This is a genomic window from Chryseobacterium daecheongense, assembly GCF_003729955.1.
Lineage (GTDB): Bacteria > Bacteroidota > Bacteroidia > Flavobacteriales > Weeksellaceae > Chryseobacterium > Chryseobacterium daecheongense.
Map to the genome: position 1 here is coordinate 461,373 of NZ_RJTX01000002.1, position 115,343 is coordinate 576,715.

General features: G+C 36.9%; 109 protein-coding genes and 3 pseudogenes (2 of these 112 cut by a window edge). 84 read left to right on the top strand and 28 right to left on the bottom strand.

The window, feature by feature from the left end; all coding sequences use genetic code 11:
- From gldD to EGI05_RS10660, 9 genes are all read left to right on the top strand, one after another.
- Window positions 1-84: the 3' end of a gliding motility lipoprotein GldD gene (gene gldD, locus EGI05_RS10620; RefSeq protein ID WP_123263025.1), read on the top strand. It extends 474 nt beyond the left edge of the window; the window shows 84 of its 558 coding nt (coding positions 475-558); the start codon falls outside the window, past its left edge; it ends in the stop codon at window positions 82-84.
- Window positions 85-112: 28 nt separating this feature from the next.
- Window positions 113-1,036 carry a PfkB family carbohydrate kinase gene (locus EGI05_RS10625; RefSeq protein ID WP_123263382.1) on the top strand — a complete coding sequence of 308 codons (924 nt, stop codon included), beginning with the start codon at window positions 113-115 and terminating at the stop codon, window positions 1,034-1,036.
- Window positions 1,037-1,123: 87 nt separating this feature from the next.
- Entirely contained in the window at window positions 1,124-2,488 is a 1,365-nt protein-coding gene (locus EGI05_RS10630; protein WP_123263026.1) for a peptidylprolyl isomerase, read from the top strand.
- A 91-nt stretch (window positions 2,489-2,579) separates the two neighbouring features.
- Window positions 2,580-3,569, top strand: coding sequence for an NAD(P)H-dependent flavin oxidoreductase (locus tag EGI05_RS10635; protein ID WP_228428590.1), 990 nt, complete (start codon window positions 2,580-2,582; stop codon window positions 3,567-3,569).
- Window positions 3,570-3,583: 14 nt separating this feature from the next.
- Entirely contained in the window at window positions 3,584-4,366 is a 783-nt protein-coding gene (locus EGI05_RS10640; protein WP_228428591.1) for an alpha/beta fold hydrolase, read from the top strand.
- Between the two features lie 356 nt (window positions 4,367-4,722).
- Window positions 4,723-8,625, top strand: a complete 3,903-nt coding sequence (locus tag EGI05_RS10645; RefSeq protein WP_123263385.1) for a response regulator — start codon at window positions 4,723-4,725, stop codon at window positions 8,623-8,625.
- Window positions 8,626-8,635: 10 nt separating this feature from the next.
- Window positions 8,636-8,992 carry a response regulator transcription factor gene (locus EGI05_RS10650; RefSeq protein WP_123263027.1) on the top strand — a complete coding sequence of 119 codons (357 nt, stop codon included), beginning with the start codon at window positions 8,636-8,638 and terminating at the stop codon, window positions 8,990-8,992.
- Window positions 8,993-8,999: 7 nt separating this feature from the next.
- Window positions 9,000-10,076, top strand: coding sequence for a HEAT repeat domain-containing protein (locus tag EGI05_RS10655; RefSeq protein WP_123263028.1), 1,077 nt, complete (start codon window positions 9,000-9,002; stop codon window positions 10,074-10,076).
- The gene (locus tag EGI05_RS10660) at window positions 10,070-13,498 is read left to right on the top strand and encodes a sulfatase-like hydrolase/transferase (RefSeq protein ID WP_123263029.1); all 3,429 of its coding nucleotides are present in this window, start codon (window positions 10,070-10,072) and stop codon (window positions 13,496-13,498) included. Before EGI05_RS10655 ends, EGI05_RS10660 begins: the two co-directional genes overlap by 7 nt.
- A gap of 11 nt (window positions 13,499-13,509) precedes the next feature.
- On the opposite strand, the gene EGI05_RS10665 is transcribed toward EGI05_RS10660, so the two are convergent.
- From EGI05_RS10665 to EGI05_RS10680, 4 genes are all read right to left on the bottom strand, one after another.
- The gene (locus EGI05_RS10665; protein ID WP_123263030.1) at window positions 13,510-14,757 is read right to left on the bottom strand and encodes a YaiO family outer membrane beta-barrel protein; all 1,248 of its coding nucleotides are present in this window, start codon (window positions 14,755-14,757) and stop codon (window positions 13,510-13,512) included.
- A gap of 186 nt (window positions 14,758-14,943) precedes the next feature.
- Window positions 14,944-15,561: an HD domain-containing protein gene (locus EGI05_RS10670; RefSeq protein ID WP_123263386.1), complete on the bottom strand. Its 618-nt coding sequence runs from the start codon at window positions 15,559-15,561 to the stop codon at window positions 14,944-14,946.
- 31 nt (window positions 15,562-15,592) lie between these two features.
- Complete coding sequence (locus EGI05_RS10675; RefSeq protein WP_123263031.1) at window positions 15,593-15,892, bottom strand: rhodanese-like domain-containing protein; 300 nt, start codon at window positions 15,890-15,892, stop codon at window positions 15,593-15,595.
- Between the two features lie 152 nt (window positions 15,893-16,044).
- Window positions 16,045-17,274 carry an outer membrane beta-barrel protein gene (locus tag EGI05_RS10680; protein WP_166668343.1) on the bottom strand — a complete coding sequence of 410 codons (1,230 nt, stop codon included), beginning with the start codon at window positions 17,272-17,274 and terminating at the stop codon, window positions 16,045-16,047.
- Window positions 17,275-17,398: 124 nt separating this feature from the next.
- On the opposite strand from EGI05_RS10680, the gene queG reads away from it, so the two are divergent.
- The 10 genes from queG (at window position 17,399) to EGI05_RS10730 (ending at window position 26,085) form a co-directional block, all read left to right on the top strand.
- Window positions 17,399-18,340: a tRNA epoxyqueuosine(34) reductase QueG gene (gene queG / locus EGI05_RS10685; protein ID WP_123263033.1), complete on the top strand. Its 942-nt coding sequence runs from the start codon at window positions 17,399-17,401 to the stop codon at window positions 18,338-18,340.
- Window positions 18,341-18,714: 374 nt separating this feature from the next.
- Window positions 18,715-19,392: a TIGR02117 family protein gene (locus tag EGI05_RS10690; protein WP_394337983.1), complete on the top strand. Its 678-nt coding sequence runs from the start codon at window positions 18,715-18,717 to the stop codon at window positions 19,390-19,392.
- A 140-nt stretch (window positions 19,393-19,532) separates the two neighbouring features.
- The gene (locus tag EGI05_RS10695; RefSeq protein WP_228428592.1) at window positions 19,533-20,042 is read left to right on the top strand and encodes a murein L,D-transpeptidase catalytic domain-containing protein; all 510 of its coding nucleotides are present in this window, start codon (window positions 19,533-19,535) and stop codon (window positions 20,040-20,042) included.
- 130 nt (window positions 20,043-20,172) lie between these two features.
- The gene (locus EGI05_RS10700) at window positions 20,173-20,850 is read left to right on the top strand and encodes a MarR family winged helix-turn-helix transcriptional regulator (RefSeq protein WP_123263035.1); all 678 of its coding nucleotides are present in this window, start codon (window positions 20,173-20,175) and stop codon (window positions 20,848-20,850) included.
- Between the two features lie 4 nt (window positions 20,851-20,854).
- Window positions 20,855-22,324: a phytoene desaturase family protein gene (locus tag EGI05_RS10705; RefSeq protein WP_123263036.1), complete on the top strand. Its 1,470-nt coding sequence runs from the start codon at window positions 20,855-20,857 to the stop codon at window positions 22,322-22,324.
- Window positions 22,325-22,327: 3 nt separating this feature from the next.
- Complete coding sequence (locus EGI05_RS10710; RefSeq protein WP_123263037.1) at window positions 22,328-23,164, top strand: phytoene/squalene synthase family protein; 837 nt, start codon at window positions 22,328-22,330, stop codon at window positions 23,162-23,164.
- Between the two features lie 21 nt (window positions 23,165-23,185).
- On the top strand, window positions 23,186-23,656 hold the full coding sequence (locus EGI05_RS10715; RefSeq protein ID WP_123263038.1) for an SRPBCC family protein: 471 nt from the start codon (window positions 23,186-23,188) through the stop codon (window positions 23,654-23,656).
- Window positions 23,653-24,111, top strand: a complete 459-nt coding sequence (locus tag EGI05_RS10720; protein WP_123263039.1) for a sterol desaturase family protein — start codon at window positions 23,653-23,655, stop codon at window positions 24,109-24,111. Before EGI05_RS10715 ends, EGI05_RS10720 begins: the two co-directional genes overlap by 4 nt.
- 2 nt (window positions 24,112-24,113) lie before the next feature.
- The gene (locus EGI05_RS10725; RefSeq protein ID WP_123263040.1) at window positions 24,114-24,809 is read left to right on the top strand and encodes a lycopene cyclase domain-containing protein; all 696 of its coding nucleotides are present in this window, start codon (window positions 24,114-24,116) and stop codon (window positions 24,807-24,809) included.
- Window positions 24,793-26,085 carry a cryptochrome/photolyase family protein gene (locus tag EGI05_RS10730; RefSeq protein WP_123263041.1) on the top strand — a complete coding sequence of 431 codons (1,293 nt, stop codon included), beginning with the start codon at window positions 24,793-24,795 and terminating at the stop codon, window positions 26,083-26,085. The genes EGI05_RS10725 and EGI05_RS10730 overlap by 17 nt, the downstream gene beginning before the upstream one ends.
- A gap of 1 nt (window position 26,086) precedes the next feature.
- Here the strand turns inward: EGI05_RS10730 and EGI05_RS10735 are convergent, their stop codons facing one another.
- Together EGI05_RS10735 and EGI05_RS10740 are read right to left on the bottom strand one after the other, a co-directional pair.
- Window positions 26,087-26,893: an anti-sigma factor gene (locus EGI05_RS10735; protein ID WP_123263042.1), complete on the bottom strand. Its 807-nt coding sequence runs from the start codon at window positions 26,891-26,893 to the stop codon at window positions 26,087-26,089.
- A 3-nt stretch (window positions 26,894-26,896) separates the two neighbouring features.
- Entirely contained in the window at window positions 26,897-27,373 is a 477-nt protein-coding gene (locus EGI05_RS10740) for an RNA polymerase sigma factor (RefSeq protein WP_123263043.1), read from the bottom strand.
- A gap of 380 nt (window positions 27,374-27,753) precedes the next feature.
- Between EGI05_RS10740 and EGI05_RS10745 the strand changes: the two genes are divergently transcribed.
- The 7 genes from EGI05_RS10745 to EGI05_RS18100 all read left to right on the top strand — a co-directional run bounded on the left by EGI05_RS10745 (window position 27,754) and on the right by EGI05_RS18100 (window position 38,507).
- The gene (locus tag EGI05_RS10745) at window positions 27,754-28,323 is read left to right on the top strand and encodes a fasciclin domain-containing protein (RefSeq protein ID WP_123263044.1); all 570 of its coding nucleotides are present in this window, start codon (window positions 27,754-27,756) and stop codon (window positions 28,321-28,323) included.
- 94 nt (window positions 28,324-28,417) lie between these two features.
- Window positions 28,418-29,125, top strand: a complete 708-nt coding sequence (locus EGI05_RS10750; protein ID WP_123263045.1) for a ferritin-like domain-containing protein — start codon at window positions 28,418-28,420, stop codon at window positions 29,123-29,125.
- A 24-nt stretch (window positions 29,126-29,149) separates the two neighbouring features.
- The gene (locus EGI05_RS10755; RefSeq protein WP_123263046.1) at window positions 29,150-29,968 is read left to right on the top strand and encodes a ferritin-like domain-containing protein; all 819 of its coding nucleotides are present in this window, start codon (window positions 29,150-29,152) and stop codon (window positions 29,966-29,968) included.
- Window positions 29,969-30,286: 318 nt separating this feature from the next.
- The gene (locus EGI05_RS10760; RefSeq protein WP_123263047.1) at window positions 30,287-30,781 is read left to right on the top strand and encodes a hypothetical protein; all 495 of its coding nucleotides are present in this window, start codon (window positions 30,287-30,289) and stop codon (window positions 30,779-30,781) included.
- A gap of 76 nt (window positions 30,782-30,857) precedes the next feature.
- Window positions 30,858-37,691: an RHS repeat-associated core domain-containing protein gene (locus tag EGI05_RS10765; RefSeq protein ID WP_123263048.1), complete on the top strand. Its 6,834-nt coding sequence runs from the start codon at window positions 30,858-30,860 to the stop codon at window positions 37,689-37,691.
- Between the two features lie 50 nt (window positions 37,692-37,741).
- Window positions 37,742-38,299, top strand: coding sequence for a hypothetical protein (locus tag EGI05_RS10770; protein ID WP_134197430.1), 558 nt, complete (start codon window positions 37,742-37,744; stop codon window positions 38,297-38,299).
- Between the two features lie 67 nt (window positions 38,300-38,366).
- Window positions 38,367-38,507 carry a ferritin-like domain-containing protein gene (locus tag EGI05_RS18100; protein ID WP_228428593.1) on the top strand — a complete coding sequence of 47 codons (141 nt, stop codon included), beginning with the start codon at window positions 38,367-38,369 and terminating at the stop codon, window positions 38,505-38,507.
- A 527-nt stretch (window positions 38,508-39,034) separates the two neighbouring features.
- On the opposite strand, the gene EGI05_RS10780 is transcribed toward EGI05_RS18100, so the two are convergent.
- Complete coding sequence (locus EGI05_RS10780; protein ID WP_123263050.1) at window positions 39,035-39,625, bottom strand: Crp/Fnr family transcriptional regulator; 591 nt, start codon at window positions 39,623-39,625, stop codon at window positions 39,035-39,037.
- Window positions 39,626-39,829: 204 nt separating this feature from the next.
- Here EGI05_RS10780 and EGI05_RS10785 point away from each other — a divergent pair, with 204 nt between their 5' ends.
- Together EGI05_RS10785 and EGI05_RS10790 are read left to right on the top strand one after the other, a co-directional pair.
- On the top strand, window positions 39,830-40,342 hold the full coding sequence (locus EGI05_RS10785) for a YceI family protein (RefSeq protein WP_123263051.1): 513 nt from the start codon (window positions 39,830-39,832) through the stop codon (window positions 40,340-40,342).
- 504 nt (window positions 40,343-40,846) lie between these two features.
- The gene (locus tag EGI05_RS10790) at window positions 40,847-41,443 is read left to right on the top strand and encodes a malonic semialdehyde reductase (protein ID WP_123263052.1); all 597 of its coding nucleotides are present in this window, start codon (window positions 40,847-40,849) and stop codon (window positions 41,441-41,443) included.
- A 494-nt stretch (window positions 41,444-41,937) separates the two neighbouring features.
- Here the strand turns inward: EGI05_RS10790 and EGI05_RS18215 are convergent, their stop codons facing one another.
- Entirely contained in the window at window positions 41,938-42,027 is a 90-nt protein-coding gene (locus tag EGI05_RS18215; RefSeq protein ID WP_123263053.1) for a JAB domain-containing protein, read from the bottom strand.
- 393 nt (window positions 42,028-42,420) lie between these two features.
- On the opposite strand from EGI05_RS18215, the gene EGI05_RS10800 reads away from it, so the two are divergent.
- The 9 genes from EGI05_RS10800 to EGI05_RS10840 all read left to right on the top strand — a co-directional run bounded on the left by EGI05_RS10800 (window position 42,421) and on the right by EGI05_RS10840 (window position 50,509).
- Window positions 42,421-43,029, top strand: coding sequence for a Crp/Fnr family transcriptional regulator (locus tag EGI05_RS10800; protein WP_123263054.1), 609 nt, complete (start codon window positions 42,421-42,423; stop codon window positions 43,027-43,029).
- A gap of 65 nt (window positions 43,030-43,094) precedes the next feature.
- Entirely contained in the window at window positions 43,095-43,403 is a 309-nt protein-coding gene (locus tag EGI05_RS10805) for a rhodanese-like domain-containing protein (protein ID WP_123263055.1), read from the top strand.
- A gap of 5 nt (window positions 43,404-43,408) precedes the next feature.
- Complete coding sequence (locus EGI05_RS10810) at window positions 43,409-43,843, top strand: OsmC family protein (protein WP_123263056.1); 435 nt, start codon at window positions 43,409-43,411, stop codon at window positions 43,841-43,843.
- Between the two features lie 131 nt (window positions 43,844-43,974).
- Window positions 43,975-45,282, top strand: coding sequence for a TolC family protein (locus tag EGI05_RS10815; protein WP_123263057.1), 1,308 nt, complete (start codon window positions 43,975-43,977; stop codon window positions 45,280-45,282).
- Between the two features lie 30 nt (window positions 45,283-45,312).
- Window positions 45,313-46,401 (top strand): efflux RND transporter periplasmic adaptor subunit, encoded by a 1,089-nt coding sequence (locus EGI05_RS10820; RefSeq protein WP_123263058.1) that lies wholly within the window; start codon window positions 45,313-45,315, stop codon window positions 46,399-46,401.
- A 95-nt stretch (window positions 46,402-46,496) separates the two neighbouring features.
- The gene (locus EGI05_RS10825; protein WP_123263059.1) at window positions 46,497-49,724 is read left to right on the top strand and encodes an efflux RND transporter permease subunit; all 3,228 of its coding nucleotides are present in this window, start codon (window positions 46,497-46,499) and stop codon (window positions 49,722-49,724) included.
- A gap of 62 nt (window positions 49,725-49,786) precedes the next feature.
- Window positions 49,787-50,092: a hypothetical protein gene (locus EGI05_RS10830; protein WP_123263060.1), complete on the top strand. Its 306-nt coding sequence runs from the start codon at window positions 49,787-49,789 to the stop codon at window positions 50,090-50,092.
- Window positions 50,076-50,279: a DUF6132 family protein gene (locus EGI05_RS10835; protein ID WP_123263061.1), complete on the top strand. Its 204-nt coding sequence runs from the start codon at window positions 50,076-50,078 to the stop codon at window positions 50,277-50,279. The genes EGI05_RS10830 and EGI05_RS10835 overlap by 17 nt, the downstream gene beginning before the upstream one ends.
- A 23-nt stretch (window positions 50,280-50,302) precedes the next feature.
- The gene (locus EGI05_RS10840; RefSeq protein WP_123263062.1) at window positions 50,303-50,509 is read left to right on the top strand and encodes a YgaP family membrane protein; all 207 of its coding nucleotides are present in this window, start codon (window positions 50,303-50,305) and stop codon (window positions 50,507-50,509) included.
- 240 nt (window positions 50,510-50,749) lie between these two features.
- On the opposite strand, the gene EGI05_RS10845 is transcribed toward EGI05_RS10840, so the two are convergent.
- On the bottom strand, window positions 50,750-53,320 hold the full coding sequence (locus tag EGI05_RS10845) for a glycosyl hydrolase 115 family protein (RefSeq protein WP_123263063.1): 2,571 nt from the start codon (window positions 53,318-53,320) through the stop codon (window positions 50,750-50,752).
- 446 nt (window positions 53,321-53,766) lie between these two features.
- Here EGI05_RS10845 and EGI05_RS10850 point away from each other — a divergent pair, with 446 nt between their 5' ends.
- Window positions 53,767-56,715: a glycosyl hydrolase 115 family protein gene (locus tag EGI05_RS10850; RefSeq protein ID WP_123263064.1), complete on the top strand. Its 2,949-nt coding sequence runs from the start codon at window positions 53,767-53,769 to the stop codon at window positions 56,713-56,715.
- 524 nt (window positions 56,716-57,239) lie between these two features.
- On the opposite strand, the gene EGI05_RS10855 is transcribed toward EGI05_RS10850, so the two are convergent.
- The gene (locus EGI05_RS10855) at window positions 57,240-58,424 is read right to left on the bottom strand and encodes a chloride channel protein (protein ID WP_317125049.1); all 1,185 of its coding nucleotides are present in this window, start codon (window positions 58,422-58,424) and stop codon (window positions 57,240-57,242) included.
- A 500-nt stretch (window positions 58,425-58,924) separates the two neighbouring features.
- Here EGI05_RS10855 and EGI05_RS10860 point away from each other — a divergent pair, with 500 nt between their 5' ends.
- The 6 genes and pseudogenes from EGI05_RS10860 (at window position 58,925) to EGI05_RS10880 (ending at window position 62,060) form a co-directional block, all read left to right on the top strand.
- Window positions 58,925-59,800 (top strand): AraC family transcriptional regulator, encoded by an 876-nt coding sequence (locus EGI05_RS10860; RefSeq protein ID WP_123263066.1) that lies wholly within the window; start codon window positions 58,925-58,927, stop codon window positions 59,798-59,800.
- Between the two features lie 112 nt (window positions 59,801-59,912).
- Entirely contained in the window at window positions 59,913-60,227 is a 315-nt protein-coding gene (locus tag EGI05_RS18220) for a YybH family protein (RefSeq protein WP_123263067.1), read from the top strand.
- 143 nt (window positions 60,228-60,370) lie between these two features.
- A pseudogene (locus EGI05_RS18225) lies at window positions 60,371-61,006 on the top strand (efflux RND transporter periplasmic adaptor subunit); the annotation flags it as partial.
- A gap of 9 nt (window positions 61,007-61,015) precedes the next feature.
- Window positions 61,016-61,243: pseudogene (locus tag EGI05_RS18230) on the top strand (hypothetical protein); the annotation flags it as partial.
- A 14-nt stretch (window positions 61,244-61,257) separates the two neighbouring features.
- Window positions 61,258-61,557: a hypothetical protein gene (locus tag EGI05_RS10875; RefSeq protein WP_123263068.1), complete on the top strand. Its 300-nt coding sequence runs from the start codon at window positions 61,258-61,260 to the stop codon at window positions 61,555-61,557.
- A 251-nt stretch (window positions 61,558-61,808) separates the two neighbouring features.
- Window positions 61,809-62,060: a 6-phosphogluconolactonase gene (locus EGI05_RS10880; RefSeq protein WP_228428595.1), complete on the top strand. Its 252-nt coding sequence runs from the start codon at window positions 61,809-61,811 to the stop codon at window positions 62,058-62,060.
- A 373-nt stretch (window positions 62,061-62,433) separates the two neighbouring features.
- Here the strand turns inward: EGI05_RS10880 and EGI05_RS10885 are convergent, their stop codons facing one another.
- Window positions 62,434-63,498: a serine hydrolase domain-containing protein gene (locus tag EGI05_RS10885; RefSeq protein WP_123263069.1), complete on the bottom strand. Its 1,065-nt coding sequence runs from the start codon at window positions 63,496-63,498 to the stop codon at window positions 62,434-62,436.
- Between the two features lie 504 nt (window positions 63,499-64,002).
- On the opposite strand from EGI05_RS10885, the gene EGI05_RS10890 reads away from it, so the two are divergent.
- From EGI05_RS10890 to EGI05_RS10900, 3 genes are all read left to right on the top strand, one after another.
- Entirely contained in the window at window positions 64,003-64,584 is a 582-nt protein-coding gene (locus EGI05_RS10890) for a Crp/Fnr family transcriptional regulator (RefSeq protein ID WP_123263070.1), read from the top strand.
- A gap of 68 nt (window positions 64,585-64,652) precedes the next feature.
- A complete protein-coding gene (locus tag EGI05_RS10895; RefSeq protein ID WP_123263071.1) occupies window positions 64,653-65,339 on the top strand; it encodes a CPBP family intramembrane glutamic endopeptidase in 687 nt (228 codons plus the stop codon).
- A gap of 16 nt (window positions 65,340-65,355) precedes the next feature.
- Window positions 65,356-66,861 (top strand): serine hydrolase domain-containing protein, encoded by a 1,506-nt coding sequence (locus EGI05_RS10900; RefSeq protein ID WP_166668341.1) that lies wholly within the window; start codon window positions 65,356-65,358, stop codon window positions 66,859-66,861.
- Window positions 66,862-67,035: 174 nt separating this feature from the next.
- On the opposite strand, the pseudogene EGI05_RS10905 reads toward EGI05_RS10900, so the two are convergent.
- A pseudogene (locus EGI05_RS10905) lies at window positions 67,036-68,422 on the bottom strand (MBL fold metallo-hydrolase).
- Between the two features lie 255 nt (window positions 68,423-68,677).
- On the opposite strand from EGI05_RS10905, the gene EGI05_RS10910 reads away from it, so the two are divergent.
- Window positions 68,678-69,358 carry an outer membrane beta-barrel protein gene (locus tag EGI05_RS10910; protein ID WP_123263073.1) on the top strand — a complete coding sequence of 227 codons (681 nt, stop codon included), beginning with the start codon at window positions 68,678-68,680 and terminating at the stop codon, window positions 69,356-69,358.
- Between the two features lie 406 nt (window positions 69,359-69,764).
- On the opposite strand, the gene EGI05_RS18110 is transcribed toward EGI05_RS10910, so the two are convergent.
- From EGI05_RS18110 to EGI05_RS10925, 3 genes are all read right to left on the bottom strand, one after another.
- Window positions 69,765-69,908 (bottom strand): hypothetical protein, encoded by a 144-nt coding sequence (locus EGI05_RS18110; RefSeq protein WP_228428606.1) that lies wholly within the window; start codon window positions 69,906-69,908, stop codon window positions 69,765-69,767.
- Window positions 69,909-70,112: 204 nt separating this feature from the next.
- Window positions 70,113-70,355 carry a hypothetical protein gene (locus tag EGI05_RS10920; protein WP_134197428.1) on the bottom strand — a complete coding sequence of 81 codons (243 nt, stop codon included), beginning with the start codon at window positions 70,353-70,355 and terminating at the stop codon, window positions 70,113-70,115.
- Between the two features lie 54 nt (window positions 70,356-70,409).
- Window positions 70,410-71,321 carry a cupin-like domain-containing protein gene (locus tag EGI05_RS10925; RefSeq protein WP_123263075.1) on the bottom strand — a complete coding sequence of 304 codons (912 nt, stop codon included), beginning with the start codon at window positions 71,319-71,321 and terminating at the stop codon, window positions 70,410-70,412.
- A 370-nt stretch (window positions 71,322-71,691) separates the two neighbouring features.
- Between EGI05_RS10925 and EGI05_RS10930 the strand changes: the two genes are divergently transcribed.
- Genes EGI05_RS10930 through EGI05_RS17900 form a run of 3 tightly spaced genes read left to right on the top strand, consistent with a single transcriptional unit; the run spans window position 71,692 to window position 73,512 of the window.
- Window positions 71,692-72,945, top strand: a complete 1,254-nt coding sequence (locus EGI05_RS10930) for a peptidase U32 family protein (protein ID WP_123263076.1) — start codon at window positions 71,692-71,694, stop codon at window positions 72,943-72,945.
- Window positions 72,938-73,159, top strand: a complete 222-nt coding sequence (locus tag EGI05_RS10935) for a ferredoxin (RefSeq protein ID WP_123263077.1) — start codon at window positions 72,938-72,940, stop codon at window positions 73,157-73,159. The genes EGI05_RS10930 and EGI05_RS10935 overlap by 8 nt, the downstream gene beginning before the upstream one ends.
- Complete coding sequence (locus EGI05_RS17900) at window positions 73,129-73,512, top strand: CPBP family intramembrane metalloprotease (RefSeq protein WP_134197425.1); 384 nt, start codon at window positions 73,129-73,131, stop codon at window positions 73,510-73,512. Before EGI05_RS10935 ends, EGI05_RS17900 begins: the two co-directional genes overlap by 31 nt.
- Before the next feature lie 32 nt (window positions 73,513-73,544).
- Here the strand turns inward: EGI05_RS17900 and EGI05_RS10945 are convergent, their stop codons facing one another.
- Window positions 73,545-74,840: an NRAMP family divalent metal transporter gene (locus EGI05_RS10945; RefSeq protein WP_123263079.1), complete on the bottom strand. Its 1,296-nt coding sequence runs from the start codon at window positions 74,838-74,840 to the stop codon at window positions 73,545-73,547.
- 222 nt (window positions 74,841-75,062) lie between these two features.
- Here EGI05_RS10945 and nrdD point away from each other — a divergent pair, with 222 nt between their 5' ends.
- The 30 genes from nrdD to EGI05_RS11095 all read left to right on the top strand — a co-directional run bounded on the left by nrdD (window position 75,063) and on the right by EGI05_RS11095 (window position 102,219).
- On the top strand, window positions 75,063-76,856 hold the full coding sequence (gene nrdD / locus EGI05_RS10950) for an anaerobic ribonucleoside-triphosphate reductase (protein WP_120232205.1): 1,794 nt from the start codon (window positions 75,063-75,065) through the stop codon (window positions 76,854-76,856).
- Window positions 76,843-77,313 carry an anaerobic ribonucleoside-triphosphate reductase activating protein gene (gene nrdG, locus EGI05_RS10955; protein WP_042721859.1) on the top strand — a complete coding sequence of 157 codons (471 nt, stop codon included), beginning with the start codon at window positions 76,843-76,845 and terminating at the stop codon, window positions 77,311-77,313. Before nrdD ends, nrdG begins: the two co-directional genes overlap by 14 nt.
- A 245-nt stretch (window positions 77,314-77,558) precedes the next feature.
- Window positions 77,559-78,614, top strand: a complete 1,056-nt coding sequence (locus tag EGI05_RS10960; protein WP_120231275.1) for an MFS transporter — start codon at window positions 77,559-77,561, stop codon at window positions 78,612-78,614.
- A gap of 11 nt (window positions 78,615-78,625) precedes the next feature.
- A complete protein-coding gene (locus EGI05_RS10965) occupies window positions 78,626-80,857 on the top strand; it encodes a molybdopterin oxidoreductase family protein (protein WP_123263080.1) in 2,232 nt (743 codons plus the stop codon).
- Window positions 80,858-80,871: 14 nt separating this feature from the next.
- Entirely contained in the window at window positions 80,872-81,447 is a 576-nt protein-coding gene (locus tag EGI05_RS10970) for a 4Fe-4S dicluster domain-containing protein (protein WP_042721862.1), read from the top strand.
- A gap of 10 nt (window positions 81,448-81,457) precedes the next feature.
- Window positions 81,458-81,979 (top strand): QcrA and Rieske domain-containing protein, encoded by a 522-nt coding sequence (locus EGI05_RS10975; protein ID WP_123263081.1) that lies wholly within the window; start codon window positions 81,458-81,460, stop codon window positions 81,977-81,979.
- A 23-nt stretch (window positions 81,980-82,002) separates the two neighbouring features.
- On the top strand, window positions 82,003-82,284 hold the full coding sequence (locus EGI05_RS10980; RefSeq protein ID WP_042721864.1) for a DUF6755 family protein: 282 nt from the start codon (window positions 82,003-82,005) through the stop codon (window positions 82,282-82,284).
- Entirely contained in the window at window positions 82,268-83,266 is a 999-nt protein-coding gene (gene moaA, locus EGI05_RS10985; protein ID WP_228428596.1) for a GTP 3',8-cyclase MoaA, read from the top strand. The genes EGI05_RS10980 and moaA overlap by 17 nt, the downstream gene beginning before the upstream one ends.
- A gap of 82 nt (window positions 83,267-83,348) precedes the next feature.
- Window positions 83,349-83,951, top strand: a complete 603-nt coding sequence (locus EGI05_RS10990) for a molybdopterin-dependent oxidoreductase (RefSeq protein WP_227942458.1) — start codon at window positions 83,349-83,351, stop codon at window positions 83,949-83,951.
- Between the two features lie 15 nt (window positions 83,952-83,966).
- Window positions 83,967-85,163 (top strand): molybdopterin molybdotransferase MoeA, encoded by a 1,197-nt coding sequence (locus tag EGI05_RS10995; protein ID WP_123263389.1) that lies wholly within the window; start codon window positions 83,967-83,969, stop codon window positions 85,161-85,163.
- A 12-nt stretch (window positions 85,164-85,175) separates the two neighbouring features.
- Complete coding sequence (gene mobA / locus EGI05_RS11000; protein ID WP_120231272.1) at window positions 85,176-85,766, top strand: molybdenum cofactor guanylyltransferase; 591 nt, start codon at window positions 85,176-85,178, stop codon at window positions 85,764-85,766.
- Window positions 85,756-85,989, top strand: coding sequence for a MoaD/ThiS family protein (locus EGI05_RS11005; protein WP_042721872.1), 234 nt, complete (start codon window positions 85,756-85,758; stop codon window positions 85,987-85,989). Before mobA ends, EGI05_RS11005 begins: the two co-directional genes overlap by 11 nt.
- 14 nt (window positions 85,990-86,003) lie before the next feature.
- Window positions 86,004-87,098: a ThiF family adenylyltransferase gene (locus tag EGI05_RS11010; RefSeq protein ID WP_123263083.1), complete on the top strand. Its 1,095-nt coding sequence runs from the start codon at window positions 86,004-86,006 to the stop codon at window positions 87,096-87,098.
- A complete protein-coding gene (locus EGI05_RS11015; RefSeq protein WP_123263084.1) occupies window positions 87,085-87,525 on the top strand; it encodes a molybdenum cofactor biosynthesis protein MoaE in 441 nt (146 codons plus the stop codon). The genes EGI05_RS11010 and EGI05_RS11015 overlap by 14 nt, the downstream gene beginning before the upstream one ends.
- A gap of 3 nt (window positions 87,526-87,528) precedes the next feature.
- A complete protein-coding gene (moaCB, locus tag EGI05_RS11020; protein WP_123263085.1) occupies window positions 87,529-88,434 on the top strand; it encodes a bifunctional molybdenum cofactor biosynthesis protein MoaC/MoaB in 906 nt (301 codons plus the stop codon).
- Window positions 88,435-88,549: 115 nt separating this feature from the next.
- Complete coding sequence (locus EGI05_RS11025; RefSeq protein ID WP_042721876.1) at window positions 88,550-89,506, top strand: DUF438 domain-containing protein; 957 nt, start codon at window positions 88,550-88,552, stop codon at window positions 89,504-89,506.
- Window positions 89,507-89,585: 79 nt separating this feature from the next.
- Complete coding sequence (locus EGI05_RS11030; RefSeq protein WP_042721877.1) at window positions 89,586-90,017, top strand: RrF2 family transcriptional regulator; 432 nt, start codon at window positions 89,586-89,588, stop codon at window positions 90,015-90,017.
- Window positions 90,018-90,139: 122 nt separating this feature from the next.
- Window positions 90,140-91,174 (top strand): copper-containing nitrite reductase, encoded by a 1,035-nt coding sequence (gene nirK / locus EGI05_RS11035; protein ID WP_123263086.1) that lies wholly within the window; start codon window positions 90,140-90,142, stop codon window positions 91,172-91,174.
- Between the two features lie 70 nt (window positions 91,175-91,244).
- Window positions 91,245-92,066 (top strand): formylglycine-generating enzyme family protein, encoded by an 822-nt coding sequence (locus EGI05_RS11040; protein WP_123263087.1) that lies wholly within the window; start codon window positions 91,245-91,247, stop codon window positions 92,064-92,066.
- Between the two features lie 16 nt (window positions 92,067-92,082).
- Entirely contained in the window at window positions 92,083-92,646 is a 564-nt protein-coding gene (locus EGI05_RS11045) for an SCO family protein (protein ID WP_123263088.1), read from the top strand.
- Between the two features lie 18 nt (window positions 92,647-92,664).
- On the top strand, window positions 92,665-93,105 hold the full coding sequence (locus tag EGI05_RS11050) for a c-type cytochrome (protein ID WP_123263089.1): 441 nt from the start codon (window positions 92,665-92,667) through the stop codon (window positions 93,103-93,105).
- Window positions 93,106-93,170: 65 nt separating this feature from the next.
- Window positions 93,171-93,887 carry an iron-sulfur cluster repair di-iron protein gene (gene ric / locus EGI05_RS11055; protein WP_042721882.1) on the top strand — a complete coding sequence of 239 codons (717 nt, stop codon included), beginning with the start codon at window positions 93,171-93,173 and terminating at the stop codon, window positions 93,885-93,887.
- 24 nt (window positions 93,888-93,911) lie between these two features.
- On the top strand, window positions 93,912-96,155 hold the full coding sequence (locus EGI05_RS11060; protein WP_042721883.1) for a nitric-oxide reductase large subunit: 2,244 nt from the start codon (window positions 93,912-93,914) through the stop codon (window positions 96,153-96,155).
- Between the two features lie 56 nt (window positions 96,156-96,211).
- On the top strand, window positions 96,212-96,664 hold the full coding sequence (locus EGI05_RS11065; RefSeq protein WP_042721884.1) for a hemerythrin domain-containing protein: 453 nt from the start codon (window positions 96,212-96,214) through the stop codon (window positions 96,662-96,664).
- 24 nt (window positions 96,665-96,688) lie between these two features.
- On the top strand, window positions 96,689-96,913 hold the full coding sequence (locus EGI05_RS11070) for a hypothetical protein (RefSeq protein WP_123263090.1): 225 nt from the start codon (window positions 96,689-96,691) through the stop codon (window positions 96,911-96,913).
- Window positions 96,914-97,016: 103 nt separating this feature from the next.
- Window positions 97,017-97,817 (top strand): molybdate ABC transporter substrate-binding protein, encoded by an 801-nt coding sequence (modA, locus tag EGI05_RS11075; protein ID WP_123263091.1) that lies wholly within the window; start codon window positions 97,017-97,019, stop codon window positions 97,815-97,817.
- Window positions 97,818-98,501 (top strand): molybdate ABC transporter permease subunit, encoded by a 684-nt coding sequence (gene modB, locus EGI05_RS11080; RefSeq protein WP_123263092.1) that lies wholly within the window; start codon window positions 97,818-97,820, stop codon window positions 98,499-98,501. It begins immediately after the preceding gene.
- Window positions 98,498-99,118 (top strand): ATP-binding cassette domain-containing protein, encoded by a 621-nt coding sequence (locus EGI05_RS11085; RefSeq protein WP_042721887.1) that lies wholly within the window; start codon window positions 98,498-98,500, stop codon window positions 99,116-99,118. The genes modB and EGI05_RS11085 overlap by 4 nt, the downstream gene beginning before the upstream one ends.
- Window positions 99,119-99,131: 13 nt before the next feature.
- On the top strand, window positions 99,132-100,361 hold the full coding sequence (locus tag EGI05_RS11090) for a hypothetical protein (RefSeq protein ID WP_123263093.1): 1,230 nt from the start codon (window positions 99,132-99,134) through the stop codon (window positions 100,359-100,361).
- Between the two features lie 55 nt (window positions 100,362-100,416).
- On the top strand, window positions 100,417-102,219 hold the full coding sequence (locus EGI05_RS11095; RefSeq protein ID WP_123263094.1) for a hypothetical protein: 1,803 nt from the start codon (window positions 100,417-100,419) through the stop codon (window positions 102,217-102,219).
- 10 nt (window positions 102,220-102,229) lie between these two features.
- Here the strand turns inward: EGI05_RS11095 and EGI05_RS11100 are convergent, their stop codons facing one another.
- The 5 genes from EGI05_RS11100 to EGI05_RS11120 form a co-directional block, all read right to left on the bottom strand.
- Window positions 102,230-102,667 (bottom strand): RrF2 family transcriptional regulator, encoded by a 438-nt coding sequence (locus tag EGI05_RS11100; RefSeq protein ID WP_050009576.1) that lies wholly within the window; start codon window positions 102,665-102,667, stop codon window positions 102,230-102,232.
- A gap of 162 nt (window positions 102,668-102,829) precedes the next feature.
- A complete protein-coding gene (locus EGI05_RS11105) occupies window positions 102,830-104,116 on the bottom strand; it encodes an alginate export family protein (protein WP_123263095.1) in 1,287 nt (428 codons plus the stop codon).
- Window positions 104,117-104,120: 4 nt separating this feature from the next.
- A complete protein-coding gene (locus EGI05_RS11110; protein WP_042721898.1) occupies window positions 104,121-104,588 on the bottom strand; it encodes a hypothetical protein in 468 nt (155 codons plus the stop codon).
- Between the two features lie 19 nt (window positions 104,589-104,607).
- Window positions 104,608-105,939 carry an MFS transporter gene (locus EGI05_RS11115; protein ID WP_123263096.1) on the bottom strand — a complete coding sequence of 444 codons (1,332 nt, stop codon included), beginning with the start codon at window positions 105,937-105,939 and terminating at the stop codon, window positions 104,608-104,610.
- 30 nt (window positions 105,940-105,969) lie between these two features.
- Window positions 105,970-107,457 carry an MFS transporter gene (locus EGI05_RS11120; RefSeq protein ID WP_123263097.1) on the bottom strand — a complete coding sequence of 496 codons (1,488 nt, stop codon included), beginning with the start codon at window positions 107,455-107,457 and terminating at the stop codon, window positions 105,970-105,972.
- A 188-nt stretch (window positions 107,458-107,645) separates the two neighbouring features.
- Between EGI05_RS11120 and EGI05_RS17980 the strand changes: the two genes are divergently transcribed.
- The 3 genes from EGI05_RS17980 to EGI05_RS11130 are packed head-to-tail and all read left to right on the top strand — an operon-like array spanning window position 107,646 to window position 109,633.
- The gene (locus tag EGI05_RS17980) at window positions 107,646-107,828 is read left to right on the top strand and encodes a hypothetical protein (RefSeq protein WP_166668340.1); all 183 of its coding nucleotides are present in this window, start codon (window positions 107,646-107,648) and stop codon (window positions 107,826-107,828) included.
- Entirely contained in the window at window positions 107,821-108,249 is a 429-nt protein-coding gene (locus tag EGI05_RS11125; protein WP_166668339.1) for a c-type cytochrome, read from the top strand. Before EGI05_RS17980 ends, EGI05_RS11125 begins: the two co-directional genes overlap by 8 nt.
- Window positions 108,239-109,633: a cbb3-type cytochrome c oxidase subunit I gene (locus EGI05_RS11130; protein ID WP_120231256.1), complete on the top strand. Its 1,395-nt coding sequence runs from the start codon at window positions 108,239-108,241 to the stop codon at window positions 109,631-109,633. The genes EGI05_RS11125 and EGI05_RS11130 overlap by 11 nt, the downstream gene beginning before the upstream one ends.
- Before the next feature lie 32 nt (window positions 109,634-109,665).
- On the opposite strand, the gene EGI05_RS11135 is transcribed toward EGI05_RS11130, so the two are convergent.
- From EGI05_RS11135 to EGI05_RS11165, 7 genes are all read right to left on the bottom strand, one after another.
- Entirely contained in the window at window positions 109,666-110,676 is a 1,011-nt protein-coding gene (locus tag EGI05_RS11135) for an NAD-dependent epimerase/dehydratase family protein (protein WP_123263099.1), read from the bottom strand.
- A gap of 131 nt (window positions 110,677-110,807) precedes the next feature.
- Entirely contained in the window at window positions 110,808-111,377 is a 570-nt protein-coding gene (locus EGI05_RS11140) for a Crp/Fnr family transcriptional regulator (protein ID WP_123263100.1), read from the bottom strand.
- Between the two features lie 74 nt (window positions 111,378-111,451).
- Window positions 111,452-112,186 (bottom strand): DUF2490 domain-containing protein, encoded by a 735-nt coding sequence (locus tag EGI05_RS11145; RefSeq protein WP_123263101.1) that lies wholly within the window; start codon window positions 112,184-112,186, stop codon window positions 111,452-111,454.
- A gap of 7 nt (window positions 112,187-112,193) precedes the next feature.
- Complete coding sequence (locus tag EGI05_RS11150; protein ID WP_120231252.1) at window positions 112,194-113,573, bottom strand: MFS transporter; 1,380 nt, start codon at window positions 113,571-113,573, stop codon at window positions 112,194-112,196.
- Between the two features lie 12 nt (window positions 113,574-113,585).
- Window positions 113,586-114,065, bottom strand: coding sequence for a DUF2938 family protein (locus EGI05_RS11155; protein WP_123263102.1), 480 nt, complete (start codon window positions 114,063-114,065; stop codon window positions 113,586-113,588).
- Window positions 114,066-114,143: 78 nt separating this feature from the next.
- Window positions 114,144-115,010 (bottom strand): AraC family transcriptional regulator, encoded by an 867-nt coding sequence (locus EGI05_RS11160; protein ID WP_123263103.1) that lies wholly within the window; start codon window positions 115,008-115,010, stop codon window positions 114,144-114,146.
- 326 nt (window positions 115,011-115,336) lie between these two features.
- Window positions 115,337-115,343, bottom strand: partial view of a hypothetical protein gene (locus EGI05_RS11165; protein ID WP_123263104.1) — the 3' portion only. It continues 260 nt past the right edge of the window; only the last 7 of its 267 coding nucleotides appear in the window; its start codon lies beyond the right edge, outside the window — the gene reads right to left on this strand; the stop codon is at window positions 115,337-115,339.

Consider the following 115,343-nt stretch of genomic DNA (forward strand, 5'->3'; position numbering starts at 1 on the left):
AAGCCGGATTCACTGGCACCCGCAGTTAATTACATCAAAAAAGACATGATGCACCTGCTGGACACATTTGAATGGAAAAAATAATTACGTACAAAAATACATTGAAAAATATATGAAACTTTTAGTTGTAGGAAGCGTTGCATTCGATGCAATTGAGACCCCTTTTGGTAAAACAGATAAAATTTTAGGAGGTGCAGCCACATATATCGGGCTTACTTCATCCATTTTAGGAGTGAAATCAGGAATTGTTTCCGTAATAGGAGGTGATTTTCCTCAGGAATATCTGGATCTGCTTACCAACAGAGATGTAAATATTGAAGGGATTGAAATTGTGAAGGATGGTAAAACGTTTTTCTGGTCAGGAAAATACCATAATGATCTGAATACAAGAGACACTTTGGTAACCGAAGTGAATGTTCTTGAAAATTTTGATCCTAAAATTCCTGATTCCATGCAGGATTCTGAAATTTTGCTTTTAGGAAACCTGCATCCGGGTGTTCAGCTATCCGTTCTTGAAAAAATGAACCAACGTCCTAAATTGGTTATCCTGGATACTATGAACTTCTGGATGAACACAGCTTGGGATATTTTAATGGATATGATTGCCAAAACAGATGTGATTACCATCAATGATGAAGAAGCAAGACAGCTTTCAGGAGAATATTCTCTGGTAAAGGCAGCTAAAAAGATTCATACAATGGGGCCTAAGTTCGTAATCATTAAAAAAGGAGAGCATGGAGCGATTCTTTTCCATGATAACAAAATTTTCGCGATTCCTGCGCTTCCGCTTGAAGAGGTATTTGATCCTACCGGAGCCGGAGATACTTTTGCAGGAGGTTTTGCAGCTTATTTGGCTAAAAAAGGCAAATTCGATTTCGAAACAATGAAGTCTGCATTAATCGTAGGTTCTGCGATGGCATCATTCACCGTTGAGAAATTCGGAACCGAAAGACTTCAGGAAGTAACGGAGTCGGATATGTTCAGCAGATTAAGACAATTCAAAGAACTGACTACATTTGATGTTGAACTGCAATAAATAAGTCTTTTTAAGAAATATTTATAATAAAAAATTGAGTGTAATTCGTTAAGAATTCTAAATTTGCAACTTGTTTAAAATAGTAAAATGATAAATAAACTACAAATCACTTTTCTTTTAGGTGTTTTTATGATGTTGTTTTCCGGGCATGTCAAAGCTCAGTTACAGCAAGGGCAGTTGGTAGATGGGATTGCGGCTGTAATTGGAGATGAAATTGTTCTGGAATCTGATGTAAGCGAGCAGATGAACTATGCAAAGCAGCAGGGAGCATCCAATACGGATAAGTGTGAGTTTTTGGAAAATCTGATCAATAATAAGCTTCTTGTTTATGAAGCCAAAAAAGATACTTTGATTGAAAATCAATCGGCGCGTATTAAAGAGCAGGCGAATGCTAAATACAATCAGTTGCTTTCTCAGTTCCCTGACGAAAAAACAATGCTTGCAGCATATAAGTTCAGAACAGGATATGAAATGAAGAACGCTATCGAAAAAATCGATACGGATACTTATTACGGACAGGCTAAATATCAGAGAGTTACTGAAAAAGCAGACGTTACTCCAAATGAGGTTACGGATTTTTACAATATGTACAAAATGCAGCTTCCGGAAGTAAAAGATGAGATTTCACTGGCTCAGATCATGGTGTATCCTAAACTTACGGAGGCTCATAAAGAAGAATTGATCAATAAGCTGAAAAAGATCAAGCAGGATATTCAGGCAGGAGAAAGCTTTGAAAGTCAGGCAAGGATTTATTCCGAAGATGAAGGATCAGCTGCCAATGGAGGATTGTATAAGAACATCAATAAAGGACAGATGGTGAAACCGTTTGAAGCCGCAGCTTTAAATCTTCAGGAAGGAGAGATCTCAGATCCTGTTGAATCTGAATTCGGATACCATATTATCCAGCTGGTAAGAAAGTCTGGTAAAGTTTATGATGCGAGACATATCCTTTTAAAAGCTACTCCTACGGATGATGAGATAAAAACGGCTAAAAAGAAACTGGATAGTTTGAGAACTTTGATCATTGATGGTAAAATGACCTTTAAAGATGCAGCTTTCAGGTATTCTGATGATAAAAGAACGAAGTTCAATGCCGGATTGATTCCCGGTGCAGACGGTTCAAGCAAAATTGAAAGAGAATCCGTTCCCGGTACGATTAGCTATGAATTGGCAGGATTAAATAAAGGAGATATCACTACAGCTTTCGAAGATGAGGATAACAGAAGAAAAGCTGTGAAAATTGTGAAAATTGAAGAAGTGATTCCTGCTCACCAGATTACATTGGAGACAGATTATGACAGAATCAAGCAAATGGCGCTCAATAAAAAACGAAATGAAATGGTTGAAAAGTTTGTCAACTCCAAGCTTCCGACAACCTTCATATCCATAGATGGCCGTTATGATTCCTGTAGTTTCAAAGCCAATTGGAAAAAAGAATCGATTAAAAAATAAATCAAAAGCCTTCAGAGAAATCTGGAGGTTTTTTTATGGCTGCTCCCAGATAAAATTTTTCAAAAACCTTTGTTTTTAGTATTTTTACAACATGAGCAATTTTATAGATTTCAATTCAGCTAAAAAGCTTCACGAAATGCAAAGCAGTCAAAATAGAATTACACAACTTTTCAATATACAATATCCGATCATTCAGGCAGGAATGATCTGGCATTCTGGATGGAGACTGGCTTCAGCGGTTTCCAACTGCGGAGGATTAGGTTTAATAGGAGCGGGAAGCATGTATCCTGACATCTTAAGAGAAAACATTCAAAAATGTAAGCAGGCTACAGACAAACCTTTCGGGGTGAATGTTCCGATGCTATATCCCAATCTTGATGAGGTGATCCAGATCATTCTCGAAGAGGGCGTGAAAATTGTCTTTACATCCGCCGGAAACCCTAAGACCTATACGGAAACTTTGCAGAAAGAAGGTTTAAAAGTGGCTCACGTAGTATCATCTACAAAATTTGCCATGAAATGCGAAGATGCAGGAGTAGATGCAGTAGTAGCCGAAGGTTTTGAAGCAGGAGGTCATAACGGAAGAGATGAAACAACCACTTTCTGTCTGATCCCGAATGTCAGAAAACATATTTCCAGACCTTTGATCGCGGCAGGTGGAATTGCTTTAGGCTCCCAAATGAAGGCAGCGATGATCTTAGGGGCAGACGGAGTTCAGATTGGTTCGCGTTTTGCCGCAACGGTTGAAGCAAGTGCCCATGAGAACTGGAAAAAGAAAATCACGGAACTTCAGGAAGGAGATACCCATCTTACGTTAAAGGAATTAGCTCCTGTAAGAATGGTGAAAAATAAATTTTTCAATGAGCTGGAAGGTATTTACCAGACCGGAAGAAATACAGAAGCTTTGGTAACCGCTTTAGGAAGGGCCAGAGCAAAAAAAGGAATGTTTGAAGGTGATATGGAAGAAGGTGAGTTGGAAATAGGGCAGGTTTCAGCATTGATTGATGAGATTCTTCCGGTAGAAACCGTTTTCAATAATTTATTGAGAGAATTTGAGGAAACAAAGATGCCTGTATTGTAATGACGTTTTGAGTTTTGACAGAAAATAAATTCATTGAAATCAAAGGGAAAACCCTTTATATAGAATACAACAATTCGTTTGAAAATAAGCCCACCATTGTTTTCCTCCATGATTCTTTAGGCTGCGCACAGCTTTGGCGGGATTTTCCGGCTAAACTTGCAGAAGCAACCCAATGTAATATTTTAATATATGACAGGTTAGGGTATGGAAAATCTTATCCGATGCCTACTCATGAAAGACAAAACAATTACATGGAGCAGGAAGCTGATGTACTGAATGATATGCTGGATGAATTGAATATTAGTAACGTTATTTTATTTGGGCATAGTGACGGCGGAACCATAGCATTGATTGCTGCTGGTAAATATCCTGAAAAGATCAATGCTGTCATCTGTGAAGCCGGACATATTTTCGTAGAAGATGTTACGGTAAAAGGAGTTCAGGATGCTCTTGAAGCTTACAAGACAACCAACCTGGGAGAACGCTTGCAAAAATATCATGGAGATAAAGTAGATATACTATTTAAAGCATGGACGGAAATCTGGCTAAGCGATCGATTCAGAAGCTGGAATATCGAATATCTTTTACCCAATATAAATTGTCCGTTATTATTTATCCAGGGAGAAAGGGACGAATATGGAACACTGGATCAGATACAAAAAACGATCAGCCAGATAAGTGGGCCTGCAGAAAAATATATAATTCCCAATACGGGACATACTCCACATAAGGAGGTTTCTCATTTGATTTTAAACCGATCAGTGGAATTCATTAATAAAATCATTATCAAGAAATAATAGTAGAAGCGGGCTTTAGCCCGCTTCTACTTTATAATGCCAATACAAAAACCTTTCATTATAGATTACTTTCTGACTTCTCTTTCTCTAATGAATTATGAAAATCACATTTTTAATGGTGAAAGGAATCATGTCTTAAGGGTGAATTATATTTAGTTTTTGATCATCTAATCTCCTGTTAATCAATATTTGCTATTGGTGATTTGTTTTGTGTTATAATTTGAATTATTTATTAAATTGCTACAAATATTTCTTTATTGTAACTTTTTTTATAATTCTATCCGAATTAATTTGTAACTTGCTTTTACGTGTATTTCACCGAAAATGGAACTCACTCAACATTATTTAAAGTATATATGAATAAATATTCTGTTCCTGGGAATGAAGATGAACGCCTAAAAAAAATGGCTTTCTTTGAGCTTTTGAATTTAGGGAAAGAACCGCAATTGGATGTATTTGCAGAAGTTGCAAGTATGATTACCGATTGCCCAGCATCTCTTATCGCGATGATGGAGAGTGATACACAAACAATTCAGAGTTGTGTGGGGCTTCCATTAGATTTCGTCAACCGTGAAGATACAATATGCCAGTACTCCATTGCCAGTGGAGAAGTGCTGGTTATTAATGATACTCTGTTAGATAGTAGATCTTGTAATAATCAGATCATGATAGACGGTGGAATTCGTTTTTATGCAGGAGTTCCGCTGTTAGATGATGAAGGTTTTGTAATGGGTACTCTTTGTGTGATTGATTATAAGCCAAGAACAATTTCGGATGACCAGATCAGATTGCTTAAAAGAATAGGTGATGCTATTATGAAATTACTAATGGGGAAGAGAAAAAATATTCAGGCTGAATATTTTGAACAAACCTTCAGTATTTCCAATAACCTGATAGGCGTTCTGGATAAACATTTAATGATAAAGGACGTTAATCCCTCTTTTGAAAAAACGTTCGGCATAAAAAAGATTCAGGCTCAGAATCAGAACTTTTTAACTTTTTTAGGAGAGCATTGTCCGGTACTAAGATCACAGGTAGAAGATTTTTCTGAAAAAGAAGAAGAGTATAAATTCACTACTTCCACAAGGATCGATCAATCAACTGTCATTATTGAATGGACATTGAAAAAGAACCAGGATGGCTCTGAAATTTTATGTTTTGGGATCAATATTACCCATCTTATAGAAGAAAAGATGAAACTGGAGAGTTCCGAGCGAAGATTCAGAAGTTTCTTTGAAAATGCAATAGGTCTTATGAGTATGCATGATATGGAGGGATATATCCTGGCCGTGAATGAAAAAGGAAGAGAAACTTTACATTATGGAGCTGATGAAATCAATGGGCTGAATCTTAAAGACCTTGTTCCTGAAAAAAACTGGCCTTTGCTTGAACAATACATGCAGCGTATCAATGAGAACAAGGAAGATTTCGGAACCATGATCCTTAAGACAAAAGAAGGAGAGGAAATGATCTGGATGTACCATAATCTGGTTGAAATTAATGAAGAAGGTAATCCCTATGTCATCAGTACCGCTTTGAATGTAACGGAAAGAATGAGCCTGGAAAGGGATCTTGTATATGCAAAGAAAATGCTTGAACAAACCAGTGCTGTCGCCCAGGTAGGAGGATGGGAGGTTAACCTTAAAAACAATTCCGTATTCTGGTCGCAGTCCACAAGAGATATTCATCGAGTAGATAAAACGTTTCAACCTACTTTTGAAAATGCTTTGAACTTTTATGAAGAAGAAAGCAGAAAAAAGATGGATTTTATATTTAACAGGGCGGTTAAAGAAGGGATTCCTTATGATGAAGAGCTCCAGCTTATACGCAATGACGGGGAAATTATCTGGGTAAGGGTAAAAGGATTACCGGAATTTGAAGACGGAGAATGCAGTAAAGTATTCGGAATTATTCAGGATATTGATGCTTTCAAGAAAGTTTACCTTGAATTGGCTCAAAAAGAAGCCATGCTGCAGTCATTCATCAATTATGTTCCCGCGCCTGTGGCCATGCTTGATAAAGATCTTAATTATCTTTCCGTGAGCAGCCGTTGGAAAGATGAATTCCGGATGAACGATGTAGAGCTTGCAGGAAAAAGTCTGTTTGCGGTTTCAGATGTACCTGAAAATAGAAGAAAGATTTATGAAGAAGCTTTAAAAGGCAGGGCTTATAAAAATGAAAATATGCCTATAGATGGCCTTCATAAAGAAGGCCGGCAACATTATAACCTGGAAGTAAGGCCATGGTATCTTTCAGATGATATCGGCGGTATTATTATTTCTGCTCAGAATATCACCAATGTTGTTAAAACAAACGAAGAGCTTAAGAAAGCTAAAAATATGGCAGATATTGCCAGTAAGGCTAAATCTGAATTTCTAGCTAATATGAGCCATGAAATCCGTACTCCACTCAACGGAGTGATAGGATTCTCAGACCTTTTATTAAAAACACCTCTCAATGAAATACAGACACAGTACCTGAACTATATCAATGAATCGGGTGAAAATCTGCTCAATATTATCAATGATATTCTTGATTTTTCTAAAATAGAATCAGGAAAGATGGATCTTTTGGTTGAACGATCCAGTATGTACGATTTGGTCAGCCAGGTAGTTAATGTAATCCTTTACCAGTCTCAGAAAAAAAATATCGAGCTGCTTTTGAATATCGAGCAGGGTCTGCCCAAAACAATATGGGTGGATGAATCACGTCTTAAACAGGTATTGATCAACCTCCTTGGAAATGCCGTTAAATTTACAGACAAGGGTGAAATTGAGCTGAAAGTTGAAAAACTGGCTTTAGACGATAAGAATATTACATTGAGATTTGCGGTAAGAGATACCGGAATTGGAATCCCTTTAGAAAAGCAGCAGCACATTTTTGATGCTTTCACCCAGGAAAACAGTTCGGTGAGCAAACGCTATGGAGGAACCGGATTGGGACTTACCATTTCAAACAATATTCTGAAATATATGGGAAGCAAGCTTTCGCTCGCTAGTGAACTACAAAAAGGATCCGTATTTTATTTCGATATCCAGGTTCCGTATGAAATGTCTTGTCCTGAAGAAGATGAAGATCTGAAGCTTAACAAAGTTCTTGTGGTAGATGATAATGAAAGTAACAGGATCATTCTGCAGCATATGCTGGCGTATAAGAATATTGAATCCAGATTGGCCGCCAATGGAATGGAGGCTCTTCAGATATTAATGCAGGGAGAACGTTTTGATGTGATTTTAATGGATTATCATATGCCGGTGATTTCCGGGCTGGAAACCATAGAAAAAATCAAAGAATTATTCAGCTCGCAAGGAGAGCATTCACCGCTTGTTGTTTTGCATACTTCTTCAGAAGAACATGACGTTCTCAACTCCTTCCGCCGTGATGAAAACTCATATTTTTTACTTAAACCTATAAAATCAGAAGACCTATATAAAACCTTAAAAAGAGCTTCATTACACAATGGAAAAGAAATTAGCGGACCGGTTCCGGTTCCGGAAACAAAGCCTTCTCTGTTTCCGTCCTCTCTTCAGGTTTTATTAGTGGATGATAATCCCGTCAATATGGTGCTTAATCATAAAATGATGAAATCATTGATTCCGGATGCACAGTTAACGGAGGCAACAGACGGTCTTCAGGCTTTGAATCAATGTAAAGCGCAACATTTTGATCTCATATTGATGGATGTTCAGATGCCGGTAATGGACGGGATTGAAGCTACGAAGCAAATACGTTTACTGTCAGATTATTCAACCGTTCCTATCATCGGAGTTACGGCAGGAAATGTTTTAGGGGAAAAAGAAAAATGCCTTGAAGCGGGAATGAGCGATTTTCTTCCTAAACCTTTGAGGCAGAATGATCTTTTGGAAATGTTGAGCAAGCATCTTATCAACAATGATCATAATGCAAAAGAAGATATTCCTTTAGAATTTGAAAAACATCTTGATATGAACCTTTTAAATGAACAAACCGGAGATGATGAGGATTTTAAAAAAGTGTTTCTGAATTTGGTTATACAGGAACTTAGCGGATCTCAGGAGGAGTTGAAAAATGCTGCAATGGAGAGCAACTTAACAGCGGTTAAAGCGCTTCTTCATAAACTTAAAGGAACTGCGGGAGTAGCCGGATTACTCAAGCTTGCCCAGTCTTTTGCCAAATGGGAACATCAAATAGATGAAAATAATGATTATGCTTCCATGCAGGAAGAAATCGCTCAGGAAATGAGTATAGGACTGAATTTAATTAAAGGTTTAATAAAATAAAAAACAATTTATGCTGATTTTAATCGCTGAAGACGACGAACTGATTTTGAAAACTATTGAACACAAATTATTGAAAGAAGGTCATGAAGTGATTCTTACCCGCAATGGGAAAGAAGCTATTGATACTCTGAAAACTAAAGATGTGGACCTTGCTATTACAGATATCATGATGCCTTTTGCTTCAGGAATTGAAATACTCTCCTCCATCAAAACAATGGAGAAAAAGATACCCGTTATTATGCTTTCCAGCATGGGACAGGAAGAAGTAGTGCTCAATGCTTTTGATATGGGAGCTTCCGATTTTATTGTAAAACCGTTCAGCCCCAATGAATTGATGTTAAGAATTAAAAGATTTGCCCCAAAATAAAATCATAATGCTCCATTTAACCAGCTCAAGTTCAATTCATTACCTTTTTCTTGTTTTTTTGGGAATGCTGTCATTGGTTGTATTGTTAATTATAATAGTGCTTATTTACAGCTTTTATCAATATAAAGAATCTACACAGATTTCTGAATGGTCCGGTATTATTAATGAAAAAGTAACCGAAACTATCGTATATGATAAAGAAGAAATTTCTCCGAATGATGGCTTCACGGCATTTTCAGGTTATCCTTTATTCAGAAACTTATTTCTGAAAAAGCTGGTGGAAACGGATAATAAGTTTTCCGGTGCTGCGCAGAATAAAATAAAAGACTTATTTAACGATTATAACCTTAAGAACGAAGCTTTTAAAAAACTTGATCAGAAGCAACCCTATCTGATTGCGGGAGGCATACAGGAACTTACGACCATGAATGTTGAAGAAGCATTGCCAAAAATCTCTTCATTGTTAACCCATCCTTCTGTTCAGGTATATCAGGAAGCCCAATATGCGATGGTAAGCTTTAAGGGTTTTGAAGGATTGCATTTTTTGGATACGATATCCACCAAAATTTCAGAATGGCAGCAATTGCGCCTGCTTTTTTCCATTACACATATCCCTTCGGATTATGAGGATACTCTCAAAAACTGGCTGGAAAGCTCGAATGATACCGTTGTTATTTTCACCCTCCGTCTATTGAAAAAATTTCAGCTCTTATCTTTTTACCCTAAAGTGATGAGTTTGCTGAACCATCCCTCCGTTGAGGTAAGAATACAGGCAGTAAAAGCTCTTCAGTCACTGGAAAATTCCTCCACAATTACAGAACTTACGGATATTTATCCTGATCAGCCTTTTGAAGTGCAGTTAGAGATTCTTAGAGTAATGAGGGTTTTGAAGGAGCAATGCTGTGCAGGGTTTTTACAGCAACAGTTGGTGGAAAGCCCATTTTCAGCAGTTAAAATTTATGCAGCAGAAGCCCTGTTTTCATTAGGTCACCATAATTACCTTGTACAAGTAGCCCATGATGAAGCTTCATCCGAACAATTAGTCCAAATTATTAAACACGCTTTACAGGAAAAAATATGCTAGAATTCTCACACATCGTTTACGAAGTTGTTATATGGTTGTTTTTGCTGTACGGCTCGGCTGTAGCTATTATTTATGGGTGGATAGGAATTTATGCTTTAGGAGCAGTAATACGCTATAAAAAAGAAAATACATTTACGGATTATAATATTATAGCAGTCAATCCCAATGCGCCAACCTTTAGTCTTATTGCTCCGGCTTATAATGAAGGAATGACCATTGTGGAAAATGTAAGATCTCTGTTATCGCTTTATTACCACAATCTGGAAATTATTATTGTGAATGACGGAAGTAAGGATGATTCTATGCAAAAGCTTATTGAAGCTTATGAGCTGGAATCCATATCTTTTTTCGTACAGGGAGAAATTCAAACCAATGCCATAAGAAGCATTTATAAAAGTAAAAATCCGGCTTTTAAAAAACTGATTGTGGTAGACAAGGAAAACGGAGGTAAAGCAGATGCTCTGAATGTAGGAATCAATGTTTCTTCGGGAGATTATCTTGTTTGTATTGATGTGGATTGTATTCTTGAACAGGATGCCATCCTCCGCCTGGCAAAGCCATTTCTGGAAGAAACGGATAAAAAGATCATTGCCTGTGGCGGAGTGATCCGTCTTGCCAACAACTGTAAAATTGAAAATGGCAAAGTGGTGGATGTCAATATGCCTAAAACATTATTAGGTAAAACACAGGCTTTAGAATATATCAGAGCTTTTGTATTAGGAAGAATGGCTTGGTCACGGGCTTCCGGACTTATCTTGATTTCGGGTGCTTTTGGTGTTTTCGACAGAAAAATAGTATTAGCTTGTGGCGGATATGACAAGAATACGGTGGGAGAAGATATGGAGTTGGTTGTACGTATGCGAAAGTATATGGAAGAAAGGAAAGAGCCTTATGAAGTGATTACGGTTCCGGATCCTTTATGCTGGACCGAAGTTCCTGAAACCAAAGAAATCCTTAAAAAACAACGTAACAGATGGATGCGGGGTACTATGGAAACCCTTTGGAAACATCGTAAACTGATGTTTAATCCAAAATATGGCAAACTAGGAATGATCAGCCTCCCGTATTGGTTCTTTTTTGAGTTTCTGGGGCCATTGGTGGAATTTCTGGGATATATCATTTTTATTGTTTTTTTATTGCTGGGAATTATCAATTGGCCATTTTTCACCGTATTGTTTGCCTTAGTGATCTCCACAGGTTTTCTTTATTCTATCTATGGGATTTTGGTAGATTTGGTCAGTCATCAAGTCTATACCAAAAGAAAAGATTTTCTTACATTAATAGTGACAGCATTTTTAGAGCCATTCTATTTTCATCCAGTTGTTGTAAAAGCAGGTGTTCAGGGATTTGTAGATTATTTTAAAAAAGCTCACGGTTGGGGTGAGATGACCAGGCAAGGTTTCAATCAGAGTCACAACCATTTACCTTTGAAAAAAAGAATAACAGCAGTCCTTCAAAATGGACTCAGAAGATGGGGAATGCTGGCTACGGTATTTGTGATATTATTTTTAGTAGGAGTAATAGCCGAATGGTTATGGTACAGATACTATTTTCCTTCCTTTAACGGTTCAATCATTATAGAAAAACTGTTTCTGAATAATCTGGTGTTTATTTTGAAGCTGATATTCGGGATGGGGGCTTTCTATCTGATTTTCAATTTCATCAAAGAAAGCTGGGCGAAAACGATAACTATTATTCTTGGGTCATTCGTTGTTGTGGTACAATATATCCTGTTCTTATATTTTTCCGAAACCCACAATTTGCTGGGAGCAGATATTCTATATTACAGCAAAGAAGAAATAAAACAGATTTTACAGGCAGGAGGAATGCTTGATTTTAAACACTTTGCCTTATTGGGGATTTTAATTATGGTATCTTGTATTCCTTTCTGGCTGGCTTCAAAATCTGCATTTAAAACCATTTACATCGGGTTAGGATTTTTATGCCTGGGTGCATTGGCATTTTGTATTCCTGAAAACATTCTTGCCTTCACTACTAAAGGTTATTCTTCTAATGAATTCAGCCAGAATGCGGCAAAGAGCAAATGGGCTTATTTTCTAGGCTCAAATACAGATAATTTTATAAGTGAGCATCCCGAAATCAATGAACTTTGGGAAGATACGGATCAGTTTACGATAAACTCCGAAATGTTGAATCAAAATTTCCCATTTTGGAGAAAAGAAAACACCTATGACTTTCTGGGATCTTATCTGAACCTTTCCGAAAATGTTCCTAACCTTGTTTTTGTTGTAATGGAAGGTTTTGGACATGCTTATACATCCCCTAAAGGGTATGTAGGTAATTTTACTCCTTTCCTGGATTCTCTGGCGGGAAAAAGCCTGTACTGGGAGAATTGTTTAAGTTCGGCAGGAAGAACATTTGGCGCACTCCCTACGCTTACAGGATCTTTACCCTTTGGAAAAAATGGTTTCCTGGAAATAAGAGATACCCCGGATCATTTTAACCTCTACAATGTTTTGAAAGCAAATGGATTTGAAACGGGATTCTATTACGGAGGCCATGCTTCATTTGACCGATATAAAGAATTTTTGGAATACAGTCATGTGGATCATATTATAGATCAGACTTCATTCGGGAAATTTTATCGTAAGCTTCCTGCTAATAACGGGGAAAGCTGGGGCTATGAAGATCAGGCTGTTTTCACAAAAATGCAGGAGGTGCAACAACCGGTTGGGGCTCCCTATTTTAATATGATTCTTACATTATCAACTCATAATCCTTTTTTAATTAATAATAGGGAATATTACGAAAAGAAGTATAATCAAAGACTGCATTCCAATCAGTTATCTGCTGATCAAAAGAAATGGGCTTCTGGTCATAAAAACCAACTGATTTCTGTCTTGAATGCAGATGATGCGTTGAGAAGATTTTTCGAAAACTACAGTAAACGTCCTGATTTTTCCAATACGATTTTTGTAATCACCGGAGATCACAGTATGCCTGAAATTACTCTGCAGTCTAAAATAGACCGTTATCATGTGCCTTTACTGATCTATTCCCCAATGCTTAAAGAATCTAAGCATTTTCATAAAATAGTGAGTCATTTTGATGTTGCCCCTTCCATTTTAGCGTATTATAGAAATAATTATGCAATCAAGACTCCCACAACCGTTGCCTGGGTTGGAAGAGGCCTTTCGCCGGATTCCGAGGTAAATAAAACAGGTATCCCTATCATGCAAAGTAAAAATCAGCTTGTTGATTTTGTCTATGGGAAATATTATATGGAAGACGGAGAATTATTTACACTGGAGAACATGGAAGAGAATGCAGCAGACGATCCTGTAGCTTTGAAACAGATTAATGGATACTTCAAAGAATTTAAAAAAATGAATTCCAGGTTTTATACAGCCGGAAAGCTGATGCCGGATTCAGTAGTGATCAATTTTATGAAGAAGAGATAGACTGAATAATACTAGAATTTTTTGGTGTATCCTAATGTAATGTCAAACTGGTTTCCTTTTTCATTGGGGCGGAATTCCTGATTGTAATACATCGTGGAAAGTGAGAATAGATTGGTTTTGTTAATTGAGAAATTATATTCACCGCCTATTTTAAATGTTTTAAGCTTGAAGGTTTCATTCTCGAGAAGATTATTACGATATTCTTCCGGGCTTATTCCTGTTCCTGCCTGAAGAGCAAAATAATCCTGTGCTCCTTTGGTATAATAACGGACCGTCCCTGTATAAGAATGTGAAATATTCTCTCTGTCCGGAGTGATGTAAGTTCGGATATTAAACCAGAAATTTTTGTAATATTTTCCTACCGAAGCAGTGTACATCCAGATACTATTGTTGAAATAAAGCTGTCTGTAACCGATTTCCGCTTCAAAACTATGAGGAAGATTAGCATTTAAAGAAACACCGGTTCTGTATTTTGGAAATATGCCTACATCATTGGAATACCCACCACCTACATAAAGATAAAATGTTTTGGATAATTTAGGATATGCTTCCAGTTCTATTTGAGTACCATTTTCTCCGAACTTATTGGCGTAATTCCCTCTGAGAATGAAGGAGCCTATGGAAGTTATTCTTTTATAGCTTATTCCTACAATGTGCCAGTCTTGATCAAACTGTTTATCAAAATGGGAATAGTTGTAAATAACACCCAAGGCATTTTTAGAGGTAATTTCATTTATTTTGATAGCTAAAGCTCTTGCTTCCGTATTTTTCGGGTTGATGGATAACAGACTATTAATTGCTTTTTCCGCTTCCGGATAATCGTTATTACTGTAGTATACTTTTGCTTTTAATAATAAAAGAGCTTCGGATTGAGGATGATACGTAAGACCTTTATCAAGAATTTCAATGGCTTTGTCATACTGATCATTCCAATATTCTAAAGAAGCATAAGCAATAAAATAATCTTCATCCTTAATATCCTTTTTCCCTAAATCTTCAAATACCGCTCTTGCAGAGGCCAGATCCTTATTCCAGGTATAGACTCTTCCTAAAAAAATCGAAATATCCGTATAATCAGGAGCTTTTTCCAACGCCTGTTTAGCAAGTATAATAGAAGCGTTGTAATCTTTTTGTTCAAAAGCAGTTGTACGCGCTTTAGCGAATAATTCGTCTGCCGACAGATTTTCCTGACTGTAAAAAAAAGGAGAAGAAAGAAGTAATAAAAAGCCTAGTGATTTTCTTATTGAATATGTAAACATTAAGGTCAAAAGTTTTATTTTGTGAATCGTATTTATAATAACAAATATATTGAAGTTTTTTATCAGTAACTATATATTGTTATTGTAAACTCGTTTTTTATGGTGATTTATTTCGAATAATCAACGTAAAAATAAGTAGCTGTTTATGTTTTATTCACACAATTAGACTTTATCCGAAGCCTGGTTTTACAAGTTGTTAAGCTCAGATTGAATATTTTCTTTTGCCTGTTTTTCGTATTTTGATTTAAAATAGTCTGTTTTAAAGATACTTTCCAGTTCCAGAAAATGCTGGAGAACTTTTTTCCTTCCGGGTTTATATAAAAGATTAGGATAAAAAGAGTATTCCTTTCTTATTTTTTTGGTGTAATCCATATAAGTTTCCGGATCTTTTCCAAGGATAGAAAGATCGGCATCCAAAAGATAATTGGTGTCGTGATGGTTGGAGATTTGATGTGTTTTAGTAGCAAGGATCTGCTCAAAAACCTCTTTGATGATTGCCTGATCAGTATTTAATTCTTCTAGCCTGGAAACAGCAAATTCAGCACTTTTCTCTTCATTGGCTCTAGAGGTGGCGTCATAGATGATATCATGGTAAAAAACAGAAAAAGTAATAGCTGTATAATTAAGGATTTGATCTTTTACGGCTTCCAGTTCCAAGAACATATTTTCCAAATGATCAAGATTATGATAAAATCTTCCTTTTTCGGAATGTTTTTTCTCGATTTTCAACCATAAGTTTTCTATGAGATCCCGGTTTTCCGAAAACTTCAGGCAATTCTGTAAAAACCTTTCTTTCAAATCCATTTTGAATAATTTGAGATAAAAAAAGGAACTTCTAAAAAGTTCCTCCATTTGCTTCCAAAGTTGCTTTCAATTCAGCCCAGCCACCGCCGTTATAGCCTTCTTTTAATCCTTGTGAGTTGAGATATTCCAATGCCTTACCGCTTCTGTTTCCACTTCGGCAGAATAAGATCACAGGCTTTTCAATAGAAAGGATTTCCTCTTTTCTATCTTCCACTTCACCTAAAGGGATATTTTTAGCACCTTCTATATTTCCGTCCATTTCCAGTTCCATAGGTTCACGAACGTCAATTAATTCATAATTTCCTGATTGTAATACTTCTGTTAGCGACATAATAAATTGTTTTTTAGTCTTGAATAAGAGTAACGAAAATACGCAAAATTTTGCGGACTTCTTAATAGTTCCTAGAGATATTTTAAATGATAGGTGAAAGAGAAACTATGAAAATAAAAAAGCCATCTATTCAGATGGCTTGCATTTTAAATTTAAAACAAAGTATATCCTAGAACAAGAGATATTGTCTTATATTCACTTTGCCAATATACATAATCATCCAGGAAAGATCTTGGCGACAGGTATCTGAACTCTGCACTGAAACGGTCATTATATTTATATCCCACTCCTAATGCAATGTTGTTTCCGGAAGATATATTCAGATGATTATCGTACTCCAAATCTATATGAGATTTCTTTGAAGAAAAATCAATTACATAAGCGAAATCAACAAAAAACTTCGATTGATCATTCAGGAAAAAATAATGTCTTATTCCTATAGGAACTTCGATAGATGAATACTCTACGGATCTTGTGGCAGTTAAAATAGAGCTGAATCCACCATCAAATGAAACTTCTTTACTTGATTTATAAGACTGATAAGTGGGTTCAACAAAAGCAGACCATTTATTTTTGTTGAAAGGAAAAATATACTCGAATTCAACTCCTATTCTAAAGTTGAGTTCAGAATCGAAATCTGTGTTTCTTACTCTTAAATTATCATTCCCGATAGAAAGAGAAGATGAATTCACTCCTGGTCTGATTGTTACATTAAAGATGTCTCTTTTAGTAGTTTGGGCGGTATAATCTGTGTTTTTAATGTCAGAACCAGCGGAGCCAGCAGAACATTCGTTAAACTTACTGAAAATATTCACAAAATCTTTTTTGGAATATTTCGCGTTATCAATTTCATTTCCGGTAATTCCACATTTTAAATCAGCTGAAATCTGATCTTTATATTCTTCATTATAGGCAATGTTTCCGTTTCCTATATTATAGTTTTTATAGACTAATTGCTTAATTTCAGAATTGTCAACTCTATAAAAAAACCTTCTGATATCATCTTGCTCATAAGACAACAAATCCGCCTTTCCATCGATCAAATATCTTAAAAGCAATGTTTCTTCGTGAAATTCAGGCTCTTTTTTTTCAGAAATATCTGTCAGTTTCAAAGAAGAACGATCGATTTTCACTTTTTCCCTAACAAATCTGTAAGTGCCTACTCCAAATTCTTTAATATTATTAGTGTTTTCTTTTTTTACTTCAGATGTATTGGATAGTCTATATTCAATTTCTTTAGGATTATTTTTCCATTCCGAATTTTTAATCAGGACTTCTTGTTTCTCTCCTGAATTGTTGATTACATATCCGTTTTCGAACTTAATTTGGCTCTGGTACGTAGCAAATACAAGCAGACCGGCCAGCAAACTGATTTTTTTCAAGGTGGTAATATTTTTTTCTATAACTAAATTTTGTAAGAATTAACGCGAATAAAGGGTAACAGTATTCGTACTTAAAATACGGCGGCAAATTTATAAAATAATCTTAGTTTTGCAATGTAAACTCATGAATTCAATTGCCGCAACATATTCGCAACTTATTAAATCCAAAGCAAAAAAGTTTGGATTTCAGGATTGTGGTATTTCCAAAGCGGATTTTTTAGAAGAAGATGCCCAACACCTGGAAAGTTGGTTGAAGAATAATTTTCATGGAGAAATGAAATACATGGAAAATTATTTTGATAAAAGACTTGATCCTAGGTTATTGGTTGAAGGTTCCCAATCTGTTATTTCTCTTTCCTATAATTATTTCCCGAAAGAGAAAATTTCAACCCTTGAAAATTATAAGATCTCAAAATATGCCTACGCAGAAGATTATCATGAAGTCATCAAAGAAATCCTTTGTGAAATGGTGGCAGAACTACAGGAAGAGATCGGAGATTTTGGCTTTAGGGTTTTTGTAGATTCTGCACCGGTGCTGGAAAGAAGCTGGGCGAGAAAATCAGGAATAGGATGGGTGGGGAAAAATGCGAATCTGATCACTAAACAAAGCGGATCATTTTATTTTTTAGCAGAAATCATTTGTGATTTGGAACTTATACCGGATCATGAAACTACTGATCATTGTGGAACCTGCAGAAAATGTATAGAGGCTTGTCCTACAGATGCTATTGTTTCTGATAAAATTATTGATGGAAGCAAGTGCATTTCTTATGCAACGATAGAATTAAAAAACGAAATCCCGGAACATTTCAAAAATAAAATGGAAGACTGGATGTTCGGTTGCGATATTTGCCAGGATGTTTGCCCTTGGAATCGCTTTTCCAGTCCTAATCTTCAAAGCAGATTTACACCCAATGCATTTCTTAAAAATTTCAAAAAAGGAGAATGGAAAGAGTTGACACAAGAATTATTCTCTGAGATATTCAAAAAATCACCTGTAAAGAGAACCAAATTTGCTGGGTTGAAAAGAAACATTGAATTTTTGGAACAATCATCAGGTCAATAAAGGCTTAATTTTAGGGGGATAAATACTTTTCTGGAAATTGTGTTTTCCAAAACTAAAGCGGGTAATCGACCATTCCTTACATTTCTGTTGTAAAGAGGTAAAGATTCAAATATATAAGAATGTGTTGAAAATCTTTTCCTAAAAAGAAAAATTGACTTTCAGGAGATTAAAATCTCACAGAAAATCAACGTCTTTTTTGTATTCTTTTAGGAGCTATTTTTACTCTTATTTTAAATCTTTTTTGTGATTTTGAATTTTTACGCATATTTATTATATATTTCGTACTTAAATTTAATCATTTTTCCGATAAAAACAAATACTTTTGGAAAAAAATAAGATTAAATTTTTATTAATTATATTAAAAAAACATGAGTGTGAAAATGATACTGATGTATATCCTTAAAATAGTGGGGGTTATCGTAGGAATTGTAGTTCTGTATGCATTATTAGGATATTTTTTGCCTTTCATAGAGGTTCGCGCAAAAGAAGGTGACCAGAAAAAAGAAATTCCTATTTATATTTATACTAATGGAGTTCATACTGATATTGTAATGCCGGTAAAAAATGACTTACAGGACTGGAGTTCCAAAATCCCTTTTTCCAATGTACGTTCCGGGCAAACTGACTACAATTATATTGGGATAGGATGGGGAGATAAAGGCTTCTATCTGGATACCCCAACCTGGGCAGATCTTAAATTTTCAACAGCATTTAAAGCCGCTTTCTGGCTAAGTGAATCTGCTATGCACTGTACCTACTATAAAACCATGAAAGAGGGAAGTGATTGTAAAATGGTGATGATCAGCAGAGCACAATACAAGGATCTTATACAATTCGTAGAGGCTAAATTCGACAAAGATCAGAATGGAAATTTCATTTTGATCCCTACAGATGCGGTATATAGTGATAATGACGCTTTTTATGATGCGAAAGGAAAATACAGCTTCCTATACACTTGCAATACATGGGCAAATGATGCTTTAAAGGCGGCCGGCCAAAAAGCAGCGTTTTGGACACCTTCGGATTTCGGAATATTTCAGCATTATAAATAAATACGATGAGAGGCTTTGCTATAATTTTTGTTTTACTGTTTATAGTGTCCTGCAGCGGGGAGGCAAAAAACAAAGTTGATACCACAGTTATAAAAAGCATTACCAAAAATAAGCCTGAAATAGATAGATCTAAAACAAGAATGAAATCAGAGGAAGCCTTGACGTTCTGTAAATCCAAAGGTTTTAATACTGATTTCTGTATTTTAATAGATATGAGCTTGCATTCAGGAGTCAAGAGATTTATCGTTTGGGATTTTAAAACTGACTCTATTTCCCAAACCTATCTTGTAGGCCACGGATGTGGTTCCAATTCCTGGAGCAGAGATGAATCCAAGGATGCTCCGGAATTCAGTAATGAAGATGGAAGTCATCTTTCTTCATTAGGAAAATATAAATTAGAAGGAAGGGGATACAGTGATTGGGGGATTAATGTGAAATATCTGATGCATGGTCTTGAAGAAACCAATAGCAATGCGTTGAAAAGATTTATTGTTTTCCACTCGTGGAATCTGATGAGCGATAAGGAAATTTATCCTAATGGTTCACCGGAAGGATGGGGTTGTCCTACTATTTCCAATAATGCAATGCGGGAAATAGATCCTATGATTCAAAATTCCCAAAAGCCCATCCTCATGTGGATTTATAAATAATTTTTATACGGGTATAATAAAAAATAAAACCTTTTCTGTATTGAGAAGGTTTTATTTTTTTTAAATAAAAGTATATTAATATTCTTTATTTTAATTTAATTAGTATATTTGTATACTAATATTTTATCCTATGCGTTTCCAAATCATAAAAGATGTCATCCAATTGCTTGAACAGTTTGAAACAGACAACAATGAAATAAAGGCTTATTCTGATGATATTGAAGGTTTTAAATCTTGGATATCCGATCAGAAAAGACAAGATGAAAACGTACATCCGGAAGAGCCTTATTGGGAAGGAAAAGAACATGGAAGGTCTCCGGAAAGTGTTATCAATACCTTATTGGTACATCTGAACAGGTATGCAAAGACCTATTCAAAATCTGCCATTGCAGATTCGGATTTTGCCACTCAGGAAGATTTTATCTATCTGATCAATCTTAAGGCATTGGGAGCGATGACCAAAATGGAACTTATTAAAAAGAATATTCAGGACAAGCCTGTGGGAATGCTCATTATTAACAGGCTTATCAATCAGGGATGGGTAGAGCAGAAGGATTCGGACGCAGATAAAAGAACAAAGGTAATCAGTATTACAACGGAAGGGTTGGCTGCATTGGATCAGCAAATGGATAGGATCAGAAAAGCTACTCATATCGTTACGGGAGACCTTACTTATTCTGAAAAAATGAGCCTTATCCGGATACTGGATAAGCTTGAAAGGTTCCATCACCCAATATTCAGCGAGAATATTAACAGTAAAAGCCTTATCGATGAGGTATACAAAGAATATCCGTTTCAAAAGAATTAAATAAATGAAAAAGATTGCCATCATAGGTTCAGGATTTTCGGGTTTATCTGCGGCAGCATACTCCTCAAAAGAAGGATATGAAGTTCACGTCTTTGAAAAGAATGAAACTGCAGGCGGAAGAGCAAGGCAGTTCAGAACTGATAATGGCTATCTGTTCGATATGGGGCCAAGCTGGTATTGGATGCCGGATATTATTGAATCTTTTTTTAATGATTTTGGGAAAAAAGCCTCAGACTTTTATGAATTGATCCCATTGGATCCTCAGTTTGAAATGGTCTTTTCTGATGGTACTATGCCTATTCCTCACAATTATGAGGAAATGACAGAATTGTTTGAAAAAACAGAAAAAGGAGCGGGTAAAAGGCTGGATGATTTCATGAAAGATGCCCGGTACAAATATGAAGTGGGAATGAAGGATTTTGTGAATAAGCCCTGTCACTCCTGGCTGGAATTTGTTTCTCCAACCATTGCAAAAAGTGCTTTCAAGCTGGATCTTCTTACCAATTTCCAACGTTTTGTCAGAAAATATTTTAAGCATCCGAAACTGATCATGTTGATGGAGTTCCCCGTTATTTTTCTGGGGGCTTCTCCTAAAGATATACCGGCTTTATACAGCCTGATGAATTATGGAGGATATAAACTCGGAACATGGTATCCCATGGGAGGATTTTTCAGGATTATCGATGCTATGAAGCAGATCGGAGTGAATAACGGGGTACATTTTCATTTTAAATCCAATGTCCAACGAATTATTGTTGAAAAAGGAAGGGCATCTTCTCTTGTTGTGAATGGAAAAGTTTGGAATTTTGATGCGATTATTGCTTCATCGGATTATCAGCATACCGAAACTCAGTTACTGGCTGAAGAATACAGGAATTATAAACCTGAGTATTGGAAAAAACTGACCTTTGCCCCCTCATGTCTTATTTATTATTTGGGATTCAAGGAGAAAATTCCTAACCTCAAGCATCATACGCTTTTTTTTGAAAATGACCTGGAACTGCATACAAAAGAAATCTATCAGGATAAAAAATGGCCCACCCAACCCTTATTTTATGTATGCTGTCCTTCAAAAACAGATCCGGATGTAGCGCCTCAAAACGGTGAGAATGTATTTCTTCTAATGCCTGTTGCTACAGGAATAGAAGACTCTGAAGAAATAAGAGAACAATATTTCCGTGAAATGATCGGAAGATTGGAAAAGCATACAGGCAGTGTAGGATTACAGGAAAAAATAGAATATAAGAAAAGCTATTGTATTCAAGATTTTAAAGAAGATTACAATGCTTATGAAGGAAATGCTTACGGTCTTGCCAACACTTTAGCCCAGACTGCAGTTCTAAAGCCATCGCTTAGAAATAAAAAAGTAAAGAACATTTTTTATACAGGCCAGCTTACTGTTCCCGGTCCCGGAGTTCCGCCCTCCATTATTTCGGGTAAAATAGCTGCCGGAGAAGCCACCAGTAAAAATTGAATTATGAAAAAATTATTTGATGAACTTTCTTATAAAGTCAGCAAAGAGACCACAAAGCTCTACAGCACCAGCTTTTCCTTAGGGATACTGGCATTGTCTCCTAAGATCAGAAATCCGATTTATGCCATTTATGGATATGTTCGTCTTGCCGATGAAATTGTAGACAGCTTTCATGAGCATGACAAGGAACGGCTTCTATACAGATATAAAGAAGAAACCTTTCAGGCATTGGAGGATGGTATTTCTCTCAATCCTATCTTACAGTCATTTCAGGAAGTAGTGCATGAATATAAGATAGATCACAGTCTCATCAGGCAATTTCTCAAAAGCATGGAGATGGATCTCCATAAGATAGATTACAATTCAGAACTGTATAAAGAATATATTCTGGGATCGGCAGAAGTGGTGGGCCTGATGTGCTTGCAGGTATTTGTGGAAGGAAATACTGCTGATTTTGAAAAACTTAAGCCTTATGCAATGAAATTAGGATCTGCTTTTCAAAAGGTTAACTTTCTGAGAGATATGAAGGATGATTATCAGGTTCTTGGGCGCAACTATTTCCCCAATGTTGATATCTCTTATTTTGATAATACCGTAAAATCAGAGATTGAAAAAGAAATAGAAACGGAATTTAAAGAAGCTCTGGAAGGGATCAAGATGTTGCCGAATTCATCAAAATTCGGAGTGTATCTGGCGTATCAGTATTACGTTTCGCTTTTCAGGAAAATTAAAAAAACTTCTGCCAGTAAGATTATCAATCAGCGGATCAGAATTTCTAATGGGAAGAAAATATCTTTGATGATGAGCAGCTATTTACAGTATAAAATATCACTTTTATAAATAATCTGAAAAAACAGAATAATGGTATACAGACTTTTCAGAGAACAGCACCTCAATTGTGATATAGACACAGCCTGGAAATTTTTCTCTTCCGCTAACAATCTGTCTGAAATTACCCCGAAGGATATGAATTTCATCGTTCTCACCCCAATGGAAAATGATGAAATTTATGAGGGGATGATCATTGACTATCATGTATCTCCCTTACTCGGAATCAAGCTGGACTGGAAAACAGAAATTACCCAGGTGGTTTTTCATAAAAGTTTTACGGATTTTCAGAAGAAAGGACCCTATAAATTATGGAACCATTTTCATGAATTCATACCTAATGAGCAGGGTGTTTTGATGAGAGATACCGTTGATTATGAACTGCCATTCGGATTTTTGGGAGATATTGCTCACAGTCTGTTTGTCAAAAAAAAGCTTGACCACATTTTTGGTTATCGTTATAAAGTGCTGGAAGAATTATTTAATCAAAAGCAAAGCTCATGAATTTCCTGATCGTCATAAGCACATTCTTCGCGATGGAAGGAGCCACCTGGCTTATCCATAAATATGTGATGCACGGCTTTCTATGGATGCTTCATAAGGATCATCATGATCACAGCAACGACGGACCAATGGAAAAAAATGATTATTTCTTTGTCATTTTTGCTGTTCCTACGATAGCTCTTATGTATTATGGTACTGTTCAGGGATTTAATTTTTATTTCTATATCGCAATCGGAATCGCACTGTATGGGATGGCTTATTTTTTTGTACATGATATTTTCATTCATCAAAGGTTGAAAATTCTCCGTGATACACAAAATCCCTATTTACTGGCCATCAGAAGGGCACATAAGCAGCATCATAAACATACCGGAAAGGAAAAAGGGGAATGTTTCGGGTTTCTATGGGTGCCGATAAAGTATTTTAAAATGTATTTCAATAAAAATAAATCGTAAGAATGCTTCAGTATACCTATCTTTTGATCAATTTCTTTACGGTGATTATCTGTTTTGTATTTTCATTTCATCCGAAAATACAATTCAACAGACACTTCAGGGCATTTTTTTTAGCGGCTTTTCTGGTAGGAAGCATCTTTGTTCTTTGGGATGCATGGTTTACGGGAATGGGGGTATGGTGGTTTAACGAAAAGTATGTATTAGGGGTGAAAATCCTCGAGCTTCCCATTGAAGAGATTATGTTCTTTGTCTGTATCCCGTTTGCGTGTGTATTCACCTATTATGGTCTGGATAAGTTTTTCCGTCTGGACTGGAAACCTTTTCCTGAAAAAATATTTGTAGTACTGAGTATTATATTGGCATTGTGTATTGCAATGTACAATGAAGATAAAATATACACTTTCATTACTTTTTTAACCACGGGGCTAAGTATGTTTGTTTTATATTTCATATTGAAAGCCCGATGGATTGGGAAAGCATCTTTTATTTATCTCATATTGATGCCCGGCTTTATAGGAGTCAATGGTATACTTACCGGAACAGGGCTGGAATCTCCTATTGTTAATTACAATCCTAATGATTTCATGGGAATCAGGTTTCTTACGATTCCTCTGGAAGATACTGTTTACGGATATGAAATGATCTTATGGAACCTTTATTTATTTCAAAAATTTAAAAAGGATGAGCAGCAAGATTAATATTTTTTGGTTTCGCAGGGACCTCAGAATTGAAGATAATGCCGGATTGCACCATGCTTTACATTCCGGAAATAAAGTAATGGCCATTTTTATCTTTGATACCGATATTCTGGATAAGCTGAATGACCGTTCAGACAAAAGAGTGGATTATATTCATCAGGTGCTGACCGAGATTCATCAGCAATTAAAAACATATAATAGCGGACTCTTTACCTATTATGGAAAGCCTTTGGAGGTATTCAAAAAATTAATCACTGAATATGATGTGGACACTGTTTTTTGTAATAGAGATTATGAACCTCAGGCTATAGAAAGAGATAAAGCTGTAGCTGAATTTCTTAAGCAAAAAAATATAAAGTTCAAAGATTATAAAGATCAGGTGATCTTTGAAAAAAATGACATCCTGAAAAACGACGGCTCACCCTATACTGTATTTACACCCTACTCCAAAAAGTGGGAAGAGAAACTTATGGAAACTAAAATTCAGTATTACACGGCTGAGAAGGATAACTTTCTTTCTGTGAATTCTCCTGAAGAGATTCTGAGTCTGAAGCAAATCGGATTTGAGAAAACGGAAATACAATACAAGCGTCCTGTTTTGGATAAGGAAATTATAGATTCTTATGACCAGTACAGGGATTTCCCGGCAATGGATCATACAACGCACTTAGGAATTGCGCTTCGCTTCGGAACTATCTCAGTAAGGAAATGTGTGCAATTCGCTATACACCATAATGAAATATGGCTGAATGAACTCATCTGGCGGGAATTTTTTATGCAGATCCTGTTTCATTTTCCTTACGTCGTTCATCATTGCTTTAAAAAGCAGTATGAACATATAGAATGGAGAAATAATGAAAAGGAATTTGCATTATGGTGTACTGGAAATACAGGTTACCCAATTGTAGATGCCGGGATGAGACAGCTCAACAAAACAGGCTTCATGCATAACCGTGTGAGAATGATTGTAGCCAGCTTTCTTACCAAACACCTGCTTATAGACTGGCGATGGGGGGAAGCTTATTTTGCAGAGAAACTGCTGGATTATGATCTGGCTGCCAATAACGGGAACTGGCAATGGGTGGCAGGATGTGGGTGTGACGCAGCACCTTATTTCAGAATATTTAATCCTGAAGAACAGACGAAAAAATTCGATAAAGATCTGGCATATGTAAAAAAATGGCTGCCAAAGGATTACAATATATTGCCTATGGTAGACCATAAAATGGCCAGAGAAAGAGTTCTTATAATGTATAAAAAAGCGCTTATGGAGTAAATCAGATTTCACCCATTACATACATATTTTCCATCGTAGGAACCTGGCTTCCGCCTTGCTTTTCAAGAGTGATGGCAAAAGCCTGGGCATTGGATATCTGAGAAAGAGCAATTTTACTGTCTTTTTCTTCAGTATACATCCCTGCGCTTATGGGCTTTCCATCTGCAATGGCCCAAAGTTGATACTGCATTCCCGGAGGAGCTTTGGGAAGATTTTCCGCATTTAGATACACTTCTTTGGTATTGCTGTCCCAGAAAACCATCGCTTTGGAATCAGGATGCTTTTCTACTCCTTTTAGTTTCACCATCTTCATATCAGGATTAGAAAGCATTTTCCATTTTTGCTGTATATTTTGCAGGGCGATATCTTGAGTTCGTTTTTCAGATTCAAGTCTGGTGATTTCCTTTCTGGTTTCAGATTGGCTGTTCATCCAGAATAAGTTCCCGGCTATGCTTATTAAAAACAAGGCAGAAGCGGCAATAGCGTATGTTTTCCAGTTATTGTTGGACTGAATTTTTACTTCTGATTTTTTGATATCCGGAATATCTGCCGATGGTATAGGTTTTATTTCAGCAGGAGTCTGTTCCTGCTGTATTTTGTTCCAGATCTTGGATTTTAAATGATCCGGCGGTGTCACGGCTTGTGCAGAGGCCAGATCTTCAAGTGTTTTTTGTGCCTCCTCAAAAGCGGCTCTTACCTCAGCATTATTTTTTATCACACACTCCAAAATCCCTGCCTCTTCAGGAGAAGCAAGACCTAGAATATAAGATTCTATAATTCCGGATGATATGTATTCTTTTGTGTTCAATTCTTATTGATAATCTTTTAATAAATCCTTTAATTTCATTAATGCATTCCGCATCTTCGTTTTTACAGTTCCCAGGGGTATTTTCAGCTTTTCTGAAATTTCGTTCTGCGTATATCCTTGATAATAGGCTAAATTAATAAGTTCCTGTTTATCTGTTTCGAGACTTTCGATCACGTTATTAAATCCAATGAAATCAGAGGTTGTATTCGAAGTTGAAAGTTCGGCAGTGTTATATACGAAATCTGGAAGAGGTTGGTTTTTAAGCTCATTTTGAAAAGCTTTTGATTTTAAATAATCTATCGCAGTATTTCTTGCAATATTGATCATCCATGTATAAAATCTTCCTTTGCTGCTGTCATATTGATGGACTGAGTTCCAGATTTTCACAAAAACATCCTGAATAACCTCTTCAGTATATTCTTTAGACTGTACAATTCGTAAGATGACACCATACAACGCACCAGAATAGTGGTCATACAAATGATGAAAACCAGCTTCGTTTCTTTCTCTTAATAAAACGATGAGTTCCTCTTCTGAATATTTTGTCTTAATAATGGATGTTTTTTCAGTTTCAAATGTAATAAAATAAACTATATGATGAACAATATCAATGATAATCTTGATTAGTTATTTAATAAACAGTAAATACGGTAAATCAATTGTAAAAATGTAATTACAGTTTTGTCCAGGTTTGTTTGAAAAAATGAAGCTTTTTAACATGGAAATTGTAATTGTGAAAATAATCAATTGATTTTTAGTTAGTTATGAATAATATTGCTTTTTTGAAATCTAAAATAAATCCGCTCTCGTAAATGCTAATAACAGTCAGATCAAATAATACTAACTAAAAAAACAGTACAATGAACACAAAATCAAAGATTACAATTTTAGGAATCTCATTTCTATTTTTAGCATTCAGCGGGGAGGTAAATGCACAGATGACGAAAGAAAAAACAGTAATGGTAGGCGGAGCTGCCATGTATCCATCTAAGAATATTATTGAAAACGCAGTAAATTCAAAAGATCACAAAACTCTTGTTGCAGCTGTAAAAGCTGCCGGATTAGTAGAAACATTACAGGGATCCGGGCCATTTACGGTGCTTGCTCCAACAGATGCAGCCTTTGCAAAGCTGCCGAAAGGTACCGTGGAAACTCTCGTAAAGCCTGAAAATAAAGAAATGCTAACCCAAATACTTACTTATCATGTACTACCCGGAAAACTCAGTGCTAAAGAAATATGGGCAGCTGTAAAAGCGGGTAATGGAAAGAGCATGATGAAAACGGTGGAAGGTGAAGAGCTTACATTCTGGACTAAAGGAAAAGACCTTTACGTAAAGGATGCGAAAGGTAATAGTGCAAAAGTAACTATTGCTGATGTAAATCAGTCCAATGGTGTTATTCATGTGATAGATACGGTTTTAATGCCATAGTGTTTATTTAGTTTTCCCGAACAGCATAATTTTTATGCTGTTTGTTTTAAATCTGAACAACCTGTAAATAATCAAACACTTAAAAATAACTATTATGAGAAAAATAATCAGTGTTTCTAATCAGGGTGCCACCCTGGATACCGGAAGAAGAAACTTTTTAAAGCTTAGCGGTATCGGACTGGCTATGGCCGGATTGGCGCTCGTAGGATGTGATGATGATGATTTTCAGATTATGGATAATAACGTCTTTGATCTGGGACAAGGTGATGTGGGGGTTCTTAATTATGCTTATGCCTTGGAGCAGCTGGAAGCAGACTTTTATACGAAAGTAGTGAACAATTTTTATACGGGGATTTCTTCCGTTGAAAAAGAGCTCTTTACAGATCTATATCATCATGAGGTCATTCATCGGGATTTCTTTAAGGCGGCAATTGGTGCGGCAACCACGAATGTACTGCCAAAGCTTGAGTTTCAGTATCCCAATGTGAATTTTAATGATAGGAATTCAGTTCTGGCCACTGCGAAAGCATTGGAAGATACAGGTGTAGCAGCCTACAATGGTGCCGGGAAATATATTTCAAATTCAGATTATCTGGTAATTGCAGGAAAAATAGTTTCTGTGGAAGCAAGACATGCTGCTGCTATCAGGAATATCATTAATCCAGGGTCTACTGACTTTTCCGGAGATGATGTTATAGATGCCAACGGACTGGATCTGGCTAAAGAGCCTAAGGATATCGTAATGGCAGCGGGAGGGTTTATTAAAACGCCTTTCACATGGAAAGAAAGAGGAATTGGTTAATTATTCACTTTAAAATCTATTATTATGAACATTCTTAAATTACTGGATAAGCTTTCTAACGATAAATTTTTCACGACAGAAGCGTCAAGATTAGATGCCATTACGAATATGTCTTCCATGGGAAAAAAAGCAGCTGTGGCCTCAGTGCCTTTAGGACTGGGGACAATGATGTCTGCAACGCCAAAAGAGGAGGCTTTACAAAGACAGAATACCGGGACTACTTTTTTTAAAACAGTTTTAACGGATGCACTGCAATTAGCACTGGTACTTGAATATTTGGAAAATGAGTATTATAGTATGGGACTCTCAGCTTCCGGACTTATTCCTAATGCAGACAGACCTGTGTTTATGCAGATTTCCAAGCATGAATCTGCCCATGTAAATTTCCTGAAAAGTACTTTGACTTCCCTGGGAGTAACTCCTGGAACTAAACCTACTTTTGATTTTACCGCCAACGGAAATTTTTCTCCTTTTACAGATTATAATCAGTTTCTGATCCTTGCCCAGGCTTTTGAAGATACCGGAGTACGTGCGTATAAAGGACAGGCGGGAAATGTAATATCTAATAAAGTGGTTCTACAGGCTGCTTTACAGATCCATTCTGTTGAAGCCAGACACGCATCGCAGGTACGGAGAATGAGGGCCAATAAAGGTTGGATAGAACTTGCAAACGGGGGGAATATGCCTGCAGCTACCAACCCTGTATATGCAGGTGAAGATAATATCAATCAGGCAGGATACAATACGTCCAATACTTTTGGAGCAGCAGCTGGCTCTGCGGCTTTTGATGAGATACTGACCGGTAATGATGCCAGTACAATAGCCTCTTTATTTATTGTATAGAGGCAGTATAGTGGTAGTGTGATCTCCTCCGTTTCGGAGGAGATTTTTATTTATCTGATATTTTTAATAGAAAGTATTCAAAAAGTAACGACTTTATTAAATGTCTTAGCTAAAAAGCCTCTGAACTAATCAGAGGTTTACGGCATAATTTTTCAGACAAAGTAAAACAGAACTATTTCAGGAATATTATACAGTATTATTATAGTTTAAATTAGAAATAACAAAAGCTTTGTTGAAATGATATTAATGAATATGAAAAATAATCACTACAAGTTGATATATTAAAAAATGTTTTATATTTTTGTCAAAACTTAATCCATGAATAAACTGATATTATCTGTTATTGCTATTTCTCTAAGCAATTGGGCATTGAGTCAAATTATCCCTCCGCCAACCTATCCAATTTATTTCCAGTATGATGAATCCGGAAACCAGGTTTTCAGAGGAGACGGAATGTTGTCTCGCTCAGCCGTTGCTGATTCTTCTCAAAATACCGAAACCGTTGTACAAACGAGTCCTGAAAATTCATCATTCGCAATGGAAGAAAAAGATTTTTGGAATAATATCAGAATTTATCCGGTTCCCGTAAAAGATTATCTTACCATTGAATGGAATGATTCGGTAAAAGATTTGATTTCTGAAGTTGGGCTTTATGAACAAAATACAGTTCATTGGGTTTTTCAAAGTAAGAAAATTCCTACGCTTGACAAGACAATCAAAATCAATATGACCAAACAATATATGGGAGTATATATTCTTACATTCACTCTGAAAGATGGAAGACGATTCAGTAAAAATATTACCAAATATTAGATGATACTGTTATCATAGTATCCTTTTTCATTACTACATATTACTAAAAATAATACTACTTCATTAAAACTAATATATGAAAAAAATAGCTCTTTTCATTGTGCTGCTGTTTTCTGTTTTCCATTATTCACAAACCGGAAACAGCTTTCATGATACCAAAGGAAATATAGAGGTTAATAGCGGTGGTCAGGTATCGTTTACCTTGCCTATACCTTTACCGCCCGGAGTAAAAGACGTAGCTCCACAAATAAATTTAAATTATATTTCCGGCTCTGGAAACGGTGTTGCCGGCTATGGTTGGAATATCGGAGGGATAACGGGGATATCAAGGGTAAGCAAGAATATAGAAAAAGATAATGAAGTTAGGGGAATTCAAAATGACCTTACAGATTTATACACTTTCAATGGACAAAGATTAATTTTAAAGTCAGGTGTATATGGTCAGGATGGTGCAGAATATGTAACAGAAAAATATTCAAACCTCAAAATTAAATCCTATGGAAGTATTACGGGGAAACCTTGGAGCGGTCCATTATATTGGGAGGTCAACTTCGAAGACGGTTCACAGGCATGGTACGGTTCATTACCCAATTTACCGGGAGCTTCAACAGATTTACAATATAACATTGTAAAATGGAAGGACGTGAAAGGTAATTATATCTCGTATGAATATGACCAGGACAAAATTACAAATGATAATGTTACTTTAATAAAAACGATAAAATGGGGTGGAAATGAAAATATAAATAAACCGCATTTCAATACCATAAATTTTGATTATATAGATAGAAGCCAAAAGGAAACAGCTTATCATCAAGGAATACTCCATGTTCAAAGAAGTATTCTAAAATCGGTAACCGTGCTTACCAATCAGCAGCAATTTAAGAAGTTTGTAATTGATTATCTTGACATTGGAACAAGCTATCAGTTCCTCAATAAAATTACGGAGTATAATTCCGAGAATGAGGCGGCAAATCCTATTACTGTTTTGTATACAGCTAATCAGACAGGTTCAGAGGAAACTTCATACTCTTATAATATCACAAATTTTAACACAAGAAAGTATGGTGATTTCAATCTTGACGGAATTGCCGATTTTATTGAATTCGTATCACCGGGTGTAATTAATTTCAGACATTCGGTATATGCAAATACTGGGACTGTTTCTCTGCAATATGACTCCTCCAAATTTTCAGCAAATGATTTTAAAAATGCTGTTCCTGTTACTTTTAAGAAAAATAACTATGTCCCCAATAAAGGTGGTCTCGTTATACCTGTTCCAAAAGCAACAAGCGTAGCTTTTAAAAAAGATTACGAATTTCGGGTATATTCTGTGAATCTTCAGAATAACACTTTAGAATTTGAGTATTCAAAAACTATAGAATATGATTCTTATACGCCTCTGCCGTTTTTGGATGATGAACTGGATTTTTGTAATACTCCTTCAATTGTTCTTAGAGAAGCTGTAAGTTACGATTTTAATGGAGATGGAATTTCAGAGTTGCTTATGAAATTCCAGTCCAGCAGGATCTGTGGATCAGGAGGATTAGATCCAGGTACCGGTTTTGGCACTGTTTCTAGAACTCCGTCTGGTGATTTGCCAAATTTGGAACCTGTTGAGTTAACAGATCCTGAAGGTTCTTATACATATACTCCGGCACCGGGTACAGACAGTTCAAATACGGAATACGGCTATATTGAACAACAGCCTGAACCTGAAAATATACTTCCGGGTCAAACCTTTAAAATCGATTATTCGTATGTTTTGGTTGATTTGGATCAAAACATACCTGTTCCTCAAAGTGTGTATAATTTTGAAATGGGTACAGGAGCAGGGAACTCTCTTAAGTTTGCCGATTTTAACGGAGATGGGATACAGGAAGTTATTATTCAGACAAATTCCACTTTTAGTAAAGTCCTCAATATAAAAAGAGATTTAGCGCTTAACTATTCCACTAATTCCGTTGGGAATTTTGCCGGGCAAAATTTTGTAGGAACCGTTTATACGGGAATGCTTTTTGGAGATTTCAATGGTGATTCTAAAACAGATATTTTGGTGCCTCAGGCTAACAAATCTTATAATTGGGATTTGTATGTTTCAAACGGAAAAAACTTCATTAAATCTTACATCAATAATTTCATCTTTTATCAGGCTGAAGCGGATGTATTAACTAATAATATACATAATACCTTCTATGAAAGTGGTTGTAGCTATGGACTGGTAAGAATGTTCCAATATCAGACCAGTGATATTGATGCAGATGGGAAATCAGACATTCTTGTGTCAAACGTATTGTTTCAAGATCATGAATGGAATGCTCACAGAGATCAGGAATGGACAAATGTAAGTGTGGCAGTTTATTCTACCAATAAATTAACAGGTGCTATAAATCAAAGTATCGTATATAATCCTACTTTCAGTCCTTTTCCCGGGGTAAATATTCCACAAACCTTTAATGTAGACAACAGTAGCCCTATCCAAACTAATAGTGATATTAATTTTTTCCGAACAAAGTATTGGCTAAAATCCTATGCAGAAAAGGTTATTCCATTTAGTACATTAACTTTAAACAGAACCAACCAGCAAATTATACTGACAGGTAAACCGACAGATTGCCAAGGGGCTGAATGTGATCAAAATTATGTACTTCACTATAATTATACATTTTTACCGAGACTATCAAGGATCGGACAGATTCAGCAAGGTGGAGTTACTACCAATATTGAATATAGAGAAATATGGACTCTTCCGGATAGTTCTTTTTATAAGCCTGTTCAAACAGAGCCATATCCATTTATAGAGCTTGAAAAAGTACCACTTTCATCAGTTGTTTATCAACTTACACAATTCTTTCCGAACGGATTTTTGACTCAGGATTTTAGATATAGAGGTATTCTTTCTAACTTCCATGGTAGAGGTATCATTGGTTTTAGACAATTTGCCAAATCTTCCTGGTATGCTTCAGGTTATGGTAATACCAAAATTTGGTCTGGTACTGAATTTAATCCGCTCAATGAATCTGTTCCAATTAAGGAATGGACGATTAAAACAGAAGATGAAAATAAAATTTTCCCAGCTAATTTATCAGAAACCAATACGGAACTATTAAGTTACAAATCATTTACTTATCAAATAGATAAATTGCTTAATGGACAAGTTGTAACTACCGTTCCAGATGTTGATAAGCCAAAGATTGTCACAGCTTCCCTTATCAAATCATCAAGATTAAAAGACTTTTTAACAGGGACTCTAACAATGAATACGGTAGAATATGGTGAATATTATTTGCCTAGCCAATCCGTTTCCAATGTAAATAATGGATATGGAGTCTCCACTACTAATCATGAATATTATAATAATCCATCGGGCACAGGACCAGATTATTATATTGGGCGAATAAAAGCTAAGAGCAGCATTACCCAGGCTTATAGTGACACAAAATCAGATAAAGAGGAATTTACTTACGAAAGTAATCTCATTAAAACTTCCAAGAAATGGAACAGGAATAATACCGGTTACATACAGGAAACGTATTCTTATGATGATTTTGGAAATGTCAATCAAAAAGTTGTTTCCAATAGTATAGATTCACAAACTTCAACAACACAGGCAGAATATGATCCTAAAGGAAGGTTTATTATAAAAAAGACTGATAATTTAGGGCTGCAAACTAATTTTATTTATAATAATTTAGGGCAGATACTTACTCAAACAGATCCTTTAAACAATACGGTAACAACAATCTACGATGGTTGGGGGAAAATTCTGAGTGTAACATCGAATTTATCAGGAACTACTAACTATACGTATGAAAAACTTTCTTCCAATGCCGGGACCAAAGTAAAAGAAACGACACCGGATGGCAATGAAAATATTACCTATACCAATGTAATTGGGCAGAAATATAAGTCAACAACAAAAGCTTTCGGCCAGGGAAAATATGTTTCTGCGGAAATAAAGTATGATCCTATGGGAAGGAAAATATCAGAAAGTGAACCATACTATGAAGGGCAAAGTGCAACCCAATGGAACACAATGTCGTACGATGATACTTTTTTCCCGGCAAAAGTTACGGCAACATCATTCAAGGGTAAAAAAACAGAAACTTCGGTTACCGGTTTAACAACTGTCATAAAGGAGGTTAATGGATACTCAAGGACTAGCTCAAAAATTAGTGATGCATTGGGGAATATTACCTCATCTACGGATGCAGGTGGATCTATTCAATTTAATTACAATGCCGCAAGCGAACAGATTAAAGCTACTTATAACGGAAATGTTGTCACAACAAAATTTGACTTATGGGGAAGAAAGTCTGAATTTGATGATCCTTCCAATGGAAAATACAAATACGAGTATGATGGTTTAGGGAAACTGAAAAAAGTTACCAGTCCGAAGGGTATTAAACAGTATGTGTATAATAGCTTGGGACAGCTTATTACTCAAACTGAAAACTCATCAGACGGAGTGAGTACCAATAAAACCATCAGTTTTGCATATGATGGTCTTGGAAGAAATATTTCGGTTACCGGAAATGCAAATGGAAAGCCATACAGTTCAACGGTGGAATATGATACTTATGGAAGACTAAAACTAAAGGTAGAAGAAAATAATGGTAAGACATATACTCAAAATAACTTTGTTTATGATGATAAGTCGAGACTAAAATCATATAAGAGAACCATTTCATCATCTGGAATAAATACATCTGTAGATATTGAGAATACATATCATCCTTGGAATGGGGAGTTCTATCAGGTGAAAAATAAAACCAATAACTCGATATTATGGGAGTTGCAAGGTACAAACGCCAGAGGACAGGAACTTCAGTCGATTTTAGGAGCTTCAACTATTACCAATGGTTATGATAGTAATGGATTTTTAAACAGTATTAATCATTCGTCTACAGCAAAACCAAATATTCTTCAAATAACTTATTCATTTGATGCTATAAAAAATGAACTTAGCAGTAGGACAACAGGTGGAGATTTTAATATCCTGGAAAACTTTGCGTATGATAATAATAATCGTTTGATAAACTGGACCAACCCTAGAACAGGTATAAACTCCGGAAATACTTATGATGCTAAAGGTAGAATTACATATAATGATCAGGTTGGACAGATAAAATATGAAAACAGCGGTAAGGTTTATCAGCCAAGCAGCATTGATCTTAACCAGGCCGGAGTAGGAAATTATGCAAATGATGTAGTACAGCAAGTATACTATAATGAAAATAATGATCCTATTTATATTGACGGTGTAAAAGGAGATGTGGCTTTCCAGTACGGATTAACCTCTATGAGACAAAGAGTGACTTATGGCGGTAATTTTAATGCCAATCAGAACGGAAGGTTTACCAAGTTCTATAATGAAGACGGAAGTATGGAGATTACCAGAGATAATGTGACTGGTTTAGAGAAACATATTTTATATATTGGAGGTTCGCCATATGACAGTAATATTATTTATGTAAAAAATTATAATGAAACTTCGGGATCATATAAATTCTTGCATAAAGATTATTTAGGAAGTATTTTAGCCATAAGTGATGAAGCAGGTAATAAATTAGAACAAAGACATTTTGATGCTTGGGGAAATTTTACCCACCTGCAGTTAGCAAATGGAGCAATAGTAACAGATAAGGCATTGATTAATGGAGCTAATTTATTATTGGATCGTGGTTATACAAGTCATGAGCATTTCTTGGAAGTAGGGATTATTCATATGAACGGAAGATTGTATGATCCTCTGTTGAGAAGGTTCCTGAATGCAGATGAAAATATACAAGACCCATATAACACCCAAAATTATAATAAGTATGGGTATGTAATGAATAATCCGCTTTTATTTAATGATCCGAGTGGAGAGTATATTTTTGGAATCACGGAAGGTTTTGTGGCTGCTATTGTAATTGGAGCGATGGTTGGTACAGCAAGTTATATTTTGAATACAATCATTACAGGTCAGAAGTTTACATTACTAGGATACTTTAAAGCTGAATTTTTTGGAGCTCTTTCCGGTGCAGTAACGTATGGGATTGGAAGTGTATTTACCACAACGGCAGGTGCCGCAACACAGTTTGCCGCCAACATCGGAAAAGTGGGTTCTGCATTTCTGCAGGCAACAGCCCATGGGGTTGCGCAGGGTACTTTATCATTAATGCAGGGAGCCGATTTATCGGCGGCAGGTATGGCAGCCATAACAGGTTTTGTAACCAGTGGGGTAATGAGTGGAATTACTGAGATTGCGCCATCTGTCACTAAATCGTTAGGAGCATCCATGGCAATCGGTGGTGTTGTTGGAGGTGTTTCTTCCGAACTAGCAGGAGGGAACTTCTGGCAGGGAGCTGTTGTGGGAGCTATAGTTTCTGGGTTAAATCACTCGCTGCATAGTTCATTCCAAAAGAAAGAGTTCACTATTAATGGAAAAACCTATGATTATCAAGGGCTACAGGAATATTATGCTACGGTTATAGGTGAAGCTTCGAATAATATTTCTGAAGCTCAGGGAATTGGAGAAGTAATTTTGAATAGATTGGATCATAAGAAAGCGGATTTGACAGGAGGGTTCATTAAAAAAATTGGTGGTGCAGGTCAATATGATGCTATTGGTGGAACAATTTATAATAAGATAATGGATATGAAATTTTCTGATTTGCTGCATATGAGATCAGATCATATTTATTATTCTAGATATTTGGGAGCTTCTTCAGCATTATCTAATTGGTGGCATTTAAAACCAGGTATAACAAATGGAGCATATATTTGGAATGCAACATGGCAAAAAAATCAAAGTGATATAGGTTTTAATTGGAGAGCATATAATCGTGGAGCTTATGTAATTACAGCTGAGATAGGACAAACAACTTTCTTTAAATACGCAGATCCTAATAAAAAATGGCCATAAAAAAAATCATCTTAATAGCTTTTGCCTATTTATTTATATATAGTTGCAAAGTGAAGTCTAACGAATTTAAATTTTACACTAAATTTGACGAGATAGGCAGAAGATCAACATTATTCTTAACTAAAAATGATATAATTATTGATAGTATTAAGAATATAGGAAGTTATTATGGTAAAGATAGTATTGTTAAGAGAAATAATAATCACTGGGAATATTTTTATAATGGAAGATGTGGAACAGGCTGTTCGGTTGTTTATTATATGAACCTTTCTCCAATTGATGATAAAATCAAAGTGAAGCTCAATATTTTATACAAATACAAAGAAGTTCACTATGGAAATCAAATGATTAAAGAGTATAGTCCACATTTTTCTTCCAGTAGAAACTATATTACAAAGGTAATTGTAGAAAACGGGATTCAAAAACAGAAAATTGAAAATGAAATTAAATATGACAAAAAGAATCATATTTATTATAATGAAGTTTTTGAGTTTAATAGATTGAATTATAAGGGTATTAAAATAGATTCTCTTAAATACATATTATTTAAAGAAAATGAATGGAAATTCTATGATTCAGATATAAAAAAAATAAATGATTTAAAATGATAGTTCCCGCCAATCGGCGGGAACTATTGTTTTAGATATTATTGAAACAAAAATCTTCTTCAGACAATTGTTGGATATCAAGGATGTAGATGCATATAAAGGGCAAGCAGGAAATGTAATGTTTAATAAAGTGGTTCTAGAGGCTGCTTTGCAGATCCATTCCGTTGAAGCCAGACATGCTTCACAGGTACAGAGAGAGAGCCAATAAAGGTTGGATAGAACTCGCAAACGGGGCTGTAATACTTTTGGAGCAGCAGCTGGCTCTGCAGCTTTTGATGAGATCCTGACTGGTAATGATGCCAGTACAATCCACAACTGAGTAATCTTCGAGTAAATGTTACTTTAGGTTCAACAAATATAGATAAAGCTTATAGATTTAATTTTAATGTTAACATAAGAAAGACTAATGCAATTAGACCATGATAAAAATATTTAGATTACATTTATTACTGACTGTTTTTTATTTAACTGTCAGAGTAAAAAAGAAAACGATTGTACTTCTTTAAAAAATGAAAGTCAGCTATTATATGGATAAGTTGTCTCAGGAAAAACAGAGTATTGTTCTTTTAAAGTCCAAAAATATAAATGTTACAATCCCAAAACATTTCAAGCGTATTTTCAAACAATTTTATTGATGATTTGGTTCGGTTGAGCCAAATTAAACAAGAATTATTGAATCCATTTTTCTTCAGAAATGTTTAATAACCTCATTTTTTTATACAATTTTGTCCTAATCTATTTTTGTTTCCGGATACGGCTCAAAGTTTCTTTTGTAATTCCCAGATACGATGCAATAAGATGCTGCGGAAATCTTTGCAAAAATAAAGGATGAGTCTTAAAAAGATTATTGTAACGCTCAACTGCAGGAAGGCTTATCGCATTATTGATGCGGTTTTGCATTGCTATGCCGTGATTCATATCCAATCGTTTTGTCAGTTCGTTTAGAGCCGGAACTTTTGTCATTTCTTTGATACCTTCTTGTGAAATCATCAATATTTCAGTATCCTCACAAGCTTCAATATTATAAATAGTCGCTTTTGAACCCAACAGACTTTCACGGTCTGCAACCCACCAGTTTTCCAGATAAAGATTGATGACATTTTCTTTGCCTAAGTCGTCCACAGAATATTGTTTCATTGAACCGTTAATGATAAAACCACAGTATTTGCAGATTTCTCCCTGCTTCAGAAAAAACTGTTTTCTGCCAATTTTTTTATAAACAAATAACTCTCTTATAAATTCTTTGTCTTCAGAAGTTAATGTTGAAGAGCTGTGTGCTTCGATATAATTGAAAAGAATAAAAAAACTGTCTTGATTGATATTCATGTGAGATGCTAAGCTAATTTCTTGATTTACGAATTTAATGAAAATAATTTGGGCACTAAAAATGATTGTTAAAATTGTTAAACCAAATATCAAAATCAAATGTTGAATTATTTCGCCACAATATATTTATTATCAAATATCAACAGTTTCCGGTCGACGGACCCAATAAATTTGCAGTATAAATAACATTTAAAATATTATACAATGGCAACAAAATGGAACCTGGACCCGACACACAGTGAATTAACTTTCAAAGTAAGACATATGATGATCTCTAATGTCAAAGGAAATTTCACAAATTTTGATGTACAGCTCGAAGCGGAAGATGATACTTTTGCAAAAGTAAAAACATTGGCAACCATCCAGGCAGATTCTATCTCTACGTACAATACAGATAGAGACAATCACCTGAAATCTGCTGACTTTTTTAACGTGGGAGTTTATCCTACAATCACTTTCGAAGCCTCTGCGCTGAGTGACGATGTGACGGGAAATCTTACCATCAATGGAATTACGAAACCAGTTATTCTTGATGTAGATTTCAATGGAATCAAAACAGACCCTTACGGAAATACCAGAGCAGGGTTTTCGTTCGAAGGAAAAATCAACAGAAAAGATTTCGGACTTACTTGGCATGCCGCACTAGAAGGTGGAGGAGTAATGGTAAGCGATGAAGTGAAATTGGCTGGTGAATTACAGTTTGTAAAACAGCAATAAGAAAGATGATTTGCGAACAACAAAAAAGCCTTTGAGATTTCAAAGGCTTTTGTTCTCTGTATAAGTGACATCAGATGGGACTACGGTGAGGGAATTCGAAATTTTCTGGGAACTTTTCTGTTCAGAAATGTAGAAAACCGATATTTTGCAACAGGATATGCTTCAGTCATTGCTAAAAAAATGTTGATTTTATCAGTGAGAATATCCTAAAACACTATCTAATTTATTCTCCCTTGTTTCGGAACACGCCCCGCTGAATATCACTCATGACAAGATTATGATGAACGCAAGGAAACAGATTAGTTATTCCAATTTATCCATTAAGGAAATTGGCTACGAACTGGTTATGACAACATCCAGACTTTCAGTAGGTTTTTTAAAAGTAAGAAAGGCGTTTTTCCGATTTAATTGGTATTTCTAAGTTTTCATTGTTATCAAATGTCAACAATTTCTGAAGAAGGCTAAGCATAATTTTGCGTTATAAACAATATAAAAAACATCACAATGCGAAAATCTCTTTCTAAAGAAGTCTTTAATCAGCTTTTTACGGAGGCAAGGTCTCATCATCATTGGACGAAGAAACCGGTAAGGGACGAAGATTTGAAATCCCTTTACGAAATCATAAAATACGGACCAACCAGCGGTAATCTCCAGCCCGCCCGAATTGTATTTGTAAGAAGCGAGGAAGGTAAAAGAAAATTATATCCGGCTCTGGAAGGTATGGGAAGTAATTTAGGGCAGGTGCAATCGGCACCTGTAACAGCAATCATCGCACAGGACCCACTGTTTTGGAAAGAAGCTCCACGACTTTTTCCCCGTATGGATGTTAAAGGAATGTTTGAAAATGATGTAGCTTTTGCAGAGTCTATCGCATACAGAAGTAGTTCTTTAACGGGTGCTTATCTGATGATTGCAGCTCGTGGAATGGGACTTGATGTTTGTCCGATGTCGGGCTTTCACAATGATATTATTGATGAAACGTTTTTTAAAGAGAATTCTTGGAAAACAAACTTTATCTGCACGATTGGATATGGTGATGATTCAAGATTGTATTCACGTGACCCAAGACTGACATTCGATAAAGCTTGTCGTTTCGAGTAATATTTAAAACTTTAGATTTTCAAGGATATTCTGAATTTATTGAAAATAAAATTATTCGGAACGAATAATTAAGAACAAAATATCAAAAAAATTATGTGTATTGAGTCGCTAAAAAAATAAAATGGCGCCAACTGTCTTCAGTTGGCGCCATTTTTCATTTGTACCCATAACCGAAGAGGTATCGAAACATTTGGTGGGAGACTTGGAAAGAATTTCACAAATTTTAGTAAAATTATAATCCTGTCTTGTGAGCTCTACAGGACTCTACTCAAATCATTTATTAGAAGAAATTCCGACCAAGGAAGAAATTGTCTTTTCACCGAATTTTAAATAACTGATAATCCACTACTGTTGCTTACTTTAGTATTAATAATACTGATTTAAAGATGAGCGTCATCGACAAATAACATCTAATCTGTTTAAGTTAAAATACAATGACCTAATAATTTAATATTTAAAAATTCTGATGCACTTTTTTAAACTCTGAGTAATTTTTAAGTATTCAAGTGGGGGGTAAAATTCCCTGATGGGTGATTATATGCTAATATTATGGCAGATGCATTGGATAATAGGGCTACTTGCATATTTTTGTTTTCAACCACTTCTCCACCTTTTTTTGCAAAACCTAGCCAGGCTTAGTTAAATATTTTTTTCAAAAGAAAAACTGGAAAAAGAAAGCAGATATGAAGTGTTACAAAGAATAAAAATTGAAAGGAAACGGAATATTGGAGGGTACCTTTAGGGAGGATACCGTTTATGCCGTAATCTTTTGGTGGTGCAAGCGTTGGCTAGCAACAATACCTTAGCTGCCTTTTCACCGGTTCAATATTGAAAGGTTCATTATAATACTGAATATTGTTCATAAATTTGTACAGGATAAACATGTATAAGAATTTTTTGAACCTTTGATTGTCACATTAATGCGGTAATGGTTAGAAGAAAAAAGCGTATATGGTTAATTATATTTATATTTGAGAATGAATATTTATGAAATATTAGATCCGGAATTCAAGAAGGAAATTGCCGAGAGTCGAGATTTAAAATTATTCCCTGCGGGTACCGTCATTTTAGATATTGGTTCCTATGTAAACTACATTCCCCTTGTCATGTCAGGGAGTGTTAAAGTGGTACGTACTGAGGAAGACGGAAGAGAGATTCTCTTATATTATCTCACTCCTGGCGAAAGCTGTATCTCATCCATACTTTCAGGGTTAACACAGGATACCTCTAAAGTTAGGGCTGTGGTAGAGGAAGATGCGGAAATTCTGATGCTTTCTCTGGCTAAAGCCAAGGAATGGCTTACAAAATATCCGGAATGGTCTACTTTTGTCTTTGAACTTTACCACAAAAGATTTGAAGATCTTGTTACGATGGTCAATTCGATTGCTTTCCAAAAAGTAGACGTAAGGATTCTCTATTTATTAAATCAAAAATCCCAGTTATACAAGTCCAAAGAACTTAATGTAACTCATCAGCAACTGGCTGATGAACTCGGAATTACGCGTGAAGCGGTGAGCCGTGTTCTCAAACAGATTGAGACCGAAGGCAAAATACAACTTTCGCGAAATAAAATTACACTATTGTAACTTACATCACTGACTGGCTTTTTTTCTTAGCATAGATTTGCATTGTTAATTAAAAAATAATAAAAATGTTAGATGCAATAAAAAACCTTTTCGGAATGGATAAAACCGATTATGCAGATCTTGTAAAACAAGGTGCAGTGATTGTAGATGTGAGAAGTGAAAGCGAATATACGGGCGGACACATTAAGAATTCCCTTAATATTCCTGTAGATCAGCTGGAGAAAAACCTCTCAAAGCTAAGTAAAGATAAGACCATTATCACTTGTTGTGCTTCAGGAATGAGAAGCGCTTCGGCTAAAAGTATTCTTCAGAATAATGGTTACAAGAATGTACACAATGGCGGTGAATGGATGATTTTAAACACTAAAATCTAAAAACAATGGAATCACATTATTATACCGTAGATGTTAAATGGACAAATGATCGTAAAGGCGAGATGTCTTCTCCTGAGCTTATCCAAAATATAGAAGTAGCAACACCTCCTCAATTTCCGAAAGGAGTGGAAGGGATATGGTCTCCGGAACATTTATTTACAGCAGCAGTAAGCAGCTGCCTGATGACCACATTTCTGGCCATAGCCGAAAACTCAAAACTTGAATTTTCCAATTTTGAATGCAAATCTAGGGGAAAACTCGAGCAGGTGGAAGGTAAATTCCTGATGACCGAAGTGATTCTGGAACCTATTGTGACGATTAAAAACGAATCCGAAAAAGAGAAGGCAGAAAAAGTTCTTCAGAAATCCGAGGCCAATTGTTTGATCTCCAATTCTGTGAAATCAAAAGTAACGATGATCCCGCAAATAAAATTGATGTAGTGTTTATTTCCATAGTTTATATTATTACCGCCCTTACAGGCGGTTTTTTTATTTTAAAGAAAATCCCTTATGTGATGAAGGTCACTGTACAACAGAATTTATACATCTAATTTTGCTTTAAAATTAGAGAAATGAGAAAAATAGCCATACTTATTTTATTATTGACAACCTATTCAGAAGTTTTTTCACAAGAAATTATTCCTATTTCCAAAGCGGATCTGGAAAATAAACTTATCAACAATAATCTTCAGGTAAAAATGGCAAAAAAGGAGGCTGAACTTGCTAAAGCCGAACTTTTGGGAACCAGAGCAATGTACCTGCCGAATGTGAGTGCATCATATACCTTTTCCAATACCAATAATCCATTATATGCATTTGGTTCAAAGCTCAATCAGGAAAGAATAACGATGATGGATTTCAATCCTGATCATCTGAATAGCCCTAAAAGCATCTCCAATTTTGCGACAAAAATAGAAGTTCAGCAGCCGATCATCAATATGGATGCAGTGTATCAGAAAAAAGCAGGACAGGTAAAAGCAGATGTCCTTACTATCAAAACAGAAAGAACCAAAGAGTATGTTCAGTTTGAGCTGAAGAAATCGTATATGATGCTTCAGCTGGCTTACAAAATGCTGGAAACACTGGAAAATGCAAAGCAAACGACCCTTGCGAACAAGAAAGTTATTGACAATTATTATAAAAACGGTATGATCCAGAAATCTGAAGTTTTGTATATGGATGTCCGAATCAGTGAGATAGAAAGTCAAATTCAAATGGCAAAATCCAACATCAGAAATGCTTCTGATTACGTATACTTTCTTTTGGATGAAAACTCAGAAAATAAAATTTTGAAACCCGTGGAAACTCTGGAATACACGGAAAATATTCTAAATTCTGAAACCAAGCTCAACCAGAACCGTAAGGATTTGCTGGCTTACAACAAATCGCTTGAAGCTTACGATTGGTTGATAAAATCATCAAAAGCAAAATTTCTTCCCAAGCTCAATGCGTTTGGAAGTTTTGAAATGTATGACAATAAAGTGGCACAGTTCAATGCCAACGGATATTTGGCAGGAATCCAGCTTTCCTGGAATGTCTTTGACGGACTCAAATCAAAAAGCGAACAGGAAAAATACAAAGCAGAACGTTCCAAAGTACAGGTGGAAATTGAGCAGTATTCCAAACAAAGCCAATTGGAGCTGACTAAAGCCAGTCGACAGGTTGAAGATGCCATATCTAAGGTAAATTTTACGAAACAAGCCTGGGAACAGAGTCAGGAAGCCTACAGGATCCGAAAAAACCGCTATAATCAAGGCTTGGAAAAATCTGCCGATCTTCTTTCTGCAGAGACGCTAATGTCACAAAAAGAACTGGAGTATCAGCAGGCTGTTTTTGAATACAGCGTAGCCTGGGAATATCAGAAGTTTTTAGAAAAATAGTTATTGCAAGGAAATATAAAAAATTTAATAATGAAAACATACCTTTATTCAACTTTGATCTTGAGTGCGTTTCTGATGGGAAGCTGTTCTTCAAATGAAAAAAAATCCGCCGAGAATTCTGATGCGCCAATTATAGTCTCAGTAAACCGAACGACAGCTAGCTTTGCAGACCCTTATGCCACAGCTAGCGGAAAACTGGTTGCCAAAAACTCAGTCAATGTTTCTACCCGAATGATGGGATATATCACATCCATGAAGGCAGAAGTCGGACAAAACGTAAGAGCAGGGCAACTTTTGGTAAGCATTAATGCCACTGATATTCAGGCAAAAGGCGGGCAGGCAAATGCTCAAATTTCCCAAGCTCAGGCCAATTACAACATTGCCAAAAAAGATTACGAAAGATTCCAGAATTTGTATAAATCCCAAAGTGCCTCCCAAAAAGAGCTTGACGATATGAGAGCCCGTTACGAAATGGCACAGGCAGGATTGCAGGCTGCACAACAGATGAAAAACGAAGTCAATGCGCAATACCGTTATACAAATGTAATGGCTCCTATTTCAGGAACTATTACGGCAAAATTTGTAGAGCAAGGCGATATGGCAAGTCCGGGAATGCCTTTACTAACAATAGAATCGCCATCATCTTTGCAAGCTCAAGTTCTGGTTTCTGAACAGAATATTACCCAGATCAATAACGGAATGTCCGTTCAGGTTACTTTGAAATCTTTGAATAAAACCGTTTCCGGAACGGTTTCCGAAATCAGCAAATCAGCGGCTAACACAGGTGGACAATATATGGTGAAAGTTAATATTCACAACGCTTCGAATTTACTTCCCGGGATGTTCGTGAATGTACAGTTTCCTATTAAATCCTCAGCAAAAATCACCCAGAACTTTGAGGAAAGTATAATGGTACCTAAAACAGCCTTAGTAGAAAATGGCCAGCTCACAGGTGTTTATGTGGTAAGTTCACAAAATACGGCAGTCTTAAGATGGCTGAAGACAGGAAAAACAATTGGAGATCAGATTGAAATCTTGTCAGGTTTAAACCCTAAGGAAAAGTACATTGTTTCTTCCACGGGGAAATTGTATAACGGTGCAAAAGTGCAGATTAAATAATCTAACAGTCTAATAATTTACCAATGTAGCAATGATAGTATCATGCAATAAGAATTGTTACACTGCTTCATTGTTACATTTAAAAATATTTTTTTATGGAAAAAGGATTCGCAGGACGTATCGCCGAATTTTTCATCAATTCAAAACTAACCATTTTGTTAATGATTGGTTTGATGATTATCGGAGTATACAGTTCGACACTAATACCAAGAGAAGAAGAACCACAGATCATCATTCCGATGGCGGATGTCATGGTGGGGTATCCCGGAGCAAGCCCGAAAGAGGTTGAAAGTCGTGTAGTAAAACCCCTGGAAAAGGTTATTTCCAATATCAAAGGGGTAGAGCACATTCACTCGATGGCAATGAATGGACAGGCCATGATTATCGTTCAGTTTTATGTGGGAGAAGATACGGAACGCTCCTATGTCAAGCTTTATGATGAGCTGATGAAGAACAAAAATATCTTTCCAAAAGGCGTAATGGAACCAATAGTGAAAACACGTTCTATTGATGATGTTCCGATGCTTGGACTGACTTTGTGGAGTGATAATGCTAATTACAATGATTTTCAGCTTCGTCAGATCGGTGAGGAATTGTCTTCGGAAATCAAAAAAATAAAAGATGTCTCTCTCACCAAAACTATTGGAGGTAGAAACCGTCAGCTGCAGGTCATTTTAGATAAAGATAAAATGGCTGAACTAAATGTAGATGCCCTTTCTGTAATGCAGATGATTCAGGCCAATAATGGAAGTTCCCAATCAGGAAAATTTGATTCAGGCGATTCAGAATATCTTTTAACGACAGGTCAGTTTCTCAACTCTGCGGAAGATGTGGAAAATCTCGTTATTGGGACCTCACAGAATATGCCGGTGTACCTTAAACAGGTTGCTACTATCAAAGATGGTGCTTCAGATCCTGCCAATTATGTAAGTTTCGGATATGGAAATTCGGTAGAAAACGGTAAAAAATTCAAATCGGAGTATCCGGCAGTTACGGTGTCTGTCTCCAAAGTAAAAGGGGCAGATGCGATGAAAATCTCTGAGCAGATTCTTCTCAAGGTAGATGAGCTAAAGAAAAATCTCATACCGAATGATGTACACGTAGAAGTCACCAGAAATTACGGAGAAACAGCCTCCCACAAAGTTTCTGAATTATTGATGCACCTTGGCATTGCGATTTTGGCGGTAACTGTTCTGGTAATGCTGGCAATGGGCTGGAGAGGCGGTTTGGTGGTTTTTTTCTCCGTTCCGCTGACATTTGCTTTAACTTTATTCAGCTATTATATTTTAGGATATACACTGAACAGGATTACCCTGTTTGCATTAGTTTTTGTGGTCGGAATTGTGGTGGATGATAGCATTATCATTGCTGAAAATATGCATAGGCATTTTCATATGAAGAAACTGCCGTTCAAACAAGCGGCAATTTATGCCATTAATGAGGTGGGAAATCCTACGATTTTGGCTACTTTCACAGTGATTGCTGCGATTTTACCAATGGCTTTTGTAAGCGGAATGATGGGACCTTATATGTCGCCAATGCCAATCGGGGCTTCTATTGCAATGCTGCTTTCGCTTTTCGTGGCACTAACGGTTACACCATATCTAGGCTATCATTTATTAAAGGTGAAAGATGAGCAACATCATAATGAAGAGCAAGGCCTTGAAACCAACAGAATTTATAAAATTTATAAAAAAATTGAGCAACCACTTTTAGATTCTAAATCAAAAAGATGGACGATGATGGTGATTACGGTTGTTTTGCTGCTGATTTCCATAGCAGCGTTCTTTACAAAATGGGTTGCGGTAAAAATGCTTCCTTTTGATAATAAAAACGAAATTCAGGTGGTGATTGATATGCCGGAAGGAACAACCCTGGAAAGAACTTCAGCAGTTACGCAGGATATTGCACAATATCTTAAAACTGTTCCCGAGGTTGTAAACTATCAGAACTACGTTGGTTCTTCGGCTCCGATTACATTCAATGGTTTGGTTCGTCATTATGATATACGTGGAAATAGCAATACAGCAGACATTCAGGTCAATCTTTTGCATAAGGAAGACCGTGATGCGCAAAGTCACGATATTGCTAAAAAAATGCGTCCTGAAATTCAGAAAATAGCCGCAAAATATGAAGCCAATGTAAAAGTAGTGGAAGTTCCGCCGGGACCGCCTGTTCTTTCCACCATTGTAGCGGAAATCTATGGACCTGATTATGAAGGTCAAATAAAAGTGGCGAAACAGGTTGAAGATATTTTAAAGAAAACAGATGATGTTGTTGATATTGACTGGATGGTAGAAGCACCTCAGAAAGAATTTAAACTCGTTCCGGATAAAGAGAAGGCAATGCTGAACGGAGTTGCTCCGCAACACATTGTAGGTAATATGACGTATCTGATGGGACAATATCCTATTGGAAACCTTTACGATGAAAAATCCAATGATCCCGTAGATATTGTAATGAAACTGAAAAATGCTGATAAATCGAATATCCAGGATATTACAGGATTTAAAATCAAAGGACAAATGGGGATGGTACCGGCGAGTGACCTTGTAAGGGTGGAAGAAAAAGAATTGGATAAAACGATTTACAGGAAAGATCAAAAAAGAGTAGTGTATGTTCTTGCCGATATGGCGGGAAAACTGGAAAGTCCGGCTTATGCCATTCTCGGAATGGACGAAAAGCTTAAAAAAATCCAGCTTCCAAAGGGCTATTCAATGAATGAGCTATATATGAATCAACCGGAAGATGAAAGTAATTATACGGTGAAATGGGATGGAGAATGGCAGATTACTTTAGAAGTTTTCCGTGATTTAGGGACTGCTTTTGCGGTTGTGATTATCATCATCTATATGTTGATTGTCGGTTGGTTTCAGAATTTCAAAACACCAATCGTGATGATGGTTGCCATTCCTCTTTCACTCATTGGAATTGTCTTAGGACACTGGCTTTTAGGTGCATTCTTCACTGCAACATCTTTTATCGGAATGATCGCTCTGGCAGGTGTCATGGTAAGAAACTCCGTTCTTTTAATTGATTTTATCGAAATTCGCCTCAAGGAAGGGATTCCTATGAAGCAGGCTATCATCGAAGCTGGAGCAGTGAGAACAACACCTATTTTACTGACTACAGGAGCGGTAGTAATAGGAGCGGTAATCATTCTCTTTGATCCGATTTTCCAGGGACTGGCTATTTCACTAGTGTTTGGTGCGATTGTTTCTACCTTGCTTACACTGGTTGTCGTGCCACTGGTTTACTATGCTACCGAAAAGAAAAAATGGGAGAAAAAAACCGAATCTGACGACAAGTTTTTTGAAGTATAAAACCATTAAACCTCATAGATTTTTAAAACCTATAAGGTTTCCAACAATTAAAAATTTATCTTATGAAATTATTATTAATCACCGCAATAGAGGAATTTGAAGCAGATGTCATCAATATCCTGAAGCATTCGGGAGTGAAATCTTTTTCCTATCAATCTGTAAAAGGTTTTAAAAACAATAAAAACGAAATGAGCAATTGGTTCAGAACAAATGATATTGCGGTAAATTCCCTGCTTTTCACTGTTTTTTCCGATTGCAATTGCATTGACGATATTTATAAAAGTGTAAACGAATTTAATCAAAAGCAGAAAACCGTTTCCCAGATTCATATGGCAACGATAAATTTAGAAAATGAAAATTTTAAGTAGAAAGAGATTCGTATCGCTTATCGGAGCTTTTACAGGAGGAGTTGCAGGTTATCAGTATTATTACTTCATTGGCTGCAGTACAGGAAGCTGTGCAATCACTTCCCGTCCTTTCAGCAGTATTATTTATGGAGCAATAATGGGTTATCTGCTTATATCCGCTTTTGGAAAAGATAAAAATATTAATTGATTAATTAAAAACAACAGAATATTATGCAAACAAGAATAGTACACGCAGTAGCAGGAACCCTCATTTTAGTGAGTTTATTATTAGGAATTTATGTCAATCAGAATTGGTTTTGGCTTACAGGATTTGTGGGAGTCAATATGTGGATTCATGCCTTGACCGATTGGTGTTTGATGTATATGATTCTCAATAAGCTGGGAGTGAAAAAAGATGGCGGAAGTTGTTCCGTGTAAATTTTTTTGAAATTGTAAACCCTTTCATTATCTTAATGGAAGGGTTTATTTTACTGTTTCAAGTTATATGAACAACATATATTTTTTTACTGAAAACTTCGCCTACATCATCATTTAGCCAAGATTAAAATTGTGTTTGGAGATAATCCCAACCTTTGCCTATTTTATTAATTTAGCCATAACCTGGCTAATGGCGGTATAGCCACCTTCCACCTCCGTAAAGTTCGTGTATCCTCAACGCTAAGGTGTTCTTCTAAAGGGCGATTCATTCATAAAAAGGTAAGTTTTTTCATATCCGCCTAAATCAATGATAATTTTTTCGAATACGATTCCCGGATCCAGTGGTTTGATGATTAAGGTTTGCTGGCCATCCGCTGCCTTTGGCAGTTGGAATTCAGTTTCGTTGTGAACTACACGTCTCGCAACGGTAGGGTAGAACACGGAGTAGATATTATCAGGGTCTTCATTCAGATTGTGATTAAAGTTGATGGTTTTTTCTTCTGTCCCGAGAAATCCTACACTGTATTTGTGTCCTTTCGGATCATGAAACGCCAGTGTGGATTTAACAACAACATGAACTTTAACCTTATCAACGTCCTTTGGAATATTCATTTTATAAGAAAGGAAAGCATTAGCCACATCTTTGCTATACGGCATCAAAGCAACACCGCTCAGCGTTCTGCCCATATATGGAATGGTCATCCAGTTGGCAGATGAGGAATTTTTAGATTCAAAATAATGTTCGGCTTCCATTACAACTACATTGTTCTTTGCAGTAAAAATATAGCCTCCTGAAGTATTATCCGGGTTGATACGGTAAATTTTTGGGAGGGTATCTTTGGGGAAATTATCATTCCAGGAAGTGTAACCAATCTTTTTCTGAATCATCATTCCGTTCCACTTTCCGCCTGACATTACGTGGTTGTAATCGTAGCTTAGATCGGCATCTCTCTTAAAGGTAGTTTCAACCTTATCAGCCCAAAAATTGGTTTCGGGATTGTTTTCTTTGTACAATTTGTGGTTCATTGCTTGTGCATAATACATCTCATACAGGTTGGCCATCATTTGCACCGGATAAAGGATCAATTGTTTGTAGGAATCTTTATATTCAGGATTTAGACTCAGATATTGACGCAGGGCTTCTGCTTCGAGTTTGAGGTATTCATCCGAAACCTGTTTCCATTCGCCACTTTCAATATTGTAAGTTTCAGCATCCAGCATTTCCGGAGTTACCCGTCCGTTATATTTGCTGTATAAGTTTAAAATACGTGCTGCTTCATCCGCCTGATTGTCTCCAAATTGCTGTGCGCAGAAGTCTCTGGTATGTTGCAGTAGATTGTCATTATTATAACCTTTAGGATTCCAGGCCATATTTAAAAAAAGTGAAATAGGATATTCCATTGGTTTTAAATCTCCCACATTCACAATCCATATTTTATCTACTCCATAGTCATAGGCCAATTGTGTCTGTTCCCAGATATTTTGGATAGGACTTACGTTGATGGACTTTGAATTACGGGGTGCGCCCACATAATCTACGTGATAGTACATTCCCCATCCTCCCGGATGATTCTTTTCTTTTCCTCTGGGAAGACGGCGTAGATTTCCCCAGTTGTCATCGCTCAATAATATAATAACATCATCCGGTGGTTGTAGTCCTTTGTCATAATATTTTTGAACCTCCTTGTACAATGCCCACATTTGAGGTGTCTTATTTGCTGGTTTTCCCGTGACGTCCCTTATTATTTTCCTTTGATTCTGAATTATTTTTTCCAGCAACTTGATGTTTTCTTCATCATTTGGAACTGTTTTATGATCTTCTCCCTCTTTTCCACCCATTGGCGTATCGCCGTCACCGCGCATACCGATCGTTATTAGATCTTCTGTTTTAGCCGCCCTTTGAATACCTTCCCGAAAAAATTGATCAATATTTTTTTGGTTGCTTCTATAATCCCATTCTCCATATTCCTTTCTTTTTCTTACCCATTCCTGATGATTTCTCGCCATTGGCTCATGGTGAGAAGTTCCCATAATAATTCCCATTTTGTTGGCCGTCTCACTATTCTTGAGGTCATCAGCATAGAAACTCCAGCTCCACATGGCAGGCCATAGATAGTTGGCGCGTAAACGGAGCAGCAGCTCAAAGACTCTTGCATAAAATCGGTGGTCGCCGTAATTTGTGCCATAGGTATTATGTACCCAAGTCGTTAAACAAGGCGCTTCATCATTCAGAAAAATACCTCTGTATTTTACCACGGGCTCTCCGGCCGTATATTTTCCTGGTTTGATGGATAAATTTTGTTGTTTTTTAACGGGAACATCTGCCCAGTCATACCACGGAGACACTCCGATCTGTTCTGAGAGTTCATAAGTTCCGTACACCGTTCCGCGTCTGTCGCTTCCGACTATTACCAATGCCTCATCTACGCCGGGCAGAGGATTATTAACAACGGTCATTATATATTTTTCGTTTTTGCCTTTCAGCTCTTTTTCATCGATTTTCCCGTTTTTAATCAATGCTTTGATATACTTACTGCCAATACTGCCGATGATAATCAATCTTTTAGACTGAGGATAGAACATCATTTCGGCTTGTCGTCCTGAAACTTTTTCAAAATCTTTTTGAAGATTACTTACAGCGATTTTTACGGCAGAGTCGTCATTTTCATCGATGAGTATTTTCCCGGGAATGCCATTTTCTATCAATGGAAAGTTACCCGGTTTAAGATCATTAGAAACGATATTCTTATGATCTAATGCAAACAAATTGATAGAGAGTATTAACAGCAGTACGGTAAAATAATTTTTCATATTAAATATTATTAAACACCAGGAATTTATTGTATTCCGAGAATCGATTATTCTGGTTTCGTTATTGTTGGTTCCGGGGAGAAACAATTAAAAAAATATCTCAATTTCTAATGATTTTCCCAAGTATGGAATTTTAAAACTAAGGTTTTTTTTCTTGGAAAAAAAATTAAAATCATTATCTAAATAAGGGTTTTCCGGCTTTTTGCAGGGTAATTTATGATATGTAGCGGTTGAATGTTTTTGTTGGAAATAGCTATGTACATTTTACAATTCATCATTTGTATGATTTGGCAATGATGCTTTACTGCCCAATTTTTAATTTTAAAGATTCTTTCTGTTATCCTAATTTTTATTAATTGTAAAAATTACATTTAATTTTATATATTTATCATTCAATCCGATATGCTGCGTCTGAAACAGTAGTATAAATTCCACAATGATCAATTATGCTTAAACAATTATCTTTTTTCGTTTTACTATTTACTAGCTTACTAACAAATGCACAAACTGCTCATAATACGCTAAGCTTACTTCCTGATTATATACAGCATACTGCTGAAAAAGGTTCTTTTCGGATTGCAGCAAACGGAATTACGGCAAAGATAGTTGTAGATCCTGATGATTGGAAAGGCATTACTCGCGCAGCCAATGATTTGGGTGATGACGTGCGTAAAGTGACTGATGTAGTTTCACCAGTCGTTAAAGATACAAAGCTTTTGCATGGAGCAATAATTGTAGGCACTATTGGCAAAAGTAAATTGATAGATCAGCTGGTTGACAATGGTAAGCTGAATGTAGACGCCGTAAAAAATAAATGGGAATCTTTCTTGATCCAAACCGTTGGAGACAATCTTATCATTGTAGGCAGTGATAAGCGTGGAACGATATATGGTATCTATGATGTTTCTGAAAAAATAGGGGTATCTCCGTGGTATTATTGGGCAGATGCTCCTGTAAAAAAAAGCAAGAATCTTTATGTTAAAGCAGGCCGCTATTTGCAGGAATCACCTAAAGTGAAATATAGAGGTATTTTCATCAATGACGAAAGCCCTTCATTTTCCGGTTGGGCCAACAAACATTTTGGTGGAATAAATTCTAAGGTTTATACCCATATTTTTGAACTATTACTCCGTTTAAAGGCCAATTATCTGTGGCCTGCCATGTGGGGAAATGCTTTCAACGAGGATGATCCGATGAGTCCGGTGCTTGCAGATGAATATGGTATTGTGATGGGTACCTCTCATCACGAACCCATGATGCGGTCGCAGAAAGAATATACCAAACGAAAGAACGACATCGGTCCGTGGGATTATGTTACCAATGCAGAAAACCTGAAGAAATTCTGGACTGAGGGTCTGGAGCGAAATAAGAATTATGACAACATCATTACGATGAGCATGCGGGGTGACGGCGATGTTGCGATGGGCAAGGGAGATGATGCCGAAAATATTAAAATCCTAAAGCAAGTGGTGGCAGATCAGAGAGAGATTATCAGAAAAGTTTATGATAAAGATCCTGCAGAAGTTCCGCAGCTCTGGGCAATATTCACAGAAGTACAGCGCTACTATGATGCCGGAATGAATGTTCCTGACGATGTCACACTACTTTTCTGCGATAATAACTGGGGCTATATCCGCCGTACTGCACCTGCAAAAGAACTCAAACGTAAAGGTGGTATGGGATTGTATTATCATATTGATATGAACGGTGGCCCTTGGAATGACCGGTGGGTCAACACGACCACCGTACCAAAATTGCGCGAACAATTCAGTCTGGCGTATAAAAGCGGCATCGACCGTATCTGGATCGTTAACGTAGGTGACTTGAAACCGAAGGAAATGCCAATCGATTTTATCATGCACTATGCCTGGAATCCTGATGCTATATCAGCTGACCAAACTTTTGATTACATGACCGATTGGGCGGCTTCAATTTTTGGAAAAGAACATGCATCAGAAATTGCAGATCTCGTTTCAAAATATTCAAAATACAACCTTATGCGTAAGCCGGAGGTACAGGATCCTAATATTTTCAGTTTCGTCAATTACCATGAAGCAGAGCGTGTACAAAAGCTGTGGCAAGATCTTACCACAAAGGCGGAGATATTAGAGAAAAAAATGCCTAAAGAAGCATTGGATGCTTATTATCAGTTAGTACTGTACCCGGTTAAAGCATCAGCTGGTGTTGCAGAGATTTATTTGTCAGCAGGCCGTAATAATTTGTATGCCAAACAAGGAAGGGTAAGTGCTAATGATTATGCCAATCGTGCCCGCGAACTTTTTGAGCTGGATAAAAAACTGAGCGCCCGTTACAATGATTCCATTGCTGGCGGCAAATGGAAAAATATGATGAGCGACGTGCATTTGGGTTACCAACACTGGTCGATGCCGAAGGAGAATAGTTTGCCTCCACTTGATGAGGTTATCCCGTTGGCTTCACCTTCATTGGGTATTGCAGTGGAAGGCAGTACCGATGCTTGGCCAGGAACAGAAGTAAAAGCAGAGCTGCCCCAATTTGACATTCTTGACAAGCAACGTTATTACATCGACATTTTCAATCGTGGAAAAGGCTCACTGCACTTTACGGCCAAAGCAGATCAGCCTTGGATAAGGTTAAGTGCAACTAAAGGAAGCACAGCGACGGAACAACGCATTTATGTAGATGTTGACTGGAAAAAAGCTCCTGAAGGTAAGGGTAACGGTATAATTGAAATTAACCATAATAATTTAAAGGTACCAATAATTGTAAATACACTAAAAAAAGCAGCACCTAAAAGCAAAATCAGTTATTATGGAGGATATTCTGGTGAATTTTCTATTCCTGCAAATAAATTCAGTGCTAATATAGAAGGAAATCACGCCAAATGGATTGTCTTGCCCGGATTGGGGAGGGCTGAAGCGTGTATGGGTATTTATCCTACAACAGCGTCAAGCTCAACTCCTGAAAAAGCTCCGCGATTAGAGTACAAGATTTTTCTGCCTGAAGCCAGTCCTGCGAAGGTCTTACTTGGAATTCTACCTACTCAGGACGTTAACCCGGGCCGCGGATTAAGAATAGCGGTTTCTATTGATAACGGTGAGACTATTATACTCGATGCCAGAAAGGGCTATCACGATGAATTTAAAGAATATACACCTGAAAATCTTAGTCGTTCAAAAGTATTGAAACCTCTTCCGGATCCCGGACACAACTATGCTTTGATTTCTCGTGGAAAACCTCGGCGTACCGAAGTGTTTGATAATCAGCGCTGGCTGGATGCTACACTGGATGTGAAAAAACCGAGTATTCATACTTTGAAAATTTATATGATCGATCCTGAAGTCGTATTGGAGCGTATTATAGTTAATCCTAATGATAAATACCCAAGTTATCTTGGAGCGCCCGAGAGAAATTGATGAACTGATGGTTTATTCTAATAGTTCAGAAACTTCCTAAGGTTTAAGTTAAATGGCGCCATCCTTCTCCACTTGGCGCCGTTTGTCTGTTTGTGACCCAAGATGAGCGTATCTTCAAACACTTTTATCGATGATTTGCTTCGTTTGAGCCAAATTAAAAAGGAATTAGCAATTCCGATTTTAATATTTAATCACTTGTAGTTGAAAAGTTTTTTGCAAATTATTTTTTTAGTAAATGTAATAATCCAATATCTATTATTAGACCATGGTTGGCTTCCAACTTTCTTTAACTGTTGAATAAAGATTTAATCAATGACTAATAGAATATTAGTGAATAATATATTGAAAATATAATTTGGTACATTCAACTATATATAGTTCCCAAAATTTAGGGCAACGGTGTAACAGATCATATTTTTATAAATGTCAATTCTACTATTTAAAAAAATAATTAGATCAATTATAAACAAAGAAGATTTTATTCTTGTGATTTGTTATATTTAAATATCGTACGGTATTTTTAATCAATTTATTGCGTTCGGGCTGCTTGAAAATTCTTTGTAAGTATACACATTGTAAGGATAGATTTTCTTTGCCAGTATTTTAGAAATAACACTACTGATGAATAAAGGAAACAGCAATAGATATCCAGACGGTACGATACTGGAAATAATAAACATGGCAGTAAGAGGGGCATGAATAGCTGCGGAAAGCATGGCAGCGGCTCCAAATAACGCAAAGTTAATAACCACAAGATGGGTACCTAAATAATGGTTGCAGAATTGGGCAAAAAATACCCCTAAAAACGCACCTGTAACAATACTCGGGGCAAATACACCGCCGTCACCGCCTGCGCCGAGAGTGAGGGAAGCCGCCAATGGCTTTATGAAGATGAGCAAAACCAGAGGAATTAAATATGCGAGATTAACAATGTCGTACGAACTACATTCGAGGATTTTACCAAGTCCGTGATAACTATCACCATATAAAGCCGGAAGAAAAAAGATAAATACCCCAACAGTTATGGCACCTAAATTTACGCGGATGAAATTGTTGTTAATCCCACCAAAAAATGTTTTTGCGTAGATGACAATTTTCGTAAAATAAAGGGCAAATATACCTCCGATTAAACTTAGTATCACAGCAAAAGGTATGGATTGCCATCGCCAGTCCTGCACCTTAAATGTAAATAGTGGACTAGAGTCATAAAAATGTACGAATAGATGGGCCACAATCATCGAACTGATTCCACTGATCAATAAGGTTTTATTGTATTTACGTGCAATAACTTCAAATGCAAATAGAAAACCGCCCAGCGCACTTCCAAAGAGTACGGTTACACCCGCTATAATACCTGCACATATCAGTTCCGTTTTGTAGGCCCATGCACTATGCAAATGTTTGTAGGCCTGATTACCAACTGTTGCGGTGGCAACTACTGTTGATACTTCGACTCCTGTAGATCCTCCAAAAATCACCGTTAAAAAACCATTAATGCAATGAGAAGGTATTTTAAAAAAAGGAAGATGATCCTTTCTTGTTTCCAGGGTTGTATATATTTCCTTAATTCCCTTATTTTTTCTATTTTGAAAGAAATATTTACGTAGGAAATAGATTGCTGTAATGCCTACACTTGGTAAAAAGATTAACAATTTGTTTTCCGTGGCTATAATTTCTCCAAAGAGGTATTCCTGTACCTGTCCTGTCAAATGTTTTAAAGTATAAGATATAAGACAACAGATAATACTAACGATAATAGATATCCCGATTAATTTGACATAGCTGGATCTTATTATTTTCTTTCTGTACGCTGTATTGCCTTGCATAACTATTTTAGTCTTAAAGAAGATGTAAAGGTAATGGTTATTTTTTGAAATAGTAAAAGTTGCTTGTTACTATATACTACCTGTTTTTATTATAGTTTAATCATGCTTTTATTTAAACAATCCAAATGAAATTTAAATAATTCATTGATTCATAAACTGAAGGTCCAACCGATCAAGGCAACGATATACTTAATTTTTTGTTTTAGTTATCAATTCTGTCTGTTTGCAACTTTGGAATTTTAGATAACTGTTAAAAATGGATGTTTTTTAATTTTGTGACGGATGAAAAAATTGCACATTTAGTTAGCTTCTTTAATTTTAATCTTGAATAATACACACTATTAAATAAAGAAAAACTAAATTAGTTGTGCAAAGAAATTGTTATGCCTAAAAACGATTCAATTACATTAAATAGAATGGATTACAGCAGTGGGATTGCTGTTGGTATTTGGAACGGATCTACACCAGGTATTATAAAAGCACTTTCACCTCACAGGCACGACCATTATACTTGCATGCTAATTGAAGCTGATCAGCTTGAAGTTGTATTTGATTTTAAGCATTTAACAATGCCGGTGGGGACACTTTTTATCTCTCCTCCTGGACAAGTTCATCAGATTCTAGAGACTCTTAGCGCAACCGGTTGTTATCTGTCTTTTGAAAGCCGTCATATCGGTAGAACGGCACAAACCAGTTTAGATAATTTGTTAGAGGAAACCTTGATTATCGCTCTCTCTAATAATGAGCGTGATTGGTTTAGAACAATCTTTGATTCAATGATGAAATTACAAGATCTGAACGATATCGCTTACAGGCAAGTTGAAGAACCATTGCTTTCAGCTTTTATTGAACAGGCAGTTTTGTGCTACGAACGCCAATTATTCATTAATTCCGAAAGTATCAGTCTACGTTCTATCAGTCTCACGAAGGAATTCAGGAATCTTGTAAAATCACATTTCCGGAGTATAAAGCGTCCATCTGAATTTGCAGAAATACTTAATATAACTGTTGGACATCTAAGCGATACAGTAAAAAAAGTAACTGGTTTATCTGCTTCCGAACATATACAAAAGGAAGTGATGAGTGAAGCGCAAAGATTGCTCTACTATACGGAAATAAGCATCAAGGAAATTTCCTATCAGCTAGGATATCAAGATACCAAATATTTCATCAGGCTGTTTAGTAAAAATGCAGGTTTTTCACCAAGTGAATATCGGAAGAAATACGCTAAAAACTCAGACCAAACCTTAGATCATTAAGATTGTTCCTTATTTTGTCCACCTTTTACCTTAATTTGTGAGTGGCGTTGCATATGCCAATTACTCAATTTTGTAAGACAAAAAAATTACTTCTAAAGAAAATTTAAGTCTTATGATTGGACAGAATTTTGTTGAAAGCTCAGTATTCTCATTCTCAAAAACTCCTGAGGGAATAGTCGACTCTTTTCTTGCTCATATGAATTCTTTCCATACGGAGACTATGCTTCGTTTCTATGAGGAGGATGCAATCTTTATTAATGATAACGGTGAGCCTCGGAGAGGAAAATTGGAGATTGCGCGAGAATTGGACTGCTTCTTTAAATTCGGTTTGCCAATCAAAATTACAACAAAGAATGTTTATGTAGATGGTAATCTAGCATCACTAATCTTGGACTGGAGTATAGTGAAGGGCTTCAGGAAGCATTGACAGGAACTGAAATAGTAATCGATCTATCAAATTCATCTTCTCCCGAAGGAGAAAATGCACTTCGATTTTTTGAGACTGCGGGAAAGAATCTTGTCAAAGCAGAATTGAATGTTAGTGTTAAGCATCATATCGTTCTATCAATTGTGGGAAGCTGTTCTTCAGACAAAAAAAAATCCGCTCAGAATGCTGATGCGCCTATTTCTGTTACGGTAAGCCATACAACAGTAAGCTCGGAAGGCCCATCTGCTATAGCGAGTGGAAAATTGGTTGCCAAAAATTCAGTCAATGTTTCTACCCGCATGATGGGATATATCACATCCATGAAGGCAGAAGTAGGACAGAACGTTAGGGCAGGGCAGTTATTGGTAAGTATTAATGCGGCAGATATTCAGGCAAAAGGAGGGCAGGCTAATGCCCAGACCTCCCAGGCACAGGCCAGCTACAATATTGCCAGAAAAGATTATGAAAGATTCCAGAATCTGTATAAATCTCAAAGTACTTCCCAGAAAGAGCTGGATGATATGAGGGCACGGTACGAAATGGCACAGGCAGGATTACAGGCTGCACAGCAGATGAAAAACGAAGTTAATGCACAATATAGTTATATCAACGTTACAGCACCTATTTCCGGAACCGTTACGGCAAAATTTGCAGAGCAGGGCAATATGGCAAGCCCGAGAATGCCTTTGCTTACCATAGAGTCACCGTCATCTTTGCAGGCACAGGTTCTGGTTTCAGAGCAGAATATCACTATGATTTCCAACGGAATGCCGGTTGATGTTATCTTCCCGAAAAACGTAATGGAACCTATGGTGAAAACCCGTTCCATTGATGATGTTCCGATGCTCGGACTGACTTTGTGGAGTGATAATCCTCATTATAATGATTTTCAGCTTCGCCAGATAGGAGAGGAATTATCTTCGGAAATCAAAAAAATAAAGGACGTTTCTCTTACCAAAACGATTGGAGGTAGAAACCGCCAGCTGCAGGTCATTTTAGATAAAGATAAAATGGCTTTGTATTTAATTTCTTGATTGAAGAAGTAGCTCTGGGGAGAACGGATAATAAACCTAGCTATGCTAATCTTCCAAAAATAAAGGTTTGTAAATCTAAAAAACACGAGGGAGAGATTGAACTATGCTTTTTTTGGGATGAACTGCAAAATAAGAAATTAAAACTTCATGATCAAATCATTCAAATTGATTCAGTTATTACTACAAATGTTGATCAAAAGCAATATTGCGATATCGTACAAAATCTAGAGAAGGGTAATGCGAAAATAATTAGATTTAAAAGAGGTAAAAAAGAATTTGACTATGTTTTAAATTAAGTATGTCTTTTGCTTATGCGAAATATATTGAGTCTATCAACTCGATTAATGAAATTTTGCTAATTCTGCAGTATTTGGTTAGCTCAGTAACAAGTTTAAAATAAGTTGCTTATTGAAAAAGAAAATATTGAATATGAATTTACAGAATATGCGAAGGAATATGGAGCTCTAATTACTGATATGATACGAAGATCAGATCAGGAATGTTTTGGGAGCTGACGGTATTTTCGATTTTACCCTTTTAGGAATGGGTGATTTTACAAGAAAAAGAAAAATGGGTTGATGCTTATTATCTGAATCCACAGGAAATGTTCAGAATTACTTTGACTGAACCTATCATCAATAAAGCTGAAAATATTCTGATTTTTACATTTGGTAAATCCAAGAAAAACGCTTTGAATGAAGTTCTTAATGGTGTGTATAATCCTGAACTATATCCGCTACAGTTAATTGAAAAGAAAGCAGGAGTTCAGATTTTTACTGATAAAGAAGCTGGAATTTAATTTTTTTTAACTATATACGATGTTTTATAATATAAGGTATTTCTATACTTAAATGCACTGCTTTTTGGCTGTGCAAAAATTACAGTATTTAACCAGAACATTCGCTTTAATCAACTCTTAAAAATTCAATTTAAATAAAAAATGTATCAAGGTGCATTAAGTATAAAATTATACGCAAGCGTGTGAACCGTTGTACACTATTCTTGTACCACCATCTTCGTCGCCCGGAAAATCCCGGAATTCATCTTTTTTAATGATACGGCAAGGAAGTACAAAAACCAACAATGGTAAAAGCCAAAAAAATAAGAGTTTTTTTCATATTAATCATTTTTAATTAGAAGATCTATTTTGAAATACTCTTATTCTTTCTTTACTATTGCAAATTTTTCAACGACAATTCGGCAATATCTTTTACTACCTGGGTAGGCGAGTTGCAGTCACAATTACTAAATCCCAGAACGTAAATATCTTTACTTGGGATATAAACTCCCATAGATTTAAATCCGAAGATGCTTCCGCCGTGCTCGCGGGTTGGGATTCCATTGATATTTTTCAAATGCCAGCCGTATCCGTATTCGATTTCTTCACCATTATTTAATTTGTATTTTGTAAAAGCTTTTGTAGATTCTTTTTGATTCAGTAAAAGATTTTGATTCAGTGCGATTTGCCATTTCAGCATATCGTCCAAATTCGACATCAAAGAGCCGGAAGCATAAGGAACACTAAAACTAATGACTGATTTATTTACAAAGCCATCGCTTTTTTTATGGTAACCGTATGCTCTGTCCTTTATAACTTTTCTGTCAGTGGCATAATAAGAATGTATCATGCCGATTTTCTCAAAGATATTTTTCCGGATAAAGTCTTCATATGTTTCTCGCGAAACCTTTTCTATAATATAACCCAGAACAATATATCCAGAATTATTATATTCAAATTTCTCTCCCGGTTTAAAATCAACTGGTTCATTTTTGAAAAAGTCAACCATCATTTGAGGTGTCATTTCTTTTTGAGAGATTTCAGAAAGTCCTTTTATTTTTGTAAAGTCCTTGATTCCTGAGGTATGTGTTAAAAGATGATGAATCGTAATGTTGCTTCCGTTTGGGTAATCGGGGATATAATTGGAGATAAAATCTGTGACCTTCAGTTTTCCTTGCTGCTCCAGCATCAGTATAGAGACGGAAGTAAATTGTTTGGTCATCGAGCCGATTTCAAAAACATTATCCGGATTCAAGGGTACGTTCAGTTCCAAATTGGCTAGCCCGAATGCTTTCTCGTAGACAGGTTTTCCTTTTTGGGAAATCAGAAATACACCACCAGGACCTTGATCTTCGGTAAACTTTGTTTGAATAAGACTATCTACTTTTTCTGAAAAATGTTGAGAAAAAAGAAAATTAGATGCACAGAAAAAGGAAAATGCCAGAAATATATTTTTCATAATAATGTTTTTATTTAATACAAAGATATATATTTTAACAGATACTATGCAATACAAAATACTAAAATTTTTAAAAAACATGCCAAACAAATTTCTGATTTAAAGAACACTGTTCAAGTTCAGCCTACTTTTTGTTTCCATACAATATAATCCCGATTTATGCAGTTTCTATTTTTTTGTCAGCTTATAATTGCCTGTTACGTCCTCTTTTATTACAGAGCTAAATAGTTAAAAAGGTAATGATATACTTAAATCCACCGCTTTTTGCCCTGAACCTAAAGTTGTAGTTGTTGTTCCAGTAAATGTATGGATATGGTTTCCAGTATATCAGAATTAAGGGTCTGCTTGTCGCGCCATATAAGCTGGCTGTTTAATCCTAAGCAGGCAGCCGCTGCTTGCGTCGCAACAGGAAGGGTCGAAAGAGCTCTTCCATTTAACAGATTAGGGTAATTTCAACCAGTGATATGGCTGGAAATCCTAAATTTGTGCAGATAAACTGAATATATGCCTACACCACAAGAAATTCAAAATGTTTTTTCTCCATTCTATAATGCTGAGACTAATATCTGGGAGCGCTTTTCGGAAAAAATAACTGTAAGAGAATTTCAGAAAAATGAGGTCATAAAAGATTATCAGAGTGTAGAAAAATATCTGAATATTGTAGCCAAAGGTTCTGTCGGCCTATTCGTTTGGAACGGAAAGAAAGATATCTGCATCAATTTACTGTATGAACACAGTTTTATGAGCGATTATTTTTCTTTCCTCAAGCAGCAGCCTTCAGGCATTAAGACGCAGGCATTGGAAGACTGTACCTTATGGTCAATCAGCTATCCTGATCTTAATGAGCTCTATTCCCGTAATGAAACAGGTTTAAGGATTGGAAAAGCGATCCCCGAAATATTGTTCCTGCGAAAACAACAGGATCAGATCAACCTTCTGACACTTAGTCCGGAAGAACGTTATCTCAACCTCATCAACCAGCGTCCCGAAATTTTCCAACGTACACCTCTTAAAATAATCGCTTCTTATCTGGGATTAACAGCAGAAAGCCTGAGTCGCCTCAGAAAAAGAGTAACCAGGAAGTAAAACTTACCCATCGTCAAGTTAATTTAGCTTTCTTATAATTAATTTTGAATAATCTAACTCAAAAAAATATGAAAGAAAGAAAACGACTTGGGAGCATTATCGTTTTTTATGTTATTGCTATTCTATTTCGCTTTTTGGCGGTGAAAACCCATCTGCTTGATTTTACCGACAACGAATTTATAAAAATTTTACTCCGAGGAATTGGCCCCGCTATCGGTGCTTTTGTTTCGGTTAAATTGTTTAATATTCCCTTAAGGATTTCCCTGAAAGGAAATTACCGAAATTTATTTTTGCCTTTGTTTGTTTTCTGGATTTTTCCGGTCGTTCTCATTGGAACAGTCAGCTATATTCAGCAGGGACAATTCCCCTTTGTGCTGCTTTTCACAGTTTTAGTGTATGGTTTATTGGAAGAGATCGGTTGGCGTGGATTTTTACAGGAGCAGTTGAAAGATCTGCCGAAACTTCAAAGCATAACCATGATCGCCGTTTTATGGTTTATCTGGCATCTGAATTTTGAATTCACCCGTTCCAATATGATTTTTCTTGGTGTTTTGTTTTTGGGTAGCTGGGGAATCGGCAAAGTATATAGTAAGACCTATTCATTACTGGCTGTAGCGGGATTTCATTCGTTGAATAATTTTTTCAGACATGGCCTCCATCAGACGGAACTGATCTTAATTGTGATCCTGCTTGCCATTTGGATAGGCTTTATTATTCGCTATGATTCTTACAAAAAATATCAAGATATACAATAATACAAAAACTATGGATATGCATAAAAAGCTGCTTTTAACCAGTCTTCTGCTTTTGTCACTGGTAAAAACTTTCGGGCAATCAAAAGAAAAGGTAATCGATGATTATTTCAATACATTGGTTAAAAACCAACAATTCAGTGGCAATGTTTTAGTGGTTGATAACAATAAGATTGTGTATGAAAAATCTTTCGGTTTTTCAGATCACACAACCAAAGCGCCAAATACATCCGACATCACCTTTCCCATTGCCAGTATTTCAAAAATCTTTACAGCAACAGCTATTCTGCAGCTCAAGGAAAAAGGCTTACTGGAAATAACGGATTCTGTGACAAAGTACCTGCCTGGGTTCCCTTATCCAGAAATAAAGATTAGGCATTTGCTTTCGCATAACTCCGGGCTTCCGCCTTACAATGCTTTTTTTGACAAGGAGAAAAAAGAAAATCCAGATAAGGTTTTCACCAACAAGGATTTTCTCCCAGGAGTTATTGCAAACAAACAACCGCTCGTCTACCAACCGGGCGAAAAGGGAAATTATGATAATATCAACTACCTTATCTTGGCTTTGATTGTTGAAAAGGTCTCGGGGATACCCTATGAAAAATACATTAAAAGGAATATTCTTAGACCTGCAAGGATGAAAGAAACTGTGCTTTTTCCCTTACCGGAACAATTCAACAGAGTTGAAATAAAAAATTTTGCATTTCCTCACATCTATCTTCATTTATATGATGATGAACCTGTAAAATCCAATTCAATCCCTTATGTGAAAGGATACTGGCATTCGTATGCTTTTAGAGGATTTGCCGATTATGTAAGTACAATCCGGGATCTTTGGAAATTTGACAAAGCTCTTTACAATAACACTTTGCTAAAACAAGAGACTCTGGAAGAAGCATTCGTCCCGGTAAAATTAAATAACGGTAAAAATAATTCCGATGAATTCGGATTAGGCTGGGAAATTGAAAAAGACTCTACAATGGGAAAATGGGTGTACCACAGTGGGGCTGCAATGGGTTTGAGCTCCAATATTCTCAGAAATGTCACCAAACATCAAACCGTCATCTTATTTGATAATGCTCATTTTAATGCCCACGAAAATGCTACAAAAATCATGATGCTTTTAAACAGCAAAAAAGTGGATATGCCTAAAAAAAGCATTGCCAAAATTTATGGAAATATTTTGCATAACAAAGGGGCAGCAGAAGCGAGAGAAACATTGGAAAGCCTAAGAAAAGATACGCTTAATTATTATCTGAGTGAGAATGAAATGAACGCTCTCGGATATGACTTTTTGGGAAGCAGTAATCCTTATCATTTGCCGGAGAAACATTTCTATAAACAAGCTGTTGAGACATTCAAAACGAATGTTGATCTGTTTCCCAACAGCTGGAATGCCTATGACAGTTATGCAGAAGCGCTTCTGGAAAACGGACAGAAAGAAGAAGCTATCAAAATGTATCAAAAGTCGATTGAACTCAATCCCGATAACAAAAATGGAGAAAAAGTGTTGGAAGGACTTTAGTTGTTCCGTTGTAAATTTTTTTGAAATTGTAAACCCTTTCATTATCTTAATGGAAGGGTTTTATTTTACTGTTTCAAGTTATATGAACAACATGTATTTTTTTACTGAAAACTTCGCCTACATCACCATTTAGCTAAGATTAAAATTATGTTTGGAGATAATCCCAGCTTTTGCTTATTTTATTAATTCAGCCATAACCTGGCTAATGGCGGTATAGCCGCCTTCCACCTCCGTAAAGTTCGTGTATCCTCTTCTATATAATAGGCTTGCTGCTATCATACTTCTATAGCCTCCCTGACAATATAAATAAAAATGGTTTAGGTTATTGATTTTCCCGATCCATTGATTTATATCTGCTAAAGGCTTATTATATGTTCCTTTAAAAGAAGATTCTGAGTATTCACTTTCTTTTCTGACGTCAATGGCCAAGACATCATCATTCATTTTAGCAACAAATTCCCTGGCAGAGATACGATGTATGCTACATATTTTTTTTCCTGTTTTTTTCCAGGTTTCAAATCCGCCCTCCAGATATCCTACTACGTTATCAAATCCAACCCTGCTCAAACGGGTGATGGCTTCTTCATGTTTGCCGTTTTCAGTAACCAGCAGAATTGGCTGTCGTACATTTTGTATTATAGCACCCACCCAAGGCGCAAAGGTTCCTTTCAGTCCAATATTCACGGAATTTTCTATAAAACCTTGATGAAATTCGCCCGCATCTCTTGTATCCAGAATGATTACGTTTTCAGTATTTGCTTTAGTTTCAAATTCTTCTACTGAAAGAGGAGAAATTCCACGGCGGAGTACATTCTTAAAACTCTCATACCCCCCCCCCTCTATTCATGGTTGCATTCATTTCAAAATACCCTGGTGGAGAGGAAAGACCTTCTAGTACTGCTGAAACAAACGATTCCTTGTTTAACTGATTGAGGGCATAATTCACTTTTTTCTGGTTGCCCAAGGTGTCTGATGTTTCTTTCATCATTTTTTTTCCACATAACGAACCTTCGCCATGACCGGGATAGACAATAATTTCGTCCTTAAGAGGTAAGATTTTATGGTATATGCTTTTGTAGAGAACTCCAGCCAATTCTTCCTTGGTCATATGGGCGGCTTTCTGAGCCAGATCGGGTCTTCCCACATCTCCCAGAAACAAGGTGTCGCCACTGAACAAAGCTGTTTCTTTGCCTTCTTCATCTATAAGCAGAAAACAGGAGCTTTCCATAGTATGTCCGGGAGTATGAATTACTTTTATGGTAACATTCCCTAATTTAAAAATCTCATTATCTTCTGCTACATGAGCTACGAAACCAGGTTTAGCAGTCGGTCCGTATATGATGGTTGCTAAAGTCTCATTAGCCAGATCCAGATGTCCGCTTACAAAATCAGCATGAAAATGAGTTTCGAAAATATATTTGAGTTCTACTCCGTCATTTTTTAATTTTTCCAGATAGGGAGTTGTTTCCCGCAATGGATCAATAATAGCGGCTTCTCCTTTCGAAGCAATATAATATGCCCCATGAGCCAGACAACCTGTATAAATTTGTTCTACTTTCATTTATTTTATAATTTAATTCTTTAAGCAATTCTTACCCTGTCTGGTATTTATATACTAGACGATACGTAATATTTAAATAAAACTCTGTTTATTTTGATTAAATAGTTTGTTTTTTTTATTTCAATAAAATTATCATTAATATTTCAATGTTTTATTGAGATAATGATAAATGTCATAATGACATATGTCACTAATAATCATGACGGTAATTGATAAAAACATTTGGAAATTTGGGTATCTCTAAATGTTTATAACATGAAAAAAATCGTATTGATAAGTGCACTTGCCATAACAGGATTATTCAGTGCACAGGAAAAAGAACAAGGATTAAAAGGTACCTGGTTTGCAACAGCCCAGGCTGGATATCAAAGTACAAAAGATGGCACTGAAAACGGAAAATCATCCAGTACAACAATTCTACCTGTTGTTGGATATTTCATTGCCCCATCCACAGCTGTTGGGGTCGCCGTAGGAAATATCGGAGTTAAATCAGAAAATCAGCTCGGATCTGATGTAACCTTGAAAACAAACCTGCTTGTCATAGAGCCACTAGCAAGGAAATACTGGAATATTCATGGAGGCTTATTCTTTTTTGGACAATTAGCAGTTCCTATGATTACTGGAAAAACAAAAGTAACTGCTAACGGAGAATCTGTAGTAGGCAGTGACATCAAGATCAACCAATTTGGACTAGCTTTGTCCGGAGGCCTGGATTATGTGATGACAAAACACTTCACAGTTGAATTTTCCTATAACCTGGCGAATCTATCCTTCACCACAATTAAAAATTATCCGGGGACAACAAAGGATATTAAAACCACGGATTTTGCATTGGCGCATGTTGCTACAGTTACCCCTCAATACAATGCCGCTATATTTGGTCCCTCCGGAACTGCTATTGCCCCTTTATCGTTTGGATTTAAATTTTTATTCTAGTCCATAAACCCACAGGGAATAATATTTATTTTTCATAGAGCAATTATTTTTTGATGTAAGTTCTTTGCTATACAAAGAACTTACTTTTTTAATATTACAACAGTAGTAATTTAGAGAGATATTTTCCATTTATTTTTAGGAATAATTTTTCACAAAATTATTATATAAGTTCATCTTTGTTTATTGTATATAAATATCGCCAGATATGAGGTTCAGAACAGTGGATTCAGATCGGGCTATAAAATGATAGTGGATAAATTTCACGGTTTTCCTTGTCGTGTAAGTTTACAAGATTCTAAGCTGGGGGAGGAAATTGTAATATTGCCATACTTCCATCATGAGACGCATTCACCTTGTAAGGCAAGTGGGGCCTATATTTGTGAGAAAACTTGCAAAAATAGCATGTTTAACTGGGATTTAATCCTGCCGAAAAAGCAACCGAAGAAGAGAGCTCACTTTGCGCAAATCCCCTTAAGGCACTATGGGCATCATTTTGATAAACCGCAAGCTGTTCATTTCCATTGAAATTATCCTTGTCTACTTTGGTCATGATATTGACATCTATAGCCCAGGAGTAAGATGAACATCCATGAAATCTTTGACAGCAGATGTCAAGTGATCTTTTTGTACTGTAAATTTCTGAAGGCTACTTTTAAGCTCTGAGATAGTGGGAGTATATCTATAAAGCGTCTCAGAGATTCTTTATTTTGCTGATATCCTGTTTAAATGCTTCAAACTTCTCACCGACAATATTCTAAATCATGTTCAGATAAGCAGTAACCCTTTTAGCCCTGTAATCTTCTTCTTTAGTGGAAATGCTAAAGAAATCGAGATTAAATTTTGAGCTGTAAAAAGCTCTCATTTTTTCCAATATTTCATCATCGATAATGGAAATTACAGAGGATATCCCATATTGAGCCACTCGTATCGGGCTATCTATCGTATAAGCCAGACCCATTACCGGAATATGAAAACTATGTAAAGATTTATTATTCATAAATATAATATAAAATGTATAATGTTGTCAGTTTTAAAACATATTTTAACTGCATTAAAAATTGATCTTAATTTTACGGCTATTTTCATGTGGCAAACCCATTCTCAAAGCAAGGTCTGCTCTTTCAATAGCCTTGTTTTCCTTCCAATCCATATATCTTTTCTTGAAACGGGATTTCATGAAATTATCAAATGAGCGCTGGACGGTAAGATTCCATAAAGAATGAGCTTTTACTGCCCAGCTTTTATCCCAGGCACGAAGCGATAAGGAAAATGACCCATTAAGATATTTTAGCCAGTGCCACCATCCCGTTGGCATAAAAAGTGTGTCACCATGCTCCAGGAAGCATTCTATCCCTTCTACACCATCCAGTGCAGGATACTTTTCAAAATCAGGTTGTTCTATGTCGTAGTCCTCCAGAGAATAGGTGGCAAATGGAATCTGGTACAGACGTTCTTTCCACTTATAATCAAAAAGTAGAACCTTCTTCCTTCCTCCAAAATGGGTGTGGAAAATATGAGCCATATCGATATCAAAATGAAGGAATGTTTTTGACCCCTCTCCTCCAAAGAACATGCTTGGATATTTATCTAGGAATCCCCCCATAAGATCTTTCGGAAAAACATAATCCTTCAGTAATTGAGGGGCCGACTTTATCGGATCAAAAAGAAAAATTCTAAGATCTGTCGGCTCTCTTTGGATAAGGTCTATATAATCTCCAAATTTCATTGTAGTAGAGGAAGCATTAATAGGCGCTGCCGGATCTGCTTTGGAACTATCATATAAGGGTACCGTAACATCACCTACAACCTCCTTCATATACTCCAGGGTCCACTTCTCATAGGCTGGCCATTTCCTAGCCATGTTTTTAATTACCACAGGTATTCCTGGATTAAGGTATTTTTTCAGAAAGTCTTCCTGTGAGATGCTATTTACGACATCAATTGGTTTAAGAATTAATCCCATTGTTTTTTAGCTGCAAAACTATTAAACCTTTCTAAATCCCACCAGTAGAAAAAAGTATAAACTAGGGCAATTCTGAATAATTTAAGTGAAAAAATCTATTCCTTAATATTAATAATTAAAATCTGTCTATCATGGCTATAAACTTAGATCGTTATTTAGTTTTTTGATACATTCATTTAAAAATTCTATCTCAAAGATTTGATCTTGAAAAGAACTGCTCCAAACTATATTTCAATTAACAATATAATCGAATTCAAATAACTACTAAATCAATGGCTAATTATTATTATTTCATATATTTGTCAACAAAATTTATTTATAATAAAATCTGACATCCAGATAAAACCTGATTATTTCCAGAATTGAAATTATGAATACAAAAGGGGAAGTGGAACTGTTAGCCCCAGCAGGATCTTTCGATTGCTTACAAGCAGCTATTAATGCTGGGGCAAATGCCATTTATTTTGGTGTAGAGCAGTTAAATATGCGTACGAGGTCAGCCAAAACATTTATCATTGAAGATATTAAGAAGGTAACTGATCTGTGTAGGCAACATGGCCTTAAAGCGTACCTAACACTAAATACAGTAATGTATGAACATGACATGCAACTGTTACGTACAATTTTAAAAGAATCCAAAAGGGTCGGAATTGATGCTGTCATAGCTTCCGATTTTTCAGTTATGCAATATTGCAACGAAATGGGCATTCCTTTACATATCTCTACTCAGGCCAATGTTAGTAATATCGAATCTGTACAATTTTTTTCACGCTTTGCTGATGTTATTGTATTAGCCCGGGAACTCACCCTGAAACAGGTTAAATATATTACCAATGAAATTAAGAGAAAACAGATAAAAGGGCCTTCTGGTCAGCTGATTAAGATTGAGTTATTTGTGCATGGGGCACTGTGCATGGCTATTTCAGGTAAATGTTATCTAAGTCTTCACACTCATAATGCTTCTGCCAACCGTGGGGCTTGTGTTCAAAATTGCCGTAGAGCATACATAGTGAAAGACGCCGAAACTGGGGAAGAACTCTTAATTGACAACGAGTATATCATGTCACCTAAGGATCTGTGCACCATCGATATTCTTGACCAGGTATTGGAAAGTGGTATCGATGTATTAAAAATAGAGGGACGGACAAAAGGAGCCGATTATGTACATATAGTAACCCAATGCTACCGCGAAGCAATTGAAGCAGTTGTAGATGGAACATTTAACCCGGACAAGGTGATCATTTGGAAAACTGAAATGGAAAAGGTATACAATCGAGGTTTTTGGGAAGGTAATTATCTTGGGAGAAATCTTGGTGAATGGACACAACATCCCGGTTCAGTAGCTACTGAAAAAAAAGTATATATTGGAAAAGGCACGAAATACTATCCTAAAATTGGTATAGCGGAGTTCACTCTTGAAACCGGAAATTTAAAACAAGGGGATAGGATTATGATTACCGGGCCTGACTGTGGTATGGTTAAAGAGCAGTTAACTATGCTTGTCGTAAACGGTGCTCAGGCGCCAGAAGCTTCAAAAGGAGACAAAATAACCTTCCCTTTGAGCATTAAAATAACAGCCAGCAATAAATTATATAAATTATTAAACACTACTGCGGATGAATAAGCTCATACATTATCGTAATAAGTGTATAGGATGTGGTATTTGTTATGAACTGCAACCGGAATTATGGCGTATGTCTAAAAAAGATGGAAAAGCCACTCTAATTAATGCTATTGAAAAGAAAAACGTCTTCATACTGAAGATTTCCGCTGAAGAAGTAGACAAATCACTGGTAACCGCACAGATGTGTCCAGTAACCATCATACAATTAAACTAAGAGAAACCTTTCACGAACAATTAAGAGCGGGATTAGGTGCTGTGCTTTTTGGTATTGCTACATCAAAGACTGGAAATATAGCAATGTCTACAGGATTGCATTTTGCTTGGAATTCAATACATTGGATGTTGGGTTATAAGGATAATACAGGATTATTTGTTGAAGTAGTCCCTAAGGGAAATGGGGGGCAAGATGAACATATTTCCTATGCTGCTTATATTGTAGGGATGCTACTAGGAATTCTAACAGTTTCTCAATTAATCAAACCTCAAAAAGATATATTACAATATAATAATCAAATATTGCAGATATTAGTTTTAATATCTAATTATACAAAAAGTGGTCAGTATTAGCCGTTTGATTTCTACTGTATTTACTAATTTATTTAAATCGTAAAAAACATAGCAATTGATGCTGCGGCCATAAAGAAAAAAGTTGCCCATAATAAACTTTTTGACAGCCACCTGCTTTTGAATTCTCCCATAATGCATTCACTTGTAGATATCCGGATAATCAGAAACAAGAGAGGTACAGCTGCTACACCATTGAGAACTGCGGTATATACAAGAGCTTTCACTGGGTTAATGCCAATAAAATTCATACAAAGACCAATAAGGGTAGATATAATAATAACCATATAGAAGCCTCTTGCTTTTGTAAATTTCAGGTTTAAACTTGCATTCCAGTTGAGAGCTTCGGAAACTGCATAGGATGCCGATCCTGATAGAACGGGAACAGCAAGCAGCCCCAGACCGATTATGCCAACTGCAAATATAAATTTTGACACTAATCCAGAATTGGGAAATGACTGTACTAAAGGTTCTAAAGCTTTTGCTGCATCAGCGGCGGTATTGATATCCGTTATATGAGCGTTGTGCAAAACAGTTCCTCCAACTAATATAATACACCATGTTGTAAATTCAGAGATGACCATGCCTATACTATTATCTTTTCTCATTGCATGAATATGACGCCATCCGATTTTCGGTTTTCCATCTTGAATCAGACCTCTTTCATTTTCTTCTTCCACTTCCTGGGAGGTCTGCCAAAAGAACATATAAGGGGTAATAGTTGTTCCGAATACTCCAGTTATTATGAAAAGAAAGTTGAAAGAAAATTCGAAGTGAGGAACGATAGAGGCTTTTAATATTTCTTTCCAAGGCTGATCAATGATGAATACAGTAAGAGGGTAGGTCAGGAGAGATAATGCCAGCCACTTTAGAACTTTTGAATACACCCTATAACTAGTGAATATCTCCAATGTTAATATGCTTATGGTAAAAACAAGCATGAGTATTACAATATCAACAGGAATAATTAATTGTGCGGCAGCTGCCATTGCTCCAATATCCGCCCCGATATTAATAGTATTAGCAATCACAACAAGTCCTACTGAACTGTATAGTATTCTTTTGCTGTAATGCATTTTGATTACTCCTGTCAGCCCCTTACCGGTAACCATTCCTATTCTTGCACAGGCTTCCTGTACTGCGGTCATAAACGGGAGCATATAGACTGCGGTCCATAGTTGCCCATAACCGAATTGGGCCCCTGTCTGAGAGTATGTAGCAATTCCCGAAGGATCATCATCGGCAGCACCGGTCGTTAATCCCGGACCTAATAATCCAAAGAATTTTCTGATTTTTTTGGCTCGGGCTTGAACATAATTTTTGGCAGACATATTAAAATGCAGATTTGTTTTTACAATATACTATTAAATGAGTAATATTATCTAATGAAAATAGTTGTATTTTTATAGAGAGTATGTAAAACTATTTTATATTTTTGTTAATAGATTTTGGAAGTCTGTTTCTTTGTTCTAGATTTTCCTGTTTGTCGATAAAACTGTCTTCTATCAAAATAAAAGATATTAATATCTTTATATCTTATTAAATAATATATTATGAAAAACAAATTCACAAGACTTACAGAACAACAGTTGGCCAGCAAATGCAATTTCATTGAAAACTATTTGGCATCTCAAAATGCCGCAAGTGGAGCAATATTTGACTCGAACGCGAATGTTTCCACCAAAAATATTGCAACCATGGAAGCAGAATTGAACAAAGATATCAACATCCAGATCAATCGCAATCTTATTGGTAATAAGATAGAAGAACTCTTTGGAGCAAGCCTTGCCAAAGAATATATAAGACAGTTGGAAGAACATGAAATCTATGTTCATGATGAAACAAGTCTAAAACCATACTGTGTAAGTGTATCCATGTATCCGTTGCTTTTGGACGGATTGACAAAGCTTGGTGGCGAGTCTAAAGCCCCCAAACATTTGGGCAGTTTCTGTGGCTCCTTTGTGAATTTTCTTTTTTCAGTATCTTCACAATTCGCAGGTGCTGTGGCGACCGTGGAATTTCTGCTGTATTTCGATCACTTTGCAAGAAAAGATTTTGGTGAAAATTATATTCAAACACATGCCGAAATGATTGAAAATGAGCTTCAACACGTTGTATACGCTATCAATCAGCCGGCTGCAGCCCGCGGTTACCAGTCCGTTTTCTGGAATATTTCCTTGTACGACAGACCTTACTTCGATTCAATGTTCGGAACATTCTTTTTTCCTGATGGAAGCAAGCCTGATTATTTCTTTTTGGACAGACTTCAGCAATTTTTCATGCAATGGTTCAATAAAGAACGTTGCAAAGCAGTACTCACATTCCCTGTAATTACGGCAGCAATGCTCACTAGGGACAAAAAAGTCTATGATGAGGCCTTTGCAGATTTCTGTTCAAAAGAGTTGAGCGAAGGAAATTCATTCTTCATTTATCAGTCCGAAAACGCTGATTCTCTGGCAAGTTGTTGCAGACTGAGAAACGAAATATCAGACAATACATTCAGCTATTCTTTGGGGGCAGGAGGAGTATCTACAGGAAGCATCAATGTAATCACCATCAATATGAATCGTCTTTATCAGAAAGAAATTCCGTTAGAGACAATGATTGATAATATTCATAAATATCAAGTGGCTTTCAGAAGTCTTATTCAGGATTATAAGAATGCGGGAATGCTTCCGGTATACGATGCGGGTTTCATTTCTCTTGACAAACAGTTCCTTACCATTGGGATCAACGGAATGGTGGAAGCTGCAGAATTTCTGGGCATTGAAATTTCAGATAATGAGCGCTACAAAAACTTCATCAATGAAAATCTTAAACTGATTTTTACGAAAAATAAAGAAGCCAAAGAAAAATATGGATATATGTTCAATACAGAATTTGTTCCTGCCGAAAACCTGGGTGTAAAAAATGCCAAATGGGATAAAGAAGACTGGCTGTACGTTCCGAGAGACTGCTACAATTCTTACTTCTATATTGTTGAAGATGAAAGCCAAAACCTAATCGATAAATTCTTCCTTCACGGAAACGAGTATATACAGTATCTTGACGGAGGCTCTGCTTATCATTGCAATCTTGAAGAATATCCTACCCAGGAAGGTTTTAAAAAACTATTGAATGTGGCTGCGTATACAGGATGTAATTATTTCTGCTTCAATATAAAAGTGACGGTTTGCAATAGTTGCGGTTATATCAACAAAAAAACGATGGATCACTGTACAGAATGTCAGTCTGATGATATTGATTACGCTACACGTGTGATCGGTTATCTGAAAAAAGTCACCAACTTCTCTAAAGATCGCCAGAAAGAAGAAAAAAGAAGATATTACGGGAATGCTGAAGTATGATAGCTATGATATTGTTCTGCAGGAAATTCCTGATGAGGTTTCACTATGTCTTACCATTACAGGCTGTCAATTAGCGTGTGAAGGTTGCCATTCAGAACATCTGTGGAATCCTGAAAACGGAACAGAGCTTACTCATGATATTTTTCGGAATTTAATCACGAAATATAAAAAAACGATTACCTGTGTTCTTTTTATGGGAGGGGAATGGGCAGATTCTGAACTCATTGCTCTGATTTCCATGACAAAAAGAGAAAAGCTAAAAGTCGGTCTTTATACCGGATTGAACGAAAAACAAATGAAAAGGAAACATCCGATTTTACTGGAAAATCTGGATTACTTAAAAACAGGGAAGTGGATCGCAGACTTGGGAGGACTTAACAGCATAAGTACCAATCAGGTATTGAAAGATCTCACCACGGGAAGGATTTTGAATGGCTATTTCCTTAACAATAAATAAATCGAAAAAGTACTGTTTTACAGTACTTTTTATGGATCTAGATTGGATTTTAGGTCTATGATGTAAATCATGTTTATATTAAATATTTGATTTTCAGTTGAATATGGTGTGTATTCTTCAAAAATTATTTTGAATGAATTAAAATAAGATATTTTTGTCTTATTTTGATATCTGATTACTGTATCTTTGTTACAGAGATTAATTCTGCATGCAACTAAGTGAATGACCATTAAAAACTTATACAGATGTTCAGCATTTTCACAAAGATCAATAAAAAAGCATTTATTAATGCCATCATTGCCACATTAGTGGTCATTGCCGTTACGGTAATAGGATCGGTAAATCTACAGAATTTTGATGCCGCTTTGATCATTTATTTCTTCGGAACGATCAGCATGACTTTCGGAGTTGTCTATCATCATTCGGTATGGAAACAGCGTCCGGCAACACAGAAATACTGGAAGCGTACCTGGGAATTTATTTTCAGTAAAGATTACCCGGTTTATGTAAAAGAAGTGATCCGTTTATCTGTTCGTAACATCATTTTTCAGAAATTCATCGCTCCAAGAGGTAAAACGCGTTGGTTAGGACATTTCCTTTTAGCTACAGGATGTCTCATCTCATTTATGGTCACATTCGGACTTACATTTGGATGGCTGCACTTCACCTTAAAACCAGGAACCATAGATCAGTATGAAACCCATATGATGGGCTTTACTGTGATGACATTTCCGCTCGATACTGCCATAGCCGTTTTCTTTTTCCATATTCTGGTTTGGACCTCGATCATGGTTATCGTGGGTTGTCTCATTATGATGCACAGAAGATTCGTGGATGAGGGTCTTATCGCTACCCAATGGTTTGAAAGAGACTGGCTTCCTTTGATCTTATTGGTAGCTGTTTCTGTGACAGGATTGGGAATTTGGTTTGATTATACCTATCTCGAAGGAAAAATGAGTCAGTTTATGGCTATTACCCATGCCATTACGGTAGCTATGTTCCTTATGTGGATCCCTTTTGGAAAGTTCTTTCACATCTTTCAGCGACCAGCACAAGTGGGAGCAAATATCTATAAAATTGAAGGAAAACGAAGGGGAATGCAGGTTTGTCCGCATACAGGCGACGAATACACCACAAAAATGCATATTGATGACCTGAAGGAAATCACAAAAAAAATGGGCTTTGATTTAGTACGCGAAGATGGCAAAAGCTATTTGGATTACAGCCCCGAAGGAAAAAGAGCAATGCTAGCCAAAGCACACCTTAAAGCAAGACAAGAATCAGGAAAATATTTTGGTTAAAATAGAATAAAATGGCAAAATTACCCGTATCAGCTGACGAGATCATCAATATATTTGGCCCACATCAACACTATCCTAACAAAGGAACTGTACGATCAAATCCACAAAATCCCGATGCATTGATAAAAACGCATTGTTGTTTTTGCGGTTTGCAGTGTGGAATTCAACTAAAAGTAAAAGACAAAAAAGTTGTTGGCTTTGAACCCTGGAATGATTTTCCGTTCAATGAAGGAAGACTTTGCCCGAAAGGAGTTCAGCGATATATGCAGGACAATCACCCCGATCGTTTGCTTTCACCTTACAAAAGAGTGGATGGAAAAGGTTTTGTTCCGATCGAATGGGATGAAGCGTATGACGTAGTGGTGAAAGAGATTAGAAGAATCCAGGAACAATATGGAAAAAATTCTTTTGCTATGCTTTCCGGGGTATCCCTTACCAACGAGAAAAGCTATATGATAGGGAAATTTGCCCGTGTCGCTCTGAAAACTGCCAACCTTGACTATAATGGCCGCCTTTGTATGGTGAGTGCCGGAGCAGGAAATAAAAAAGCTTTTGGGATGGATAGATCTTCCAACAGTTGGGCTGATCTGGCTCATGCAGAAGTAATCATCATTACTGGAGCCAATGTAAGTGAATGTTTTCCTGTTTTAACACATAAAATCTGGGAAGCCCGCGATAACGGAGCAAAATTAATAGTGATAGATCCGCGTCAGATCCCGATTGCAAGAACTGCAGATATCCATTTGCCAATTAAACCGGGAACAGATTCAGCACTTACCAATACTATGCTGAAAGTTTTAATTGATAACAGTTGGCTCGACCATGATTTTATCAATAATTACACTTCAGGATTTGAAGAAGCTGCTGAAGCCGTGAAAGACTGTACTCTGGAATGGGGAGAAGAAGTAACCGGTGTTCCTGCAGAACTGATCTACAAAGCTGCAGAAATGTGGGGAAAAGCTAAAACCAGTTTTTTGATGCATGCCCGTGGGATAGAACATCACTCTAAAGGTGTTCAGAATGTTTCCAGCTGTATCAATCTGGTGTTGGCAACCGGAAGGATCGGGAAACCGTATTGCGGTTACGGAACGATTACAGGACAAGGAAATGGGCAGGGTGGAAGAGAGCATGGTCATAAATGTGATCAGCTTCCCGGAAACAGAGACATTGAAAATCCAGAACACAGAAGATTTGTTGCTGATATTTGGGGCATCAAAGAAGAAGATATACCGGGAAAAGGCCTGAGTGCTTATGAGATCATTGAAGCCATCAATCGTGGAGAGATCAAAGGTTTATTATCGATATGTTTCAATCCATTGGTTTCCTTACCGAATAACAATAACGTTCGTGCAGCACTGGAAAAACTGGAATTCTATGCAGGAATCGATTTCTTTTTATCAGAAACCTTACGTCACGCCAATATAATTCTTGCAGGCTCCTTGCAGGAAGAAGAAGAAGGAACCACTACATCGGCAGAAGGAAGAGTGATTAGAATTAGAGCTGTGGTAGATCCTCCGGGAAAAGCTAAGCGTGACAGCGAAATCATTATGGAACTGGCACGAAGATTAGGTGAAGGCGATAAATTCAGCTATAAAAACAGCGAAGAAACCTTCAATGAACTTAGAAGAGCTTCCAAAGGCAGTGCGGCAGACTATTACGGAATCACGTATGTAAGAATAGAAAGAAATCTGGGAATTTTCTGGCCTTGCCCTAGTGAAGAACATCCCGGAACTCCAAGACTTTGGGAAGATAGACAATTCAATACAAATGATAAAAAAGCACATTTTAATCCGACTCCATACAAAAAACCAATGGAGGAGCCGGATGAAGAATATCCGATTGTATTGACAACAGGAAGAGTAGTAAGTCAGTATTTAAGTGGTTCACAGACAAGAAGAATTGGAAAGCTGGTAGATATTTATCCAGAACCATTACTTGAGATCCATCCTAAATTGGCTGCACAATATGGCATTCAGGAAAATGACCTGATCAAAGTGTCTACCCGAAGGGGAAGTGCCTTGTTCCCTGCAAATGTGGTGGAAACAATCAGGGAAGATACTGTTTTCATACCCTATCACTGGGGCGGTGTGAATTCTGTCAATCAGTTGACCATTGATGCTTTAGATCCTGTTTCAAAGATACCGGAATTTAAAGTTTGTGCCTGCAAATTGGAGAAAACAGGGCGTAAAAAAGGAGAAAATTCAAAAGAATTGGCTAACCAAAGTAGAGATATTCAATATTAAATTTTAAAAAGATTATGGCGGAACAGTTTGAAAAATTTAATGATATGGAATTCTTCGTTGATATGCAGCGCTGCATCGGCTGTCACTCGTGTGAGATGGCTTGTGCAGAATGTGAGACTAACGGAGAAACCTCGATGATTCATATTCATTATGTAGACAGGGCAGAAACTGTTCAGACCACCGTGCAGGTGTGTATGCATTGTGAAGATCCCATTTGTGCGAATGTATGTCCCGCAGATGCTATTACAAAAGATGAATATGGTATTGTGCATACCGCAGATACATCAAAATGTATCGGATGTGCGAATTGTGTTATTGGTTGTCCGTTCGGAGTTCCGCAGATTCCGGATCAAAGTGCGATGCTAATGATGAAGTGCAATATGTGCTACGACAGGACCAGTACGGGTCTTAAACCTATGTGTGCAACAGTTTGTCCCAGTGGGGCCTTAACCTTTGATACCAGAGAGAATGTAGCGAAGAAAAGACCGAACAGCACACCTGTGAACCGCTTTATTTTCGGGAAAGAAGTCGTAAATACAAAAGTAAATATAATGATGCCGAAAGGCAGCGAAGAATTAAAAGTTTTTTAATCATACTAACATGTCAGAAAATCATAAAAAAATCCCCGCCTGGAAAGCCGATTTTCCTATTAAAAAACGTGAGGCAGCATATGTTTCCAGAAAAGAATTCATCAAACTGATCACTTTTTTCTCAGGCACTTTGGCATTTGCCAATGTAGCCGTTCCAGTGTTTAATTTTTTCAGAAAAGAGAAAGAAATAAAACCCTATTTTATAGGATTAACGACCGATCTACAGGTGGGAGGAATGAGAACGTTCTATATCAATGAAGATCATCGTAATCCCTATATGCTTATCCGTCTCGCAGAAGATACATGGAAAGTTTTTGAACAAAAATGTACCCATTTGTCATGTTCTGTGCTATACAATCATAATGAACAGCTGATCGAATGCCCTTGTCACCACGGGTTTTTCAATCCGGATGACGGATCTGTTATTCAAGGACCGCCACCGAGACCGCTTCCGCAGTTAAAGGTCGTGATCAAAGAGGACAAAATATATGTGACGGATTTTGAAAAAGAAACCGAAGAAAGCCACGGATAAGTTCAACACAAAAAATTACCGAGATGTCAGTACGAAAGAAACCCATTAAAAAAGTAACATTCAGAATCAATGAAATGCTTGTTGCCATTATCAGCGTCTATATTCTGCTGGTAAGTCTGCAAATGTGGCTTTTGTTTGGAACGATCAACAAGGCTTTGGATAAAGAAAACCTGGACTTTGCAGCCTATTCGGCAATTGGATCAGTGATTATATTTCTGTGTACACTTTTCTTTTTGAGATATGTACCGGATATTCCTACAGGACAGATTAAAAAATCAGAAGAGGAGAATGACAATGCCTATTGATTTGCTTGATTCTTTTGGCAGAAAACACGATTACTTGAGGCTTTCCATTACGGACAACTGTAATTTCAGATGTCTATACTGTATGCCCGATGAACCGTTCAAAAGTACATCATCCGTAGAACTGATGAGCAGCCGCGAAATTTTCGAAATTGCAAGGGTTTTTGTTCATCATTATGGGATTAACAAGATCAGAATCACAGGGGGAGAACCTTTGGTAAGACATGATTTTGAAAATATCATCCGACAGATTTCCAAGTTAAATGTCAATACAGGAGTTACAACCAATGGGGTTTTGCTTCATAAGTATTTTGATGCGCTGGAAGAATGTAACGTTAAAAATCTCAATATCAGTATTGATTCTCTGGATCGCGAAAAGTTTAAATACATTACCAAAAGAGACCTGTTTCAACCCGTTTGGGACAATATCAAAGAAAGCATCAGAAGAGGGTTTAATGTAAAACTGAATATGGTGGTAATGCGGGGTTTCAATGATGATGAGATCCCGGAATTCATTGCCTTATCCCATCATTATCCGATGGAGTTGAGGTTTATAGAATTTATGCCATTCACCGGAAATTCTTGGGAAAAAGCAAAAGTGATTCCGGTCGCGGAAATGCTTGATTTGGTTTCACAGCACTTTACGTTAGAAAAAATAACGGATCAGAAAAATGATACATCCAGAAAATACCGGATTAGTGAAGAAAGCAAAGGAGTTTTCGGACTGATCTCTACCATGAGCAATGCTTTCTGTGCTGGCTGTAACCGAATCAGGATCACTTCAGATGGGAAAATAAAAAACTGTCTTTTCGGAGCGGATGAATTTGATTTGCTGAAGGCTTTCAGAAACGAAGAAGACCTTCTGGAACTGATTCAATTAGGCATCACCAGAAAGCATAAAGAGAAAGGTGGACAGTTTTCTGAAATGGGAAGTGTAAAAAATCAATCAATTGTTAATCGGAGTATGATAAAAATCGGCGGGTAGTTTTATATTTGGAAAAAAATAAAAACAAAAATTAATAATAACTAAAAAACTGTAATCATTTTAAACACTAATAAATCAAACCGTGAGAAAATTTTTAAAATTCATTTGGGTGGTAGCGATGACCTACCCAATGTTGCAATGCAGTAAACCTGAAGCAGCAAAACCTGAAGTGCAAAGTATGGCTCATATTTCAGAAAACATTTCGGAAAAAGAAAATCATAAGCACGATGATGATGACTGGATCTATGTAAACAAAGAGATAACCGTAATGGGAGATGTCGTTAAGCCCTTGACACTCACTGTAGATTCTTTGAAAAAAATGAATGTAAAGGAAATTAAAGATTTTGATATTGTCTGTCAGTCAGGGATATCCAAAAGTCATATAGAATCTACTAAAGGTGTTCTGCTTACAGAAATTGTGGAAAAGGCAAAAATTGCACAGAAGGATCACACAGACAGGAATTTCTACATTGTTGCAAGAGCTTCAGATGATTACAAAGCTACCTTTTCATGGGCAGAATTGTTCAATAACCCTACTGGAGATAAAGTGTATGTAGTATTTGAACAGAACGGAAACCCCCTGAAAGAAAAAGGCGAAATGATCCTCGTGAGTCTGTCTGATACCAAAACGGGTCCTCGTCACGTAAAATGGCTGAAAAGCATAGAAGTAACAAGAGTGCAATAGCAAGGCATGATCAGAATGAATCAATACATAAGTGTTTCTGAAGCCAGAGAAATCATAGAGAACCATATTTTCCCGACAGAGAATATGATATTGCCTCTGTTGGAAGCTTTGGGTTTTTATACGGCAGAACCTATCATGGCGACCTTAGATGTGCCGTCTTTCGATAATTCTGCGATGGATGGGTATGGATTTCGTTTTGATGATCTGAAAGATTCTACCAAATTAAAAGTTACCAATACAATTCCTGCAGGAATTTCAACAAATGACCCTATTTTAGGTAAAGGAGAAGCTGTACGGATCTTTACCGGGGCAAAGGTTCCGGAAAGTATAGATACTGTGGTGATGCAGGAAAAAGTAGTCCGCAACGGAGATTATATCCAATGTAGTACAGATGAAATTAAAAAAGGGGACCATATCCGTCTCAAAGCTTCACAAACCGAGAAAGGAACTGTGATTGTGGAAAAGAACACATTTATCAATCATTCAGTGATCGGATTTCTGGCAGGATTTGGAATAGAAAAAGTTAAGGTTTATAAACGGTTAAAGATCGGTCTTGTTTTTACCGGCAATGAACTGGTGGAAGTTGGGAAAACTTTATCCGATGGAGAAATTTACAATTCCAATACATACACTTTACAGGCTGCTTTAGCGGAGATCAATCATCAATTTTCCTTCATAAAACATGCCGAAGACAGACAAGAAACAACTTTTTCTGCGATTAAAGAAGCCTTTGAAAATGCAGATATTGTACTGATTACAGGCGGAATTTCCGTGGGAGATTATGATTATGTAAAACCTGCTCTGGAAAAACTGGGTGTTACGGAATTGTTTTATAAAGTAAGACAAAAGCCAGGAAAACCTTTATTCTTCGGGAAATTTAACGAAAAATTTGTTTTTGCGTTACCGGGAAATCCAGCATCTGTATTTTCCTGTTACCATCAGTATGTAAAACCGTTTGTATTGGGATGTTTCGGAAGAAAGAACCTTAATGAAAGTCAGGATGTGGCGGTTTCAGAATCTTTCGTAATGAAAAGAAGCAGTGAGCAGACACAGTTTTTAAAAGCTTGGTATTCCCAGGGAAAAGTGCACATCCTCAATGGTCAGGAATCATACAAAATGAATTCTGTGGCACAGGCAAACTGTCTGGTTGAATTTCCTGAAAATATAACCGAAATAAATCCTGGTGAAAAAATAAAGATCTGGAGGATTTGAAAATGATCAGAAATGAAAGCAGTTGTTTTAGCGGGTGGTAAAAGTTCCCGAATGGGACAGGATAAAGCCCTCATGAAGATGAGTGGAAAAACGATGATACAACATGTTGTGGATAATTTGGCGAAAGTATTCGATGAGGTTTTTATTTCCGGAAACCGTTCAGGTGATCCTGTTCCAATGAATGTGATTAAGGATCGATATGAGCAAAAAGGTCCTATGGAAGGAATTCGGTCTGCTTTAGAGCACTGTCAGGAAGATATTTTCGTATGTAGCTGCGATATGCCTTTTGTTTCTACGGAATTGATGAAAGATATTCTTCAAAGAAGAGCAGAAAATAAGATCAGTATCGCGGAATGTGAAGGTAAAGTATATCCGGTTTTAGGCATTTATCCTTATGTGGTTCTTGATGTTTTAGCAAATTCAATTAAGAATGACCGCCTGAGAATGACCCGATTTCTGGAACAGCAAGATGCTCATTATATTCAGTATGATGAATCCTTTAGACCACAGTTTTTGAATATCAATACACCGGAAAGCTTTTGGGAGGCAGAACGTATGATAAATAAATTAGAATTACTTAAAATCAGGACAGATGAAACTTAAAATATTTGGCAAACTCACAGACATCTTTAAAGTAGAAGAATATGATCTTCCATTGCACAATACAGCCAGTGTTGCTGAACTCAGATCGCAATTGTTCGAAAAATTTCCTGAATTGGGGAAAACCACTTTTTTAGTCGTTGTGAATGGAGTGAAAGCAGAAAACCAGCACTTGATTTCAGGTGAAGCAGAAATTGCATTATTACCTCCCTACTCAGGAGGTTAAAAAAATACATTACCATGAATATAAACAGATATAGCAGACAGATTATACTTCCGAATTTTGGGGTTGAAGCACAGGAAAAGCTTGCCCGTTCATCAGTTTTAGTGGTTGGAGCAGGCGGATTGGGATGCCCTGTTCTCCAGATTTTGGTCTCTTCAGGAATCGGAGTGATAGGAATAGCAGATTCTGATAAAGTAGATCTGCACAATCTTCACCGTCAGCTTTTATATGACGAGCAAGATGTGGGAACTCCAAAAGTCGTTGCAGCCCTCGAACATTTGAATACCATGAATTCTGAAACCGAAATAGTCGCTTTTCAGGAGCTGGTCACCACACAAAATGTTCTTTCATTGATCCATAATTTTGATGTGATCGTAGATTGTACCGATAATTTTACGACAAGATACTTATTGAATGATGCCTGTTTTCTTTTGAAAAAACCTTTGGTGTATGCTTCTATCTTCAGATATGAAGGTCAAGTGGCGGTTTTCAATGTTGAAAAAGTAAATTCGGTGACACAATACCGGGATCTTTTTCCGATACCGCCAAATCCTAATGAAGTTCCGAACTGTAATGAAGCAGGAGTTTTGCCGTCCCATTCATCCGTTATTGGTACTTTTCAGGCTAATGAAGTCATCAAATTGCTGATCGGCTCAGATGAGGTTTTGGTACATGAGTTACTGATCTTTAATACCAAAAATTACCAGTCTCTGAAAATGACTTTTACTGAAAATAAAGAAAGATCAGGACCGAAAACCATAGAGGAATTCAAAAATTTCAATTATGATGTATTCTGTAATATCCATAAAGGTGATGACATCAGCTCGCATTCAGCTTTAGAAGAATTTCTGAATCAGAAAAACAGTGTTCTTATTGATGTAAGAGAAACTGAAGAACAACCGAGATTGAAAGCTTTAAACGCTCTGGAAATTCCATTGGCATCACTTGAACAACATTTACAATCATTAAAATCCTATCAAAACATCTGTTTCATTTGCGCCTCAGGAATCCGAAGCAAAAAAGCGGTGGAGATCACAAAAACTTATTTTCCGGAAAAAGAGATCAGGCATTTCCCGACCGGAGCAAAATCAGTTTATCATGAAAAAAATTAAGAATATATTTATAGAAGGTCCTATTGATCCTGCATTCGTTGCCGAAAGTATTGCTAAACACACGGTAAAAACAAGTATTGGTGGTCATAGCATATTCCTGGGTCAGGTTCGGGAAGACAAAATCAACGATAAGAAAGTTGAATCTATAGAATTCACAGCTTATCAGGAGATGGCATCGGAAAAAGCCCATGAAATCCGTGAAGAGATCATAACCAAATACGGACTTACCTGCGCTCACATCTATCATTCATTGGGAAACATCAAAGTGGGGGAGATCTGTCTTTTTGTGTTTACTTCAGCTCCACATCGTAAGGAAGCCATCAATGCATGTGACGAAATGGTGGACAGGATCAAAAAGGAAGTTCCGTTGTGGGGAAAAGAAATTTTGGAGGATAAATCTCACTCCTGGAAAGAAAATAAACAATAAAGTATGGTTAATATCACACATAAAACAAATACACTCAGGAAAGCTATTGCAGAAGCCGTTGTCAGCGTCAGTTCACAGGAGACGATCGATGCTATTGTGAATCAAAAAGTTCCGAAAGGAAATGTTTTTGAAATGTCCAAAACAGCAGGCTTATTCGCAGCCAAAAAAACGAGTGATGTTATTCCGGACTGTCATCCGCTTCCTATAGAATATACCTCTATTCAGTTTGAGATCAGGGATTTGGATATTCATATCACTTCAGAAATTCATACGATCTATAAAACCGGGGTAGAAGTGGAGGCGATGCATTCCGCTTCAATCGTTGCCCTTACCATGTATGATATGCTGAAACCGATCGATAAAAACATTGAGATCAAAAACATCAGGCTGCTTGAGAAAAAAGGCGGAAAATCCGATATCAAAGATTCCGGTGAAGGGATCACAGCATCTGTAATTGTGTGTTCGGACAGTATTTTTGAAGGTAAAAAAGAAGATAAAGCAGGAAAAGCCATTATTTCATCCCTTGAGAAAAATAAGGTAAACATTAATGATTATGTGGTTATTCCTGATGAAATTGCTGAGATCCAGAGCAAGATCAGGCTGTATGCAGAAGACGGAATCTCGTTGGTAATGATTACAGGCGGAACCGGGCTTTCGAAACGAGATGTCACTCCCGAAGCTGTTCGTCCGTTGTTGGACAGAGAAATTCCCGGAGTTGCCGAAGCGATCAGAAATTATGGTCAGCAAAGAACTCCTTATTCGATGTTATCGAGAAGTCTTGCCGGGATGATCGGTGATACTCTGGTGATCGCACTTCCAGGCTCAACAAAAGGAGCCGAAGAGTCGATGGATTCTATATTCCCGGGGATTCTGCACATCTATAAAATACTGAACGGCGGAAAGCATTAAAGATTGCTGATAAAAATCAGTATAATAAAAGATAAAAAACTCTTTTAATTGAAGTTGAAATCTTACCTTTGTTCTATAAAAGATAAAAAGGTATTAATATTCTATTAAAACTAAAATGGATAAAAATCAATTAAAAGCAGGACATCCCGTTCACACTTATCTGGTGGAAGAGGAGCTGATCGATACATTACTGGAAGAATTGCTTCAAACAGATCCGAAGGAAGAATTTCAGAAATTTTATAACCTTTTCAACCACTTGTCAACCGTTGAGAGGAGATTTGAGCGAAAAGAAAATCAACTGTTTCCTTTTCTGGAGCAAAAAAGGTGGACCGGACCTTCCAGAAATATGTGGTCTTTCCATGATACGATCCGGGATATTTTCAGGATCATCAGAAAAAATATTGAAGAAAAAGATCTGGATTCCGCAAAACAAAACATAGAATATGCGGGTCAGAACTTAAGAAATCTGATGCAGGTGGAAAAAATGGTTCTCTTCCCGAATGCAATGGAGATCCTTACCGATGAAGAATGGATAAAAATGAGAGAAGGCGAAGATGAAATCGGCTGGATGCTGAGTCAGCCACCCGCAAAATATCCGGAAGAAGAGCAGTATGTACATCCTTCCGAAGATAAAACCATAAGAACCGATGTTAGTTTTGATGAAAATGCATCACACTTTGATGAAGGATATATGACAGTGGAACAGGTGAATCTTTTATTCAGAACATTGCCGCTGGATCTTACCTATGTGGATGAAAACGACAGAGTGATTTTCTATAACCGTGGAGACATTCGTGTTTTCCCGAGAAGTGCAGGAATTATCGGAAGAGAAGTGCGTTTTTGCCATCCTCCGAAAAGTGTGGATACCGTTCTGAAAATATTGGAAGCTTTCAGAAAAGGAGAGCAAAATGAAGCATCGTTCTGGTTCAATTATCGTGACAAGCTAATCTATGTACGATATTTTGCCGTAAGAGACGCACAGAAGAACTATCGAGGGGTTATCGAAATGTCTCAGGATATTTCGGGGATCAAAAAGATCGAGGGAGAAAGAAGACTTTTGGAATGGGAGTGATAATTATCATGAAAAATAAAATACCAAAAACTCTTTTATATAAATTCGAATATATATCTTTGTAATATAAAAATAACAAATGTTTTCTAAAACCTGTGAATACGCCATTCGTGCACTGATCTTCATCGCGCAGAAGTCCAAGGACGGAAGCAGAGTAGGGATCAAAGATATTTCATCAGGAATAGATTCCCCGGAGTATTTCATTGCCAAAATACTACAGGAACTCAGCAGAAAAGGTTTTGTACAATCTGCAAAAGGACCCAACGGTGGTTTTTATATGGATGAAAATAACCTCGAGCAATCTATAGCAGATATTGTAAGAGAGATAGACGGAGACAAACTTTTTTCAGGTTGTGGTTTAGGACTCAGAGAATGCTCGGAAGATCATCCTTGTCCTATCCATAATGATTTCAAACATATCCGTAAAGAAATAAGAGATATGCTGGAAAACTCCAAGATCAGAATGTTTGTCAAGAACTTAGATTTGAAACTGACTTTTTTAAAAAAATAAAATATTTATCAGAATCAATTAAAATCAAGTTTTAAGCAGTGACAAATAAAATACTAAAAGGTATTTATATCTTGTTAAATTGAATAAAATTATTTTAAGCCAAAAAACGTAAACCAATCAAAATGAAAAAATCCATCTTCATCACTGCCGTTTTGTCTGCGTTCATCAGTATGAATTCATGCAAACAAAATCCATCCGCTGCCACAGATAAAACAGTGGATACCGAAAAAATAGCTACAGACGGTTCATCAGAAGAACAAAAACTGGTTGCTCCGCCTTATGTACCTGCTCCTGTAGGAGAGAGAGCTGCCAAAAAAGTTATCGTAAGACTGGAAACTATTGAGAAAGTCGGTGAATTGGCAGATGGAACGCAATATAACTTCTGGACATTCAACGGAACAGTTCCCGGTAGTTTTATCCGCGCAAGAGTAGGAGATGAGATCGAGCTTCACCTTAAAAACAATGAAAACAGCAATTTTCCTCATAACATAGACCTTCATGCCGTGAACGGTCCCGGAGGAGGAGCAGAAGCCACATTTGTAGCACCAGGAACAGAGAAAGTATTCAATTTTAAAGCCTTGAATCCCGGACTGTATGTCTATCATTGTGCAACAGCACCTGTAGGAATGCATATCGCCAACGGAATGTACGGTTTGATCCTTATCGAACCGGAAGGAGGTTTACCGAAAGTAGACAAGGAGTTTTACATCATGCAAGGAGATTTCTACACCAAAGGAAAATTCGGGGATAAAGGATTACAGGAATTTGATATGGACAAAGCCATTGCAGAACATCCTGAATATGTAGTGTTCAACGGACATACAGGTGCTTTGCTAGGTAAAGGGGAACTTCAGGCTAAAGTTGGAGAAACAGTTCGTTTTTATGTAGGAAACGGAGGACCCAACCTTACCTCTTCTTTCCACGTTATCGGTGAGATCTTTGACAAAGTATACATAGAAGGAGGAAGCAAGATCAATGAAGATGTACAAACTACTTTGATTCCACCGGGAGGAGCTACAATCGTAGAATTTAAAGCAACCGTTCCGGGAGAATATGTGATCGTAGACCATGCCATTTTCAGAGCATTCAATAAAGGAGCTTTGGGAAAAATAAAAGTGACGGGTCCTGAAAATCCGGCCATTTATAAGAAAAATTAAATTAAAGTAAATATATAGTTGAAAGGGTGTTATTACTTAGGTCTCATTGGGGATTATAAAAAGGGAAATCATGAAAGGTGTATTAGTAATATTTTTTATAATTGTTATCAGTCAGGTTTCCTGTTCCGGTCACCGCGATGTTTCTGATACGAAGTCCCACGTTCAACACCATCCGAACAAAGTCTCCAGCTCAAAAAAAATGGTAAAAATAGATGGGGGAACGTATAAAGCCTTTATTGGTAAAGATTCAGGGAGAATCGTAAAAGTTAAAACATTTTATCTTGACGAAAGTCCTGTTACCAATGGAGAATATCTCGAATTCCTGAAGAAAAATCCCCAATGGGCCAAAAGTAAGATCCTAAGACTATATGCAGATACAACCTATCTGAAAAACTGGAAGAGCGATTTTGAAATTCCTGAAAACTTAGGTCCGGAAACGCCTGTCACCAATGTTTCCTGGTATGCCGCAAAAGCGTATGCCGAAAGTGTAGGGAAAAGACTTCCGACAATAGATGAATGGGAATATACAGCACTTGCGGACAGAGATTCCAAAGATGCTTCCCAAAAGCCGGAGTTTACAGAATTTATATTGAAATCCTATCAGAAAAAAGAAAAAAGCAAACAGCCTGTAAAGCATTCACAACCTAATTATTACGGTGTTTATGATATGTACGGAATGGTGTGGGAATGGACCTATGATTTCAATTCGGTGATGATGAGCGGGGAATCCAGAAAAGATAATACCACCAACGAATCTATGTTCTGTGCAGGCGCGGCAGTTACATCAGCGGATCTCAGAAATTATGCGGCATTTGTCCGGTATGCACTCAGAGGAAGCTTGAAAGCGGATTACTGTCTCAACAACCTTGGATTTAGATGTGCGAAAGATTAATTAAAGTTTAAATAAAATGAAAAGTCTATTATATTTTTTGTTGGCACTGGTTTTATTCTCCTGCAGCAAAAAAAACGAACCTTTGAAACCTGATTCCATATACAATCTGGCTTCTGAATGGGAAAAACAGGACGGAAGTAAAATAACCTTCTCCGACTTCCAGGGAAAAGTAATTGTTACCACCATGATCTTTACCTCATGCAAAACGGCTTGCCCCAGACTGGCTGATGAAATGAGAAACATTTCTAAAATGGTAGGAAAAGTAGACAGTGATGTCATCCAATATGTTTTGATCTCTATTGATCCTGAAACAGACACGCCGGAAGTTATGAAAGCCTATATGGAAATCAATAAATTTAAGGATGATGAATGGACTTTCATCCGAAGTACAGAAGCAGAAACAAGGGAATTGGCTAATATCATGGCTGTGAAGTATAAAGAAATTTCACCGATAGAATTTTCTCACTCCAATATCATCAGTGTCTATTCTAAAGAAGGAATACTCGCTTTCCAGAAAGAGGGCTTAGGAAATGATAATGAAGCCCTTGTAAAAGAAATCAAAAAACAATTAGAATTATAATCCGAAAAGTATTTAACAATGAAAAAATTATTATTAGCAGCATTACTGTTATCACTTAGCAGCACCGCTTGTTCAGACAAAAAAGAAACAGTAGCAACAGATACAACAAACGCTACAGAATCCAATATAATGCTTGATGAACCTAAACCGGCAGACTCTTCAGAGATTACATCCACAGCTGCAGCAAGCGGTCCTGAAGCTGAAATTGCAGAAGGAAAATCATTGGTGGAAGGTACAGACTGCCTTGGTTGTCATAAGCTAGACTCAAAGTTAGTAGGTCCTGCTTATCAGGAAGTGGCTGCTAAATATACAGAAGCAGATATTGATCAGCTTGCACAGAAAATCATTGACGGAGGTAAAGGCGTTTGGGGAGATATTCCTATGACACCACATGCCGGAATGAGTAAAGAAAATGCACAGAAAATGGTAAAATATATTCTTTCATTAAAAAAATCATAAGAATATAAATCCTTAAAAAAAACAAAAAAATTTTAAAACAATAAAAGATAAAAAAGTATTAAATTATGAATATAAAGACAGATTTTATAGGCGAAATAGTGGCGGAAGATTTTAGAACTGCTGCAATATTCAAAAAGTACGGAATCGATTTCTGCTGCAAAGGAGGCAGAACCATCGAAGAAGCCTGCGAAAACAGAAAGATCGATACAGAACCCATCTACGAAGAAATAGAAAACCTTTCAAAAAGAGATGACAATTCTATTGATTTCAACAGTTGGCCATTAGATTTACTCGCAGATTATGTAGAGAAGACACATCACCGCTACGTGGAAGAGAAAACACCTGTTCTTCAGGCATTTTTAGACAAGCTTTGTAAGGTACATGGCGGAAGTCATCCCGAACTGTTTGAGATCAGAGAGCTGTTTGATGCTTCTGCACAGGATCTGGGAGCACACATGAAGAAAGAAGAACTTATGCTTTTCCCATTCATTAAAAACATGGTTAAAGCACAGATTGACGGAAGTGCAATTCCACAGCCGCCATTCGGAACAGTGGAAAATCCGGTGAACATGATGAAGCATGAACACACCGTAGAAGGGGAAAGACTGAGAAAGATTGCAGAACTTACTGATGAATACACTCCTCCGGCTGATGCCTGCAACACATATAGAGTAACTTTCTCAATGCTTCAGGATTTTGAAAATGATCTTCACAAGCACATTCATCTGGAAAATAACATCCTTTTCCCGAAAGCAATTAAACTGGAAAAAGAATTTCAGTAAAGTACAACATTAAAAATTGAGTATATGACACCTAAAAAATTATGGATCTGGCTCACGGCGGTCATTCTGGGTTCCTTTGCGGTACTTATTTTCTATGGCGTGGAGATCTACAGAAAGATTCCGCCGGTTCCCGACAAAATTGTAACTACAGATGGTACCATTATAGCAACCGGACAGGACATCAAAGACGGACAAAATGTTTGGCAATCTATCGGGGGACAGACCGTTGGAAGTATATGGGGACACGGAGCATACATCGCGCCTGACTGGAGTGCCGACTATCTTCACCGCGAATCACTTCTTCTTCTGGAAGAACTGGCTAAAAAAGATGGAAAAGTTTATAAAGATTTATCCGACGATGAACAGGCGAAATACAAGGTTCTTCTGAAAAAAGAAATCCGCAAAAATACGTTGGACGAAGCCACAAACACCATTGTGATCAGTCCGGAACGTGCTAAAGTACAGGCAGAACTGGCTAAGTATTATGCAAAAATATTCATGGATGATCCGGAAATGGCAAAGCTGAGAGATCAATACGCTATTCCGAAAAATACAGTGAAGACTCCCGAAAGAATGGCAAAAATGAATGCCTTCTTCTCATGGGCAGCGTGGGTTTGTATCACAGATCGTCCCGGCGATGAGGTTTCATATACCAATAACTGGCCTCATGATGAGATGATCGGTAATATTCCGCCGCCTTCATTGCACTTATGGTCAGGTTTCAGTGTCCTGATGCTGTTGGGTTGTGTAGGTTTACTCGTATTTTATCATGCCCGTCATAAAGAAGAAGAACTCAGCGAGAAACTTCCGTTGGAAGATCCTTTAAGAAATATGAAGCCAACTCCTTCCATGAGGGCTACGTTAAAATATATCTGGGTTGTTGCTCTTCTGATCCTGGTTCAGATGCTTGCAGGGGTAGTTACCGCACATTACGGGGTAGAAGGAAGTGCTTTCTATGGATTTCCGCTGGATGAGATCCTGCCACAATCCATTTCCCGAAGCTGGCATGTTCAGCTGGCTATTTTCTGGATTGCAACCTCATGGTTGGCAACAGGATTATATATTGCACCTGCCGTTTCAGGATACGAACCAAAATATCAGGTACTTGGGGTGAATGTTTTATTCGGGGCATTGCTGATCGTGGTTTTAGGTTCATTGGCAGGACAATGGTTCGGAGTAATGCAGAAATTAGGGTATGTTGATAATTTCCTTTGGGGACATTCCGGATACGAATATGTAGAATTGGGTAGAGTATGGCAGATTTTACTATTGGTTGGGCTTATTTTGTGGTTGGTATTGATGATCAGAGCCTTATTACCTGCCTTGAAGAAAAAAGATGCCAACAGACATTTACTACTTTTATTCACGCTTTCTGCAGTAGCGATCGCATTGTTCTATGGAGCAGGATTAATGTACGGAAGACAAACACACATGGCAATTGCCGAATATTGGAGATGGTGGGTCGTACACCTTTGGGTAGAAGGTTTCTTTGAAGTATTTGCAACCGTTGTAGCAGCATTCTTATTTACAAGATTGGGATTATTAGGATTAAAATCCGCTACCAATGCCGTATTGTTCTCTACCATTATTTTCCTTGCAGGGGGTATCTTAGGAACATTCCACCACTTGTATTTCAGTGCTACACCTACCGCAGTATTGGCTTTAGGAGCTACATTCAGTGCATTGGAAATTGTTCCGTTGGTATTGATTGGGTTTGAAGCATGGCAGAATTATAAGATCAGTAAATCCACAAAATGGATCAGAGCTTACAAATGGCCGATCTACTGCTTCATTGCTATGTGTTTCTGGAATTTCTTAGGAGCAGGGATCTTTGGATTTGCGATTAATCCGCCGATTGCGCTATACTATATTCAGGGCTTGAATACAACAGCTGTACATGGTCATGCTGCATTATTCGGAGTGTACGGAATTTTAGGAATCGGATTGATGATGTTTGTATTGCGTGGATTGTATCCGGACAGGCACTGGAATGATAAACTCATTGGATGGGCATTCTGGCTTACCAACATCGGCTTATTGGTCATGGTTACCATCAGTTTACTTCCTATTGGCATCATGCAGTCTGTTGCATCTATTAAAGAAGGATATTGGTATGCCCGTTCCGCAGAATTCATGCAAACCGATATGATGCATACCTTACGCTGGCTGCGCGTTCCCGGGGATGTGTTGCTTGCTGTGGGAGAACTGTTGATCGTCATTTTCATTATCGGACTTAAAACAGGATGGTCATTAAAAGAAAAGAGATAATATAATCAACTTGAGCTGCTGCTGAAAGGCGGCAGTTCTTTTTAAAATTTGAAGATATGAAAAGGAATGAAAATTTAGTACCACTATCAAGAGATCATCATTTCGGATTGTTGTGCAGCTGGAAGATCCGTGAAGGGGTTAGAAAGAATATTACTTACGACAGGATCAAAAAATATATCAACTATTTTTGGCAGGAAAGCCTGAGCAAACATTTTGAAATAGAGGATACCGTATTGCCGGAACCGGAAAATGAAAGCCTTCAGTTTCAGATGCAGAAAGAACATTCTGAAATAAGAAAGCTGATTAATACTGTGAATCAATCTCAGAATCCCAGACTTTTAGAAGATTTTGCAGATGCTTTGAGCGGGCATATACGTTTTGAAGAACGAATGTATTTTCCACATCTGGAAAACCATTTATCAGATGATGAAATGACGGAAATAGGAAACAAACTGAGCCTTATCCATCAGAAAGAGCAGGACAACTATCCGGATCAGTTCTGGAAATGATTTTTATCATTAATTTTAAACAGTATGACTACTTATAAACAGGCAGGAATAGGCGAGTACCTCTATTTGGCAATGGGGATCTGCAACGGCCATAAAGTGGTGATGGGAGTAGGGTATACCTACGAATATGCTGATAAAAAGGCAAAAGAGTTTGAATTGGCAAGCAAACGATTGGTAAAATATGTTGACATTTCTCTGATAAAAACAGGAGAAAAAGAAAAATGCATGACCCTGAAAAAACTGGATTAATCTTCATTTTTCACGAAATGTTATTTGAATAATTCAACTTATACCCTTATCTTTGAAAAGAGATAAGAAAGTCTTATTATAAATCTTTCTTTTCGTGCTACTTATGGACAGATTGATTCGATTCGGACATTTATTTTTTACCATTTTCACTTTGTTACTTTTTTTTGGCTGTAAAAAAGAATCTGGCCATCAGAAAAATAGCACACAAAATTCATTTGTTTCTGTTGCAGCAGCGGCTAACCTCAGAGATGTTCTGGAAGAATTAAAAAAACTTTATATAACGGAAAATCCCGGTAAAAAAATAGAACTTACCTTCGGATCTTCAGGATTATTGACTCAGCAGATCGTCAATGGAGCACCCTTTGATCTCTTTCTCTCCGCAGATTCCTCTTTCATAGAGAAAATTAAAAACGAAAACAGGAATTTCGGTAAAGCCGAAATATATGCATTAGGAAAAGTAGCGATGTGGAGCTCGGCATTTGATCTTTCAGAAGGTTTGCAAACATCATTGAACCCCGAAATAAAAAAAATCGCAATTGCTGATCCTGAATTGGCTCCATATGGGAAAAATACCGTTCAGGCTTTGAAAAATACAGGAATCTATCCAAAGATCGAACACAAAATAGTCTGGGCGGAAAACATTGGTCAGGCTGCACAATTTGCCGCTACAGGGAATGCTGATCTCGCTTTTATAGCCCTTTCTACAGCTATGAGCAAAGAAATGAAAGCTAAAGGGAATTATTATCTCTTGTCGGAGAACGAAGCAGCTTCAATCCCACAAAGCGGCATCCTGCTGAAAGGAAAAAAACAGACAGAAGCCAAGCAGTTCTTTGATTTTATAAGAAGCCGAAAAACAGCACAGATCTGGCAAAAATACGGATACCAAACTGAAATACGACACTAAATGCTAGATCAGGAATTTATCTACACATTATTCCTAACAGGAAAATTAGCATTGGTGACCACTTTGATACTGATCATCATAGGCATTCCTGTGGCATATTGGCTCACCTATTCCCGTTTCAAGCTGAAATTTGTTCTGGAAACTCTTATTTGTATGCCAATGGTACTGCCTCCTACCGTAATGGGATATTATCTTTTGGTGGCTTTCAGTCCGGAAAATGCGTTCGGGAAATATCTTCAGGAATGTTTCGATGTCCGGTTGGCTTTTTCGTTCAATGGAATTGTTGTGGCGAGTATTATTGCTAACCTTCCGTTTATGATCCAGCCTTTACAGAATGGATTTTCAGCGTTGCCTGATGAACTTAGACAAGCTTCCTACACGATGGGAAAATCAAAATTGGTTACCCTTTTCCGCGTGCTTATCCCCAATATAAAGACTTCCGTTATTACAGCTATTGCGCTCACTTTTGCGCATTGTATAGGGGAATTCGGCATTGTGATCATGGTGGGAGGAAATATTCCGAAGGAAACAAGAATTGCCTCAGTGGCTATTTACGATCAGGTTCAGGCACTTAATTTTGAAGCAGCCAATAAGTATGCATTTGTCCTTTTCATACTGTCTTTTTTAATCTTGCTTCTGATTTACAGTATTAACCGCAAAATTAACTTTACAACTTTCCGATGATTGAGATCCACCTAAAACATCAGATTTTTACCTCTTCGGGAAGTAAAATGTTAGAGGTTAATGAACAGCTGGAAACAGGTGGGATTATACACGTTTCCGGAGATTCGGGGATTGGAAAGACTGTGTTTTTTAAGATCATGGCAGGATTGCTTACTCCGAATTTTGGGGTGATTAACATCAACAACGAAACGGTATTGGATACTGAAAACCGGATTTTTCTTCCTCCGCAAAAACGTAATACAGCATTGATGTTTCAGAATTATGCTTTGTTTCCGAATATGACGGTAAGACAGAATATTACTTTTGCACAGAAGGAAAAAAACACTGAAAAAATCGATCGTTTACTGGAAAAATTTAACCTTAAAAACTTTGAAAATGTTTTCCCATCAAAACTTTCAGGAGGGCAACAGCAGAGGATTGCATTGGCAAGAGCTTTGGTTCAGGATGCTGAGATCATTCTCCTTGATGAACCGCTTTCCGCAGTGGATCCTTTAATGAGAAAAATAATGATGACGGAGATCGTTGAACATCAAAATAATGGAGCGACGGTTTTTATGACCAATCATAGCGAAGAGGAACTCAGTGCTTTTCCGTGTAGAAAATTGATGATTAAATGAAAATAATGTAGTAATGAAAAACTTTAATTTCTGGCTGAAGCTTTGCCTGTTCAATTTCTTCATAGTATCGGTGGTCGGTGTTATGATGAGGTATAATCTCGCATTTTCACTTCCGGGATTTTCTCATAAATTCATGCAGGAATCGCATTCTCATTTTGCATTTTACGGATGGGTTGCGGCGGCGATCTATCTTTTTGTTACGAAATATCTGACTGAAAGTGATGCTGGAATTGCTGTTTCAAAATATCAGCTTTTGCAGACCTTTAATCAGATAGGTTCATACGGAATGCTGATTACTTTTCTTTATGGAGGGTATTTCTGGCTTTCCATCGTGTTTTCTTCAGTAGCTTTATTTACCGGTTTTGCTTATTATCTATTTTTACTGATTGATCTTAGGAAAAATAAGAATCCTGAAACCATTTGGCTGAAGTCAGGAGCATTCTTTGCTACATTGTCGGCGATCGGAATTTTCGGGTTGGGATATTTTTCGGCAAGGAAAGACGAGTTCGATGTGCTGTTCAGAGCTTCTACCTATTTTTATCTTCATTTTCAGTATAACGGATTTTTCCTGTTTTCCTCCATAGGTTTGTTTTTGATCTCCCTGAAAAAATACGGCGTTCAAATTCAGGAAAAACTGAATAAAACCATTTTCCGCTTATTGGCTGTTGGATGCTTTTTCGGATATGGACTTTCCATTTTATGGATAGATATGCCGGAGCTCCTTCACATCTTTTTCGGTGTGATTTCTATCCTTCAGATTATAGGAGCAATTAAACTTTGGAGATGGTTCGAGCAAACCAAACTATTCAAAAAACAGCATGTCATACAAAAATGGCTTCTTGTGGTTGTAGGCTTTGCATTTTTAGGAAAATTCATTCTTCAGATCTTATCGGCAATTCCTGAACTGGGAATTTACGCTTTCAGCAATATCAATATCGTGATCGGGTATTTGCACTTGGTTTTACTGATGGGAGTGAGTCTTTTCCTGATCTGGAAAATGCTGCATCTGGAAAATATCAAGATCAACAAATTCCTTCAGACCAGTATTGTGATCATGATCTTCGGGATCATATGTAATGAGGTTATTTTGGGACTTTCGGGATTCTTTTCCATCGTTTACATTCCATTTTTAAGTGCAAAATACTGGCTGCTTTTTGCTTCGGTGGTCATTATGATCTCGATCGGGATGTTTATCAGAGCTTTAAGAATAAAGAATTACATCAATAAAGAATTACATCAATAAAGAATTACATCAATAAAGAATTTAAAAATATCAATCTAAACCAATTTAATAAATAATGAACAAAAAACCAGTACACAATTTTCATATTCCTGTAATGGGACTGGCTTATACCATAGACAGTCCGATCCGTGTTGCCCAGTTTGGAATTTCTTCCGTAGTGTCTATTATCGATGATGAGATCGTGGAAAGAATGAGAGATTTTTACAGTAAGAAATTCAATTTTGATTATTCTGCCATTTCCATAAAATCGGAAGATCACAGAGCGAGAAGAATCACGGCATATCTGGATATGATGGATGATATTGTTACGAAAAAATGTAAAGATTTTAAAGAAGAAATTACCAAAAACACAGAAAGCTTAAAACAGTTTATCGGAATGTTGCCGAGTACTTCCGATTTCAAAAAAGGATTACAGAACATTCTCGATAAGAAAAACGATTTCGCAGCAGACATTAAAAAATTCATTGATGAAAACCTTTTTCCGGGCGAAATTGATGTCAACATCATGACCAAAGTAGATAAGGACAACTTCGTGAAGGATGTACAGCTTCCTACGATTTATAATGATGCCCATGCTTCTCTGCGTGGTTTTGCGAAGAGTAAACTGTCTTCATCTGTAGTGTTTTCAGCAGGGATGAATCCCAGATTATACAGCTATCTGGAGGAATTTGAACACTTTTTTCCTAATGAAAACGGAGAACTGAAAAAGAAGATCATCATCAAGGTAAGTGATTTCCGTTCAGCGATGATCCAGGGAAATTTTCTTGCAAAAAAAGGACTTTGGGTTTCGGAATACAGAATAGAATCCGGTTTGAATTGTGGTGGTCATGCTTTTGCTACGGACGGACTTTTGATGGGTCCAATCATGGAGGAATTCAAACAAAAAAAGAGTGAACTCCAGTCTTCGGCATATTCTTTATGGAGCGAAGCATTGAAACAAAAGGGTAAAACGGCTCCTTCCGAGCCTTTAGACATTAAAATTTCTGTACAAGGCGGTGTAGGAACTTCTGAAGAACACGAATTTCTTCTCTCAAATTATAATGCAGACAGTGTAGGATGGGGTTCTCCGTTTTTGTTGGTTCCGGAAGCTACTTCTCTCGATCAGGAAACAAGAGATCTTCTGGTGAAAGGAAAAGAAGAAGACTTCTATCTGAGCAACATATCACCATTGGGAGTTCCGTTCAATACAATCAAAGGAACAAGCAATGAGATCATCAAGGAAAAAAATATAGCAAAAAGTAAGTTCGGGAGTTCATGTCCTAAAAAACTTTTGGCTTTAAGCAAAGAATTTGATCCGAAAGGAACCTGTACCGCTTCAAAAAAATATCAGGATATCAAAATGGATGAGCTGGAAAATAACAGAGCAAATCTTACAGATAAACAATACGAAAAAAGCAGAAAAAATATCACCGATAAATCCTGCCTTTGTGTAGGTCTTGTCAATTCCGCTTATCTGGAACACGGATTGCCGATAAAAGGTGAGAAACAGGGAGTTGTTATTTGCCCGGGACCTAATCTTAGCTTTTTCGACAGAGAACTTTCACTTTCGGAAATGGTTCGCCATATTTACGGATACGAAAATGTTTTGCCGGATGAACGTCGTCCAAATGTCTTTATCAACGAATTGAAACTGTATGTGGATCATCTCAAAAACGAAATAGCCGATTTTTCTGAAGAGATCACCAAATCTCAGGTGAAAAAATGGGAGAGCTTCAAAGCTAATTTACTGAAAGGAATTGCTTATTATGAAGATCTTTTTGCCCATACAAACTATTTCAGATCAAAAGTAGACCGTATTTTTTCTGAACTGAAATCATACAGATCAAAAATTGATCAGATCCAGATTCCGCAGTTATAAGCTGTAGAATTTAAAATACTCCTGGCTCATTCATCAGCTTCATTACACTTCCAAGATCTTTCAGATCTTTGATCTTATATTGGAACATGATCATCACTTTTTCCTTTACAGCAACAGCAAGGTGATGAATGGGACAGGGATTTTCCCCATTACATAAGGATAACCCTAAAAGACATGAGGTAAGAACTTCCTTACCTTCAAAATTTTCATAGATGTCTTTGATTGTCAGATTCTCAAATTGTTCATCATCGAGATAAAAACCACCACCTTTTCCTTTTCCTGAAGAAATCAGTTTTTTTCTGGTCATATGCTGTAAAATTTTGGAAGTGAAAGGGGTAGGGGTGCCTATTTTTTCCGAAATATCTGCGATCCCAATCTTCCGCCTTTCAATGGCAAGTATAATACATGCTTTTATTGCATATTGACATGTATTCGAAAATATCAACATTTATTCTTATTAATGATTAAACTACTAACTTGGTTGTAAAAATACAAAAACCTCGCCGAAACCACAGATTTTTAGGAGATTCATATTTGGTATAAAGTTGAAGTGAAGCTTAAAAAAATGAAAGCCACTAAAATTCTAATGACTTTCATCGATTAAGACAAATTATTTCAGTTTGAAATTAGGCGCAATTTTCAGAGCAAGCCACGTCCACGTTTGCAGATCTTTTGGTTCTGAAACATTTTTAAGGACTTTCATACTGTCACTTGCAAACATAAAGGAATGACCTAGGTTTACCGTGATCACTTTCCAGAATTTTTGGATGAGAATCAGATCCAGTTCGCTTCCTAAATAAGATGAATATTTTTTTTCCAGATTATTCTCACCCAGTTTTCCGTTTGTAGTGAAAATGTGCAGGTTACCCGTAATTATGGAGTTAGAATTAAACTTAAAAGTAGATTTAAGATAATAATCATTCAACCCGAAACCGTTAAAATGGCTCGTTCCAAAATAAAAATAATCCATAAACCCATTATGCAGGTGATTGGTTCCATACAAAGGGCTGAACGATCTGTTTTCTCCGGAATAAGTATCATAACTCCTACCGGAAAGCCATTCCGTCCCGGCAACAATATTAATCTTTGGATGAATCAGAAAATCTGAATTGATTGAAAACTGATAAGCAGACTTGGTCTGAGCGCTTGTGTTTTTACCCGTTTGATAATATGCTGAACCGAAAAAACCGATGTTTTCGAAATATTTTTTCGCATTGATTCCCATTGTCAACATATCATAATGGGTACCTGATGGATTTTGCAAAATATTATTCAGAGCGATGGCTGAGAATTGGAATTTGTTGTTTCCGGTAAATTGATAATGCAAAACCTGAAGTGATTTTGTGATTTCTCCACCCTCCGAAATGCTGTAAATCTCTTTTTCGGACAAATCATTGGTATCATTATCATCATTGTTGTAGGTGATTGCAGCTTCGATTTTAGAATTCGGACTTAGGGTATAAATACCTTTCAAAGTTTCAAAACTTCGTCCCTGCATCATCCAATCCAATGTCCCAAGTAAACGTTCGTTGTCGTAGGAAAGAATCTGTTTCCCTAGTTTCAAAGAAAATTGGCCTGAAAACTGATATTTTGCCCAGGCTTCATGAATGGTGAAGTTCTGATTTTTTCCTGTATTGGAAGCTGTTTCTCCCCATGTTCTTACATCCTGTGCACTGAGGTAAACTTCCAGGTTTTTATAATAATAATCTATTCCGACTCGAGCACGGGAAAGAACAGTTGTCTCTGCAGATTTCCCTTTTGGAATGAGGGTTCTTGCTCCATTATCCAGTTCTGCTCGTGTTCGCAGATCAATGTTCATTTTCAGACTATCCATTTGTGCATTGGCCAATCCGAAAGCGAGGCTTAAAACGCCTAAAGTAATTTTGTTCTTAAACATTTCATTAAGGTTCAGCGGTTATTTTATAAGTTTGATGACAAGCAACACAGTTGTTGAGAAGTTCATTCATTTTCACCTGAATTTCCTGTCTGTCGTATTTTTGCTTGGCCATTTTTGACATTACATCAAAAAGTTCATGGGTATGAAAGCCCATTTGTTTGAACTCATAGGGTAAAGATCTTACCAGTCCCTGAGGAATGGTATTTATCTTACAGGCTCCGGATTGCTGACCAACACCGGCGACCATATTGGGATCGTTTTTAGCAATTCCGTCATTGATCTTTTGTACACTTTCCAAGAAACCCCGCATTTCTGCCATCACATATTCACGGTTTTCTTTGGTCATTTTTATCTCGGATCTGCTGTCTTTTTTAATGATCACTTTTTCGCCCTGATAAAAGAATTTATAGACCAGAACAACATTCAGAATGATGGATATCATCATCATCAGTAACATGAGGTTTTTTTTCATTTTTTTTAAGTTTTTATTATTAACAAGGTCTTTCACATCCCGATTTGGTATAGAAATGCCAGTTGACAGCTGTAGCCATTACGCAACCCACTACCAAAAACCAGAAAAAGAGCCTTGAATCACCTGTCATCATTCTGGATTGTGTGATCAAAACATTGAACACAAAAGGTCCGAAAGCGGCCACTGCTGCAGTCCAGCCTATAACTCCGGCTGCTTTTCTCGGAGAATCTGAGAAAATGACTGGGAATTGCTTGAACGTTGCTGCATTTCCAATTCCTGTGAAGAAAAAGATGGCTAAAACGATAAATAGGAAACCCTCGAACTGATCGGGAGAAGTAGGTGTTAAATATCCTCCGAGAATCAATCTGCAAATCAGGATGATCAATGCTATTCCGGTAACTTGTGTAAGTAATGCACCTCCGATCTTATCAGCAACTTTTCCAAAGATCACTCTGGATGCTGAACCAATAAGCGGTCCGTAAAATGCAAACTGTAGCGGATCAAGGTTTTTGTCTAAAGGAACATACAGGTTTTTGATCATCATAGGGAAGGATGCCGAAAACCCTGCAAAAATCCCGAAGGTCATGATATAGGTCATTGTACAGTACAGGGTATGTTTATCCTTGAAGATGTCCAATTGCTCTTTGAAAGATGCCTTTACCGGAATACTTTTTAATGAGAACCATGCCCAGATTCCAATGATAAATAGTGGAATAACATAGATGAACGCAATATTTTCCAAGTAGATGGTTTTACCTGTTTCCACAATGATCTCGCCACCTCCCATGAATGAAAAGATACTTAAACTGATCACAAGTGGTGAAAGCAACTGTACCAGGCTTACTCCAAAATTACCGATTCCAGCCTGAATACCGAGTGCGGTTCCGGCTTCTTTTTTCGGGAAAAATAAGGATGTTGAAGGCATAAAAGATGAAAAGTCTCCACCACCGATTCCCAACAAGAATCCAATCACCATAAAATAAGTAAAGGATGTCTCAGGATTCATAACGGCAAATCCAAGCATGACCACAGGAATGATCTTGATGAGTGAACTGACAGAAACTACCTTTCTGGTACCATAGATAGGAATTAGAAATGTATTGACAATTCTTAGAAGCCCTCCCGCTAATCCGGGCATTGCTCCCATCCAGAATAGCTGGTCATCTGTGAACTGAAAGCCAATGTGAGGAAGTTTGATAACGATGACGCTGTATAAAAACCAGGTCGCGAAAGATAAGGTGAGAGCCGCAGTTGTAATGGTCAATGTTTTCCATGCTGTTTTTTTGCCGCTGCGTTTCCAGAATTCTTCGTTGGAAGAGTCATAGTTGGTGAGCCAATGTGAGTCATTCATCTTTTTAGTTGTTTATTTTTGGGTTTAATGTTAATCTTTGTTGCAATTGACATGTTCAATTCTATCCTTAATGTGTGGTGCTTCTTTATGTGTCATTTTTTTGATTATTGTATTCATCCAGAAAAGAGATATGGCTGAAACTAGGAACACGAAAATCCATGAGCTGGTCCATAATCCTGAAAAATCTAGGAGATAACCAAATAAGATAGGTCCAATGAAGCCTCCTAAACCACCGATAAGCCCTACCATTCCACCAACAACACCCACTTCATTCGGAAAGTATTCAGGGATATGTTTGTAGACGGCCGCTTTACCGATTCCCCACATAATGCCAATAAGAATGACAAGAATGGAGAAAACCCATATATGTGCTTCAAATTTGATGAGGGTAACGCCCTGTGCTAAAAGTTGTTTTTTCTGTACTTTTTCATTGTGTTTTACCAAAACTTCCTGCCATGAAAATGATTTGGGTAATACAGAGGTTTGCTGAGGTATTTCAGGTTTTGAACTGATGCTGAATTCTCCGTTATCAAGAATAATCTTATCTTTTTCAATGGATTGAACTGTTCCTGTTTTTTTTGCAGTGATTCCTTTTCCCGGTGTCAAAATCTCCATTTTAGGAAGCATCAATAATCCGCTTAAGACCAGAGAAGAATAGAGTACCCAGTACATGACTTTTCTGGCCCCGAATTTATCTGAGAGATAGCCTCCAAATGCACGGATCACACCGCTCGGTAAACTGAATGCGGAAGTAAGAAGTCCTGCTAAAACCAATGAAGTTTGGTAAACACTTACATAATAAGGCAATAACCATTGTGAGAAAGCAACAAACAGGCCGAATACCAGAAAATAATACAGACCGAATCGCCAAACCCTGATTTTGCTTAAAGGATTAAGAAGCTGTTTTACTGATTTGTTCTGAACTGCTGCTTTTTTATTTTCAACAAAAAACAGGAATATAAATCCGATGATCGTTAACGTAATTCCGTAGATGATGGGAAGCATTCTCCATCCGTTTTCCGGATCATCAGCAGATAGATAATTGAGCAGAGTAGGAGCAAAAAATGTAGTAAGAGCAGCTCCTGCATTTCCCATTCCGAATATTCCCAATGCACGTCCCTGCCATTCTTTCGGGTACCAAGCAGAAGTGAAGGCAATACCTACGGCAAATGCTGTGCCCACCATTCCGAATAGGACACTTAATAACAAATAGATCCAATAAGAATCTGCAAAATATAATAAAAATAAAGGTATGCTGCAAAGTAAAAGTAAAGTTGAGAATACAGGTTTTCCTCCATATTTATCTGTTAAAATCCCTAAGGGAAGTCTCATGATAGAGCCTGAAAGAATAGGGATTCCCAAAAGCCAGCCTGTTTCTACCACAGACCAGTTGAAAATATTGTTGTCAACAAGATAAGTAACTAAAACACCGTTTAAAGTCCAACAGGCAAAACAGATCGTAAATGCCAAAGTATTCAGAAACAGAATTCTGTGGGCGGAAGATAAATTTGCGTTCATTGTTTCGGTTTTTTTTAATAATCTAGTTTACTTGCACAAAGATATTATAAATAAGACATTTTTGTCTTATTATAGATTTTTTTTCTATTTTTGTGTCATAAATCATGTTATTCTATACATAAAGCGATCAATGGAGTATATGATTCGAGGTTGTATTATCATCATTTCAAGTAATTAAAATATTCATTATGAGGAGTATTACGCGGATGGAAATTATCCTATATGTTCAGAAGCAGAAAAAAAGTACACATTTTTACTCAGCCTTATTCCGGCAGATCCCGGCTCCTAACGTCCCCAATAGGAAGAATGTTTTATTTGGAGATCACTACAGACTTAGATTCATACAACATAATATCAATGAAGATGAATAAATACTACGCGGGCATCTTTCTTTTCATGGTTTTCATCTACGCATTCTACAATAGAGAAATTTATACTGAAAAGGCAGATTACGGTGATTTTAAGCTTTCAGAAAAAGCCTTGAACGGTGAGAGACTGTGGCTGGAAAATAATTGTAATGCTTGTCATCAACTGTATGGTCTGGGGGGATATTTAGGCCCGGATCTTACTAATGTTACGTCCAGGCCTGATAAAAGTGATGAATATCTAAAGGTAATGATGATCAGCGGGATCAAATCCATGCCCAAATTCGATTTTTCGCCTGATCAGCAGGACCAGATCCTACAATTTTTAAAAGAAGTTGATAGAACGGGGTATTATCCAACACAGAATGCTGTGATCAATTATGGCGGATGGGTAGACTATCCACAAAAAGTAAAAAATGAAAAATAACGCTTATCCTTTCTATTATATACTGATCGGGCTGCTGAGCCTGGTACTGTGTCTTTTTGTTGGTTTTTTATCTGGTGTACAGTATGCGGTTCCGGATTTTGCTAAAACCATATTTCCATTTACTGTTCTTCGGCCGTTACATACTCTTTTTGCCCTTTCATGGATCTTTATGACAGCTATTGGCGGGATCATGTGGTATATCCAGAATGATAAGACAAGCTCAGGGATTATGAAGTGGCAATTTTGGGTCTTTACATTTACGGGTATATTGATAGCGGCTTGTTATATATTCAAGAAATTTGAAGGAAAAGAATACCTTGAATTTCCTCATGGTTTCTATGTACCTATTCTTTTAGGATGGATCTTGTTCGGAATTTATTATTTTCGTGTGATGTGGCGTACTTTTTCCCGTTGGCCTGTATATTACTGGATGTGGGGAACGGGAATCGTATTGATGATTTTTCATTTTACAGAAGCTCACCTCTGGATCTTGCCTTACTTCAGAGAACACTATACTCAAAACCTTACGATGCAGTGGAAAGCAGGCGGTGCCTATGTAGGGGCATGGAATATGTTGGTATACGGTACCTCTATGTATGTAATGGAAAGAAACAGTGGAAAGTCAGGTTACAGCCATTCAAAAACGGGATTCTTTTTTTTCTTCCTCGGTCTTATTAATGTGATGTTCAATTGGGCACATCACATTTATCCCGTTCCGAATGCAGAATGGATCCGTTATTTAGCATATATCATCAGTATGACGGAATGGATCATCCTGCTAAGAATCATCTATCTTTGGAAAAAAGATATTCCGGCACAAAGTAAGAAACAGTTTTCAGTATCTTACCGTATGCTGATGTTATCAGAGTTATGGATCTTTCTGAACCTGTTTTTAGCATTGTTGATTTCCATTCCTGCCATTAATCTTTTTACACATGGAACACACATTACGGTGGCTCATTCTATGGGAACTATCATCGGGATTAATACCACTATTCTGTTGTCTTCTGTAAGTTTTATCCTGGAAATTGTAAAAGGAATGAGACCAAAAGTTAAAAAGACTATTTTTCTGGGAAGCCGGATCTTTAATGCTTCATTCTTAGGATTTTGGCTTATATTGCTGGTGATGGGAGTTAAACGTTCAAAATGGATTTACTTTTCAGAGCAGATCTCTTTTGGTATGTTTCAGGATTCTATGCAAGTTTTACATATTATATTTGGCTTATTTGGAACTGGCTTAATCATAGGGATTTGTATTATAATCTATCCAATGATCAACCACACCATTGCTATACTCGTTAGGTATAAGACGAAAACTGCACAACAAAGAAGACTAGATGCTTTTAACCACCTGGGCAATGAGTCAATAAGGAAGAGAGATTGAAAAGTTTTAATGATGGCTGCTTCAGACAAAATTTATAGGCGATTTTCGTTTTCTCGCAGATAGTATATTGCCTCTTTTACTGCTTGCACTGGATTTTTAGGATCAAAACCAAGTTCTGTCCGGGCTTTTGAAATATCAAAATTTTGCTGAAGTCCCGAAAACATGGCAATGTCTTTATTAGTAAGCAATGGTGCTTTTGATGTAATTTTGCTTACTATTTCCATTAGCCATGCAATTGCGAAAAGTATGGGTTTAGGAACAGCAGTGGGTAATTTAATGTTCAGTTCAGGCAAAAGTTCTTGAGCAATTTTGGTTGTTTCTTTAATCGACATACATTGTTCGTTTGCTAAAATGTAGCGTTCGCCGGCTCTGCCTTTTGTTGCTGCGAGGTAGCATCCTTCGGCAACGTCTTTTACATCAATCCAATTAAGAGTGATATTGGTTTCTATAGGGATTTGTTTTTTCAAAATCAGGTTAATGATATTGTAAGATACATTTAGCGGTGCAAATGATTCACTACCAATCATGGCAGACGGCAATACGGCAACCAGTTCTATATTGTGTTTTTTGGCTAGGTTAAAGGCCATTTTTTCACCGTCGTTTTTTGAGTTATAATACATATCCCTGCGATCGGGATTGTAACCGTTGCTTTCTTTTGTCGGAAGTTTGGTGTAGTTCAACGCAGCAATAGAACTTACATAAACAATGCGTTTTACGCCAGCTTGTGCAGCAGCTTCTATCTGAAGGCGGGTTCCTTCTATATTGACATCATAGATTTCCTTTTTAGGGTCTTTGGCCCAAAGTTTAAAAGCAGCACCGACCGCATAAAATGTTTGTATACCTTGCAATGCAGTGGTCAGAGATTGCATGTTTGTTATATCGGCTTGTACCACCTCGCACTCCAGCCCTGCAAAAGGTGCCGTATTTTTGATGTTGCGGACAGCCGCACGCACGGGAACGCCTTTTTTTATCAGCAGTCTCACAAGGTTATTTCCCAGATGCCCATTTGCACCTGTTACTAAAGCCAAACTTTTCTGTACCATAATTTTTAATTGTTTAATATATGAGACAAAATTCGGCAAAGCTTTTCTAGGTATACTTCACAAATGTTACTTAATGTCAATTGTGATTAAAATTTTTAATGCTACAAATTTGTCATGTTTATCACTTAAGTTTATAAATGTGATTCCTTTCTTATTCGGCTTAGACTCTTAGGGTCCATGCCAAGAAATGAAGCGATATATTGTAATGGGACATTCTGTAAAATATGCGGATAATCTTTTATAAATTTCCGGTATCGTTCTTTACCACTTAATGTCGCCAGTTCTTTTGATCTATTATCATTATAGACAAGCGATTGCTGAAAAACTGAAATGCTAAAGTTTTTAAAAAGGGTACTCTTTTCGGTCAATATATCCAGATTATTTTTGCTAATTCTCAACAGCTTACATTCTGTAATACATTCCAAATTTTCATTGGATTTTGTCTGATTAATAAAATTAAAGTATGAGGTGATAAATCCAGGTGGACAGTTGATATGAGTGGTTACTTCATCTCCATAATCATTGTAGTGAAAAAGTCGTAGGTATCCCGAAACTACAAAGTACAAATACTTTGGTATCATGCCTTCTTCTTCAATCACTCGGTTTTTAGGAAAGAGTGTGGGCTCAAAATATTGTAAACACCATTTTCTCTCAGATGGCGGTATAACCGGTGAGATTAGTTTGAGTAATTTTTCATGCATTTTACAAAATTAGAGAATCATTTTTAGATATTATTTTTGGATGATGTTTTCATTCATCAAATTAGTGAATGTTGTTATTTCTTAGTCAAATCCAAATAATGGTATAAAGAAATTATTAAAGTATGATTATTTTCTATGCGGTTTTTCGTTAAATAAATGCGATGGTTTAAATATCCTAGGCCTAGCGTAAGCGATTTGTCCAGGAAAATATCCGCTCCTCCATAAAGCCTGTTTTGTGCCAGATACTGATTCACCAATTGTTTGTCTGTATTCAATATCATCTGCTCATAAAAAGAGAGACCTATCAAAGATTGGTTCTGTTGTTTCCACACGGGAAATTTTACGCCCGTCTGTAATCGAATGCGGTGAGTTACATCAGTATTCAGAAAGCGATGTTCCGCTCTTACACTAGTACTTAGCTTGAATTTGCCTAACACAAAATCATGTTTTAATTCTTCATAAATCCGATGTTCCGTACGCTTTTTTGAAATAGGAAATTCTCCGTAAGGATAAAGGATTATCCATTCGTAACCCGCAGCAATTTTCCAATGCCTGTTAAACTCATAGTCGGCTCCTATTTTTAGTTTTGATTGTTGCCAGTTTCTAACGAAATCATTCCTATTCCACGAATACATTGTCTGCACGTTAATGCGGGGCAGTATCTTATACGTTCCTGTGTAATACCACCACGAATTAAACTCATTGACCGTTTGTGCGCAGACAGGCAAAGAGGATAAAAATAATACCAGAGTGAACGTTCTCAAAAAAGGGATAGCAATAGCGTGCAATAATGAGATTTTTGAAATCATTTTCTATTTACTTTTTATTTAACTTATATTTATGGACAAGACTTTTCAGGATTAACGGTATCAGAAGGAAAGCAACAAAAAGAAAGGTTATCTGAAGTCCGAAAAACATTCTTTCGGATTGACTCGCTGCTTCGGGTGCGGATTCTGTAGCCTTCATAAATAATGTGCCCATTAGCGAAGCTCCTGTAATAAGCCCGATATTACGGGATAAATTCAGAATACCAGAAACAGCACCTGTCTGCTTTTCACCTACTGTTGACATTATAGAAGTATTATTGGCTGCCTGAAACAGTTGATATCCCGGAGTTAGCAGGATGATTCCGATAACATATCCTACCCATCCAAAAATACCGGGCAGTAAGGCTAAACATAGTGTCCCGGCAAGCAATATAATCAAGCTTGTATTCATAGTAAGCTCAGTACCAATATTATCTACGATCTTCCCAGAAGGAATGCCAGTGAAAATGGAAATCATCGGGCCTATGGACATTATTCCACCTACTACGTCATTACTGAACCCTAAACCTGACGCAAGGAAAAAAGGACCGACAATCAGCGTAGTCATCATCAAGCATGAAACAATTAAATTTCTCAGTAATGAACTTATCAGGAGTTTATTTTTAGTGATACTGACATCTATCAGGCGATGTGTTCTGCGCTTCTGTACCAAGAAAAAAAGCATTCCCAAAAGAAGTGAAACCAGAAATAACAGAAGTGTGTATATATTGAAACTTTCTTTACTGATGGTCATTGCTAATGCATAGGTTCCTACCGTAAACGAGAGCAGTAGCATATCGGCAAAATGTATTTGTCCAGATCTGTATATAGGCTCTTCTTTTGTGAGAAAACGTTTTGCCAGAAAAAAAACTGTTATTCCCAAAAAAGTAAGCAGTAGAAAAATAGACGGCCATCCAAAATGGGATAACAGTAATCCTCCTGCTGAAGGTCCTATTGCAGTTCCGATGGCAGACATTGTACCCAGAATCCCCATAGCAGTTCCAGTTCTCTCCTTTGCTATATTCCTTTTAACCATTGCCATACTTACCGTCAACAATATAGCAGCTCCTACTCCCTGAATTGCCCTCATAACAATTAATAACCAAATATTAGACACATACGCCGACGCTAATGAAGAAAGCGTAAATACAACGATTCCGAAAAGTAACGTTTTTTCATGACCATGTTGATCTGCCAACTTGCCTGCAATGGCAACAAATGCAGTAATAGTAAGCAGGTAAGCAATAACAACCCATTGAATGGCCTGGAAGCTCGCCGCAAAAAAAGCAGTTAATGAAGGAAGTGCAATATTAACAATGCTGGTTCCCAAGGAGGCTAGCAATATGCATAGTGAAATTGTCGTTAACAATCCTTTATCAGTGTATTTCATATTCGGTATTTTTTATGTTTTTTGAGTTTTTGGACAATTAGCTATTATTCTTGCTGTACCGTATAATCCGATACAATACACAATATGAAACAAGGCTACTTTCAGGAGAATAACAGGCTGTCCGGTATATTCGGAAAATGCCACACCAAAATTTAGTATCGGCTGGATGATGAAAATACTGAACATGAATGTAGTCAGGCCTGTGATTAATGCGGTAGCAAAAGTAGGGCGATGCAGCCACTTCTGTCCATATAGCGCAATGGGTACAAAGGCGAATAGCATTCCAAGACAGTAATGCGCCGTCCAACCGAGATATAATGCTTTCCCCTCAAGTTCTTTTTGCGAGGATAGGCTTAAATGAGAAATTATCCATTGGCCTACAAGCAACAGTCCGTGAGAATGTACTCCAAAAACCTTTAGAATGATAGTCCAAATATCCGTTGAGAATGTTCCGACAATTCCCGTAAGCAGTATTTTTCGTATTATTTTCATACACCTTGCATGTTACAGCTGCAAAGGTATTATAGAGCTTTACCCAGATAATAGGACAAAAATGAAGTTGAATGGGACTTATTTAAAATTGTTTCTGAACGCTTCTGGAGAATAGCCTGTATGTTTTTTAAAGAAACGGATAAAATAAGAGACATCTTCATATCCAAGATGCCATGAGATTTGGTTAATCTGATTGGTCGTGGCCAAAAGATAGCGTTTTGCTTCAAGCAAGATATGATCGTTAATGAGCTTTGAACATGTTTTGCCTAAAGTTGCTCTTGTGATGGAATTTAATTGGTAGGTAGTCATATTCATTTGATCAGCATACCAAAAAATCTGTTTATGATCAGAGATGTTATCGGCTATCAACTCCTTAAATTCTTCTAAACGTTTTAACTGATAAGATTTTTTTTCATCAGTTTGAGTTGTAATAAGATTATGTTTTTGTCTTAATAATTCTACAAAAAGCAATTGAAGATTTACTTGTATGGCATATTCATATCTATATTTTTTATCAGATATTTCTTTTTTTATTGTTGCCATTAAAGACAATATTTTTTCAAAAGATTCAGGGGCAGCTGAATAGTAGCTATTCTGACTGATTTCCTTCAGTATCTGATTTGTTGTGATATCATAATTCAGGTAAAATTCATCCGTAAACTGTAAAAGATAGCCTTTGCTATTTGAGCTAAGCATAAGTTCATGAACTTGCCCCGGATGTATCAGGTAAATACATCGATCAACCAACGGATAAGAAATAAAATCAATAATGTGCTCGCCGGTACCGTTTTCTATAATGAGCAGGAAATAGAAACTGTGCCTGTGTAGTTCCTGCACCATATCTTTGCCAGCTAAAAGTTCACGCAAATTCCAGATAATAAATTCTCCCGAAGTACCAGGCTCTTTTATCCTTGAATGAATATTTCTAACAGGTATTATTTGCATTATAGTAATAATATTCAGTATCTGTCTACAAAATTAATTAATATTTCGTTCCATTATACTATCTAATCATTCGTTGATTGCGATTAAATCATTTTAGATATAATGTTTTTCCAAATTGATCTTCTCCCCAAGAAAACATCTGTATTTATTATCATATCATTGATACGGATATCCTTTTCCGATCCGCATGTAGAAAATATTTCAAAAGAGAATCACAATGAGCCAGTTGGTAGCCGTTTAAAAATGAGTAGTTCCGTCTGAATAAAGACTTAGCCATTGTGATATAGTTGTCTGTAAAAAAATAACCATCAGAGAATATTTGCTTTTTAAATT

What these genes read in the sequence shown, in the direction of transcription:
- EGI05_RS10625 (WP_123263382.1), top strand. Translation starts at nt 113, where the DNA reads ATGAAACTTTTAGTTGTAGGAAGCGTTGCATTCGATGCAATTGAGACC.
- EGI05_RS10630 (WP_123263026.1), top strand. Translation starts at nt 1,124, where the DNA reads ATGATAAATAAACTACAAATCACTTTTCTTTTAGGTGTTTTTATGATG.
- EGI05_RS10635 (WP_228428590.1), top strand. Translation starts at nt 2,580, where the DNA reads ATGAGCAATTTTATAGATTTCAATTCAGCTAAAAAGCTTCACGAAATG.
- EGI05_RS10645 (WP_123263385.1), top strand. Translation starts at nt 4,723, where the DNA reads ATGAATAAATATTCTGTTCCTGGGAATGAAGATGAACGCCTAAAAAAA.
- EGI05_RS10650 (WP_123263027.1), top strand. Translation starts at nt 8,636, where the DNA reads ATGCTGATTTTAATCGCTGAAGACGACGAACTGATTTTGAAAACTATT.
- EGI05_RS10655 (WP_123263028.1), top strand. Translation starts at nt 9,000, where the DNA reads ATGCTCCATTTAACCAGCTCAAGTTCAATTCATTACCTTTTTCTTGTT.
- EGI05_RS10660 (WP_123263029.1), top strand. Translation starts at nt 10,070, where the DNA reads ATGCTAGAATTCTCACACATCGTTTACGAAGTTGTTATATGGTTGTTT.
- EGI05_RS10665 (WP_123263030.1), bottom strand. Translation starts at nt 14,757, where the DNA reads ATGTTTACATATTCAATAAGAAAATCACTAGGCTTTTTATTACTTCTT.
- EGI05_RS10670 (WP_123263386.1), bottom strand. Translation starts at nt 15,561, where the DNA reads ATGGATTTGAAAGAAAGGTTTTTACAGAATTGCCTGAAGTTTTCGGAA.
- EGI05_RS10675 (WP_123263031.1), bottom strand. Translation starts at nt 15,892, where the DNA reads ATGTCGCTAACAGAAGTATTACAATCAGGAAATTATGAATTAATTGAC.
- queG (WP_123263033.1), top strand. Translation starts at nt 17,399, where the DNA reads ATGAATTCAATTGCCGCAACATATTCGCAACTTATTAAATCCAAAGCA.
- EGI05_RS10695 (WP_228428592.1), top strand. Translation starts at nt 19,533, where the DNA reads ATGAAATCAGAGGAAGCCTTGACGTTCTGTAAATCCAAAGGTTTTAAT.
- EGI05_RS10700 (WP_123263035.1), top strand. Translation starts at nt 20,173, where the DNA reads ATGCGTTTCCAAATCATAAAAGATGTCATCCAATTGCTTGAACAGTTT.
- EGI05_RS10705 (WP_123263036.1), top strand. Translation starts at nt 20,855, where the DNA reads ATGAAAAAGATTGCCATCATAGGTTCAGGATTTTCGGGTTTATCTGCG.
- EGI05_RS10710 (WP_123263037.1), top strand. Translation starts at nt 22,328, where the DNA reads ATGAAAAAATTATTTGATGAACTTTCTTATAAAGTCAGCAAAGAGACC.
- EGI05_RS10715 (WP_123263038.1), top strand. Translation starts at nt 23,186, where the DNA reads ATGGTATACAGACTTTTCAGAGAACAGCACCTCAATTGTGATATAGAC.
- EGI05_RS10720 (WP_123263039.1), top strand. Translation starts at nt 23,653, where the DNA reads ATGAATTTCCTGATCGTCATAAGCACATTCTTCGCGATGGAAGGAGCC.
- EGI05_RS10725 (WP_123263040.1), top strand. Translation starts at nt 24,114, where the DNA reads ATGCTTCAGTATACCTATCTTTTGATCAATTTCTTTACGGTGATTATC.
- EGI05_RS10730 (WP_123263041.1), top strand. Translation starts at nt 24,793, where the DNA reads ATGAGCAGCAAGATTAATATTTTTTGGTTTCGCAGGGACCTCAGAATT.
- EGI05_RS10745 (WP_123263044.1), top strand. Translation starts at nt 27,754, where the DNA reads ATGAACACAAAATCAAAGATTACAATTTTAGGAATCTCATTTCTATTT.
- EGI05_RS10750 (WP_123263045.1), top strand. Translation starts at nt 28,418, where the DNA reads ATGAGAAAAATAATCAGTGTTTCTAATCAGGGTGCCACCCTGGATACC.
- EGI05_RS10755 (WP_123263046.1), top strand. Translation starts at nt 29,150, where the DNA reads ATGAACATTCTTAAATTACTGGATAAGCTTTCTAACGATAAATTTTTC.
- EGI05_RS10760 (WP_123263047.1), top strand. Translation starts at nt 30,287, where the DNA reads ATGAATAAACTGATATTATCTGTTATTGCTATTTCTCTAAGCAATTGG.
- EGI05_RS10765 (WP_123263048.1), top strand. Translation starts at nt 30,858, where the DNA reads ATGAAAAAAATAGCTCTTTTCATTGTGCTGCTGTTTTCTGTTTTCCAT.
- EGI05_RS10780 (WP_123263050.1), bottom strand. Translation starts at nt 39,625, where the DNA reads ATGAATATCAATCAAGACAGTTTTTTTATTCTTTTCAATTATATCGAA.
- EGI05_RS10785 (WP_123263051.1), top strand. Translation starts at nt 39,830, where the DNA reads ATGGCAACAAAATGGAACCTGGACCCGACACACAGTGAATTAACTTTC.
- EGI05_RS10790 (WP_123263052.1), top strand. Translation starts at nt 40,847, where the DNA reads ATGCGAAAATCTCTTTCTAAAGAAGTCTTTAATCAGCTTTTTACGGAG.
- EGI05_RS18215 (WP_123263053.1), bottom strand. Translation starts at nt 42,027, where the DNA reads ATGCAAGTAGCCCTATTATCCAATGCATCTGCCATAATATTAGCATAT.
- EGI05_RS10800 (WP_123263054.1), top strand. Translation starts at nt 42,421, where the DNA reads ATGAATATTTATGAAATATTAGATCCGGAATTCAAGAAGGAAATTGCC.
- EGI05_RS10805 (WP_123263055.1), top strand. Translation starts at nt 43,095, where the DNA reads ATGTTAGATGCAATAAAAAACCTTTTCGGAATGGATAAAACCGATTAT.
- EGI05_RS10810 (WP_123263056.1), top strand. Translation starts at nt 43,409, where the DNA reads ATGGAATCACATTATTATACCGTAGATGTTAAATGGACAAATGATCGT.
- EGI05_RS10815 (WP_123263057.1), top strand. Translation starts at nt 43,975, where the DNA reads ATGAGAAAAATAGCCATACTTATTTTATTATTGACAACCTATTCAGAA.
- EGI05_RS10820 (WP_123263058.1), top strand. Translation starts at nt 45,313, where the DNA reads ATGAAAACATACCTTTATTCAACTTTGATCTTGAGTGCGTTTCTGATG.
- EGI05_RS10825 (WP_123263059.1), top strand. Translation starts at nt 46,497, where the DNA reads ATGGAAAAAGGATTCGCAGGACGTATCGCCGAATTTTTCATCAATTCA.
- EGI05_RS10830 (WP_123263060.1), top strand. Translation starts at nt 49,787, where the DNA reads ATGAAATTATTATTAATCACCGCAATAGAGGAATTTGAAGCAGATGTC.
- EGI05_RS10835 (WP_123263061.1), top strand. Translation starts at nt 50,076, where the DNA reads ATGAAAATTTTAAGTAGAAAGAGATTCGTATCGCTTATCGGAGCTTTT.
- EGI05_RS10840 (WP_123263062.1), top strand. Translation starts at nt 50,303, where the DNA reads ATGCAAACAAGAATAGTACACGCAGTAGCAGGAACCCTCATTTTAGTG.
- EGI05_RS10845 (WP_123263063.1), bottom strand. Translation starts at nt 53,320, where the DNA reads ATGAAAAATTATTTTACCGTACTGCTGTTAATACTCTCTATCAATTTG.
- EGI05_RS10850 (WP_123263064.1), top strand. Translation starts at nt 53,767, where the DNA reads ATGCTTAAACAATTATCTTTTTTCGTTTTACTATTTACTAGCTTACTA.
- EGI05_RS10860 (WP_123263066.1), top strand. Translation starts at nt 58,925, where the DNA reads ATGCCTAAAAACGATTCAATTACATTAAATAGAATGGATTACAGCAGT.
- EGI05_RS18220 (WP_123263067.1), top strand. Translation starts at nt 59,913, where the DNA reads ATGATTGGACAGAATTTTGTTGAAAGCTCAGTATTCTCATTCTCAAAA.
- EGI05_RS10885 (WP_123263069.1), bottom strand. Translation starts at nt 63,498, where the DNA reads ATGAAAAATATATTTCTGGCATTTTCCTTTTTCTGTGCATCTAATTTT.
- EGI05_RS10890 (WP_123263070.1), top strand. Translation starts at nt 64,003, where the DNA reads ATGCCTACACCACAAGAAATTCAAAATGTTTTTTCTCCATTCTATAAT.
- EGI05_RS10895 (WP_123263071.1), top strand. Translation starts at nt 64,653, where the DNA reads ATGAAAGAAAGAAAACGACTTGGGAGCATTATCGTTTTTTATGTTATT.
- EGI05_RS10900 (WP_166668341.1), top strand. Translation starts at nt 65,356, where the DNA reads ATGCATAAAAAGCTGCTTTTAACCAGTCTTCTGCTTTTGTCACTGGTA.
- EGI05_RS10910 (WP_123263073.1), top strand. Translation starts at nt 68,678, where the DNA reads ATGAAAAAAATCGTATTGATAAGTGCACTTGCCATAACAGGATTATTC.
- EGI05_RS18110 (WP_228428606.1), bottom strand. Translation starts at nt 69,908, where the DNA reads ATGACCAAAGTAGACAAGGATAATTTCAATGGAAATGAACAGCTTGCG.
- EGI05_RS10920 (WP_134197428.1), bottom strand. Translation starts at nt 70,355, where the DNA reads ATGAATAATAAATCTTTACATAGTTTTCATATTCCGGTAATGGGTCTG.
- EGI05_RS10925 (WP_123263075.1), bottom strand. Translation starts at nt 71,321, where the DNA reads ATGGGATTAATTCTTAAACCAATTGATGTCGTAAATAGCATCTCACAG.
- EGI05_RS10930 (WP_123263076.1), top strand. Translation starts at nt 71,692, where the DNA reads ATGAATACAAAAGGGGAAGTGGAACTGTTAGCCCCAGCAGGATCTTTC.
- EGI05_RS10935 (WP_123263077.1), top strand. Translation starts at nt 72,938, where the DNA reads ATGAATAAGCTCATACATTATCGTAATAAGTGTATAGGATGTGGTATT.
- EGI05_RS10945 (WP_123263079.1), bottom strand. Translation starts at nt 74,840, where the DNA reads ATGTCTGCCAAAAATTATGTTCAAGCCCGAGCCAAAAAAATCAGAAAA.
- nrdD (WP_120232205.1), top strand. Translation starts at nt 75,063, where the DNA reads ATGAAAAACAAATTCACAAGACTTACAGAACAACAGTTGGCCAGCAAA.
- nrdG (WP_042721859.1), top strand. Translation starts at nt 76,843, where the DNA reads ATGCTGAAGTATGATAGCTATGATATTGTTCTGCAGGAAATTCCTGAT.
- EGI05_RS10960 (WP_120231275.1), top strand. Translation starts at nt 77,559, where the DNA reads ATGTTCAGCATTTTCACAAAGATCAATAAAAAAGCATTTATTAATGCC.
- EGI05_RS10965 (WP_123263080.1), top strand. Translation starts at nt 78,626, where the DNA reads ATGGCAAAATTACCCGTATCAGCTGACGAGATCATCAATATATTTGGC.
- EGI05_RS10970 (WP_042721862.1), top strand. Translation starts at nt 80,872, where the DNA reads ATGGCGGAACAGTTTGAAAAATTTAATGATATGGAATTCTTCGTTGAT.
- EGI05_RS10975 (WP_123263081.1), top strand. Translation starts at nt 81,458, where the DNA reads ATGTCAGAAAATCATAAAAAAATCCCCGCCTGGAAAGCCGATTTTCCT.
- EGI05_RS10980 (WP_042721864.1), top strand. Translation starts at nt 82,003, where the DNA reads ATGTCAGTACGAAAGAAACCCATTAAAAAAGTAACATTCAGAATCAAT.
- moaA (WP_228428596.1), top strand. Translation starts at nt 82,268, where the DNA reads ATGACAATGCCTATTGATTTGCTTGATTCTTTTGGCAGAAAACACGAT.
- EGI05_RS10995 (WP_123263389.1), top strand. Translation starts at nt 83,967, where the DNA reads ATGAATCAATACATAAGTGTTTCTGAAGCCAGAGAAATCATAGAGAAC.
- mobA (WP_120231272.1), top strand. Translation starts at nt 85,176, where the DNA reads ATGAAAGCAGTTGTTTTAGCGGGTGGTAAAAGTTCCCGAATGGGACAG.
- EGI05_RS11005 (WP_042721872.1), top strand. Translation starts at nt 85,756, where the DNA reads ATGAAACTTAAAATATTTGGCAAACTCACAGACATCTTTAAAGTAGAA.
- EGI05_RS11010 (WP_123263083.1), top strand. Translation starts at nt 86,004, where the DNA reads ATGAATATAAACAGATATAGCAGACAGATTATACTTCCGAATTTTGGG.
- EGI05_RS11015 (WP_123263084.1), top strand. Translation starts at nt 87,085, where the DNA reads ATGAAAAAAATTAAGAATATATTTATAGAAGGTCCTATTGATCCTGCA.
- moaCB (WP_123263085.1), top strand. Translation starts at nt 87,529, where the DNA reads ATGGTTAATATCACACATAAAACAAATACACTCAGGAAAGCTATTGCA.
- EGI05_RS11025 (WP_042721876.1), top strand. Translation starts at nt 88,550, where the DNA reads ATGGATAAAAATCAATTAAAAGCAGGACATCCCGTTCACACTTATCTG.
- EGI05_RS11030 (WP_042721877.1), top strand. Translation starts at nt 89,586, where the DNA reads ATGTTTTCTAAAACCTGTGAATACGCCATTCGTGCACTGATCTTCATC.
- nirK (WP_123263086.1), top strand. Translation starts at nt 90,140, where the DNA reads ATGAAAAAATCCATCTTCATCACTGCCGTTTTGTCTGCGTTCATCAGT.
- EGI05_RS11040 (WP_123263087.1), top strand. Translation starts at nt 91,245, where the DNA reads ATGAAAGGTGTATTAGTAATATTTTTTATAATTGTTATCAGTCAGGTT.
- EGI05_RS11045 (WP_123263088.1), top strand. Translation starts at nt 92,083, where the DNA reads ATGAAAAGTCTATTATATTTTTTGTTGGCACTGGTTTTATTCTCCTGC.
- EGI05_RS11050 (WP_123263089.1), top strand. Translation starts at nt 92,665, where the DNA reads ATGAAAAAATTATTATTAGCAGCATTACTGTTATCACTTAGCAGCACC.
- ric (WP_042721882.1), top strand. Translation starts at nt 93,171, where the DNA reads ATGAATATAAAGACAGATTTTATAGGCGAAATAGTGGCGGAAGATTTT.
- EGI05_RS11060 (WP_042721883.1), top strand. Translation starts at nt 93,912, where the DNA reads ATGACACCTAAAAAATTATGGATCTGGCTCACGGCGGTCATTCTGGGT.
- EGI05_RS11065 (WP_042721884.1), top strand. Translation starts at nt 96,212, where the DNA reads ATGAAAAGGAATGAAAATTTAGTACCACTATCAAGAGATCATCATTTC.
- EGI05_RS11070 (WP_123263090.1), top strand. Translation starts at nt 96,689, where the DNA reads ATGACTACTTATAAACAGGCAGGAATAGGCGAGTACCTCTATTTGGCA.
- modA (WP_123263091.1), top strand. Translation starts at nt 97,017, where the DNA reads ATGGACAGATTGATTCGATTCGGACATTTATTTTTTACCATTTTCACT.
- modB (WP_123263092.1), top strand. Translation starts at nt 97,818, where the DNA reads ATGCTAGATCAGGAATTTATCTACACATTATTCCTAACAGGAAAATTA.
- EGI05_RS11085 (WP_042721887.1), top strand. Translation starts at nt 98,498, where the DNA reads ATGATTGAGATCCACCTAAAACATCAGATTTTTACCTCTTCGGGAAGT.
- EGI05_RS11090 (WP_123263093.1), top strand. Translation starts at nt 99,132, where the DNA reads ATGAAAAACTTTAATTTCTGGCTGAAGCTTTGCCTGTTCAATTTCTTC.
- EGI05_RS11095 (WP_123263094.1), top strand. Translation starts at nt 100,417, where the DNA reads ATGAACAAAAAACCAGTACACAATTTTCATATTCCTGTAATGGGACTG.
- EGI05_RS11100 (WP_050009576.1), bottom strand. Translation starts at nt 102,667, where the DNA reads ATGTTGATATTTTCGAATACATGTCAATATGCAATAAAAGCATGTATT.
- EGI05_RS11105 (WP_123263095.1), bottom strand. Translation starts at nt 104,116, where the DNA reads ATGTTTAAGAACAAAATTACTTTAGGCGTTTTAAGCCTCGCTTTCGGA.
- EGI05_RS11110 (WP_042721898.1), bottom strand. Translation starts at nt 104,588, where the DNA reads ATGAAAAAAAACCTCATGTTACTGATGATGATGATATCCATCATTCTG.
- EGI05_RS11115 (WP_123263096.1), bottom strand. Translation starts at nt 105,939, where the DNA reads ATGAATGACTCACATTGGCTCACCAACTATGACTCTTCCAACGAAGAA.
- EGI05_RS11120 (WP_123263097.1), bottom strand. Translation starts at nt 107,457, where the DNA reads ATGAACGCAAATTTATCTTCCGCCCACAGAATTCTGTTTCTGAATACT.
- EGI05_RS17980 (WP_166668340.1), top strand. Translation starts at nt 107,646, where the DNA reads ATGAGGAGTATTACGCGGATGGAAATTATCCTATATGTTCAGAAGCAG.
- EGI05_RS11125 (WP_166668339.1), top strand. Translation starts at nt 107,821, where the DNA reads ATGAATAAATACTACGCGGGCATCTTTCTTTTCATGGTTTTCATCTAC.
- EGI05_RS11130 (WP_120231256.1), top strand. Translation starts at nt 108,239, where the DNA reads ATGAAAAATAACGCTTATCCTTTCTATTATATACTGATCGGGCTGCTG.
- EGI05_RS11135 (WP_123263099.1), bottom strand. Translation starts at nt 110,676, where the DNA reads ATGGTACAGAAAAGTTTGGCTTTAGTAACAGGTGCAAATGGGCATCTG.
- EGI05_RS11140 (WP_123263100.1), bottom strand. Translation starts at nt 111,377, where the DNA reads ATGCATGAAAAATTACTCAAACTAATCTCACCGGTTATACCGCCATCT.
- EGI05_RS11145 (WP_123263101.1), bottom strand. Translation starts at nt 112,186, where the DNA reads ATGATTTCAAAAATCTCATTATTGCACGCTATTGCTATCCCTTTTTTG.
- EGI05_RS11150 (WP_120231252.1), bottom strand. Translation starts at nt 113,573, where the DNA reads ATGAAATACACTGATAAAGGATTGTTAACGACAATTTCACTATGCATA.
- EGI05_RS11155 (WP_123263102.1), bottom strand. Translation starts at nt 114,065, where the DNA reads ATGAAAATAATACGAAAAATACTGCTTACGGGAATTGTCGGAACATTC.
- EGI05_RS11160 (WP_123263103.1), bottom strand. Translation starts at nt 115,010, where the DNA reads ATGCAAATAATACCTGTTAGAAATATTCATTCAAGGATAAAAGAGCCT.